The following is a 115,343-nucleotide window of genomic DNA, read 5'->3' on the forward strand; positions in this document are numbered from 1 at the left end:
TTGGGATGTGCAATATGCCGGCAACGACAGCAGGAATGAATTCTATTCCTGATCATCAGGTAGCACAGGGGTCTGCGATGAACAATGTGATCCGGCAGATTTTTTCATCGTTTGGAATTGTTTTTTTCTCAATTTATTACGAAGTCAGGCAGGCACAGCTTTTTTCGTTGGATATTGCTAAACAGCAGGCCACGCTGCAGGCATTGAACGAAGCATTTCTGATTGCAGGAACATTTATACTGGTTATGGTTCCGGTGTCATTTGTGATGAAAGGGGTAGATGAACTAAAAAAGAGCAGTCCACAATAGTAACTGCTCTTATTTGTTCTTCTTTTTTAATTTGAAATGAATAATCAGCATTCGCAGACTGACACCGAAGTTAAGGGTGGCAATTACCGCCAGGATTATAGTGGTGAAATTCCAGATGGAACCGTCAGAGCTTCGTGTCGCAACAAACATAAACAAAAGCCCCAATATAAAATAAATGAAAAACATCATTTTTGGTGTAGTCTTCATAAAAACGTCAGCCTCCAATTAAAATCATTTGCATCTGTTCAGACTGCTTGATCATACGTTCAATCTGCTCGGGATCAAGGGAGAACTGCACAATGACGGAAATGGAATTCAGCAGCATATGTACCAGAATCGGCACGATAATCCGTTTCGTTTGCACATACAGAAACGCAAACACAAATCCCATTGATGCATAAATGAGAATATGTTCCGGTTCCCCATGGATAATGCCGAAAATAAATGATGATAACAACGCTGCCAGAAAGAAGTTTGTCCGTTTATAAAGCACCCCGAAGATGATTTTACGGAAGATAATTTCCTCCATGATTGGCGCAATCAAGGCCGGAATGATCATAAATACCGGTGCTGCCCGGGCAATGCTCATAATTGCCTCCGTGTTTTGTGAACCAGGCCTGATGCCGAATACATTGGATTCAATCACTCCCGCCAGTCCCTGTGCAAGATATGCCATAATAACTCCGGTAATCACCCATACCGCCATCATACCTGCTGATGAAGCGTCCCGCGTGTAGGCTGTTTTCATGTCAGGTTTCATAAGGAACAGAATGATAACAAGTCCAACCAGGAAACTGATGATGGTCCAGGTAACCATCGATTCCTGTTTACTGAACGGTGTTATGAAATACAGAAGCGGGATAAACAAAATCCCGGAAAATTGCATTACAATATATGTTAAAATCACGTACCAGTATCGTTTCGTCAAAATTATGACTCCTTTTAATCCATTGATTGCTATAGTGTATGCAGCTCATTTATTGGATATTAGAAAACTTGGGCAGCCACCTGAAAAATTGCGGTGAAAGCCTTCGTTGCTTTATTTCCAATCTGTTAAGAAAAACCTTGATAAATATTTTATCATAATTTGCACGTGCGTTATAATAGAATGGTTCAGATGAACATACAAAAGAAAAGTTGCAAAATTTAAAAGTCAACGCTTGCATTTTGGATTGGAATTATTTATTATAATAATTGGGTTTAGCACTCAATGTATTCGAGTGCTAACAATGAAAATAAATGAGACGAATTAAGGAGGTTGTCACATGATTAAGCCACTAGGAGATCGTGTTGTCATCGAGCTTGTTGAACAAGAAGAAAAAACTGCAAGCGGTATTGTACTTCCAGACTCTGCAAAGGAAAAGCCACAGGAAGGTAAAGTGGTTGCAGCAGGTTCCGGCAAGGTTACAGACAATGGGGAAAAGGTTGCTCTTGAAGTAAAAGAGGGAGATCGCATTATATTCTCTAAATTCGCTGGAACTGAAGTGAAATATGAAGGAACAGAATACTTAATTCTTCGAGAAAATGACATTTTAGCTGTTATCGGCTAACAATGGATGTCGCATAAATAATTTAATTGATTATAAGGAGGATACTTTCATATGGCTAAAGAAATTAAATTTAGTGAAGATGGCCGCCGCGCAATGCTTCGCGGTGTAGATACTCTGGCAAACGCTGTAAAAGTAACATTGGGACCAAAAGGCCGCAATGTCGTTCTGGATAAAAAATTCGGCTCACCACTTATTACAAATGATGGTGTCACAATTGCCAAAGAAATTGAACTGGAAGACCATTTCGAAAACATGGGTGCACAGCTTGTTTCTGAAGTAGCATCCAAAACAAACGATGTTGCAGGTGACGGTACTACCACTGCAACTGTTCTGGCACAATCAATGATTACAGAAGGTTTGAAAAACGTTACATCAGGCGCTAATCCTGTTGGTATTCGCCGCGGAATTGAAAAAGCAGTTGATGCAGCTGTAAGTGACTTAAAAACTATTTCAGAGCCTATCGAAAGCAAAGAGTCTATTGCACAAGTTGCATCCGTTTCTTCCGGTGACGAAGAAGTGGGCAGCCTGATTTCAGAAGCAATGGAACGCGTAGGTAATGACGGTGTTATCACAATTGAAGAATCAAAAGGCTTCAACACGGAATTGGAAGTTGTTGAAGGTATGCAGTTTGACCGCGGATATGCTTCTCCGTACATGGTTACTGACCAGGATAAAATGGAAGCTGTTCTGGAAGATCCGTACATTCTGATTACAGATAAGAAAATCAACAACATTCAAGAAGTATTGCCTGTACTGGAACAAGTTGTTCAGCAAGGCAAACCGCTTCTGTTGATTGCAGAAGATGTGGAAGGCGAAGCACTTGCTACACTGGTACTGAACAAACTTCGCGGTACATTTAACGCTGTAACTGTTAAAGCACCAGGTTTCGGTGACCGCCGTAAAGCAATGCTTGAAGATATTGCTGTCTTGACCGGTGCAGAAGTAATCACGGAAGATCTTGGTCTAGATCTGAAGAGCGCTACAATGGAGCAGCTTGGACGTGCCAACAAAGTTGTTGTTACAAAGGATAACACAACAATTGTTGAAGGTTCAGGAAATCCTGAAGCAATTTCCCAGCGTGTAACTCAAATCCGCGCACAAGCTGAAGAAACTACTTCTGAATTTGATAAAGAAAAACTGCAGGAACGTCTTGCAAAACTTGCAGGCGGTGTAGCAGTCATCAAAGTTGGTGCTGCAACCGAAACGGAATTGAAAGAGCGCAAACTTCGCATTGAAGATGCACTGAACTCAACCCGTGCTGCAGTTGAAGAAGGTATCGTTTCCGGTGGCGGTACGGCATTTGTAAACGTACTAAGCAAAATCGGCGAATTAAAACTTACTGGCGACGAAGCAACTGGTGCAGCTATCGTGCTTCGTGCATTGGAAGAACCAGTACGTCAAATCGCACACAATGCCGGTCTTGAAGGATCCATCATTGTTGAACGTCTTAAAGGAGAAAAAGTTGGTGTTGGTTTCAACGCTGCAGAAGGCGACTTCGTAAACATGGTCGAAGCAGGAATCGTTGACCCAACAAAAGTTACCCGCTCAGCATTGCAAAACGCAGCATCTGTAGCAGCGATGTTCCTGACTACAGAAGCAGTTGTAGCTGACCTGCCTGAAGAAGATAACGCAGGCGGCGGAATGCCTGATATGGGCGGAATGGGCGGCGGAATGCCGGGAATGATGTAATAGTCGCCCCTAACAGCTTATAGAGGTTTTCTAATATATGCAACACGAAAATAACATTTGATTTTACTTTGGAAAGGGCGTTTTCGTATAAGTCACTGACTTTTGCGAAGGCGTCTCTTTTCATTTTTTCCTTATAAAGGTTGTCGTTTGTGAGTCAGTGTCTCCACCCTTTCAAGGTAATAGAGTGCTCTTTTTGGAAAAATTTCACATGAACTAATGTCTTGGTGGTGCTGTCATAAACAGATATCCATGACGCCGATATCCACGAATTCAGCCCAATTATCCATCTTCCCCCCAAAGTGTCAAAGTTCTGTCCCTTTCGATTTCTTATGTTAGAATAATGATTACATAAGCATTAAAAAATTATAGGAACTGGGGGCGTAATGTTGAAGTTAGTTGGCGTATCAGGAACATTGGCTGGAAATAAAACATCGCAGGCTGTTTATGATGTGCTTGCAGCTGCGGAGCTTATAGATCCATCATTGAAGACTGAACTAATTGATTTAAGGGATTATGATTTGTCATTTGCTGACGGATCCCCGCTTGCATACTTTAATGATGATACGTGGCCGGTGGCTGACAAAATCTTGTCTGCAGACTGTTTAGTATTTGGTACACCGATTTATCAAGCTTCCATCTCCGGAGTATTAAAAAATCTGCTGGATCACCTTCCGGAATACGCTTTTAAAAATAAAGTTACCGGGATTGTAGCAACCGGCTTATCTGAAAAACATTTTCTTGTAACCGAGTATCAGCTGAAACCTGTCCTTTCCTATTTCAAAGGGCTAATCCCAACAGGAAATGTTTTTGTTCAGAATGATTGTTTCAGTTTGGAAAGTGAAGAAATTATCGATAATCTGGTTGCCAAAAGGCTGCAAAATCTTGCTGATGAGATTTTGTTTCTGCAGCATAGTATCAATGAGCGAATGAAGCGTTGAAGCATGGAAAATGCTCAAAATATGCAAAATCGATCAAATAAAGCGCGGGGAAACGACATTTCGTTTCCCCGCGCTTTATTATTGATTTCAGTCCTGTACAACTAATGCATGGATACCCACCGTCTCCATGCAACGATGATTCAAATTACCTAAAAAAGTCCTGTTTTTTTTGTCACAAACGCACTACTTTTTATCTATTTTGTAGTATGTTGCAGGAAAATAAAGGATTTAGTAACTTAATGGCGAACAAATTTATTAATAAGAAGAATTATCAGGGAGGTAGCGATCACCATTAAAAATAAGCAAATAAGTTCTTTTATACATAAACACTGGCCCTCCATCTTTTGTCTGCAAATAGGCATCTTCCTGTTGATTACATTGATTGGGTTTATGAATGTCACTACCCCTACCAACGCATACTTCACCGATACAGAAAAGGCATCAGGTTCCATAACGGCAGCGACATGGGAAGTAGAGAAAGATATATCAGAACCGGAAAAACGAGACAAGAATGATTCCACAGATGAAAACACCAAGCAAAATTCTACAGATGAACATAACAAACAAGAAAAAATGGATAACGAAAATAACGATAAGCCGAACAACGATGAACAAAAAGAATCACCTGATACGGAAACCGGGGAAAAGCAGGACCAAACGAATGCAACAGGAAAAAAGGATGGTAAAAAAGATACCGCCAAAAAAGACAGTGATACGGAAGAAACTATTAAAAAAGAATCAGACAGTAATGGCCGGACCGAAAAGAAACATGATGACCAAGATCAGGAAAAAATAGGTAAGCATGACACTGGAACTAAAGAGAATTTGCATCAAAGGGAGGGTTAAAATGAAATTACGAACACTAAAAAAATGGATAAGCGGCACAGTGACAACAATATTATTTATCCTATTAATTTCCATGGTTTTTGTTGTTATGTCATCAAGGCTTTCCGGTGGCGAACCCAACATTTTCGGTTATCAATTTAAGACGGTTTTATCAGGGTCAATGGAGCCAACTTTTCAGACCGGATCAATCATTGCGGTTAAACCTGTTAATGAGGGATCCAAATTAAAAAAAGGTGATGTCATTACGTTTAAGAGAGATAAAAAAATGACTGTCACGCACCGCATATACGCAGTTAAGGGTACCGATAAACAGCCAAAATATATTACAAAAGGTGACAACAACGATAATCCCGATGCGAAACCAGTTCTCGCGCAAAATGTTGAAGCCGTTTATACGGGATTTACAGTTCCATTTGTTGGTTATTTTATGCACTTTGCCCAATCGAAAGAGGGAACTGCACTGTTGGTAGTCCTGCCGGGAATTTTGCTTATTATTTATTCTGTCATCACGATTTGGAGAGCTTTTAAACAAATAGATGGACGTAAGAAAAAGGAAGGAACATCATCAACTGACGCTTGAAATCCTTTTATGGGTTCAAAATAAAAAATATTACCTATTTCAATAGTAGGTAGGAAAAGGGGAATGTGAGTAATGGGCATTAAGAAACAATTAGGTTTAGGTATTGCGTCAGCGGCACTTGGACTTTCATTAGTAGGGGGTGGAACATTCGCATATTTCAGTGACCAGGAAGTGACCAATAATACATTCGCGGCCGGAACTTTAGACCTTTCCACAAGTAAAGCAACGATTATTAATTTGGATAACATGAAACCTGGTGATAAAGTTGTTCGCGAGTTTGAACTGGGCAATATTGGAAGCCTTGATATGAGCGAGATCCTCTTAAATACAGAATATAGTGTAACGGATGTAAAAGGGGATAATACAGGTGACTTCGGCGAACAAATTGAGTTGAATTTCCTTATTAACGATTCGAAAGGTTATACAGTTGTCTTTGAGACCACATTGGCAGAATTAAAAGAAAACCCGCTTAGTTTGGTCGAAGCAAATGTGATCGATCCGGAAGCTGATGGCCACGGAGCCGGGTTAAAAGCAGGCGAAGAAAATTTGTTTGCTGTTCAATTTGAATTTGTTGACAGTGGCGAGCCGCAAAATCAATACCAGGGCGATACTGTCAATCTTAAGTGGAAATTTAATGCAAAACAAGGGGAAGGAAATACAGATCTGCCTGAGGAATGATCTTTCGTATTAAGAGACAGTTCTAAGGCAAGCAGGGGATGAAAATAAATAATAAACATAAGATGGTTTGATGTCATTCATGATTATTACATACTATTGGGTACCATCAGTTAAGCAATAAAGGGCAATACTGAATGTTTTATTTCAGTATTGCCCTTTTAAAATTTTCCTCAAAATATATTCAGGATAGCACACTCTTAATAATTAGGTCCCCACCCAATCAGCACACCAATTACCAGGAATATGATGGATAAAGCATACCATGCTCCGATAAGTGGAAGCATGAATTTGACCCATTTTGTCCAAGGTACTTTACCGATAGCTAAGCAAGCCAACAATACCCCGGATGCAGGTGTAATGCTGTTCATAAAACCATCCGAAAGCTGATATGCTGTTACAGCAACCTGTCTTGGAATTTCCATTAAGTCAGACAATGGTGTTAATATTGGCATCATGACTACAGCGTTACCACTTCCGGAAGAAACAAGTAATGCAAACAGTGAGTTACCAATAAACATTGCGATTGCACCAAATACAGATGAAAATGGCTCCATTGCCACTGCCAGCCAGTGTACAATCGTATCTAAAATCTTTCCGTTCTGCATAACAATGACAATTGCGCGTGCAAGCCCAATAATTAACGCGCCATAAACCAGGTTTTTGGCACCGCCCATAAAGTGTCCGACTACATCATTTGGAGACATTTTGGCAATCAGTCCTGTACCAACTGCAATGATAATAAAAATAGCTGCCATATGGTTTAAGGACCAGCCGTATTGAAGGGCACCAACAATATAAAATATAATAGCCGCCGCAACAAACAGTAAAATTAGTTTGTGCTGACCTGTGAATTTAAGATTAACTTCATTCTTTTCAGCTTTCTCACTTACATCATCCCCTGCCGGAAAACGATTTCCAGCCATCAGACTTTTCTCAGGATCATTTTTCACCCTGTTGATATACCAGCAAATGTAACCAATCGTAACGACAAAGACAATAACGGTCATTATGCAGCGAAACACAATACCGGAATACAAAGGCAATCCCGCAATGTCTTGTGCAATAAGAACTGTGAACGGACTCATAAATGACGTATTGAATCCTACATAAGCTGATAATTTAATCATGGCCACACCGGATATGGCATCCAAGTCCAATGCTCTGGCAAGGATAATGCCGATTGGTATAAATGCAATAACTGCATTCGCAATTGCACCTGTCAGCCCTCCGATCATCAGCAAAAATCCAACGAAAATTATTAGAAGGTATTCTTTGTTTTTAGTTTTGTTGACTGCTTTCATAATAGAGGCATTAATTGCTCCTGTTGATTCAATAACAGCAAATGTACCACCTATAATTAATACGAGGAATACAATTCCTGCAGTTTCCACCAACCCATTTTGAATGGAAAGGAAAAAGTCTAAAATCCCTGTAGGACTTCCTTCTACAGAATGAAAGCTGTTTGGCACAACAACGGTTATATCCCCTTGCTTTTCACGTTCGAACTCACCTGAGGGTAGAAAGTATGTTGCCAGTGCTGCTAAAAGCATAATGAATAGCATGATAATGTATGCATCGGGCATCGCAAACTTTTTCTTTTTCCTGCCAGGTGTGTTTTCTTGATTTGCTGACATATGGATTTCCTCCTTTTTTGAATTGTTGAAAAAAATAAAACGTTGTGATAGATTATAATAAAGTATTAACTTTAAATCAAGTCATTTTTAATTATTTTCCTTTATTTTTGAGAGGGGTCTTATATGACAACATTTCAAGAAAAAATTGATAAAAACTATGCAACCCTTACCAGCGGCCTTAAAAAAGTAGCGTCCTATTTGTTGGAAGAACCTATGGCATTTGCAGCCAATCCTGCAAAAAAAGTGGGTGAATCGATTGGCGTCAGTGAAACAATGGTGGTCCGGCTTTGTATTGCATTGGGGTATCGCGGATACAGTGAGTTGCAGCAAGAGGTAAGGGAACATGTTTTTGAACAAAAACGTATTTTTAATACGTACAAAATTGATGAGCAACAGGTTGGAGAACCAATGTATCAGCAGATCATGCGTCATGATCAAATCAATATACAGAAAACATCGTCCAGTTTAAATGAACATGAGTTCAATGAAACAATACGTGCTTTAGCGTATTCAGAGCGGATTCTTGTATCCGGGCTCCGCTATACTTTTTCAATGGCACATTGGCTGACATATGCGCTATTATCTATTGGTTTAAATGCACATTTATTTCGGCCGGATTTGGATATACATATGGAAGAAGGAAGCAAGGCGAAAGTGCTGGTTGTTTTTTCATTTCACGCCTACTCTGTGGAGACACTGTTACTTGCCGAAGAAGCGAAAAAACGCGGGTGGCTGATTATTGGATTTACTGACTCCCGTATTGCTCCCATTTCGGAATATGCCGACATATTGTACACTGTCCATTTTCCGGAAAGAATGAATTCAGAAACAGCACCAGTCGTCTTCTCATTGTTAAATGCAATCGTTTCCGGCATAAGTCAACTCGAACCTGAACGTACCATGAAGGCCAAACAAAAGGTTGAAGAAAACAGAATTAAAGGTAATTTTAAATTATGAGGACAAGGAGATAAACGTCATGAAAACAGATCCAATCGATAATAAGATAATGAATATTTTTGAGCACTTGCATAATCATCCCGAAATCAGTTGGCATGAAACCGAAACGACAAACTATATTAAACAGATTTTGGAGAACCATGGATGCAAGATAACTACTTTTGATGATTGTACAGGGGTAATTGGGGAGATAGGAAATGGTGATCCTGTAGTTGCTGTCAGAGCAGATATGGATGCTCTCTGGCAGGAAGTTAACGGAAGATTTTGTGCCAATCATTCATGCGGTCACGATTCACACATGTCCATGGTACTTGGGGTTCTTTTAAAAATCAGTGAAATGGATTCACTTCCACAGGGAACGATTCGATTCATTTTTCAACCCGCTGAAGAAAAAGGAACGGGTGCGCTTAAAATGATTGAAAAGGGCGTTATTGATGATGTCAGTTATATGTATGGTGTTCATTTAAGGCCCGTCCATGAAGTGAAAGACAATATGGCAGCTCCGGCAATTTTGCATGGCGCGGGACAGCACATCAGCGGGGAAATAAAGGGGGAAGATACGCATGGAGCTCGGCCACACCTAGGCGTCAACGCAATAGAGGTCGGGGCGGAACTGTTGCAAAAACTTAACCATATTCATGCCGACCCGCAAGTTCCACACTCCATAAAGTTTACGAAGTTTCAGGCCGGCGGGGAAAGCTCGAATGTGATTCCCGGCAGTGCGGCATTCAGTATTGATATTCGGGCTCAACGTAACGATGTCATTGACGAATTGGCCAGCAAGGTTAAGCAATCAGTTCAATCGGTATCAGCGTTTTACAATGTACCTATTGAGTTGGACATTGGTTCAGCGACCGCTTCAGCCAATTCTGATAAAAATGCCCAAAAAATAATGTCCGAATCCATTGGAGAGGTTTTAGGAGAAGAAAATATTGCACCGCCTGTTGTTACCAGCGGCAGTGAGGACTTTCATTTTTATACGTTTAAGAAACCGGATTTAAAGGCAACTCTTTTGGGACTTGGGTGTGATTTAAAACCGGGTTTGCACCACCCATATATGACATTTAATCACGACATGATTGTACCTGGTTCTGAGATACTATTGAAAACAGTTTTAAAAACCTTAACTCATTTAAATAAAAAGGGGGATTAGCAGATGTCAGATGTTGAAACGCCATCTTTGAAGTTATCGGGATCTTCTTATGAAATGGGCTTTGAACATGGTTCAGGGGCGAAAGAACAGGTCCATTTCACCCTTGAAACGTATGAGGAAATGTTTTATAACCATTCGAGTATGTCTTGGAAGGAGGCATGTAATAAAGCATTACTTCATGTTGATGCGATTGAGCAATATAATGCTGATTATCTTTATGAAATGGAAGGTTTAGCAAAAGGAGCAGGTGTTACTTTTGAAGATATATTGGCAATTAATGCAAGAAGTGAAATTGTATTAACCAATGTTCCTGATGGATGTACTGCATTTTCAATATTGGACAGGTACACATCAAACATGTGGCTGGCCCAAAATTGGGATTGGACATCAACCCAATTTAAATCTTTGGTTCACTTGCATTTGGATAAGGAAAATTGTCCTTCCATAAATATGGTTTCAGAAGCAGGGATTATCGGTAAGATTGGCTGCAACAGTGAGGGGATAGGTGTCTGCCTTAATGCCTTGGTAACGAATACGTCGGCAAAGAAAGTGCCAATTCATTTGGGATTGAGGGCAGTCCTGGAATCAACTTCCATTGAAGAAGCTGTATCGCGGGTTGGTAGGAATCAAATGGCCTCTCCGGCACATTTTTTAATCGCAGCAAAAACAGGAGAAATGGCAGGACTTGAAGTATCTCCAATCCATACCGCCCGAATAGCAACTGACAAAAATTTTATTGCACATACAAATCATATTTTGTCTGAACAGCTAAAAGAAAAAGTTAAGGAGGATGCAAAATCAGATTCCTATATCCGGTACGACGTTGCAAATAAATTACTGACAGATTTTGATAAGCAACAGATTACTGACACGAATGTATTTCGGGTTTTGTCAGATCATACAAATTATCCGCATTCTATTTGCCGCCATATATCTCCCGAAGACGAGAAGAAGGGAGAACGAATAAGCGAAACTATTTTTAGTATTGTTATGAACTTAACAGAAGGCACACTGAACTGGGAAAAAGGTCACCCATGCAGGCAACTGTGACTTAAAGGGAGCAGGAGTGATTTATGATGAGCATACGCCAGGTGCAAGAATTGGTTGCAAACAAAAGAGAAGAATATCTTGATCTATTATTTTCCCTATTAAGACAAAAAAGTGTAAGCGCGGAAAATGAAGGGATAGAAGCATGCAGCGCACTGTTAAACCGAATAATGGAAGATATCGGAATCAAAACAAGGCTGATAGAAACAGATGGGCATCCGGTAGTCTATGGGGAATTAATGAATAAAACAAATAATTTCACGCTTCTGATTTACGGACATTATGACGTTCAACCTGCCGATCCGATTGATGAGTGGAATACACCTCCTTTTGAGCCGACCATCAAAAACGGGAAAATTTTTTGCCGGGGTGCTGGTGACAATAAAGGACAATTGATGGCGCAATTACTTGCTATTAAAAGTTATAAAGAAATTTTCGGGAAGCTTCCAATTAATATAAAGTTTGTTTTTGAGGGTGAAGAAGAGAGCGGAAGCCCTAATCTTGCTCAATTTGTTCAGACGAATCGTGAATTATTAAAAGCTGACCTTGTTTATACGTCCGACGGGCCAATGCATGAAAGTGGAGCACCGTTTGTTCTTTTGGGAGTACGTGGAATGCTTTATGTGGAGCTAGCGGCTAAAGGCGCGGATTGGGATAACCATTCCGGTAATAAAGGGAATATTATCCCTAATCCTGCCTGGGAATTGGTTAAACTGCTAAATACAATGCGTGACAATAAGGGAAGAATCTTAATTGAAGGGTTTTATGATGACATTCGTCAGCCAGGCAAACATGATTTAGACTTAATATCCAACTTGCCATTTGATAAGAATCGATTAGCTGAACATACCGGCTATCAAGGGTTTGATATGTCCCGTGACGAATATTACCAAAACTTAATTTTTGAGCCTACGATGAATATTGCGGGTTTTCACAGTGGTTATGGCGGAGAAGGCACAAAGACAATCATTCCTTCCAAGGCAAAGTTGAAACTGGACATGCGGTTGATAGTTGATCAAGACCCTGATGATATCCTTAGCAAGCTGGAAAAGCACGTCATGAAACATGCTCCTGATATAGAGTTGAAACGGCATGGTGCCATGAGACCATCCCGTACCCCTTATGATTCTATAGGGGTTAGTGCTATAAAACGTGCAGTTGAAAAGTCTTACAAGCAACAACCTGTTTTACAGCCAAGTTTGGGTGGAAGCCTGCCGGACTACGTGTGGACGCAAATTTTGGGAGCCCCATCAGTATTGGTGCCGTATGCTAATTATGACGAAGCAAACCATTCCCCGAATGAAAATATTACGATTGATAACTTTTTTAAGGGAATTTTGTGTACGTGTCATGTTATTCAGGAATTGGGCGATGACTGCTAGTTCCATAAACATATAAATATAAATATTATTCCTACTAAATACAGGCGTCTTTTTATCCAGTTTATTCTATCATACCAAGCGGGAACTCCTCATAAAAAGGAGGAGTGTAAAAATGAACAAAATTTTCTTCGTAATGCTCGCAACATTAGTATTGGTGACAGCAGGGTGTGGTTCAGGTGGTGAGGATCAGGCTAAAAATGAACAAAACCAAACCGGTACGGAAGAGGCAAAAGACACGGGCCAAACTGACAAAGGTGGTTCATCTGGACTTACAAGCGGTGTTACTGATGTTCAAAAGTCTTTGGATGAATTAAAAATGGTTATGCAAAATAATCCCGATAAGACGAAAAAAATACAAAAAATCGGGAAAGAAGCTGGGGAAGATTGGGATGAAATTGAAAAACAGGTAGAGGAAAAATACCCTAAAGCATATGAAAATATCGAGAAAAGTTTATACCCGCTTAAAGCTGCAACAAAAAAGGACATGCCTGATAAAGGCAAGGTAAAACAGTTGACTAGTGAAACGTTGAAAAAACTGCAGGATTTTAAGAAAGGATTGGAAAAGTAATCCCAGTCCGAATTCAAAATCAAGGAGTCCTCAAAGTTTATTTGGGGGCTTATTTAATTGGAACATGAGTGAAAGTCTTGTTTAGTTTAATTAATAAAGTGGAAGTGTAATATAGTGGATATAATAAGCATTCTTAATAAGGAGGATACACATTGGCTAATCAATTTTACGAAAAGAGTCATGCTGAACATTTAAATAAAATAGGTGAACTGGCACCGGAGCAGGCGCAGGCCTTTTCGAAGTATAATGCGGGTGTTTTTAAGGATGGGGCGCTGTCCAAAAAGGAAAAGGAAATTATTGCAGTTGCGATAGCACATGTAACGCAATGTCCTTATTGTATTGATACGCATACTAAAAATGCCAAAAAAGAAGGTGCTTCTCTCAGTGAATTGGTGGAAGCAGTCATGGTTACTTCTGCAGTTGAAGCAGGCGGGGCTGTGACACATAGTACAAATATGCATAATGCACTTTCTGAGGAAGCCGATGACACACTGTATGCACGTTCAAATTTGAAAAGTCTCAGTCAATTGGGAAAGAATGCGAAAGACGGATTCCAAGGTTATTCCGGATTTAACACAGCAGCAATGAAAGAAGGGAAATTGAGCAAGAAGTTTAAAGAAATTGTCGCGGTTGCTGTCGGACATGCCACACTTTGTCCATATTGCATTGATGTTCATACTAAAAATGCCGATAAGGAAGGTGTAACAAGAGAGGAATTATCTGAAGCGGTATTGGTTTCTTCTGCGTTGCTTGCCGGTGGATCTTATGCGCATATGGCGAATATGATTGAGAGCTTTGGCGAGGAATAAAGATATCGAAGAAAAGTTGTCATACAAGGCTGCCCTGATTCGCAGTAAATAGCGAATCAGGGCAGTTTTTTAATAAAAGCAAAACTAACTTTCAAACATGTTCACGGTCAACCGTGAACATTTAAGCGGAAAAATTCATTCGCAAATTATCGTTTAAAACTCCTCATAAACGGCCGGATCCTGGTCATTATTGCGGCCATCCGGGCGTGTCAATTGATCAAGTGCAGTCATATCATCTTCATCCAAGGAAAAATCAAAAATAGAGAGATTCTCCAGCTGCCGAACCGGTGAAGCGGACTTCGGAATTGGCACTGCATTGTGCTGGAAATGCCAGCGCAAAATAACCTGTGAAGCGGTCTTGCCGTGTTTTTCCGCAATACCCCAAATCTTATTGTTGCTTAAAACATCATTTGCGCGGGCCAAAGGACTCCAGGATTCGGTTGCTATACCATGCTCTTCATGCCACTTGCGCTGTTCTTCCTGATTGAAGAAAGGGTGCAGTTCCACTTGATTGATGCTTGGCAGTACACCGGTTTCTTTTTGCAGCCGTTCCATATGCTCCGGCAAAAAGTTGGAAACACCGATTGAGCGGATAAGCCCCCATTTTTTCGCATCAACCAATGCCTGCCATGCTTCCAGATACATATCCTGGATTGGATTTGGCCAATGAATTAAATATAGATCGAAATAGTCCAGGTTTGCGCGATAGAGTGATTCCTGAATAGCTTTCACAGCTTTTTCATACGTATGGTAGCGCCCAGGAAGCTTTGATGCAATACGCAATTCTTCCCGCGGCACGGTTGTCCGCTTTAGTGCCGTGCCTACTGTTCCTTCGTTCTCGTAATTATAAGCTGTGTCAATCAGACGGTAACCATGATCGATGGCACTAGTAATGGCCGCTGCACCTTCGTTTCCCCACAGTTTATAGGTCCCGAAGCCAATTGCCGGGATACGAGTGCCATCGTTTAACAAGATTTCTGGTATTTGGCTTGTCATTGTATGCCTCCTTGAAACGTGTATTTATTGGATATGCTATCACAATATAGCGATGGATGTTATTGTAGTGCTTATGGTTACAGATGTTTCAAGTGACAAAACCGTTTCATCTCTTCCGGAAAATCAATATATGGATTCCGGTTTCCCTGGATGTCAAAGATCGCCTGATTGCGGTGTTTTTCATATAGAGTCGGAGGGAATTTCTGATGCCAATCAAGCAGCAGATTTGTATCGATTTTTTTTCTGTGTGATTTCTCAATTTCGTCAGGGTACCGTATTAGAAAATACATCATAGCCCTGGCAACTGCACCTTTCGCATTCTCGGGCTCAAATAGCTCCTCATCCGCTTTTCCGCATGCATCTTCAATTTGTCTGGTCTCCATATTCTCCGGATTGTAATCAGGAAAATCATGGTAGGGATAATTGCTTCTGATTGAATTACAATCGGGTTCACATGTGAATAGGTGATGAATGTCGCCGCGCATCGGTTCCTCTTCATTAAACCAGGATTGCGGGACAACGTGTTCACAATTATATTTGAATGAATCCGCAATTTCCCTTAGTTTTCGCTCTTTCTGGCTTTGTTCCGATTCCTGCGCTTTTTCCATTTCTTCTTTTCGTTTTAAGGAAGTTTGATGATCTTTTTTAATCACTTCTTCCGGCTGCTGCTTTACCCCGGAATAAATACTTTCCAGATTTCCGTCCGGTCTTAAGTCAACCCATGGATAGACATATTCACTTGGATCATAACTAACTTGATTCGTGTGGGTTTCCGTAAGCAGTCTTTTCAGCGATTGCAATAATTCTGAGTCATCGGGGTTATCAAAATCAATGTTTTGATAATAATGTTCCTTCATCTGCTGGTCTTTTTCTTTGTCGTAATAGGTTTTTTCATCTTTTTCCCATTCTTCCTTTGTGTCTGTAAGCCGGGAAATAATGGAATGGAGACGTTTTTGATCGGTTGTAACCGGAAGCAGCTTATTCTTCTGTTCAGCGGTAAGGTTCATGAGTAATCCTCCTTGACAAAATTATTGGGGTATACAAAGTTGTTTTGTGTATACCCCAATCCTTTTTAAACCAATCTAGGCTTTATTAATCATTCCCGTTTGACTGGACAGCCTGTTCTGCATCTATATAACCAGCACCTTGTGCATAAGGCGGCAATCCTTGATCAACTGCACTATTTAGAAGATTTTGCTTTACCTGATCAGGGGAGAATCCGGAATTATTCTGTAACACAAGGGCAACAACACCTGCACAAATCGGAGTTGCCATTGATGTACCTGATAATGAAAAATAATTCTGGTCTACCCGACCTGATTTAGCCGTTTTGTCCAGAAAAGAACCAGGTGCCCGTAAAGAGATAATATTCACCCCGGGTGCAAGCAAATCTGGTTTTGATTCTTCCCCGCATGCAGGACCGCGACTTGAAAAAGATGCAATTTGTTCATCGGATCTGTCAACTGTATTTCGATCATCAATTGCGCCAACAGTTATCACTTGAGAACTGATTCCTGGCGTCCCGATTGTTCGTTTATCGGGGCCGGAATTCCCTGCAGCGACACATACAACTATTCCTGCAGCCCATGCCTGCTCAACAATTTGGACGAGTGGGTCATTACAATTCGATTCATCAGCTTGTGCCCCTAAAGATAGGGAGATGACATCGATTTGATGCTCATCTTTATGATCAATACACCATTGTACACCGGAAACGATTGTGGAAAGAGAGCCAGATCCCATTTGATTGAGTACCTTTACTCCAATTACACCAGCTTCCGGGGCAGGCCCGCGGTAGGTTCCGCTTGACGTATAGCCATTACCTGCAGCATCGCCGGCGCAATGTGTGCCGTGTCCATTATCGTCATAAGGTTCCGTTCGGTTGTTAACGAAATCCTTAAAGGCAACGATACGATTGGACGGCTGGGTCAGATCCTCATGCGGATAAATACCAGTATCGACTATGGCAATGTTGACATCTTTCCCGGTTAAGCCTTGTTCATTTAACTGCCTGGCATGGATGGATGGAGAAGCAACATCCAAATAAGCAGTAACTTCCCGGTCATAGTAAATCTTGCTGATGCCGCAGCCATTATCCATTAATTTTTCAATGGTGGATGCTGTTAAGATTGCGGAGCAGCTTGCTGTACTTGGAAACTGGTGCATTATCTTGGACCTGAATTCCGGATTAACCACTTCCTGTGCATCACATAGAACCGATGACAGTGGCAGTCCTTTATTTTCAAATTCGATAATTACTGGATATCGTTTAAATTTTTTCATGATATTTTCGATTGGGCGATGCAAGAAACACGGGATGTTGCGAAACGGCTGATATAGATGAAGCAGATTCTGCCGCATTTTTTTATCAAATTTCTCGCCATAATTGCGAACCAGCTGAATCATTGAAAATCCTAACATGTTATCACCTTCCTTTATCATTCATTTCGGTACATACTATGAATGAAAGGAATCGTGGACACGGTATTTGTAAGGATGTGAAACAAAAAAAGGCGCTTGTCCGTTAATTGGCTGCACCTTTTAAAACTGCTGTATAACCGTTCCATTTCAACGATGCATTAAGTGTATACATATTTTTCATGGTATTCAGGAAAAGTAAATGTATGACTGTTTCCATAAAGGGAGGTTGTGAAGTGCCGAAAAATCTGGGAAATATTTTTCAATCCGCGATCAAGGTTCTAAACGCTTTAACCGATAACAATAAGGACCCGCTGCATATGGGAGAAGTTATGGCGTGCTGGACTTACCTTGCTTTTGTGGGTAATATTATAACGTATGAAGAAGTGGGGCTAAATTCCATAACTGATCCGGAATTAAAAGAAATGGTTAAGGACGCATTAAATATTGCGAAGACACATAAGAAAGAACTTACTGAGTTTATGAAAAAAGAAGGGATTGCTTTACCTTCTTTACCTGAAACAAAGCCCAAGTCAGACCCCGGTGCCATTCCGCCGGGTGCGAAATTGACGGAAGATGAATTGATTAACACCCTGGAAATCAATTTTGTTTTTGCGGCAGATACATGTGCTGCTTCTGCAAGTCAATGTCTCCGCACCGATGTAGGACTGATGTTTTTGAAGTTTCAGACGGATAAATTTGCGCTTGGTTTTCGGGCGAAAGAACTGATGCGCAGAAAAGGCTGGCTTAAAATTCCGCCGCATTATCGGCCGCCTGGTGCACCGGGGAGTTAACCTAATAAAAAACTTGTTAAAGTCCATCTTCCGAACAGGGAGATGGATTTTTGCTGTACACAAAAATAAATAACGCTTTTTAAAAGGTTTCTTCCTTTCAAAAAGCGTTATTCGAGTCGTTTTAATAAAATCCATCTGATAATACCGCCAACTATCAGACCTACCGGTACAAACAGGATCGGCAGCCAAACTGGTCCGATCAAGTAGCCGAATAGTTTCAGGTCAGCTGAGAAAATAACCCCAACCGTTACAAAATAAGCTGAAAATACAAACGGCAGAAAGGCATATGGTCTGCTTTCACCTTTCGCGTCTTTATATGCATCCCAAATCGCGAAGAAATATAAACATGGATAGAACATAAGCCATCCGTAATTTGTCGCTTCGACTGCCTTGTGTATTTCACCGTTAAAACTAAAAATAATAATTTGATTAAAGTTGCCCATTACATTCGTAAGAAATTCCAGCCCGACCAATAATAATCCTTTAATATAAGCTCCATTCAGCAATTGCCCGAATCCTGGAAATGCAATACTCCAGAACAGCACTTCAAGTTTGTCTCTGTTTTTCCCTTTTACTTTTTCCATTCGCAGCCCTATTCCGCAAGTTCTTTTCGGTCGGCTGCCATAGGGGGCTGTTCCATCCAGCCGTGTTCAATCATAATATTCGCTCCGTCTTCTGCATAAAGTGCAATTTCACCGACAAGACGTGTATATTTAACACTCAGGTCATGCCTGGAGCTGGTCGACATGGACGTACCGTATTGAGCGATGCCGGACGCGCTGAGAAGCGTAACAAGGAACATCATTAATTTATCGGAAAATGGAGCTGTTGTTGAATCTGTTACCTCTGTCGTAAGTATCAATGATGAATTTGTAATGTATTCCTTATTTAAAATGGAGGAGAATACTTCAAACTGTTTTCCGGATATATCCCGTCCTCGTTCAAAATATTTTCTTGCTTCTTTTGCCTGCGCAACCTGGCTGAAACCGGTAATAAGGGCTTGCCCAAGTGCATTTCGTTTGGCATTGTACACAAGGTTTGAAATTTCCTGGCCAAGCAGCTGTCTTCGTTCGCCAAACCATCCCGCCATGAAGCTCTGTTTTTTGACAAAGTCAATTTGTTCAGGCTTAGGGATGGTTGGATCAGGGATGAAGATTCCTTTTTCCTTTGCCAGCTCTTTTGCCTTCAGGTGTAAATCCTGTATTTGATTAATATTCTCATTGTAAAAACGGGTGACATCGGCCATTGATGATACGACAAGTGCGAACGTATTCATTGTCATTTTAATCATGGACATATGAAGCAAGTAATAAATGAACAATTTGTCCGAAAATAGACGGGGAGCATCCATGTTAACGTCCTTTTCGGTGAATCCCTGTGGTATTGGATAGTTCTCGGCACGAAAGAACTGTTCCAGTGTTTCTTTGTTTTTAAGGGAGCGCTCTAAGGATAAATTAAGTAAGGACTCTGTTTGTTCACATTCCACATCCTTCAGAAAATAACGAAGCCCGCATATGGTCATCGTTTCACTCTGATACGAGTTCCAAAGTGAGGAAATTTCAGAAGCTGTCAGAGGTATATTCCGGGTATGATCTTCCATGTGAATATCAACTCCTTTATGTGTTTGTTTTATAGTGTGGACGCAAAGTGCATTCTTATACGGCTGTATAAAAAAAGGCTCGAATGGGAAACAGAAGGGAAACGGAACCTTGACGAGGGGGAATAAAATGGGGTTCTTTTCCAGAAAGAAAAAGAAGAATAACGAACATGAAAATTTCACGCTGGATATTTATAAAAGCCTTGATAAAAATATTTCCAATCTAAAAAATATGCTGGAGGAACCGAATGATTTGGTCATTCGGGAATTTACTGCAGGCAAAACAGATCACAAATGTGCATTAGCTTTTATTGATGGCCTAATTAACAATGATCTGGTTAATGACAACGTATTGAAAAATCTTCAGGTAATGGCGGAATGGAAAGAACTGCCTGCAACCTCTTCGGATTTGTTTCATGCCATTAAAACGGAGCTTATATCAGTCAGTGACGTAGAAATCGGGAAGAATTTAGACGATGTTTCCAATGCAATGCTCTACGGAAGTGCCATTCTTTATATTGACGGCTTCAGTAAGGTGTTAATGATGGATGTGAAAGGGTGGCAAAGCCGGTCAATTGAACAGCCCCCTTCCGAAACGATTATCCGCGGTCCGAGGGAAGGGTTTATTGAGAATTTCCGAACAAATATGGTGCTGATCCGCCGATACATACGAGATCCAAATTTACGATTTAAAACGTATCAAGTGGGTCGGCGTTCCAAGAAAAATTTGGCCGTTGTATATGTTGACGGAATTATTCATCCCGACCTGTTGAAAGAGGTGCAGCGTCGGTTGGAATCCATTGATATGGATAACGCGCCGGAGTCAAGCTATATTGAACAATGGATTGAGGACAGCTTTTTGTCCCCCTTTCCGCAAATGCTGAATACAGAACGTCCGGATGCCGTTGCAAAAGCAGTGTTGGAAGGGAAGTTTGCCATTATCCTTGATGGTACCCCATTTGTATTGATTGCCCCGGTCACTATTGGAAATACACTGCAGGCACCTGAGGATTATTATGAGCGGTGGTCACTTGGCTCAACCATCCGCATGCTGCGTTATTTGGCGGCGTTTCTTGCCATGTTTATGCCCGCTTTATATATTGCACTTGTTTCGTATCATCAGGGCATGATTCCTACCAAACTTGCCTTCTCTATCGCAGCCTCCCGTGAAGGTGTCCCATTTCCGGCCGTTGTTGAAGCATTGCTGATGGCACTAACGATGGAAATGTTACGCGAGGCAAGTGTCCGTCTGCCCAAAGCGATTGGGCAGACAATAGGCATTATCGGTGGTCTGGTAATTGGCGAGGCTGCCGTCAACGCCGGAATTGTCAGTCCGATTATGGTCATTGTTGTGGCCTTAACGGCAATTGCTTCATTTACAATTCCGGCATATAGTGTGGCGATTTCATTCCGGATGCTTCGTTTTGGTGTGATGATTGCTGCAGCGGTGTTTGGACTGTATGGTATCATACTGGCTTATATTATGATCAATATCCATATTGTCAATCTGAGAAGTATTGGAGTTCCATATTCGAGCCCGTTTGCACCGACGTTCATCCGGGATTGGAAAGACCTTGTTTTTCGGGCTCCAATTCCGTTATTGGACGAACGTCCCGATTATTTGCTTCCGGATGATAAAAAATCTGCCGATAAAAGGGGGAAACGATGAATGGATCGGTTTGAATACGGAGATGACAAGATTACTGACAAAGAGATTATGGTTGCTGTTCCATCCATCGTAATCGGTGTTGGAGTGCTTTATCTGCCAAGAGTAGTTGCAGCAGATACGATTGCTGCCGATGGCTGGCTGGCTTTATTAGTCGGCGGAATCATTATCATGTTTTTCACCTGGCTCTGCGCAAAACTTGCTGTGCAATTTCCGGGCAAGCAGTTTATTGACTATGCATCTTTGATTATTTCCAAACCTATTGCAATTTGTATGACCATCATGCTGGCAATTCAAGGGGTGCTGATAACGGCTTTTGAGGTACGGGTTATCGGGGATTTGGCGAAGCATTATTTGTTTGACCGAACCCCTCCTGAAGTGATTATGCTTGTGTTTTTACTTGTCGTTGTCTATGCAGTGTCAGGATCACGTGCAGGGGTACTCCGTCTGAATATGTTGTTCCTGCCAATTATCATTTTCATTGCAATTGTGGTGATGTTGTTCACAACCGGGTGGTTTGAGAAGGGGAATCTCATGCCGTTTTTTCAGACCAGTATCAGTGGGCATGTGAGTGCGCTCCATACAAGTGTTTTATCCTACTTAGGTTTCTTTGTTCTGCTGTTTTACATTTCCCTTGTAAAAAAACCGAAGAAGGTTCCCATAAAGGCGGCGATCGGAATGGGGGTTGCAGTGTTTATGTATATGCTGCTGTTTATCATCTGTATTGCGGTATTTGGAAATCATGCGACCGCAAATCTGCTTTATCCGACAGTGGAACTGGCAAAAGAAGTGGAAATTCCCGGCGGTTTTTTTGAACGTTTCGAATCAGTCTTTTTTGTTATTTGGATTATGGCGATTTTTAATACATCAGCGATGGCATTGGATGTATCCGTCTTTGCACTTAATTCTATATTTAAAAATAAACCGAAGCGGAAGATTGTTTTTTGGCTATCCCCATTAATTTTGTTTATTGCACAGTTTCCACAGGATTTTACGGAAGTTGGCAAACTGGGAACACTGATTAGCTATTATGGTTTGGGGATTACTTTATCCGTTACAATTTTACTGTTTATCGTAGGAAAACTCAGAGGGGTGATGGACAGTGAAAAATCATAAACGAGTCTGTCTGGTATTCAGCAGTATATTGTTTTTTTTGTTGGCGGGCTGCTGGGACAGGGTGGAGATCGAGGAGCGCGGATTTGTACTTGGGGCAGCGATTGATGTTGCGGAAGAACAGACGGGTGATGAGCTGCAATTGCGCTTAACCACCCAATTAGTTGTCCCATCCGGGATCGGCACTCCTGCAAGCGGCAGCAGCAGTAGTAAGGAACCCTATATGAATATTTCAGCCACGGGTCACAGCATGTATACGATCAATCGTAAATTGGCGGAACAGACGAGCCGCTCACCGTATTATCAGCATGTTAAATTACTTGTTGTGTCTGAAGAAGTTGCAGCAAATCCAAATTTGTTTTCCAGTTTGATGGATTTCTTTATTCGTGATCATGAAATGCGGCGGGGAATCAGAGTCCTGATTGCCCAGGATGAGGCGAAAAAAGTGTTGGAGGCAACATCGGATACTGAAGACCTTCCCACCATTTATATTGAATCCATGTTGGAAAACAGCTACAAAAATGGTGATGTCCTCCAGCCGCTCAGGTTGGGAAAAATTCATGAATACCTTGTAAGTGATCAAAGTTTTGCCATTCCTAAAATTCATATGAAGGGTGACAGAGCAGTCTACCAGAATGCAGCGGTGTTTCATGATTTCAAAAATAAGGTGATTGGTACGCTGGAATCGAAGGATATAAAAGGTTTGAATTTTATTACAGGTAAAATGGAAGGAGGTCTTATTAAAGTAGAACTGAACGAGCATTTAACAACCTTGGAAATATTGCGTATACACAGCAACATGCACATAACAGCGATTAACGAAAACAGTGTTGAGGCTAAAGTGAAAGTTAATGTCAACGCCAAGGTTGCGGAAACGTTCAGTTCAATGGATATAGCCACTGAAAAAAATTTGAATAAACTTGAAAAAGGGGCAGAAAAGAAAGTGAAAAAACTGATACTGCAGACCGCTGAAAAATCACAAAACGAATTGGACGCAGATGTACTCGGTCTTGGTCAGCTTTTGAAGCATCATTATTATGATTACTGGAAACAAGTGCGGACCAATTGGGATCAGGGCAGAAGTATTTTTGCAAACAGTGATATCACTGCCGAAGTCCATGTAGCAATTAGAGGTACAGGCGGGGCAGATCAAACGAGTATTAGAGGTGAATAAATATGTGGGATGCCTTCATGGCAAGACTTCCAGGGGCAATAGGGATTATTTGTATAATTCTTGCTTTCGTAATTCCATTTTCTTTTAATAAAATGAATCAGGCAATGCATAAATACGGGGATCCGCCGTGGAAAAAAGAGGGAAACAATTAAGCTGCCCGGAATCCGCAGCACATGATACAATTGCCGTATACTTTCATTGGAGGGGAATACAATGGATTCCAGAACATATCTTTCCATGGATGCAACACAGATGGCCGAACAGATCAGAAAAAGGCAAATAACTATGTCTGAGTTGGTCCATGCAGCGGTAAAACAATTGGAGAAAGTTAATCCGTTATTGAACGCAGTGGTACACGACAGGATAGAAAATGCTAAAAATGAGGCTGATTTTATTGATGACAGCATGGCTTTTTCAGGTGTGCCCTTCCTTCTTAAAAATATATCCCAGGCCGTTAAAGATGAGCCCCTGACATCAGGGTCAAAGTTAATGCAAAATGTTATCAGCGGCCATGATTCACATCTTGTGAAGAAGTTGCGGAATGCAGGCTTTCTTTTTTTGGGACATACCAATACACCGGAATTCGCATTGAAAAATATTACCGAGCCGGTGGTACATGGGCCAACGCGCAATCCGTGGAATGCCGCGTTTTCACCTGGAGGCTCAAGCGGCGGGGCAGCAGCGGCAGTTGCATCCGGCATTGTACCAATGGCCGGCGCAAGTGACGGCGGTGGTTCCATTCGGATCCCGGCATCTTTCTCCGGATTATTTGGGTTGAAGCCTACACGTGGAAGAACACCGGTGGGACCTGGTGCAGGACGTGCCTGGCAAGGTGCTGCGATTGATTTTGCACTGAGCAGGACAGTTCGAGACAGTGCAGCAATGCTTGATATATTGCAGGTTATCCAGCCGGCAGCGGCATTTCAGACACCGCTTTTTCCAGGGACGTATGCCGAATATATGAAACAACCATTTGACAAACCACTTCGCATTGCCTATACAACTGCATCTCCTGTATGTACACCAGTATCACAGGATGCAAAAATGGCAGTGGAGAAACTGATCAATTGGCTCGAAAGTGAAGGACATTTCGTTGAAGAACAAGAGCCAGGTGTAGATGGGACTAAGCTGATGAGTGATTATTATTTGATGAACAGTGGGGAAATGTCCAACGTAGTACAGCAGTTGGAAGGCTCACTGGGACGGAAACTTACCGAAAATGATCTGGAAATTGAATCCTGGATGCTGAATGAGGCAGGTAAAACTGTGTCTGCAGCGGAATTTTCCGCCAGTCTCGCTTCATGGGATACTGCTGCGGAAAAGATGGCTGTTTTTCACGAAACATATGATTTTTACATCACCCCTTCTACCGCGTATACAGCTCCCGAAGTGGGTGAACTAACGTACTCAATGGAAGAACAGGAACGGTTACGCGGGAAGATGCTTGAAGCCGATTCAAGTGAACAGCAGCAACTGATTTATGATATGTTTTTACCGAGCCTGACCTATACCCCATATACACAGCTTGCCAACTTGACAGGACAGCCGGCAATGTCTCTGCCAATATATGTATCTGATAAAAACATGCCGCTTGGTGTCCAGGTTATGGCATCAAAAGGGGAGGAATACAGACTATTGCAGCTTGCCTGGCAGGCGGAGCAGTCTGGCATATGGCAGGGAATGCAGGGAAATCCATATTTTGAAGTATAAAAACCTTTGAATCCTAGAATACTGGCTTAATAGCCGGAGTTCTTTTTGTACTTCATAGGTATTTTTTAGTATAGTTAAAGTAACTATATATTCATAGATTTTTAAATCTTTTGTTGTTGTGTATATCACTGTGGTGAGGAAGGGGATAAATCGGATGATGCAGGAGAAAACATTATATAATGACCGTATTGAAAAGGTTATATCGAATATAAACAAAGTGATGGTTGGCAAGGAGGAGGAAGCGGTCTTGAGCCTGGTTGCATTGCTGGCGCAGGGGCATGTGCTGCTTGAGGATGTACCGGGGGTCGGCAAGACGATGATGGTCCGTGCACTGGCAAAATCACTTGATTGTGATTTCAAACGGATTCAGTTTACACCGGATTTGCTGCCATCGGATGTTACGGGGGTTTCCATTTATAATCCGAAAGAACTTGAGTTTGAATTCCGCAGCGGGCCGATTCTCGGAAACATTGTCCTCGCAGATGAAATAAACCGGACTTCCCCGAAGACCCAATCAGCACTCCTGGAAGGAATGGAAGAAAAAAATGTCACAGTTGATGGAAATACAATACCATTAAAACGCCCTTTTTTCGTAATGGCGACACAAAACCCTATTGAATACGAGGGAACATACCCGCTCCCTGAGGCACAACTCGACCGGTTCATTTTAAAGCTGAACATGGGCTATCCTACACCGGAACAGGAACTGCTGATGCTTGATCTTACTTCAAAACAGCACCCGATTGAATCTATTTCCGCAGTCATGACCAGGGACGAATTAGTTTCCATCCAGGAAGAAGTTCAACATACCTACATTGATCAGAATGTACAACAGTATATTATAAATCTTGTACAAAAAACACGTCACAATAAATCTATTTATTTAGGGGTCAGTCCACGTGGATCCATTGCACTCATGAAAGCAGCAAAAGCTTACGCATATATGCAGGGCCGGGATTATGTTCTTCCGGATGATGTGAAATATCTGGCACCTTACGTCCTGTCGCATCGGATTATCTTGAATTCGGAGGCCAAATATAGCGGTTTGACGAGTGATCAGGTTATTCAAGCAATTATGACAGACACACATATACCGATTCGAAAGGAATTTGGCTGATGAGTGAAAGGATGAAATTTGCTGGAAAATTACTTTCCGTTGTACTTTTGATAGGATTGCTTTTTTCGTTTGCAATGTTCCAGGGGGGATTTACGAGCTGGTTTTTGTTTTTTGGTTTTTTGCCTATTTTTTTGTACCATCTTAGTCTGTTATTGTATCCGGTTCATAATTGGCAGGTCTCCCGCCGTTTTTCCCGCAACGTCATACGTACAGGTGATCATGTTGATGTTACTATCCGCGTAAAACGAAATGTGCCCTACCCACTGTATTATTGCATTTGTGAAGAAATCTTTCCGGTAACATTACAACGGACGAAAGGTAATCATGATGCATACCGTTTTTTGAATGAACCTTACCGAACCGAAGTAAATCGTACTATTAAGAAGATTGTTTTTCCAGGATTTCGCCGGGAAATTGAATTCCCTTATGTTTTGCAGCAGGTCCCCCGTGGTGAACACCAATTGCAGTTTATTCGGATTCGTGTCGGGGATGTGTTTGGATTTGTTAAAAAAGAACATATCTTCCATGTCAACGATCAGGTTGTTGCATTTCCGGATAAGCGGGAAGTGTACATGACGGATACGTTCAGCAGTTTTGAACAGGGGTCCATCTCCTCTTATGCGCTAAATCTGAAAAATACCAACGTGGCTACAGGGGTTCGTGAATATGAACCTGGGGATAAATTTTCCTGGATTGACTGGAAACAAACTGCGAAGAAAAACAATGTCATTACGAAAGAATTTGAACAGGAAAAAAGCACGGATACGGTGGTTGTTCTGGATGCGTGTGATCACCGGGGCATAAATAAACTTGCCTTTGAAGCATCAATTGAGTTGACAGTTTCACTACTGGAGTATGTCCGAAAACAGGCATCACAGGTTGGTTTTTTGTCAGTCGGAGAAGAAGCGGTTTATTTTCCCATGCATCATGACCCGGTCAAGGCAGATGCCATCCAGCGCCATCTCACGCGCATTCAGCCGGAAGGGGTATACCCTTTTTCTCTGAAACTGCAAAATGAACTGCCGAAACTGCCAAATGGCTCCAATATGATTATGGTTACAACATATCTCGATGACAAGTTTATGGAAATGATTAAGAAAACGAGACAGCAGGCGAAGCAGGTAACGGTGCTGTTTATCCAGGGATCCGCTCTAATATCGGACCGGGAGCACGCTATTATTGAGAAGCTTTATCTAGGCGGAATTGTGATAAACGTGCTCACCGAAAAGCAGCTTGTCCGCAATGACACTGAGGTGAGTGTATCATGAATACAAAAATACCAGTTTTGTATACTACAATTCTGTATATCTGTGCATTTGTACTTTTTTTGGAATGGCTGTACCCGATTAATGTTGTCGGCGATGTAAACAATTTAACTGTTTTTATCTTGTACACTATTTTTTGTTTCTTTATTTCAGTTCTCCAGTTCCACTGGCTGCTGTCAATGTCACTGAAAGGGATCGGGCTTTTCATCATTATTGACTCCCTGTTTCTGTCAGGTACTCTCTTAAGCAAACAATGGGTCAGCCAGCTCTTTACGGAAATCGGCTTCAATTTAAATGCTATGTTTGCCGGTCAATGGTATGAATTAACCCCATTGTTTCGAAGTATTTTGTTTCTTGTCTTGATTTGGCTGATGAGTTACCTGCTCCAATACTGGTTTATTGTGATGAAACGAATCTTCCTGTTTATTTTGCTTACATTTGTGTATTTGACGATTCTGGATACATTTACAATGTATGATGCGGATGCAGCGATTGTCCGAACGTTTGTCGTATCGTTTATAGCCTTGGGCATGACAAGTTTGTTCAAGGAAATTGACCAGGAGGAAATCCATTTCGCCTGGATGAAAAAACAGTCGGTATGGATTATTCCGTTGGCAGTGATGGTGATGTTCTCTACGCTTGTAGGATATGCAGCGCCGAAATTTGATCCGCAATGGCCGGACCCTGTTCCATTCCTTAAAAGCGCCGCCGAAAATGCAGGCGGCCCGGGGGATGGCCCATCTGTGATCCAAAAAGTTGGATATGGAAATGATGATTCACAACTGGGTGGATCGTTTGTTCAGGATTATACACCAATCTTCCGGGCGACCGGCACGGAAAAGCATTACTGGCGGGTAGAGACAAAAGACGTCTATACCGGAAAAGGCTGGATCAAGTCAAGGCAATCTTCTTACACAATGCAAAATCCTAATAATATGGGTCCGGAAACGTTTTGGGGCAGTGTGGAAACAGAAAGACTTCACACCAAATTGGATTTTCAGCGCAAAAGTGGTATGGAAAAACTGATTTATCCATATGGAATTAAAGAAGTATCGACGAAAAGCAATGACGTTTCATTCTTGCTGGATGAGCGTTCAGGAGAAATACTGACTGAGATTGATGATGAAGCGGCAAAACTGGAATCGTACTCAATTTTGTATGAAAAACCGACCTTTGCTATTAATAAGTTGCGTAAGGCCAGCATGGAGGATCCTGCACGTATTGACGGACGATATACCCAATTGCCGGAATCTTTGCCGGGAAGAGTTGAAAAACTCGCCCGCAACATAACATCCGAAGAGAATAACCGTTATGATAAGGCACAAGCGATTGAAACTTATTTCAACAGTAATGGCTTCGTGTATCAGACGAGTAATATTCCGGTTCCGGGTGAGGGTGAGGATTACGTTGCACAATTTTTATTTGATTCAAAAGCAGGATATTGTGACAACTTTTCCACCTCGATGGTAGTTATGCTCCGCACGCTGGACATTCCGGCACGCTGGGTAAAAGGCTTCTCCGGCGGTGAAAGGATCGGCGACAGTAAAGACGGGCGAAGCGTTTACGAGGTGACCAATGCCAATGCCCATTCATGGGTTGAAGTTTATTTTCCGGACATTGGCTGGGTCCCGTTTGAGCCAACGCAAGGATTTTCCAACATGGCTGACTTTCAACTGAACGTGGAGAATGATTCGTCCTCAACCGGGGGGATGGATCAGTCGGAAGGCAACAGCAGTATGCAACAGCAGCAAAGACAACCGGAGCCGGTTGACCCGCAGCAGCAGGCACGTATAGATGCAGGAGCGATGGATGGCAGTGAACCGGAATCGGATATAAACTGGTGGAGAATCGTGCTCATAACGGCAGGACTATTACTTGTCGCTTATATTGTTTTCAGGACCAGACTCCGTTGGCAGACGCTGTATATGAAGCTGAAGTTTAACAGTAAAAGTGATCCCAAAACATACCAGGATGCATATCATCATTTGCTGAAAGTACTTGCGCATAACGGGCTTTCCAAAAAGCCGGATCAAACACTGCGGGAGTATTCGAAACGCATTGATTCGAGATTCCAGACTGATGCCATGAACCGGTTGACCAGTTATTATGAACGTGTTTTGTATAAAAATGAGACGGACAGTCAGGAAACAGCCGAATTAAACCAATTATGGAAATATTTAATTAAGCGCGCAAAGGCTTGACCTTGCATGGCTTGGTTAGTAGAATAAAAAGATATTAAAAACGACATAAATCGCCATTCGTATATCCTCGATAATATGGATCGAAAGTTTCTACCGGCGCACCGTAAATGCGCTGACTATGAAGGCGGAATCTCTGTTGGCGATTGAACCCGGATTTTCTGCCTTTATGCTGCTTAAGTGCTGCATTTTAGGAAGTAAATCCGGGTTTTTTGTTATGAGGAAAGGCTGGAAGTTGGGGAAGATAAAATGTAACTCGGGAGAGAACTGCTCACACCCGGCTTCACAGATATGTGAAATTTTGAGCGAGGCAATGCGATTACGGATAGGAGCGTATAGAATGGATAATCAAATGATATTAGTGCTGGACTTCGGAAGCCAGTACAACCAGTTGATCACAAGACGGATTCGGGAGCATGGCGTATATAGTGAATTGCACTCACATAAACTGACTGCTGAGGAAATCCGTGAAATGAACCCAAAAGGGATTATTTTGTCAGGGGGTCCTCACAGTGTATATGATGAAAACAGTTTCCGCTGTGATGAGAAAATTTTTGATTTGGATATCCCTGTTTTGGGTATTTGTTATGGAATGCAATTAATGGCAATGCATTATGGCGGAAAGGTAGCTAAAGCTGCAAACCGGGAGTATGGCAAGGCCCTTATCGATTTGGCTGACAGCCCGGTGCTATTCCGGGATACACCGGAAAAGCAGACAGTTTGGATGAGTCATGGGGATAAAGTGATGGAGGAGCCGTCATCTTTTCAGGTGGATGCAACAAGCCCATCGACTCCAATCGCAGCTATGAGCAACCCTGATGAGAAATTGTATGGTGTTCAATTTCATCCGGAAGTCCGGCATTCCGAGTATGGCAATCATCTCTTGAAACAGTTTGTCTTTGATGTGTGCGGTTGTACCGGTTCATGGACAATTGAAAACTTTATCGATATGGAAGTGGATAAAATCCGTGAAACAGTTGGTGACCGGAATGTTCTATGCGCGCTTAGCGGCGGAGTAGATTCATCAGTTGTTGCAGCATTGATCCATAAGGCAATTGGTGATCAGCTGACATGTATTTTCGTTGATCATGGACTTTTGCGTAAAAACGAAGCAGATGATGTGATGAACGTTTTTGCAGATGATTTCCATATGAATATCATTAAAGTGGATGCATCTGAACGCTTCCTATCCAAACTGGAAAATGTGGATGATCCGGAACTCAAGCGAAAAATTATCGGCAATGAATTCATTTATGTATTTGATGACGAGGCTGCAAAACTTACAAACATTGATTTCCTTGCACAGGGAACACTATATACCGATGTAATCGAAAGCGGCACGGAAACTGCGCAAACCATTAAATCGCACCATAACGTTGGCGGTCTTCCGGAAGATATGCAGTTTGAACTGATTGAACCGCTAAATACACTGTTTAAAGATGAAGTTCGTGAACTGGGAACCCAGCTCGGACTTCCTGATCGGATTGTCTGGCGGCAGCCATTCCCTGGACCAGGGCTGGCAATTCGCGTTTTAGGAGCGGTCACCGAGGAAAAGCTGAAAATTGTTCGTGAATCAGATGCTATTTTACGTGAAGAAATTGCTAATGCCGGACTTGAACGGGATATTTGGCAATATTTCACCGTGCTGCCGGACATCAGAAGTGTTGGTGTAATGGGTGATGCACGGACGTATGATTATACAATCGGCATCAGAGCGGTGACATCGATTGACGGAATGACATCGGACTGGGCACGGATTCCGTGGGATGTACTGGAGAAAATTTCAACACGGATTGTAAATGACGTCGAACACATTAATCGTGTTGTGTACGATATTACGAGCAAGCCGCCAGCAACGATTGAGTGGGAGTAAAAAAACAACATAAAAGATTGCGTATAATTTTGGGAATGTGGCCTGAGAGTTTCTACCGGACCGCCGCGAACGATCCGACTACGCTGAATCCAATATCTTTTCCCATAAAAATTATGCAGTACTCTTTTCGCATATGAGGAGGAATTGCATTGAAAAAATATTTTCATTTTCAGGAACTTGGAACGAACTACCGTACTGAGTTCATGGCGGGGCTGACAACCTTTTTGGCTATGGCTTATATACTGTTTGTTATTCCGTCAACAATGGCATTGGAAGGGGTTGATCAACTTCCTGAAGGTGTCACAAGGATTAATAAAGAAGCAGTATTTACCGCTACTGCCATTGCCGCTGCACTTGGTTCGCTTTTCATGGGGATCATAGCAAAATATCCAATTGCACTTGGACCGGGCATGGGACTGAATGCATTCTTTGCTTACACAGTAGTGCTTGGTTACGGGATACCATGGCAAACTGCACTATCCGGTGTTTTGGCATCTGGAATTATATTTGTTCTTCTGACATTATCCGGATTCCGTGAAAAAATTATTAACGCTATCCCGGCAAATTTGAAACTCGCGGTAGGAGCGGGGATAGGCTTGTTTATTGCATTCATCGGATTTCAGAGTGCGGGGATAATTGTCGGCAGTGATGCTACACTTGTTGCCCTGGGAGATTTTACTTCACCACATGTATTATTAGCTCTTTTTGGAGTTATTGTTTCAGTAATTTTATTGACGTTGAACATACAGGGTGGAATTTTTTACGGCATGATCCTGACATCCATTGCGGGGATTTTGTTCGGACTGATTGACCCGCCATCCGGTGTTGGAGGTATCGTAGGCGAAGTTCCAAGTTTGGCGCCTACATTTGGACAGGCTTTCGCGCATTTCGGGGATATTTTTTCCATGGAAATGCTGGTCGTTATTTTAACATTCCTCTTTGTCGACTTTTTTGATACAGCAGGGACTCTTGTCGCCGTGGCAACGCAGGCGGGACTGATAAAAGATAATAAATTGCCGCGTGCGGGGAAAGCATTGTTTTCTGACTCCGGTGCAACAGTTGTGGGGGCGATTGTAGGTACATCCACGACAACATCTTATATTGAGTCAACAGCTGGTGTTGCAGCTGGCGGCCGCTCCGGATTCACACCGGTTGTTACAGCAGGTTTTTTTCTTCTGGCATTATTTTTCTCACCATTATTGAGTGTTGTGACAGCGGAAGTTACCGCACCGGCATTGATTATTGTCGGCGTGTTAATGTCATCGTCCCTGAAGGATATAGACTGGAGCGAATTCGAAATAGCGGTACCGGCGTTTTTTACAATAATTATGATGCCATTGACGTACAGCATCGCAACCGGAATTGCACTCGGATTTATTTTCTACCCGATTACGATGGCATTGAAGGGACGTATGAAAGAAATCCATCCGGTGATGTATGGGCTCTTTGTAATCTTTATTCTTTATTTTATTTTCTTAAGTTAGTATGGAAAAAAGCGGAATCGCTTCTGGGGCGGCTCCGCTTTTTAATTGGCAAAAAAAATTCATCATCCTTAACTGGCGCAACCTTCAGGGGCAAGGAATCAACCTTCAGGCATGAATATCAACCATTGGTGCAAGGAATCAACCTTCAGGCATGAATATCAACTATTGGTGCAGGGAAATCGACCTTGCCGCCATTGAAATCAACCTTCATATGCAAGGAATCAACCTTCAGGCACGAATATCAACCATTGGCGCAGGGAAATCGACCTTGCCGTCACGGAAATCAACCTTCAAAGTACCGGAATCAACCGTTGCACCAAACAGCTGGACCTCCATCATGATCCACGGGATTTTTTTCCAAAAGGCAGTACATGGTACACCACGAGGAATATCGTTCCGGTCAATGCACAGAAGCCCATTACAGCATACAAGGTGCCACCGCCGTAAGAGTCAATCAGTGCGCCGCCGGTAAGGGAGCCGATGATCCCGGATATTCCGAAAAATACTGCATAAAACATAAGGTGTCCGGTCGACTGCATCAGTCTAGGGATCAGTCGTGTTACATACTCCAGTGCCGATAAGTAAAAGATTCCGAATGTCACACCGTGCAGTACCTGAAGCGCGATAATATACATCGGATCCTCAACCGCTGCATAGACGAACCAGCGTAAACTGTAAATGGCTCCTGCGATGATAATGAAGACGAGCGTATGGAATTTCCGAAACCAGCGTCCTGCCAGAGCAAATACAAGCGCCTCACTTACCACTCCGACAAACCAGGCAAGTCCGACAAGTCCTTCACTGCCGCCAAGCTGTGTGATGTATAAGCCAATAAAACTGTCATTGGCACGATGGGAGATGGTCAGAAACATAATCATAAACAGGAAAATAAGAAAAGGTTTATTGTTTAACAGCTGTTTAATATCACTAAGTTGAATTGGATCGGATTCCACTTTGACATCCGTCAGCCGGAAAGCAACGATCAGGGCAATTGTTCCAAAAAATACATACGGCCAGATCATATACTGTACACCCACTTTGGAAAGTACTTCGCCGACAATCAGTGAAGAAGTGGCGAATCCGATTGATCCCCACGTGCGGATAGTTCCGAACGAAACTTGCAAATCATCTGCCCGCCGTTGTGCCAAACTGTCACCTAACGCCCCGATTGGCGAAGTGAAAAAGTAAAACACGGCGCCCATCAGGATAATGGCGATTAACCCGTTCATCTGAAAAAATAAAACACTGCTGATCAGAAGTCCGATGATACATAAAATCAGCATTCGTTTAACTGTCTTATATTTATCACTCATGTACCCCCAAAACGGCTGAGAGAAGATAGATGCCAACGGTCCGACAGCCAGCACCCATCCAATTTCCGTACCATTCAGCCCTTTATATTTCAGATACAGCGGCAAAAAGCTGATAATGATTGTATTAGTCGCATGAAAGCTGAACAACAGCATTTTCAGCGGTGTCAGTGAATCTTGATTTGACATAAGTTCGCTCCCCCACTTCATGAAAACCAATTATACTATACATGCAGAGGTAAAATAAGTCCGTTGATCAAATTTTTCAACCAATAATAATTGAGCAAAGCGAGCATACCGACTGAAAACGCGCATTTATGGTGGAATGTATGTCAATGCTATTCAATCGCGATAGAAATAGGAGCAGCATTACTCCTGCTGCTCCCATACTTCCGCGATATATTCATCCCGTCCTGATTTGGCCCGGTCCGCTTTATAATGGCTTTCATTTTTTTTATAGAAATCCTGATGATAGTCTTCTGCAGGATAAAATGTTGAAACAGGCGCTATATCCGTTACAATCGGCTTGGAAAACTTTCCGCTTTCGGCAAGTGCTTTCCTCGATTGGATGGCAGCCTCCTTCTGTGTATCATTATGGTAAAAGATTGCTGTCCGATATGAATCTCCGCGATCATGAAATTGTCCGCCGTCATCAGTCGGATCAATTTGCCTCCAGTAGATTTCGAGGATTTCTTCATACGCTATAACATTGGGATCATACGTTATCTCGACTGCTTCATAGTGCCCGGTCGTGCCTTTTTTCACATCTTCATACGTCGGATTTTCCACATGCCCGCCAGTATAGCCGGACACTACCCCATGTATGCCGTCCCACTGATCAAACGGTTTAACCATACACCAGAAACATCCCCCGGCAAATGTGGCTTTCTTCAACTGATCCGTCATGATTGTTTCGCCTCCAGTTGTTCCTAAATATTAATCTAATATATCATAAATCGGAAGGCACAATAAATTATTCTGTACGTGGCTTTATATGTTAAACTAAAAGAAGATTGAAATTTTTGAAAGAAGGTATTGGCAATGGGGAAAATACCAATTATTCATAGCCAGCTTAGTCCGCCGCCAATGCGGGACCGTTTTGTCCGGCGTGTTAAAGTAAATCGTAAACTTCACCATGCAGCTGAATATCCGCTGACAATCGTGCACGCAGGTGCTGGATACGGTAAAAGTACAGCTCTTGCAGCTTATGTTCGGGATGCCGATATGGACATTTGCTGGTATTCGATTTCTCGTAATGATGATGATATTCTCCCATTCATAAACAATCTTACCCACGCCGTTAAGCAAAAATATCCTGTATTCGGAAAGACCATTCTGGATGAACTGGAAGGGCTTGATAACCATATCAATACCGAGCAAATATGGTTACTGGCTTCTTCGTTCATTAATGAAATTCTTCAATTAAAAAAGCCGGTTACACTGATATTGGATGACTTTCACCATGTTAAAAATTCATATGAAATTGAACAATGGACAAAGTTGTTGTTGGAGCATGTTCCGGAAAATCTTCACATCATTTTATCCGGCCGCAATCGCCCGAAATGGGATGTTATTCCAAAACTGAAGGTGAAAGGTGATTTACTGGATATTGACCAAAATGATCTTGTCTTGTCCGCTGAAGAAATGGATCATGTACTGAAGGATATTTATGGGGTGTATTTATCACCGGAAGATTTACGGAGAATACATCAGCTGACAGAAGGATGGGCGATAGCATTCAGCATGTTTGCGCAGCACATTCAAAGCAAATCTTCCATTCATACAATTTTGGAAAATCGTCAGAAGTCATTACAGGATTTATTTGACTATTTGGCTGCCGAAGTACTGTCAAAGCAATCACTTATTATCCAACAGTTTTTACTGCAGTCAAGCATTATTGATGTACTGACAGCAGATATTTGTGATGATGTTCTGGAAATCAATGGGTCTGAAGAAATTCTTGCAGGACTGGTTGAACAGAACTTATTCATTATTGACGGTGAAGGAAATCATTTTCGATATCATGCCTTATTTAAAACCTTCCTGGAAAATCAGCTAAAGGAAAATCACCCTCACGAATTTAAAAAATTGCATACATACGCGGCACAATACTATAAAAAAATATTCCACCTGGAAACTGCTTTATTTCATTACCGTAAAATACATGAATATGGAGCTATTGCCCAAATTCTAATAGAACATGGTAAAAAAATGCTTCGTACCGGAAGATTGCAGTATCTGTATGAATTACTTGCTGAACTGCCTGAAGCGTATAAAGAAAAAAATCGCATTCTTTATTTTTATCAGGGGGAGATTGAACGTTATCATTCAGCATATGCTGATGCAGAAAAAAACTTTGACCGGATACTGAAAAGCTACCAGAAAGATTATTACCTGGCAGGATTGGCATTGGAGGGGAAAACACGAATTTATCTGGATACCATCCAGCCTGATAAAGCAGAGCGTTATGTCAGTCAGGCAATACAAATGCGTGAACAATCAGGAGCACCGGGAGAAGAAATGGCACACCTTTTTCAGCTGATGGCGGAAAATCTTATTAATTCGGGACAGGCCATGAAAGCTGAAACCTGGTTTGATCGGGAAAAGGAATTAAATCTGCCTTTGGAAGAAGGGAATCTGCAGGCGCGTATATACCTCCGCACCGGCCGGCTGCTAAAAGCAAAAGAGCTGCTTATTCGCCGTAAGCAGACGGTCCAATCGACGAAACACCTGCCACAATCGCACAGGGAGACAGATATTCTGCTCTCCATTATTGAAGCATTTATGGGTGAGGCTGAATCAAGTAAGAAGCTTGCAAGCGATGGCATTCAGCTGGGCTTGAAGATTCAATCGCCATTTGTGGAAGCGTGCGGTTGGATGCGGATGGGACATGCCGTTCAGATGTTGGATCACTATGATACAGAACTGGCGGTTGAATGCTATGAAACGGCACTGAATATCATGGAAAAAATAAATGTTTCCCGGGGGAAGGCTGAACCATACATGGGTTTGTCAGTTCTCTACGGAAAAAAACAGATGCATCAACAGGCTGTAGAAATGTCGGAAAAAGGCTTGCAGGAAACAGAAAAGGTCAATGATCGCTGGCTCAGTTCTATCATTCGACTAGGCCTTGGCATCACACAAGTATACAATAACAGTTTCATAGACGCATTAGAGACTATGGCAGAAACCCTGGAAGAATTCAAATCTTGCGGCGACAGATATGGGATGATTGTCAGCCGCTTCTGGTTCGCATATATTGCGTTTAAGCAGGGTAAGGAGAAAGTATTCATGGATGAGATGGGAATTTTTTTGCGGGAAGTCCAAATGCATGCGTATGACTTCTTTCTGAAAAAAAGAACGATGTTCGGACCTTCTGACGTGCAGAATGTGGCTCCAATGCTTCTGAAAGCAAAAGAACTGGATATTGAAGCAACGTTCGTATCACGTACATTGCATGAATTGGGGTTTAATGAAACGATTAAAAGCCATCCCGGTTACACGCTGTCGATTCAAACATTCGGTCATTTAGAGGTTTCATTGGGCGAAAAACAGCTTGAAAGCAGCGACTGGCAGCGTGGCAAGGCAAAGGAGCTTTTTGAATACTTTATAACAAACCGGAAAACGCTCATGCCGAAAGAGGAGATCTTCCACGCTTTATGGCCTGACCAGGACGAAGACAGTGCAAATAAATTGTTCAAAGTTACATTTAATGCATTATTAAAAGCGTTGGAGCCGGATCGGAAGCCGCGTCAGGAATCTTTCTTTATTCAGCGGAATGGCAGTTCCTATGGATTGAATGCTGACTCCGGGTATAAATTGGATTGTGTCATGTTTGAAAAAGGGGTATTAAGCGGAATTGAAGAAAGTGACCCGAAGCATGCAAAAGAGTTACTGGAAAGAACGCTAGCCCTGTATCAAGGGAGCTATTTGGCAGATGTACGTTATGCTGATTGGTGTATGACAGAACGTGAAAGGCTGCAATTAATCTATCTTCGCGGATGTGAAAAGATGGCCCAAGTCACCATAAGGCTTCATGAATTCAATGCATGCATCGAATGGTGTGAAAAGATTCTGAAGCTGGATCCGGCGTGGGAAGAGGCATACCGGCTGTTAATGTACAGTTATTACCAGAATAATAACCGTCCACAGGCAATAAGGTGGTATGAAAAGTGTGCCGTCATGCTGGACCGCGAGCTGGGAATTGAACCAATGGAACCGACAAAAGAATTGTATGAGATGATAATTAAATCAGAAGACTTAAACACGATTAACTGACTCCCTTGATGATACAGCATTGAGGGAGTTTTTTTCATCTTTAATCGTGTGGTGACGTCACCACACGATTAAAGTCACGCGAACTCTCACAAAGTCGCGCGAACCACCCACAAATGCCTGGTCAGCACTCCTGCTCCAAACTGTGTAACTTCCTTGTAACTGCTATTTTTTATGATTGCATCAAGTTATAAATAACAACATTAAAGGGGGAAATCAGGAATGAAAACAGGGCGGGTCATCAGTCTATTGTTCGTAATGCTATTTATTGCTGCCTTTACTGCAGCTTGCGGCGATGGTGGAGAAGCTTCAGGTGAGGGAGAAGGAAAGGAAACTATTAAAGTCGGTGTGCTTGCTTCCCTGACCGGGGCATTGGAAGCTTATGGCGAACAGACAAAACGGGGTTTTGAACTTGGGATCGAATATGCAACCGATGGAACGATGGAGGTTGCCGGTAAAAAGATTGAAGTTATATATGAGGATACAGAAACAGACCCAAAGGTTGCCCGTCAAAAAGCTTTGGGTCTATTGGAAGAGGAAAATGTGGATTTTCTCGTCGGTTCGTCAAGTTCCGGTGATACGTTGGCCGTAACACCGCTCGCTAAAGAGTATGAAACGATTATGATAGTTGAACCAGCTGTAGCGGACAGTATCACCGGGTCGGAATACAATGATTATATTTTTCGGACAGCCCGTAATTCATCACAGGATGCTGCAGCGGCAGCGGCAGCAATCGCCGATAAAGGCGTGAAAATAGCTGCGTTGGCACCTGATTCCGCATTCGGCAGGGATGGAGTTGCAGCATTTGAGAAAGCGGTAACTGACCTTAGTGCGAAAATTATTCATGAAGAATATGCGGATCCTTCAGCAACAGACTTCACTGCGAACATCCAGAAGATTATTGACGCGGATCCGGACTATTTATTTGTTGTCTGGGCCGGGGCGAATACACCGTGGAACCAGATTGCGGATATGAAACTTCAGGACCGTGGAATTGATATTACGACAGGTGCACCTGACATTGCTGCATTATCAACGATGAAACCGCTGGTAGGCATGAAAGGATTCACCGTCTACTATCACACACTGCCGGATAATAAAATTAATGATTGGCTTGTCAAAGAGCATAAAGAGCGCTATGGAGAAGTGCCGGATTTATTTACACCCGGTGGAATGAGCGCAGCTATCGCAATTGTGGAAGCGCTTAAAAAGACGGAAGGAAATGCTTCTGCTGATAAGTTGATAACAACAATGGAAGGGATGAGTTTTGATACGCCAAAAGGAGAGATGACATTTCGTCCGGAAGACCATCAGGCATTGCAGTCGCTTTATGCAATTACATTAAAAAATAAAGAAGGATATGATTACCCGGTGCCGGTGCTGGAACGTGTTCTCACACCGGAAGAAACAGCACCACCAATTAAAAATGATTAATAAAATTTCTGAATAAATGCCCTTGTCACGTACCGGCAAGGGTATATTCCAGCCATTAATCTGGGGAGGAGATATTATGACGGCGATACTGGAAACAACGGACTTGTCCATATCTTTTGGCGGTCATACTGCGGTGAATCGCATTTCGGTACAGATTCCTGAAAAGAAATTCACCTCCATTATAGGGCCGAATGGTGCGGGAAAAACAACTCTGTTCAATCTCCTGAGCGGACAGCTTACACCAACGGAAGGGAAGATTTTTTATAAAGGGCAGAATATAACCAGGCTTTCCACAACAAAACGTGCCCGAATGGGAATCGGACGATCATTTCAGATAACAAATGTTTTTCCCGATTTAACAGTTCTGGAAAATGTTCGGCTGGCAGTACAGTCAGAGGCAAAAGTACGTTACCAGATGCTTGCACACTTCAAGCATTATAAAAAATTTGCTGATAAGGCAATGTCGCTTTTGGAAAAGGTTTTTCTGGAATTAAAAGCTGAACAGCTTGCGGCAAATCTTGCACATGGGGAAAAACGAAAACTGGAATTGGCGATGCTGCTCGCTTTAAAAACAGATATTCTGTTGCTTGATGAACCGACTGCCGGCATGTCATTAGAAGAAGTCCCGGCGATTATTGACGTAATCAAAAATATTAAAGCAGAAGAGGATCGGACAATTGTACTTATCGAACACAAAATGGATATGATTATGGATCTTTCGGATGAAGTACTTGTTTTATTTCACGGGGAACTGCTGGCAAAAGGAACGCCTGAAGAGATTATTGAAAATGAAACAGTTCAGTCAGCTTATTTGGGAGGTATGTATGATGAACAGCTTGCTTGAGGTAAAACAGGTTAAAGCATACATACAGCAGTTTCATATTTTACACGATATTTCCTTTGAGGTTCCAAAAGGCGAGGTAACAGTGCTGCTCGGAAGAAATGGTGCCGGCAAGACGACAACATTACGGACGATTATGGGATTAAACAGCATGTCAAACGGCTCTATCTTATTTAAAGATCGCGAAATTGGCGGGTTAAAGACACATTCCATTGCTAAAGGCGGTGTTGGCTATGTACCGGAGGATCAGGGTATTTTTGCTGAACTGACTGTCGGCGAAAATATGAAGGTTGCCATCAAGAAGGAAGATGAGGAAACAACTCAACGGATGGAATGGATTCTTGAACTTTTTCCGGACTTAAACAAATTTTGGAAAAAACAAGGCGGTAAGCTGAGCGGGGGACAGAAGCAGATGCTTGCCATAGCACGGGCATATGTGAATGAAAATGATCTGCTGCTGATTGACGAGCCAAGTAAAGGCCTTGCCCCGATTATAGTGGAAAAGGTTATGGAATCCATCCAGGAAATGAAGGAACGAACAACTATTTTACTGGTAGAACAGAATTTCATGATGGCAAGCAAAATTGGTGACCGCTTTTATATTATTGATGATGGCCGAACCGTTCACAACGGCAGTATGGAAGATTTACGCAATGATAAAATGCTGATGCAGAAATACCTCGGTATAGCTTAAAGGGGGGAGATAGGGATGGATTTAATTTTCGGATTAACCATTAATGGCCTGGCCACCGGAATGATTATATTTTTGCTCGCAGCCGGCCTGACACTGATTTTCGGATTAATGGACGTTCTGAATTTCGCCCATGGCGGCTTGTTTGTCTGGGGCGCCTTCAGTGGGGTATGGGTGTACAACTTAACTGGCAGCTTTTTGCTTGGAATTGGCGCAGCGATTGTTACCGGCCTGATTCTCGGGGCGATAACGGAGTTTTTGATTATCAGACCGGTATACGGGAATCATATCCAGCAAATATTGATTACGCTTGGGCTTATGCTTGTACTGGCTGAATTGATTAAAGTGGTGTTCGGGCCGGAACAGCAATCCGCCCAACCGCCGGCATTTCTGGACGGGAGTTTTATGCTGTGGGATGTCATTATTATCAAATATCGGTTATTCATCATTGCAGTCGGCATTCTTGTATACGCTGCGACTTCCTTTATATTAAAACGGACACGAATTGGTTTGATAGTCCGGGCAGGTGTGATGGATAAAGAAATGGTCCAGTCGCTCGGGATAAACATACAATTTGTATTTATGGCTGTATTTATGGTCGGGGCAGCGATGGCCGCATTAAGCGGTATGCTGATGGCACCGTACTCCGGTGTGATTTATGCGGAAATGGGACTTGAATTTGCAATCCTGGCATTTATTGTCGTTGTAATTGGCGGAATGGGCAGTTTTAAAGGATCATTGTACGCAGCACTTTTGGTTGGATTAACACAGGCGTTTATGGCCTATTATGTGCCTGCCCTCAGCTTGGCGGTTAATATGCTGCTGATGGCAGCGGTGTTGATTTTCCGTCCACAGGGATTATTCAAGGTGAAGGGGTGAAAAAATGCAGTTGCGTCAAGTTGAAAAAAGCACCTGGATTTATCTAGGTATTGCACTGATTTTATTTGCGGTACCATTCATTTTCACTGAACGAAGCATTCTGTTTTTAATCATGCAGATTTTTATTTTTGGCATCTTTGCTATGAGTTATGATTTGCTTTTAGGCTATACCGGCATTATATCGTTTGGGCATGCCATGTTTTTCGGAATCGGTGCATATTCTGCGGCTTTGATGATGAATCAAAACGATGCGACGATTATTTCACTCGTTGCCGGTATTATACTGGCCGTTATCATTGCTGCACTTGTCAGCTTTATTGCCGGCATCATGACATTACGCCTGAAAAGTCATTATTATGCCATGCTGACACTGGCCCTCGCAGGTCTGTTTCTGGTAGCGGCAGAGAAGTGGACCAGTCTGACCGGAGGCGGGGAAGGGTTTACATTTTTGCTTCCTGATCTGCTTCGTGATTCTGGAACAATGTATGTGATATGTCTCGTTTCATTAATTATTTTCTTTTTTGGGCTCAGAAGATTTACTAATTCACCAATGGGCAAAGTGCTGGTGGCAATTCGGGAAAATGAAAACCGAACTGAATCACTCGGATTTCAGGTGCTTCATTATAAAGTAATCGTCAGTGTTATTTCCGGAATCATTGCAAGCCTTGCAGGTGTTTTATATGTTTTATCACTGCGCTTTATCGATACCAGCGTTTTTGCTGTGGATGTAACACTGGACGCACTTCTGATGACCATCATCGGAGGAGTCGGAACGCTGGTCGGACCGATTATCGGCGCCGGGTTAATGGAATTCGCGCACCATTGGTTGTCGGATTTGGCCGATGTACATTGGATTTTCGAACGATGGATTATTATATATGGAACCGTTTATATTCTGGCTGTAATCTTTTTTCCACAGGGTATTATTGGTACAATTCAAGGCAAATTTGTAAATCGCTTACGAAAGTGAGGTGAAATAATGGAACCAATTGGCGTGTTAAGTACAGGTGTATATATTCCGGAGAAAAAAATGACCTCAACCGATATTGCAGAACAGTCGGGGCTTCCAATTGAGGTAGTTGAACAGAAGATGGGAATAAAGGAAAAACCAATACCCGGTGAAAAAGACCATACATGTGCCATGGGTATTTTTGCTGCCGAAAAGGCAATTGCCAAAGTGAATTTAAATCCCGGGAAAATTGATCTGGTCATTTATATTGGTGAGGAACATAAAGAATATCCATTATGGACTGCCGCAATCAAGCTGCAGCAGGAAATCGGCGCAGTAAATGCCTGGGCATTTGATACAGCATTACGCTGCGGCACAACCATTATGGCATTGAAAGTTGCCAAGGACATGATGACAGCAGATAATTCAATTAAGACAGTTTTGCTTGCCGGCGGGTATCGGAATGTTGATTTTATTAATTATCAGAATGCGCGCACCCGCTTTATGTTTAACTTAGGAGCAGGCGGGGGTGCGATTATCCTGCAAAAAGGTCATACAAAAAACCAGTTGCTTGCGACCCATATGATTACAGATGGAACTTTTTCTGAAGATGTTGTTGTTCCGGCAGGCGGAACGAAATCCCCGCTCACAGGAAAAACACTTGATGCAGGTCTGTATCAGCTGGATGTGATGGACCCGTCCGGCATGAAAAGAAGGCTGGCGGATAAATCGATGGTCAATTTTATCGCTTGCATCGAAAAGGCTTTGGCTAAAAGCGAATTGGATAAAAAAGATATCGATTATGTCGCGATGCTGCATATGAAGCGTTCAGCGCATTATTATGTTTTGGACCAGCTGGGTCTTGATCATGACAAATCTATTTATCTCGAAGACTATGGACATATTGGTCAGATGGATCAGATTATTTCACTGGAGCTCGCGGAAGCTGATGGTAAACTAAAGAATGGTGATGTGGTTGTACTAGTTTCCGCGGGGATTGGTTACGCATGGGGGGCAAACGTTATTATTTGGGGTAAACAAGAGGAGGCTGGATAGATGGTAAACGTTTCGATGAAACAAGTGTCTTTGCCAAATGGGGAGGAAATAGCCTATCGTGAACGTGAGGGCGGTGATGTTAAGGTACTGCTTGTCCACGGTAACATGACTTCATGTGTACACTGGGATGTGGTGATGGAAACTATGAGTGCGAACTTTAAAGTGTTTGCAGTTGATCTGCGCGGGTTCGGTGAATCCTCCTATCATCATACGATTGAATCGATTAAAGATTTTTCAGACGATTTGAAGCTGTTTTGTGATGAAATTGGTCTGCGGGACTTTGCGCTGGCAGGCTGGTCGCTCGGCGGCGCAGTAGCACAGCAGTTTTGTGCGGATTATCCGGGCTATGCAAATCAGCTGATACTCATTGCATCAGCGTCAACACGGGGGTACGCATATTATGCGACGGGGGAGAATGGGTTGCCCGATACATTAAACCGTCTGCATTCACTGGAAGAGGTTAGAACTGACGGGAAAACGAAGCTCATCCAAGGTGCCTATGACACAAATAATTATGATTTGCTCCGACAGACATGGAATATGCTGATTTATCGTAATCGAGAGCCTGATCCGGAACGATATGATCATTATTTGGCGGATATGACAACCCAGCGTAATCTGGCTGAAACGTATCATGTTTTGAATTGGTTTAATATCAGTAATGTCCATAACGGATTGGTGGATGGGAACGGGAAAATGGAACATATAACTATTCCGGTTCTGATTGCCTGGGGTAATGAAGACCTGGTTGTTACGAAACAAATGACAGATGAACTCATTGAAGATTATGGAGAAAAAGCAATTTATAAAGAATTACCCGGATCCGGCCATTCCCCGCTGATAGACAATCTGGATCAACTGCTTCGGACAATGGAAGATTTTTTAACGGAAAGGACGTCAGTAAATGAATAGATTGCAGGATAAAGTAGCGATTATTACCGGAGCTGCAAACGGAATCGGTTTGCAGGCAGCGAAAACCTTTGCAACGGAGGGGGCGCGGGTTATCATCGCAGATTTTGATGAAGGAAAAGGGAAGGAACGCGAGAAGGAATTGCTTGCAGAGGAGTTGACGTGCACATTTGTTCAGGTGGATGTTGCCGACCGGGTAAGTGTGGATGCTATGGTTGACAGCGTGTTATCCGGTTATGGGAAGATTGATATTCTGATCAACAATGCAGGGATTACCCGGGACGGAATGCTTTCCCGACTGACCCCGAAAGATTTCCAGCAGGTAATTGATGTTAACCTGACAGGTGTATTTCATTGTACGCAGGCTGTGCTGCCTTCGATGACAGCACAAGGTATAGGCAAAATTGTTAATACGTCTTCCGTAACCGGTACATACGGCAATATTGGCCAAACGAATTATGCAGCGGCAAAGGCAGGGATTATCGGAATGACAAAAACGTGGGCAAAAGAACTTGCTCGCAAGGGAATAAACGTTAACGCGGTAGCTCCCGGTTTTACTGAAACGGGGATGGTAGCCGAGGTGCCGGATAAGGTAATTGATAAAATGAAAGCACAGGTTCCAATGGGGCGGCTCGGCAGACCTGAAGACATTGCAAATGCCTATCTGTTTCTCTCCTCCAATGAAGCTGATTATGTAAACGGACATGTCCTGCATGTAGACGGCGGTATCATGATGTAATGTGAAAGGCACTCTCGATTCGGGGTGCTTTTTTTCAATACAGGTGTAACCAGGATGTAACTTCTGTTTCCTATACTATCGGTAAAACAGATACAACGGAGGGGTTGCGATGCAAGCTGCGGTAGATTGGTTTCAGAGCAGGGTGAATTTATTCCCTGACAAAGTGGCGGTAGTGGATGCGGAAACAGATGTGGCCTGGACATATCATGAACTGAATAAACGGGCGGAATTTTTGGCACAGTATTTCGTTCAAAACGGAATCGGAAAAGGGGACCGGGTAGCACTGCTGGCACCAAATCATGTCAGTTATTTTGATTTTTTATTTGCCTGCATGAAAATCGGTTCCGTTTTTGTCCCTTTAAACTGGCGGCTTTCAATCGATGAACTTGATTATGTCCTGAAAGATTGTACACCAAAACTGATGGGGATTTCTCCGATTTTTCGGGGCAAAGTCGTGGAAAATCCAGTAACCTGTATTGACATTAACCATCATGATTATTTGGACAGATTAACGGTATCCGGTACATATTCGATTGAAAAGGTACCGGCGGAAGAAGATGCTCTCGCAATGATTTACACGGGTGGGACTACGGGAAAGCCTAAAGGAGCGGTACTGTCCCATCGTTCTATTTTATGGAATGCAATGAACACAATCATAAGCTGGAATCTGACGGCTGATGATGTAACGATGACCTGCCTCCCAATGTTTCATACGGGAGGGCTGAATGTGCTGTCATTGCCATTACTGCTTACGGGCGGTAAAGTAGTGATTTCCCCTGAGTTTGAAGCGGTTAAAGCAGTTAATGATTTGCTTAAATATCAATGTACAATTGTTTTATGTGTCCCAACCATGTATCACATGATGATCCGGACAGAGGCTTTTCAGCATGCCGCCTTTCCGCATATGAAAGTTTTTTTATCAGGTGGTGCACCTTGCCCGCATAAAATATACAGTGCATTTCGTGCCAAGGGTATTCCATTTAAAGAAGGGTATGGTTTGACAGAGGCCGGACCGAATAATTTTTACATTGATCCATCCGAAACGAAACGGAAACTTGGGTCTGTCGGGAAACCAATGCTTCTAAATGATATTAAAATTGTTGCAGCAAACGGAAATGAAGTCAGCGGCAGCGAGGTAGGTGAACTTCTGATACGCGGAAATCATTCTTTTGAATATTATTGGAATAACCCGGATCAGACAAAACAGACGCTTGTCGATGGATGGGTACATACCGGTGATTTGGCAAGACGGGATGGTGAAGGATACGTCTATATTGTCGGACGAAAAAAAGATATGATCATTACCGGCGGGGAAAATATTTACCCATTGGAAATTGAGCATTGGCTGGAATCGCATGAAAATGTGCATGAAGCAGCGGTGTTGGGATTTCCAGATGAAAAGTGGGGAGAAATAGTCGTTGCATTTATAGCAGCTGATGTTGTGATGAATGATTTGGAATGGAATGAGTACTGCGGACAAAAACTCGCCCGCTATAAAATCCCCAAAAAATTTATATTGCTTGATGAACTTCCCAAAACCCATGTCGGGAAAATTAATAAGGCAGCTTTGAAAGAAAAAATCATGTAATCGGTTTAACACGGATTTCTGAAGCAGAATTCCGTGTTATTTACTTTTCGCCGGGATTCCGTATACTATATTGTAAGAAAGAAGGTGGCAAAATGGATGCACCATACGTACATAAAATATTTACCGGGAAAGTGAAACAGATGGGTCATGAAGGTGCTGAAGACAGGATGGACAGGCCTTGGAATAGCGGCATATTCAAACAGGAGGCACAAGGTGAACGGTGGCTTGGAAAAACCGGTTTTATGGATGATGAAGTAGCTGACACGAAAAATCATGGCGGTCCGGAAAAGGCTGTCTTCGCCTATCCGAAAAAGCATTATGAGTTTTGGAGGAGTGAACTGGACCTGGATACAATCAGCGTTTCTGCGATGGGTGAAAATCTTTCCCTGGAAAATGCTGATGAATATCATATTTGTATCGGGGATACATTTCAATTCGGCGAAAGCGTGATTCAGGTATCACAGCCCCGTCAACCTTGCTGGAAGCCTGCCAGAAGATTTCGCATCATGGACTTTGCGCTGAGGATTCAGAACAGCGGGCGGACCGGGTGGTATTTTCGTGTGCTTAAGGAAGGGAAAGCAGGTGCGGGAATGCACCTTGAGCTAATCGAACGCCCATTACCACAGTGGACGATTGCTGCTTGTAATGAAGTAATGCATGTAAGGAAAGAAGATCTGCGGGCAGCTGATGATCTTGCTTCCTGCGGTTTGCTGGCGGAAAACTGGAGGCGAACCTTAACAAAAAGGCTGCGCGGTCAACAATCTTCAGTGGAAAAGCGTGTGTTTGGTCCGAACAAGTCATGATCTATGGAAATACATTGCATTGCAAAAAATGTTGTACATACACATTTAATATGGAGTATTATATTGGGTAAGAGATGCAGGAGGTATCGTTATGCTCAGTAATGCGTTTGTGATGGTTGCAATCATCCTTGTTATTAATATCGTGTATGTATCGCTGTCAACGATGCGAATGATTTTAACATTAAAAGGAAGAAGATATACAGCCGCTTTTGTAAGCATGTTTGAGATTGTCGTATATGTAGTTGGTCTTGGGCTTGTGTTGGATAACCTGAATGAAATCCAGAACCTGATTGCATATGCAATTGGTTTTGGTCTTGGTGTAATCGTCGGTACTCGAATCGAGGAGAAACTCGCCCTTGGTTATATTACAGTCAACGTTGTTTCGTCAGATCCGGATATTGAGTTCACCCGAAAATTGCGTGATCGCGGCTATGGAGTGACAAGCTGGTTTGCTTACGGGATGGATGGCGACCGTCTTGCCATGCAGATCCTTACACCAAGAAAATATGAACTGAAGCTGTACGAAACGATAAAGACCATTGACCCGAAAGCGTTTATCATTGCTTATGAGCCGAAGCAGATTCATGGCGGCTTCTGGGTGAAGCAGGTGCGGAAAGGCAGACTGTTCAATCCGCGCAGAAATAGTGTCCCAACAGCGAAGCCGGAAGCCAAACCGGAAGATACGATTGGTGAGTGAACAGATAAAAGAAAAAAGCATTAAAAACATGCAGCAGACATGTCTTTAATGCTTTTTTTATTGTAATGAAAAATGCAGGCAGTTGAAACTTTTTTTTGCTTGGGTCGTATTTTTAAAACAGAAAGGATACGATATGGTCAGGAAGGGGTTATTGCATGAAAAGGCGAAAGGTTTTAATTACTGTACTTTTAGTACTGTTGGTTTCAAGTTGCGGCAACGATGATGAAAATAGGAAAGAAGAAGAAAATACGGATGATACTTCGGTGGACACCATTAAAGGAACCTGGCAGGGCTCAATCAAAATACCAAGGCAGGATTTGCCGATTATTATTTCTTTTAAGGTTGGGAAAAATCTGGGGGGAACGATTAGTATTCCGGTTCAGGGAGTGGAAGATTTTCCACTTTCAAAGGTAACAATGAATAAGTCTAATGTTTTATTTCAGGCGAATATTCAAGGGCAGCATATTACATTTGACGGGTCAATCAAGGACGATACAATTCAAGGCACATTCACACAGAATGGTCAGTCTTTTCCGTTTGAATTGAAGAAAGGCAAGGATAAAGGGAGCCAAATGGAAGAAGATCAAGGACAGTTTTTGAGCTTGGAGACCGATCAAGGGACGTTGTATGCCGAATTGGTAACCCCAAAAGGAAATGCCCCTTATCCTGTTATGATCATTATTCCCGGTTCAGGACCCACAGATCGTAATGGAAATTCGAAGGCACTTCCCGGAAAAAACAACAGTTTGAAATTTTTGGCGCAGCAACTGGCACAACATGGCATTGCAAGTATTCGTTACGATAAACGAGGTGTAGGAAAAAATCTGCCTGCATTAATTCCGGAAGAAAAGTTGATTTTCAATCGATTTGTAAACGATGCTGTCGGATGGGCTGAAAAACTGAAACATGATCAGCGTTTTTCAAAGGTAGGCATTATCGGACACAGCCAAGGCTCACTCGTTGGTATGCTCGCTGCACAGGAAACAAATGTTGATGCTTTTATATCGTTGGAAGGAGCAGGCAAAGCCATTAATCAGGTAATGTATAACCAATTAAAAGAGCAATTGCCCGACAATCTTCTGGACGAAAGCAAGGATATTTTGGAAAAACTCCAAGCGGGCAAACGTGTTCAACATATAAACCCGAATTTGCAAAGCATCTTTCGTCCTTCAGTTCAGTCTTTCTTGTCCTCTTGGATGCAATACGATCCGGCTAAGGAAATCCAAAAACTAAACATTCCGGTGCTGATCGTTAATGGAAAACATGATATTCAAGTACCGGTAAGTGCAGCTAAAAACCTTTACAAGGAAAAGGGAAAATCGCAATTGTTATTGATTCCGAGAATGAATCATGTACTAAAAGAAGCGCCGAAAGACCGCCAGAAAAATATGCAAGCTTACAGTGACCCTGATCTCCCGTTAGCGAATGGATTAATAGAGGGTATTCTGGAATTTTTGGAAAACCATGGAATAAAATAAAACTATTTACAAAACCATTAATTTAGTAAAAACCGAACATTTATCTATCCGATAAAGGAATTGTTCGATTTTCATTGACATTTTGGAAGACGTTTTGATATTCTTAAAGAAGAAATGAATATGTACCTCATATATTTTCGGGGATACGGCCTGAAAGTTTCTACCCGGCACCATAAATGCTGGACTATGAGGGAAGGTGAGTCATTGTAATGCAATGATCCGTTATTATGTTTTGGTAAAGTCTATTCATCTTCTCTCATAATTGGGGGAGACGAATAGACTTTTTATTTTTAAATAGAGACAAACCATTTTCCAAGGAACGGGGGATTTAAATGCCACAAGTTGGTGTGATCATGGGAAGTATATCGGATTGGGAAACAATGCAGCATACGTGTGCAATGCTTGATGAATTGGGAATTTCATATGAAAAAGATGTTATTTCTGCACACCGGACACCCGATGAAATGTTCGACTATGCAAAAACAGCGCGTAATCGCGGACTGAAAGCAATAATTGCGGGGGCAGGCGGTGCCGCTCACTTGCCTGGAATGGTCGCGGCGCAAACAACGTTACCCGTTATTGGCGTGCCGGTGCAGTCAAAAGCATTGAGCGGACTTGATTCGCTGCTTTCCATCGTGCAAATGCCAGGTGGTGTGCCGACTGCAACAGTTGCGATTGGCAGATCCGGAGCGAAAAATGCCGGCATTCTTGCTGCACAGATGATTGGTGCATTCGATGAGGATGTGGCAGAACGTCTCGCTGCTTCACGCAAATCAATGAAGGAAAATGTTGAGGAAATGAGGGATAATCTTGCAGAAAAATAATGTCATTCTTCCACCAAAAACAATCGGAATTATTGGCGGCGGTCAGCTTGGACGTATGATGGCGATTGCTGCACGATATATGGGGTACAAAATTGCGGTTCTGGATCCTACTCCGGACTGTCCGACAGCACAAGTGGCCGATGAGCAAATAACAACAGCATATGACGACATGGATGGCATCAAAAAACTCGCTGAAATAAGTGATGTTATCACATATGAATTCGAAAATGTCGATCTTGATGCAGCTGCTTATATAGAAAACTTGGGCAAACTGCCACAAGGTGCATTTGCATTGGAAGTTACTCAAAACCGGGAAAAAGAAAAAACAGTGATGCAGGATGCCGGATTACCGGTTCCATATTTCAATATTGTGACTAACTCTAAGGAATGCGAACAGGCACTTGCCAACTTTACATTTCCGACCGTCATTAAAACGTGCAGCGGCGGCTATGACGGGAAAGGACAGCTGAAACTGGAAATGGATGATGATATCCCTGCTGCATGTGCTTTCGCTGAGAAAAATGGTACATGCATTATTGAACAATGGGTTCCTTTTGACCGGGAAATTTCTGTTGTCTTTACCAGGACACAATCAGGTGAAATTGAATTTTTCCCGATTGCTGAAAATGACCATAAAGATCATATTTTATATCAAACAACTGTTCCGGCTAACATTTCGGAGGCGGTTCAGGCAAAGGCGCTTGATGCAGCTAAGATTCTTGCAGAAAAAATGAATATTGTCGGCACATTTGCGATTGAAATGTTTGTGAATGGAGAAAATATTTTCTTGAATGAAATGGCACCAAGACCACACAATTCCGGACATTATACCATTGAAGCATGTAATATCTCACAGTTTGGACAGCATATACGGGCGATTAGCGGACTTGATTTGACACCGGTCAGCCTGCTGAAATCCGCGGCAATGGTCAATATTTTAGGTGAGGATGTGGAACCTACACTGACCATTATGCCGGAACTTACAAACGGCTTTGTACATTTGTACGGAAAAGATGGTGTCAAACCAAAGCGAAAAATGGGTCATGTCACGTTTATTGGCAGTACGGTAAACGAAATTTCCAAAATGGTTACAGCTTATGAGGAGGCAAAACAATGATTGACCGCTATACCCGTGAAGAAATGGGAGCAATCTGGACAGAAGAAAATAAATTTAAAGCATGGCTTGAGGTGGAAGTCCTTGCATGTGAAGCATGGAGTCAACTGGGCGTTATCCCGGCCGAAGATGTGAAGCAACTGCGTCAGAATGCCTCTTTTAATCTTGATCGTATTTCCGAAATTGAACAGGAAACGCGCCATGATGTGGTCGCCTTTACACGTGCCGTTTCCGAAACGCTCGGCGATGAGCGGAAATGGGTGCATTACGGATTGACTTCCACTGATGTTGTTGACACAGCGCTTTCATACCAGCTCAAACAGGCGAACGAAATTATCCGTAACGATTTGCAGCGTTTTATCGATATTTTGAAACACAAAGCAATCGAGCATAAACATACTGTTATGATGGGGCGGACACACGGTGTTCACGCTGAACCGACAACGTTTGGCTTGAAAATGGCGCTTTGGTATGAAGAAATGAAACGTAATTTGGAACGTTTTGAAGCAGCTGCAAAAGACATTGAATTTGGAAAACTGTCAGGGGCTGTAGGGACATACGCGAATATTGATCCATTTGTGGAACAGTATGTTTGTGAAAAACTTGGGTTATCCCCAGCACCGGTATCAACGCAAACATTGCAGCGTGACCGTCATGCGGCATATGTTTCAGCGCTTGCACTAATTGCTACATCCATTGAAAAATTCGCTACGGAAATCCGCGGTCTGCAAAAAACAGAAACCCGTGAGGCAGAAGAATTTTTCGCAAAAGGACAGAAAGGCTCCTCCGCGATGCCGCATAAACGGAACCCGATTGGATCGGAAAATATGACAGGGATGGCCAGGGTGCTTCGCGGTAACATGGTCACAGCATTTGAAAATGTCTCCTTATGGCATGAACGCGATATTTCACATTCATCGGCCGAACGAATAATTCTCCCTGATACAACAATTGGGCTGAATTACATGCTGAACCGATTTGCCGGCATTGTTCAGAAATTGACTGTATTTCCGGAAAACATGAAACGCAACATAGATAAAACCCACGGCGTTATTTTTTCACAGCGTGTACTGCTGGCACTGATCAATAAAGGTATGAGCCGGGAAAAAGCGTATGATATTGTACAGCCAAAAGCAATGCAGGCATGGGAAACGGAAACACACTTTAAAAAGCTCGTTGAGGAAGACCCGGACATCAGTACGAAACTGACACAGGCGGAAATTGACGATTGTTTTGATTATACGTATCACCTGAAAAATGTCGATGCCATATTTAATCGAATCGGACTTGAGGTGGAATAATGAAGGCCGACCTGTTATATGAGGGAAAAGCCAAGCGTGTACATGAAGCAAAGGATCAGCCGGGCAAGCTTGTATTATCATATAAAAATGATGCCACCGCTTTTAATGGCAAGAAAAAAGCAACTTTTTCCGGAAAGGGCAGGCTGAATAACGAAATTTCTTCCCGGATCTTTCGGCTGCTTCATGATTATGGAACGGAAACACATTTTATTAAACAATTGAACGAGACGGAGCAGCTTGTTCAACAAACTGAAATCATTCCGCTTGAAGTTGTTGTCCGTAACCAGGCATCAGGCAGTATTACCGGTAGACTCGGTTTGGACGAGAATACGCAGTTTAATCCGCCTATTATTGAACTTTTTTACAAAAATGATGAGTTGGGCGATCCGCTTATCAATGATGACCATGCGTTGGTGCTGAGTGATGTCACGGGAAATGAACTGAAAGAAATCAAGGAAAAGGCGCTGGAAATAAACCACCAGCTTCAAAAAGTGTTTCAGACTATTAATATTACACTGGTAGATTTCAAGATTGAGTTTGGCCGTCTTGCAAGCGGGTGTATTGTACTGGCGGATGAAATATCACCAGATACATGCAGACTTTGGGATATTACAACACAAGAAAAATTGGATAAGGATGTTTTTCGGCAGGGGACCGGCGATCTGCTGGCAGTATACCGGGAAATCCTGAAACGACTGGAGGAAATATCATGAGAAAAGTTACCGTTCATATAACACTGAAACAAGGCGTACTTGATCCACAGGGAAAAGCAATTCAGGAATCATTAAATTCATTGGGCTATGATGCTGTCGAGGAAGTTCGTGTCGGCAAATATATGGAATTGATGGTTGAAGAAACCGAGGATATGGAAAAGCGTGTAAAGGAAATGTGTGACAAACTGCTCGCAAATCCGGTAATTGAAGATTACCGATTTGACGTGGGGGAGGCTGAAAAGCTGTGAAATTTGCCGTAGTTGTTTTTCCGGGGTCGAACTGTGACCGTGATATGTACCATGCTGCCAAGGGAGTTTTGAAAGAGGAAGCGGAACTTGTCTGGTATGAAAACAGCAACCTCGAAAACTATGACGGGATTCTTCTCCCGGGTGGCTTTTCATATGGTGACTATCTCCGTTCAGGTGCTGTCGCATCAACTTCTGATGTCATGAAACAAATCAAGAATCATGCTGCTGCAGGGAAACCTGTACTTGGTGTCTGCAACGGATTCCAGATTTTGTTGGAAGCAGGTCTGCTGCCGGGAGCAATGCTCCGCAACAAACATTTGGCATTCATGTGCCACCAGGAGCCGCTCATTGTACGAAACAATGAAACTGCTTTTACAGCAAACTATGAAAAAAATGAAATCATTCATTACCCGATTGCACATGGGGAAGGCAATTATTTCTGCGATGAGGAAACACTTGCCGGCTTAAAAGAAAATAACCAGATTGTATTTTCGTATCAGAACAATCCGAACGGCTCTATCGCCGATATTGCCGGTATTATCAATAAAGAAGGAAATGTGCTTGGCATGATGCCGCATCCGGAACGGGCTGTTGAAAAATTGCTCGGAAGTGATGACGGATTAAAACTATTTCAATCCATGGTGGAAAATTGGAGGGACTCCTATGTTATCAACTCGTGATATCAGCCCGGAACAGATCGAACGTGAGAAATTATATCAGGACATGGGATTGAACGAACAGGAATATGCCATGGTCAAGGATATTTTGAAAAGGCAGCCGAATTTTACCGAGACAGGAATTTTTTCGGTGATGTGGTCGGAACACTGCAGTTACAAAACGTCAAAACCGCTTCTGAAAAAATTCCCGACAGAAGGCAAGCACGTATTGCAGGGACCTGGTGAAGGTGCCGGTGTTATCGATATTGGTGATAATCAGGCAGTCGTATTTAAAGTGGAAAGTCACAACCATCCATCTGCGGTGGAACCATACCAAGGTGCGGCAACAGGGGTTGGCGGAATTATCCGTGATGTTTTTTCCATGGGTGCCCGTCCGATTGCACTGATGAACTCACTTCGGTTCGGAAACTTTACAACCGAGCGTGTGAAATACCTGTTCCAGGAAGTGGTTCATGGTATTGCAGGGTATGGCAACTGTGTCGGAGTGCCGACAGTCGGTGGTGAAGTCCAGTTTGATGACAGTTATGAGGACAATCCGCTAGTCAATGCAATGTGTGTCGGATTAATCAATCATGATGACATCCAAAAAGGGGTAGCCAAAGGAATCGGGAATACGGTCCTGTATGCCGGTGCGCCAACAGGGCGGGATGGTATTCACGGTGCCACATTTGCTTCCGATGACCTTGCGGAGGATTCCGATAAGGATCGCCCAGCTGTTCAGGTTGGCGACCCGTTCATGGAAAAACTGCTTATCGAAGCATGTCTGGAAGTCATTCACTCGGATGCACTTGTCGGCATGCAGGATATGGGTGCTGCCGGATTGACATCATCCGCAAGTGAGATGGCCAGCAAGGCCGGAACAGGACTCGAAATGGACTTGGATCTTGTCCCGCAGCGGGAAGAGAATATGAACGCTTACGAATTAATGCTGTCAGAATCTCAAGAGCGGATGCTGCTCGTTGTCAAAAAAGGCCGCGAACAGGAAATTACATCTATTTTTGAAAAATACGGGCTGCAGGCAGTTGCAGTCGGGGAAGTCATTGAGGACAAAGCATTCCGCCTGAAACAACATGGCGAAATGGTTGCCGATATCCCTGTTGATGCACTGGCTGAGGAAGCACCTGTTTACCATTTGCCATCTAAAGAGGCAGAATATTTTAAGAAGTTCCAGCAAATGGACAATACCGTACCGGCAGTTGAAGATCATGCGGAAATGCTTAAAAAGCTGTTGCAGCAGCCGACAATTGCCAGCAAGGAATGGGTCTATGATCAATACGATTCCATGGTCCAGACGAATACGGTCGTTGCACCAGGCTCAGATGCTGCGGTTGTTCGTATTAAGGGGACAGACAAAGCGCTGGCGATAACGACGGATTGCAACTCACGCTATATCTATCTCGACCCGGAAACTGGCGGAAAAATCGCTGTAGCAGAAGCTGCCCGCAATATTGTCTGTACAGGTGCACGTCCATTAGGGCTTACGGACGGGCTGAATTTCGGAAACCCGACAAACCCTGAAGTGTTCTGGCAAATGGAAAAAAGTGTGGAAGGTATGAGTGAAGCTTCCCGTATGCTGCAGACACCAGTCATCAGTGGAAATGTTTCCTTGTATAACCAATCAAAAGGCAAGTCAATTTACCCGACACCAGTTGTGGGAATGGTTGGGCTTCTGGAATCGATGGATCATCTGACAGCGAACTATTTCCAGCAGGAAGGTAACCTCGTTTATTTGATTGGCGACACAAAGGCTGAATTTGGCGGAAGTGAACTGCAAAAAGTTGTCAGCGACAATTATGAAGGGAAAGCACCTGCCATTGATTTGAATGTGGAAGCATCGAGGCAGAATCAACTGCATCAGGCAATCCGCAGCAATTACATTCAGTCAGCTCATGATTTGGCTGAAGGCGGACTTGGGGTTGCACTTGCTGAAAGCACGTTTGATCAAAAGGGACTGGGAGCAGATGTGCATCTTACAGGAGATGCTACAGTGCAATTGTTCAGTGAATCGCAGTCACGTTTCTTAGTTACAGTAAAACCGGAAAATCAGAAAGCTTTTGAAGGAATGGTACAAGATTGTCAACAAATCGGAACAGTTACAGGATCTGGTGTGTTGACGATAGCAGTAAATAATTCGGAGTTGATTAAGGAAGAAACCAGCCAGCTCAGTAGACTTTGGAAGGGAGCAATTCCATGTTTACTGAAATCAAAGGCATAAATGAGGAATGCGGTGTGTTTGGAATCTGGGGTCACGAAAAAGCAGCGGAATTGACATATTATGGGCTCCATGCCCAGCAGCATCGCGGGCAGGAAGGTGCCGGTGTTGTTGTCAGTGACGGATCATCATTGAAACTTCATAAAGATACAGGGCTTGTTAACGATGTTTTTAAAAAGGCAAATTTTTCAGAGCTTAACGGTAAAGCAGCGATTGGACATGTCCGGTATTCCACACAGGGAGATAAAGATGGATACGGCAATGTCCAGCCGTTATTGTTTCAATCACAGCAGGGCAGCTTGGCTCTTGCGCATAACGGAAATGTAATGAATGCGTATGAACTTCGCGGTGAACTTGAAAATGAAGGAAGCATTTTGCAGACAACATCTGATACAGAAGTGCTTGCCCATTTGATAAAACGAAGCACATCAACGAAAAAGGAAGATGCTATTTCAGAAGCATTACAAAAGCTTGTCGGTGCATATTCCTACCTGATCTTAACGGAAGAGAAGATGTATGTTGCCCTTGATCCAAGAGGAATTCGTCCATTATCCATCGGGCGGCTTGGTGATGCATATGTTGTAGCTTCAGAAACATGTGCATTTGATCTGATTGGTGCCACATTTGAACGTGAAGTGTTACCGGGAGAACTGATCACCATCAGTGACGATGGACTGGACTCCACCCGTTTTGCAATGCGTGAGCAACGCAGAATGTGTGCGATGGAATATGTTTATCTGTCCAGACCTGACAGCGATTTGAACCATGTGAATGTACATGCTTCGCGAAAACGGATGGGTATGGAACTGGCGAAAGAAGCACCCGCAGATGCAGATGTCGTAACAGGTGTGCCGGATTCAAGCATTTCTGCAGCGATTGGTTATGCTGAACAAATCGGTCTTCCGTATGAAATGGGGATCATCAAAAACCGCTATATCGGCCGGACATTTATCCAACCCTCACAGGAATTACGGGAACAGGGTGTGAAAATGAAGCTTTCCCCGGTACGCAAAATTGTGGAGGGAAAACGTGTGGTCATGATTGACGATTCCATTGTGCGCGGTACGACAAGCAGACGTATTGTCCGAATGCTGAAAGAAGCCGGTGCAAAGGAAGTTCACGTTAGGATTGCATCACCGTCTATTAAAAACCCGTGCTTCTACGGGATTGATATGTCAACGAAAGAAGAGTTGATTGCTGCCAACAATTCGCTGGCGGAACTATGTGAAAAAATTGGTGCAGATAGTGTTGCCTACTTATCGGAAAGCGGACTGGAAGAAGCGATTGTAAAAGACAAGACAATCCACCAGGGAATTTGCACGGCATGTATGACCGGGAGATATCCGGTGAAAAAACAAAATGAGTCAGTCATTTCATATACAAAAAGTTAGCAAATAATGTGGAAAGGTGTGTGTGGCATGTCAAACGTATATAAGGAAGCCGGCGTTGATGTGGAAAAAGGCTATGAAGCAGTTGAACGGATGAAAAAGCATATCGCAAAAACCAATCGTCCGGAAGTTCTGGGGGGCATTGGCGCATTTGCGGGTTTGTTTGAACTAACTTCGCTTAACTATAAAGAGCCGGTTCTTGTATCCGGAACTGATGGGGTCGGCACCAAGCTGAAACTTGCCTTTCAAATGCGGAAACATCATACCGTGGGCGTTGACCTGGTTGCAATGTGTGTCAATGACATTGTCGCACAAGGTGCAAAACCGCTGTTCTTTCTTGATTACATCGCTTGCGGGAAAAATAATCCGGAAATGATCGAACAGATTGTGGCAGGTATTTCCAACGGCTGTAAAGATGCAGGTGCTGCTTTAATTGGCGGCGAAACGGCTGAAATGCCTGGCATGTATGGGGAAGAGGAATATGATCTTGCCGGGTTCACGGTTGGCATCGCAGAAAAGTCCAAATTGATTGCCGGCGACAAGATTGCAGAAGGAGATGTCATCATCGGTTTACCGTCAAGCGGCATTCATTCAAATGGCTACTCGCTTGTGCGGAAACTTGTTGCGAATCTTGATTTGACAAAAAAATATGAAGGGCTGTCGGAACCTCTTGGTGATACATTACTGACACCGACAAGAATTTATGCAAATCCGGTTGATGCGGTAATCAACACAGTGAACGTGAAGGGAATCTCCCATATTACCGGCGGCGGTTTTTATGAAAACTTCCCGCGGATGATGCCGGATGGACTTGGCGTAGAAATTGACACAACAAGCTGGGAACGTCCTGCCGTCTTTCCATTTTTACAGCAACAGGGGAACATTTCAGATGAAGAGATGTATGGTGTGTTCAACATGGGAATCGGTATGGCCATTGCAGTTTCCCCGGATGATGCCGAGCATGCACTGAACTGTTTATATGAACAAGGAGAATCAGCTTCTATTATTGGAAACGTGACAGCGAAAGAGGGAGTGCATTTTACATCATGAGTACGATAAAAGCTGCAGTGTTCGCATCCGGAACAGGCAGTAATTTTCAGGCCATCATGGAGAAAAACAATCTCCATTGTGAAGTTGTTCTGCTTGTTTGTGATAAACCGTGTGCAGGTGCAGTGGAAAAAGCAGAAAAATTTGGTGTGCCGACACTCTTGTTTGAACCGAAATCATTTGCCTCAAAGGCAGAGTATGAAGCGATGCTTGTGGAACGACTTACAGAAGCAGGTGTTACATGGATTTTCTTGGCTGGCTACATGCGGATTGCAGGGCCGACACTATTGGAAGCCTTTGAAACAAAAATTATAAATATTCATCCATCACTGCTTCCGGATTTCCCAGGCAAGGACGCGATTGGCCAGGCATTTGAAGCAGGTGTGGCTGTAACAGGTGTGACTGTTCATTATATTGATGAAGGAATTGATACAGGCCCGATAATCGCACAGGAACCCGTCGATGTATTTCCGGGTGATACGGAAGAAACGCTGAAAAAACGGATTCAAACGGTGGAGCATCACTTATATCCTGAAGTTATTAATCAGTTGATGAGGAAATAAGGCAAGTTACGTGTAGATGTCGTTCATATAAAAATCGGTAGAAAGCGGTTTGGGCTACCGTTCCGGACATACACTTCGCTTTCCGCGGGAGTCTTCGTGTATTTCCTCCACTGGTGTTATAAAACAAAAACTTATACAAATAGAGCGAGATACGAAAACGATTATTGTGAAGGTGAGGAGTTTTCCAATGAAAAAACGAGCATTGATCAGCGTGTCCAATAAGGAAAATGTTGCGGACTTTGCTAAAGGTTTGGCGGCACTGGATTATGAAATTCTCTCAACAGGAGGAACGCTCAAAGCATTGCAGAATGCCGGAGTGGAAGCGAAAGCAGTTGAAGAAATAACCAGGTTCCCGGAAATCCTGGATGGCCGTGTCAAAACACTGCATCCAATGATTCATGGCGGATTGCTGGCAAAGCGCGATAATGAAAGCCACATGGAGCAATTGAAAGAACATGGAATCCATCCAATTGATATCGTTGTTGTGAATCTTTACCCGTTTAAACAAACGCTTGAACAACCCGGCGTTACAGAATCAGATATCATTGAAAACATTGATATTGGCGGTCCGACAATGGTGCGGGCTGCTGCCAAAAGTTTTGCTGACGTATCCATTATTGTTGACCCGGAAGATTATGATTCCGTTCTGACTTGCCTGAAAACGGATAAGCTCGATTTGGCTGAGCGAAAACGGCTGGCGGCAAAAGCTTTTCGTCATACAGCACAATATGATGCATTGATTGCCAATTATTTTACGGACGAGGAATTCCCGGAAAACTACACCGTAACCTATGAGAAAAAACAAACCTTGCGTTATGGAGAAAATCCGCATCAGTCGGCAGCATTTTATAAGAACGCACAGGATACTGCCAATAGTCTTGCTTTGGCTAAGCAATTGCATGGCAAGGAACTTTCCTACAACAATATTCAGGATGCCAATGCGGCATTGGAAATCATCGCAGATTATACTGAGCCAGCTGCAGTTGCCGTGAAACATATGAATCCGTGCGGAATTGGAGTGGCAGACAATCTCAGTCAGGCATTTGCCCGGGCATACGAATCTGATTCAACGTCTATTTTTGGTGGAATCGTAGCTTGCAATCGACTGGTGGATGCTGAAACAGCTGAACAGCTTAGCGGAATCTTCCTGGAAATTGTTATTGCGCCGGAATTTTCCGAGGAAGCAATGACGATTTTAACGAAAAAGAAAAACATTCGTCTGCTCGAACTGGAAATGACCAGCAGTGAATCCGGCTACCATAAGCTTACAACTGTTAAGGGCGGAGTTCTGATTCAGAGCAATGATGTTGGTGAACTGAACGAGGATGAGCTGACAATCCCGACCGATAAAAAGCCGTCAGAAGAAGAAATGGCTGATCTCTTGTTTGCGTGGAAAGCTGTGAAACATGTTAAATCAAATGCTATTGTCCTGGCAGGAGGCAAGCAGACGATTGGAGTTGGTGCGGGTCAAATGAACCGTGTCGGCGCTGCGAAAATTGCCATTGAACAGGCTGGAGAAAAAGCAAAAGGTTCTGTACTCGCCTCTGATGCATTTTTCCCAATGCCGGATACAGTGGAAACCGCTGCAAAGGCCGGTGTAACAGCCATTATCCAGCCTGGTGGATCAAAGCGTGATCAGGATTCAATTGATATGTGCAACAAGTACGGAATTTCCATGGTATTCACCGGTATGCGGCATTTCAAACATTAATCAGGAAAGGTGTTTTCACATGAATATATTAGTTGTTGGACGAGGTGGCCGTGAACATAGCATCGTGATGAAACTGGCAGAAAGTCCCCGAACAGATAAGCTATTTGCGGCACCTGGGAACGGTGGAATTGCCAAATCAGCTATCTGTGTGGACATTGATGAGATGGACATTGATGGGTTGGTTGCATTTGCCAAAGAAAACGAGGTGGATCTTACAGTAGTCGGACCGGAAAATCCGCTGCTTGCCGGAATCGCTGATAAGTTCAATGAAGCAGGCTTGGCAGTCTATGCTCCAACAAAGGCAGCTGCACTCTTGGAAGGAAGTAAACAGTTTGCCAAGGAATTTATGCAAAAATATCAAATACCGACTGCTGCGTACGCGAGTTTTACGGATGCTGCCGAAGCAAAGGCTTATATTGAAAAACAAGGTGCACCAATTGTTGTGAAGGCGGATGGACTCGCTGCCGGAAAAGGTGTTGTCGTTGCGGAAACTGAACAGGAAGCAATTCAGGCAATCGATGATATGCTTGTTCATAAAGCTTTTTCAGAAGCTGGTGCCACCGTAGTCATGGAAGAATGTCTCGTTGGAAAAGAATTCTCACTTATGGCATTTGTTCATGAAAACCAGGTCTATCCGATGGTGACGGCCCGTGATCATAAACGGGCTTTTGATAATGACCAGGGTCCGAATACAGGCGGAATGGGCGCATTTGCACCGGCGACGGATATTTCCCGTGAAGCGCTTGACTTTTCCATCGAGCATATTTTGCAAAAAACAGCAGATGGCATGATGAAGGAAGAGCGTCCATTTACCGGAATATTATATGCGGGTCTGATGATGACGGAACAAGGACCAAAAGTCATTGAATTTAATGTGCGTTTTGGCGACCCGGAAACAGAGGTTGTCTTGCCGCTTCTTGAGAATGATCTCGTCCAGGTTTTTCAGGATGTATTGGATGGGAAGAACCCGAATCTTCAGTGGGCGGATGAAAGCTGTATCGGTGTTGTACTTGCATCCAAAGGCTATCCGGCTGCATATGAAAAAGGTGTCAAGATACCAGAATTAGAGCTTCCGGACCAGGGCTTTATGGTACATGCCGGTACAAAACTGACCGGAAATGAGCTGGTCTCCGATGGCGGCCGGGTCTTGCTGGCAGGAGCAAAGGGACCAAATTTGAAAGAAGCCGGGGAAACAACCTACCGTTGCCTCGATTCCTTCAGCACATCAGATGCTTTCTTTTATAGGAAAGATATAGGTGAAGAGTAAGAATCAAGCCCGGGTGAGCACAGCGCCCGGGCTTGATTCTTTAATCTCTATTCTCTTAAAAATTCACTGACCCAATCGACATAGGAATCTTTTTCATAGTTGAAGTAAAGCTGGCTGGACAGCCGCACAGGATTACCGAAGAAAAAGCGTTCATATTGCGTTTGACGGGTGCCGAATGGGCTCATCGTCAGGTCCCATGCCAGACGGAACAGTTTTACCCGGTCTTCCGCATTTCTGGATGCACTTTGCAAGTATTGATCAAGGTCTCCGCGTATCTCGGAACCGAAGTCTTTATTGGTTGGAATTGTAATCAGTCCGCTTGATCCAAGTAACTGCACAATCTCGGTCAGCCTTGGATAGACTTTTGGAAAAATACAGATGGCAGCTTGTAATGAATCTGCATCAGGCCGCATTAATCCAAACTCATCTGGTTGCGCATCTGTTTCCGACTTTGTCAGCAGCGCTTCCATTGTCTTCAGCGCTGCAATAATTTCCGCTCCGTTTTCCTGAACGTTCTGGTACTCGGAAATGTTAATGGTCTCAATAAGGGCCTGTGCAACACCAAGGATGAATTCCGCTTTTACCGTTTGTCTGCATACCGCCTGATGCAGTGTAAAAGGCAGGAATGCACTGGTTGCTTTAAACGAATTGGCAACTTCCAAATTTTTATAGAAAAATACGCGCTCCCACGGAACAGTCACATTATCAAAAACTACGATTGTATCCATTTCCTCAAATCGGGAACTTAATGGATAGTTGAATCGCGAATCCCCACCGGAAAAGGATTCCCGGCAGATGAATTTCATCCCTTTTGCATTACTTGGAATGGAAAATGCAAATGCATTCGCTTTGTCCAGGATACCACCTGGTGAGAAAACGAGAACCTCATCGGTAATCCCGCCTTGTGTAGCTAAAAGTCTCGCACCTTTCACCACAATTCCTTCGTCATTTTCATCAATAATCTTCGCGGCAATCGGCTCATCCGAAAGTTCAAAGTACAATTCGGATCGATTTACTTGCGGATTAATAAATGTATGGGTAAATGATAAGTCTTCTTCCTTCGCCTTTTCATAAAATGCAGTCAGATGATCAGGAAAGCAATTTTCTTTTCCTTCAAGCAATTTAGCTGAAGAGGCAAAGGCCATTAAGATCGTATTTAAGTAATCTGGACTTCTCCCAAGCATTCCCGCACTCATTCGGGCCCAACTGCGAATCATCTCCCGCCGCTTGGCAAGATCCTCTTTCGTCCATGGCTGCATATATGATGCCCCAACGATGTTGCCGGTTGTTGGTGAACGATATGTCATCATATCTTTCAAATCAGTATCATGCTGCAAATCATACATGGCTGATTGTGTTTGGATAACCCCTTTAAAAGCCGGGTGTTCGGAAACTTTCCCTTTTATTTTTTCGCCATTGCACCAGATGTTTGCCTTTTGCTGATCAATGCGACTCACATATTCGCTTCCGGTTATTGCTGGCATGTGCAACACTCCTGACTATTATTAAATGTATAAATAGCTTCTAGGCTATCTTATTGGAAAACAGCTGAAAATGTTCCTGTGAATTGGAAAAAAGAGGATTCAGAAACGATCCAAAGTTGATTTAACGGAATAAAATTGTTCAGCACAGCGGAAAATCGCTAAATTAATAGAAGAAAGCATATATAGCCAGTGAAATTAATATATCAGTGGAAGGGGCATTTACTTTAGAAGATTAAACCAAGGCTAAACTAACTGCAGACCGAATGTAGAAATGTCATAGAAATTTCACTGTAAGACAGCGGTTTTAGTGCAGTAAAGCGCGAAAATATGGTAAAATAAAGGAAATCGTTTTATTGGAGTGCTGTTTATGCTGGAAAATGGATACTACTGGAGAAATCGTGAAATAAGACAACATGTGGCTGTAATTGACGGCACAGTGGAACCAGGGCTTGTATTAGCGAATGGAACCTATTTAAATACATATACAAAACAATGGCTGAAAGCGAACATCTGGATATTAAATGACAGGATTGTGTATGTCGGGGACAAACTGCCGGAAAATGAAACTGCCAACATAATAGATTGCGAAGGTTCATACCTTGTACCCGGGTATATCGAGCCGCACGCTCACCCGTTTCAATTATACAATCCGATTTCATTGGCCAATTATGCGGGGTATTATGGAACAACCACTTTGATCAATGACAACTTAATGTGGAATTTTTTGTTGGATAAAAAGAAAGCGGTTACTTTACTGAAATCCTTCAAGCAATTGCCGATGTCAATGTACTGGTGGGCCCGCTTCGATTCCCAAACTGCGTTGCAGGATGAAGAGGAGTTTTTCAATACGGAAGATGTTTTATCATGGCTTAATCACCATTTGGTAGTGCAGGGCGGTGAATTGACCGCATGGCCGAATTTGCTGAAAGGTGATGACAGACTGCTGTATTGGATGCAGGAAGCGAAACGATTGGGTAAGCCGGTGGAAGGTCACTTGCCGGGTGCCTCTGAAAAAACGCTGACAAAAATGAAATTGCTTGGAGTTACAGCGGATCATGAGGCAATGACGGGAGAAGAAGCAATAAGACGGCTGCGGCTTGGTTATCAGGTAGGTCTTCGTCATTCTTCCATTAGACCGGACCTGCCAAAATTGCTGGATGAAATATTGGAGGCGGGAATTGAAGCGTTCGATAATCTCATGATGACAACAGATGGTGGAACGCCGGCCTTTTATAAAGAAGGCTTAATGAACATTTGTATTGAAATTGCGATTGAAAAAGGGGTGCCGCTGCCGGATGCCTACAGGATGGCTTCACACAACGTGGCACAGCACTATGGAATGGCGGAGCACCATGGAACCATTGCACCGGGACGGATTGCGAATATCAATATATTGGATGCAAAAGAAAATCCGCATCCTGTCAGTGTTTTAGCCAAAGGAACATGGATGAAACGGGATCATGAAGCAGTACAGCCAAAAACAGATTTTGATTGGGCGCGTCATGGTATTACACCGCTTGAGATAGACTGGGATTTAAGTATGGCTGATCTGCAATTTTCAGTTCCTATCGGGCTGGATCTGATGAATAACGTTATTATTGAACCGTATCCAATTGAGACGGATGTAACGCTGGATATCATACCTGATACGAACAACGATGCGTTTCTTTTGCTTGTTGACCGAAAAGGAAAATGGCGTGTGAATACTGCCATCCGGGGTTTTACCAATAAGCTTGGGGCAATGGTAAGTTCTTATTCCACGACAGGAGATTTCGTTTGTATCGGAAAAAGCAAGCCGGATATGCTCCTTGCGTGGCAGCGTGTCAAAGAACTCGGCGGTGGTATTGTCCTTGCTCATCAGGGAGAAATTATTTTTGAATTGCCGCTTCGGCTTGGCGGCAATATGTTTGACGGTGAGATGACAGCATTGATAGACAAAGAGATAGAATTAAAAGGGCTGTTGAAAGATTACGGCTATCCGTTTGCAGACCCGATTTATACGATTCTGTTTCTGTCAGCAACACATTTACCGTATATTCGTGTTACCCAACAGGGAATCCTGGATGTAAAAAAGCGTGAAGTGCTCTTTCCAGCAATCATGCGATAACGTATAATGGAACTATTATTGAATAAAGGGTGAAATGATGAAGCGGGTATGTTTGTTATTTGTCTTGTTAATTTCAGTCGTGCTTGCTGCCTGTTCGGACGAGGAACAAAGCGCGAATGAAAACCAGTCAAAGGAAAATGCAGTGGAACAAAAGAGCGGAGTGCCTGATACGGAAAATCCTAATATTTATCCACTGACAGGGTTGAAGTCCGACAAGAAGGTAAATAACCGCATTGTTGGTGTTATGGTTAATAATCATACAGATGCACGTCCGCAGACAGGATTATCAAAAGCGGATATCGTCTTTGAAATTTTGGCGGAAGGTTATATTACCCGGTTTTTGGCATTGTATCAGAGTCAGTTGCCGGAAGTGGTGGGCCCTGTTCGCAGTGCGCGGGAGTATTATTTCGAACTTGCCGATGGATATAATGCTATCTATGTCTACCATGGAGCAGCCAATTTTGTTAACGATATGATCAAAAAACGTGGAATCGAGCATCTGAACGGATCAAAGCATGACAATGACGGCTATTTATTCAAGCGGGAATCCTTCCGCAAGGCGCCCCACAATTCTTATTTGCTGTTTGACGCGGTGTACGATGCAGCAAAGAAAAAGGGTTATAACGTAAAAGCTTCCTATAAAACTTTGCCGTTTATGTCGGAAAAAGAAGCGGGATCCATTGAAGGAGACTCTGCAAAACATATTGAAATTGTGTATTCTGACAGCCCACTGGAAATCGTCGAATTTGATTATGACAAGAAGAGCAAAACATACACCCGATACAACGACCGCAAAAAAACCGTTGAACTGGAATCCGGAAAACCAATAAAGGTGGATAACATTTTTGTTGTCGAGACCCATCATGAAGTGATTGATGATGCCGGGCGGCGCGCAATTGATATTACCTCAGGCGGTGATGGGTATTTGTTTCAGCGTGGAAAAGTCCGGAAAGTAAAATGGAAGAACCAGAATGGCAGAATCATACCTGTGAAAGATGGAAAGCCGGCCGAATTTGTTCCGGGGCAAACATGGATAAATATTGTTCCGGAAAATCCGGGAATGGATCAAGCGATAACAATTACAAATTAAAGGAAAGAAGGTGGGCCCGTCATGCAAATCGATAAACTGCGCGGAAAGCAGCTGGATCAATTTTTCGATGCGATTTTATCCCTTAAGGATCGGGAAGAATGCTATAAATTTTTTGACGATATTGCAACCATGTCCGAGATCCACTCGATTGCCCAGCGGCTCCAGGTAGCAAAGATGCTGACAGAAGGCCATACGTACAATATCATCGAAAAAGAAACGAACGCATCAACGGCAACCATTTCCCGCGTGCGCCGATGCATCAACTTCGGCAGCGATGGTTATAAACTTGTCCTTGACCGGATAATGGATGACGACGAATAAATCCCTGCTTAATGCTGCTGCAACCCCCGCAGCAGCATTTATACTTCTCTATCCCTTTTTTTCTATCGATATCCCGCCGCTCTGCTGTTATAATTTTTCTGTTGATAATCCTAAATTCACAGCGCGATTTTTGGTATACTTGAAGGTAGCAATAAAGAACCGGAGTTACACGATGGAGGACTTTTAAATTGGTTAATACAGATAACAATTGGAATCATTTATTTAAACTGGATCCGGCAAAAGAAATTTCGGACGAGCATCTCGATATGATCTGTGAGTCCGGAACGGATGCGGTTATAGTTGGCGGTACAGAAGATGTGACACTTGACGGTGTACTGGATCTCCTGTCACGTATCCGGCGGCATACAGTTCCATGTGTTTTGGAAGTATCCACCATGGAAGCTATCACACCGGGCTTTGATTATTACTACATTCCGATGGTCCTGAACAGTTCAGATAAAAAATGGATGATGGATATACAGCATCAGGCGGTTAAAGAATACAGGTATTTAATGAATTGGGATGAAATTGCAGTAGAAGGCTACTGCATACTGAATCCGGATGCATCTGCATTTTCCAAAGCGAGCTGCAGTATGCCGGATGAAGACGATATTTTGGCATATGCATCGATGGCGGAAAACTTTTTTCATTTGCCTGTCTTTTATATGGAGTACAGCGGCGTATATGGTGATCCGAAACTAGTTCAAAAAGTAAAAAATGAACTGACATCTACAAAGCTTTTCTACGGAGGTGGAATTGAAAACAATTTTCAGGCCGCGGAAATGAAGCAACATGCGGACACAATCGTAGTCGGCAATATCATTTATGAAGATATTAAGAAAGCTTTAAAAACGGTTAAAGCAGCAAATGAAGCAAACGATGAATAAAGGCGGTGACATTGTGAGTCAAACAATGGATGATTTACTAAAAGGGTTAAATAACGAACAGCGGGCAGCTGTTAAACATACAGAAGGACCATTACTTATTATGGCGGGGGCAGGCAGTGGAAAGACGCGTGTTTTGACCCACCGCATTGCCTATTTGCTCGGGGAAAAAGAGGTGGCACCAAGGAATATACTTGCCATTACGTTTACAAATAAGGCGGCCCGGGAGATGAAGGGGCGTGTCAACAGACTTGTGGGGGCCGGCGGCGGTCAGATTTGGGTATCAACGTTCCACTCGATGTGTGTGCGAATTCTTCGCAGGGATATCGACCGGATTGGGTACAGCAGCAATTTTTCAATTTTGGACAGCAGTGACCAGCTTTCCGTTATCAAACAAACCTTGAAGGATCTGGACATAGACCCGAAAAAATTTGACCCGCGTGCGATGCTTGGTGCCATCAGTTCAGCTAAAAATGAACTGGTTACGGTAGAGGAATACAACAATAAAGTCGGCGATTTTTTTGAACGGCAAGTAGCCCGTGTATATGAGCGCTACCAGAATACATTGCGGAAAAACCAGTCGCTGGACTTTGATGATTTAATCATGCAGACGATTCATCTGTTCAAACGTGTGCCGGAAGTGCTGGAATACTATCAGCGCAGGTTCCAATACATTCACGTTGATGAGTATCAGGATACGAACCATGCACAATACTATTTAGTGAAGCAGCTGGCACAAAAATATGAAAACCTTTGTGTTGTCGGAGATTCTGATCAATCAATCTATCGCTGGCGCGGTGCGGATATTGCGAATATCCTGTCCTTTGAAAAAGACTATCCGTCATCACGGACGATTTTTCTTGAACAAAATTATCGCTCCACTAAAGCAATTTTGGACGCAGCGAATACGGTTATCCAAAACAATACCGGACGGAAACCGAAAAGTCTTTGGACGGAAAATGATCAAGGCAAAAATATTCACTATTTTCAAGGGGCAACAGAACAGGAAGAAGCATTGTTCATAACGGATAAAATCCAGGGGCTTACAAGTGAGGAAGGATTTTCTCCAAACGATATTGCTATTTTATATCGGACGAATGCGCAGTCCCGTGCGGTTGAGTCAACCTTGACAAAATCATTTATCCCGTATCAGATGGTAGGCGGCCAAAAGTTCTATGAGCGAAAAGAAATAAAGGATTTAACCTCATATTTGCGGCTGATTACAAATCCGGATGACGATTTGAGCTTTGAACGGGTTGTCAATGAGCCAAAACGCGGAATCGGCAAAACATCGGTTGAAAGACTGCGGGCATATGCGGAACAACAGGGGATTTCCTTCTATCAGGCTGTCAAGGAAGTGGATTTTGCCGGTGTTCCAAAAAAGGCCGCCAATGCGCTTGCCGAATTCGGAAAACTGATTCAAACATTGTCACAGCAGCAGGAATTTTTGACGGCAACTGACATGGTAGAGGCCGTTCTGCAGCGGACAGGCTATGAACAAATGCTGAAAAATGAGCGGACGATTGAGTCCCAGAGCAGATTGGAAAACCTCGAGGAATTCATGACCGTTACCCAGGATTTTGAGGAAACAAGTGAAGATAAAACACTTGTCGCATTTCTGACTGATCTGGCGTTAATTGCTGATATTGATAAGGTGGATGACGAGGAGACAGAGGAAGAGGAAAAAGTAACATTGATGACACTCCATGCAGCCAAGGGACTTGAATTTCCTGTCGTTTTCCTGATTGGCATGGAGGAGAATGTCTTTCCCCACAGCCGCTCGATGTTTGATGATGAGGAAATGGAAGAAGAGCGCCGCCTCGCATATGTCGGAATTACCCGTGCTGAACAGCAGCTGTACATGACACATGCCAAAATGCGGACACTTTTTGGAAGAACCAATATGAATCCAATCAGCCGGTTTATTAATGAAATTCCGGAAGAACTCATGGAAGGCATTGAACAGGCAAACAAAACGATGTTCGGTCCGATTGATAAGAAGCCTGTGGAAAAGCCATTGAAACGGCGTGCAGTAAGAATGAAGCAGACAACCGGTGCCGAAAATGAATCATGGGCACCCGGTGACAAAGCAAATCACAAAAAATGGGGCACCGGTACTGTTGTAAAAGTCCAGGGTGAAGGTGAAGGAATGGAACTGGATATTGCATTTCCTGCGCCAACCGGTGTCAAACGTGTTCTGGCTGAATTTGCTCCAATTACGAAAGAATAGGGAGGTCGTCTGATGGAAAAGCAACAGGCGCGGGAAAAAATTGCGGAACTGGCTGAAGTGCTGAATCAATACAATTATGAATACCATGTGCTTGACAACCCGAGTGTACCAGATGCAGAATATGATGAAAAAATGCAGGAGCTGCGCAACCTGGAAGAAGCATTTCCTGATTTGGTTACTTCGGAGTCGCCAACACAGCGGGTAGGCGGCGAACCGCTCGATGCGTTTCAAAAAATTCAGCACAAAGTACCGATGCTGAGCCTTGGCAATGCCTTCAGTGCAGACGATCTGCGCGATTTTGCACGCCGGGCGCGCCAAGGAACGGATGATGATATTACGTATGTTTGCGAACTGAAAATCGATGGACTGGCAGTTTCGTTGATGTATGAGGATGGAAAGTTTGTCCAAGGTGCCACCCGCGGGGATGGAACGACTGGTGAGGATATTACGAGCAATTTGCGGACTATCCGCAGTATTCCGTTATCAATAAAAGATAATGAAACGATTGAAGTCCGTGGTGAAGCGTTTATGCCGCATCAGTCGTTTCTGAAATTAAATGAAGAACGCGAGAAACATGAAGCTGAACCATTTGCCAACCCGAGAAATGCAGCAGCGGGTTCATTGCGGCAGCTTGACCCGAAAATAGCTGCCAGCAGGAATTTGGATATCTTTTTATATGGTGTCGGTGAGTGGGAATCCGGACAACTCACCTCACACAGTGAACGGCTGGAGTATTTGCAGGAGCTGGGTTTCAAAACCAATCCGGAATGGAGAAAATACGAAACGATTGATGAAGTCATCGAATATGTGGAGTATTGGGAGAACGAACGTCCGAATCTTTCTTATGAAATTGATGGAATAGTTATTAAGGTGGATAACCTGGAACAACAGGATGAACTTGGTTTCACCGCTAAAAGTCCGCGGTGGGCGATTGCCTATAAATTTCCTGCCGAAGAAGCCATTACAACGCTCCGGGGGATTGAACTGAGTGTTGGCCGAACTGGTGTTATTACGCCAACAGCTGTTCTGGATTCGGTTAAAGTTGCCGGAACTACCGTGAAACGTGCTTCTCTGCACAATGAAGATCTGATTCGTGAAAAAGATATTCGTCTCGGGGATACGGTTGTCATTAAAAAAGCAGGCGACATCATCCCAGAGGTCGTTCGGGCAGTAAAAGACAAGCGAACAGGTGATGAGAAAGAATTTTTTATGCCTGATGAATGTCCGGATTGCGGAAGTGAACTTGTTAGGCTGGAGGAAGAAGTTGCCCTTCGCTGTATAAATCCGAGCTGTCCGGCACAGCTGAAAGAAGGATTGATTCACTTTGTATCCAGGGATGCCATGAATATTGATGGATTAGGTGAAAAGGTAATCATTCAGCTTTTTCGGGAAAAGCTGATTCATACCATTGCCGACATATATAGGCTGCAGAGGGACGACCTTCTGAATTTGGAGCGGATGGGTGATAAATCCGTCAGTAATTTGCTGGGAGCCATCGAAAATTCAAAAGCAAATTCGCTGGAACGGTTGCTTTTTGGCTTGGGAATCCGGTTCATCGGGTCAAAGGCAGCCAGAACACTTGCAGCTAATTTTGAAACGATGAAAAATCTGCAGCAGGCAGCGTTTGATGATATTCTTGCAATTGATGAAATTGGTGAGAAAATGGCCGACTCGATTGTAAGATATTTTGAGGAAGCGGAAGTAAAGGAACTTATTGATGAATTAACTGCACTCGGTGTCAATATGGAGTATAACGGACCGAAAACAGAAGATATTGCCGTGGATTCCGTTTTTTCGGGGAAAACTGTAGTCCTGACAGGGAAAATGGAGTCTTTTACAAGGAAAGAGGCAAAGGAAGCAATTGAACAACAAGGCGGTACGGTTACAGGAAGCGTCAGCAAAAAAACCGACATTGTCATTGCCGGTGAGGATGCAGGATCTAAGCTGGAAAAGGCACAGAAGCTTGGTGTAACTGTATGGAATGAGGAACAACTTAGTGAAGTCTTAGATTGGTAAGGAGCGGGGAAGTTGAAGAAATTTATTGTGTTGCTGTTGGGTGCTCTGCTGATACTGACGAGCTGTTCACCGACACTCGATGAAGATCAGGTAGTTAAAAAGGAAGATGATAATAAGTCCGAAAAAACGTCAATTGTTCCCAGTTACCAGTTGTCGGATGACATGTACCGGACAATCCTTCCATATCGCCCAAGCGCTTCAAGAGGCGTTATTGTCAACCAAATGGGCAATCGTCTGGATATTGATGAAATGTCAGAAGGATTGCGGAGACATTCCAAAGAATATTTCGATCCAAACAAATATTTCTTTGAAGAAGGTCAATATATCGATAAAGACACCATGTATAAATGGCTGGAGCGGGAATTAACCGAAAAACAAATCAAAGAAGCTGTAGAGCAAAAACTGAAGATCTACAAAAATAGCCATCCGGGTCAAAGTTCCAACGCGTATAAGGAACAAAAGAAAAAAATCGAGGAAGAGGTCCGGCATGTGTCTTCAATGGCGTTGAATCCGCCAATAAAGGATGAAAGTTCGAAAAAGCAACAGGAAAATAATCCAAAGTATTTGTCACACATCCTTGAGCAGAACTATCTTGTTAAAAAGAAGGATAATTCTGTTGAACTGAAAGGAATGTCCATTGGCATTGCCATGAAATCTGTCTACAGGTATCAGACAGAAACCGGCGGACCGTATTATTATAAGGATATTGACGAGGATGTCATGCTTCAAAAGGGAAAACAAATTGCCCAAAAAGTACTGAAACGCATTCGGAAAATGGAAGGGCTGAATAATATTCCGGTCCTTATCGCCATCTATCGCGAAGAGCAGGAAAGTTCACCTGTTCCCGGCAATTACGTTGTCAAAACAGGCGTGAAAGGTGGGGATAATACAATTGGTAAGTGGGACAAGATTCCGGAAGATTATGTATTGTTTCCTTCCAATTCTGCTGAGGAGCATCACTTTGACGACAAACAACTAATTGATGACTTTGCTGCAGAAATCGCTGAATATTTTCCGAACTATGTAGGGGTGATTGGTAAAGGTTTTTATGTGAAGGACGAACTTCAGAAGCTGACCCTGGAAATTCCGTTAGAGTTTTACGGAAAAGGAGAAGTAATCGGATTTACGCAGTATACGTATGGTCTGGTGAAAGAAATGTTCCCGGATTATTACGATTTGGAAATTAAAATTAAATCCAATGAGCGTCTGGAAAGTTTTATTTACAGGGAAGCAGGTTCCAATAAACCGGAAGTGCATATACTTCATTGATTTCGGGATCGAGGCCGGGACAAAAGTGTATTATCCAAAGAAAAATTCGAGTAACTATTTAGGAATGGAGCGAATAGCGGTCCCGATTCTAAAAACTACACCAGAAATGTTATAAGTCAATAGGCTTACAAATTTCGATAAAGTCCTTTTTTACACAGAAACATGGTAAAAAAGGACTTTTTTTGTCCAACTTTCCTGGATTGAGGAAAGTCAGCAAGTTTTTGGACGTGTTAGAGAGACAACCCGCCCTCAACTTTCCCAATATGAATATTTTTGAAAATATGCTATTATATAAATACGGAAAACTTCTTCTCGGCATTTAAATTCAGCTAGCGAGGTGGGTATAAAGATGGAAATTGGTCCATATATCAAACTGCATCGTATTCAGCAGGAAATGACCCAGGCGGAACTGGCTGATGGAATAGTTTCATATGCCTATTTGTCAAAAATTGAAAATCAGAAAACAGAAGCAAGTCCAAATGTAATCAGTCTTCTGTGCACCCGTCTTGGCATTCAGTTTACAAATGAAACAGACGAGACGATCAAAGAGAAATGCCAGGAATGGTATGCAATGCTATTTGATACAAACGATAAGGAAAAAATCAAAAACGCGTACGAAGAATTAAATAAACTTATTTATGAAAGTCAGTCGGAAAATCTAATAATGTTTGAGATTCATAAAATTAGATATTTTCTTGTTATAGATGAGGTTGATGAGGCGCTAAAACAGATAAATAAAATAACAGAGCTGTCAGGAACATTTGATAGCCTGCATCAGTTTTACTGGTATAAGTTTAAAGGGAATTATAATTCGATAACCGGTGAATTTAATCAGGCGATGCAAATGTACAGGGCAGCGGAAGAAAAACTGAATCAACTGGATTTATCTGAGGAAAATGTTGCAGATATACAATATGTTATTGCCGTCACACACAGTAAATTACATAACACACTTGAAGCAATTGAATATGCCGAAAAGGCAATTGACACTTTTAGAAAGAGCTATAATTTTATCCGTTGTGCACAATGTCACTCGGTTCTTGGTATTTCCTATCGGAGAATCAGGATGTATGATAAGTCAATAAAAAATCATAATTTGGCAAAGCATTTAGGTGAGTTAAGCAAAAACTCTCAAATAATTCAGTCGACGAATCATAATTTAGGATATCTTCATTCCACCAAAGGCGAAAGAAAGCAAGCAATTTATTATTATAATGAAGTTTTGAATGGTAGGGAAGTTGATTTGAATACTAAACTTCTTACTGTTACATCCTTAATTAAAGAATACTATTCTATCTCCGAGCTTGATAAAACTAGTGAAATAATAGCCAAAGGATTTGAGATATTTGAAACTATTTCAGAAAAAGAAGCTTATAAAATACATTTTTTAGCTTTAAATGCATATGATTTAGTAATAAGACGAGAATATGCACAATATGAAAAGCTGGTCATTAATGAATTAATTCCATTTTTACAGAAACAGAAAGATTTTGCGAATTTAGCTGTTTATGCAAGAATGCTTGGCGAACATTTTGAGGATTTAAAAAAATACAAGGAATCCGTCAAGTATTATAAACTGGCTAACAATACTTATGATCAATTAATTAAACTATAGATATTTTTTTAAGGGGGGGATATAAATGAAAAAATTGATTGTATCATTATCATTGGGTGCTCTTTTGACTGCAGGGTTTTTATTTACTCAAGATCCCGTTGACTTGACATCAGATGATGAACCTAGCGTTCTTTCAATCACTAATTCAGTAGGTCTCTAATCTTTTGGATACCTATAATCGAAGTTTTTTACCCTATTACCTATATGAACTTGCCTGAGACGGTGTGGAAACCGTTTCAGGTATTTTTTTGTAAAATTTTTAGCAACACTTAAGTGTATGCAGTGAAATTAAAATATGTTCCTAATTTTAAACTTTTATTAAAAATTATTAAAAAATCGCAACAGTTCCCTGGGATAATCATATTTGGACCTTTTTATGTTAGCCCCAAGAAGTTCTTATTCAACTGGAAATTGCTCGAGGAAATTTACCAAAGGGCTAATGGTTTAAATCAATTGAAGGTGTAGTTTGTGTTTAGTTGCTTATGCACTGGCAATTCTGCTATTATCAATAGTGTCGAATAAAAATAATGATGTTTTCGAATTGATAAAGATAAAATATTTTTTTGTTGGAGGTGTAGACCATATGTCAGATATTTCAAAGGATCAGGTGAAACACGTCGCACATTTGGCCAGACTGGCGATTACGGAAGAAGAAGCAGATATGTTCGCTAATCAGCTGGATTCCATTATTACATATGCTGAACAGTTGAATGAACTGGATACAGAAGATGTGGAGCCAACTACGCACGTGCTGGACTTGAAAAATGTACTTCGTAAAGATGAACCGAAAGAATGGATCACACAAGAGGATGCATTACAAAATGCACCGGATAAACAGGATGGTCTGTTCCGTGTTCCATCAATATTGGAATAGGGAGGGTAGAACATGGCATTGTTTGACCATAGTATAAAACAATTGGAAAAAATGTTGAAAAATAAAGAGATTATCGCAGAAGATCTCGTTAATGCATCGTATGACCGGATTAATGAAGTCGAGGATGAAGTGCACGCGTTCCTGACGCTGGATGAGGAGAAGGCACGCATGCAGGCAAAAAAACTGGATGATGCTCCTGACACTGCATCAAGCTTGTTCGGAATCCCGGCCGGCATTAAGGATAACATCATGACAAAGGAATTGCGCACTACTTGTGGAAGTCAGTTTTTGCGTAATTTTGACCAACCTTTATACAATGCAACTGTTGTTGAAAAGTTAAATGCAGAAAAGGCAGTAACCATCGGCAAACTGAACATGGATGAATTCGCGATGGGTTCATCCAATGAAAATTCCAGTTTTGAGCCGACTCGTAACCCATGGAATACAGCTTATGTACCAGGCGGTTCAAGTGGTGGTTCGGCTGCTTCAGTTGCTGCGGGAGAGGTATTGTTCTCACTGGGATCTGACACAGGTGGTTCCATCCGGCAGCCAGCAGCATTTTGCGGTGTTGTCGGTTTGAAGCCTACATATGGACGGGTTTCCCGCTTTGGACTTGTGGCGTTTGCATCATCACTCGATCAGATTGGTCCGATAACCCGGAATGTGGAAGATAATGCACGCGTTCTTGAAATCATTTCCGGACACGACAAAATGGATTCCACCAGTGCAAATGTGGATGTTCCAGCTTATACTGAATCTTTATCCGGCGATGTAAAAGGCTTGAAAATCGCGGTTCCAAAAGAATACCTCGGTGAAGGTGTCGATCCGGAAGTAAAGGCATCCGTTGAAAAGGCATTGAAAGTATACGAGTCACTTGGTGCGGAATGGGAAGAAGTTTCGCTGCCGCATTCTAAATACGCTGTAGCAACCTATTATCTGCTTTCTTCATCTGAAGCTTCCGCTAATCTTGCCCGCTTTGACGGTGTTCGTTATGGCGTGCGTTCAGAACAAGCGGATAACATGATCGATATGTTCAAACTTTCCCGCAGTGAAGGATTCGGGGAAGAAGTGAAACGACGTATTATGCTTGGTACTTTTGCACTGAGTTCCGGCTACTATGACGCTTATTACAAAAAGGCACAAAAGGTTAGGACCCTGATTAAAAACGACTTTGATAAAATCTTTGAAAACTATGATGTAGTCATTGGACCAACAACACCGACGCCAGCATTTAAAATCGGTGAAAAAATAAAGGATCCGCTGACAATGTATGCAAACGATATTTTAACGATTCCGGTCAACCTTGCAGGCGTTCCGGGGATTTCCGTGCCATGCGGATTTTCAGAAAAAGGACTGCCAATCGGTTTGCAAGTTATTGGAAAACATTTTGATGAAAGTACTGTTTATCGTGCTGCACATGCTTATGAACAGGCTACTGATTTTCATACGAAACGACCTCAAGTGGGAGGTGCCGACAAATGAACTTTGAAACGATTATAGGACTTGAAGTGCACGTGGAATTGAAAACTGATTCGAAAATTTTCAGTCCAAGCCCGAATGCGTTCGGCGCTGAACCGAACACGAATGTTAACCCGATTGATCTGGGATATCCCGGCACGCTTCCGGTTTTAAATGAAGAGGCGGTTAACTTCGCAATGAAAGCCGCTATGGCATTAAACTGTGAAATTGCAACGGATACGAAGTTTGACCGAAAAAACTATTTCTATCCGGATAACCCGAAAGCATATCAGATTTCTCAGTTTGATAAGCCAATCGGGGAAAATGGCTGGATTGAGATTGAAGTAAATGGAGAGAAAAAACGGATTGGCATTACCCGGCTTCACCTCGAAGAAGATGCGGGAAAACTCAATCACCAGGATAACGGCTACTCACTGGTTGACTACAACCGCCAAGGCACACCGTTGATTGAGATTGTATCTGAGCCGGATATGCGCTCGCCGGAAGAGGCATACGCCTATCTGGAAAAACTGAAAAACATCATTCAGTATACAGGTGTTTCTGACTGTAAGATGGAGGAAGGTTCACTGCGTTGTGATGCCAACCTGTCCATCCGTCCAATCGGTCAGGAAGCGTTTGGTACCAAATCCGAGCTGAAAAACCTGAACTCATTTGCCTTTGTTCAAAAAGGACTGGAATTTGAAGAAAAGCGCCAGGAGCAGGTTCTGTTGTCCGGCGGCGAAATTTTACAGGAAACACGCCGGTACGATGAAAAAACAAAAGAAACGATCCTGATGCGTGTAAAAGAAGGATCAGATGATTACCGTTATTTCCCTGAACCGGATCTTGTTCCATTGTATATTGATGAAGCATGGAAAGAACGCATCCGTCAACAAATTCCGGAGCTCCCGGATGCACGTAAAGAAAGGTACATTGCCGAACTCGGATTACCGGAATATGATGCCGGTGTTTTGACCAGTTCCAAGGAGATGGCTGACTTTTTCCAGGAAACAGTTGATCACGGTGCTGAGATCAAGCAGGCTTCCAACTGGCTGATGGGTGAAGTCTCCGGCTATATGAATAAGCACCAGAAAGAATTGCATGATCTGGAGATGACACCAAAGGCCCTGTCCAAAATGATCAAACTGATTGAGGACGGCACAATTTCATCCAAGATTGCCAAGAAAGTTTTTGCGGAATTGGTTGATAAGGGCGGCGACCCGGAAAAAATTGTGAAAGAAAAAGGTCTTGTGCAAATTTCCGATGAAAGTCAGCTGCTGCCGATTATCACGAAGGTATTGGATGAAAATGAACAATCGGTAACCGACTATAAAAATGGGAAAGACCGGGCATTAGGATTTCTTGTCGGACAGGTAATGAAAGCAACCAAAGGACAGGCAAACCCGCCGATGGTGAATAAAATCCTGATGTCTGAAATGGAGAAGAGATAAAATAAGCAAAGGCAGTGGACTTCGTTATGGAGTTCACTGCTTATTAGTTTTCTCAAAAAAAAAGAATTTTCACACATAGTATGTTATAATGAACACACTCCCTGTACGAAAGGGGGTGCTAAGATATGGAAATGTGGTTAATTCTTTTGGCTTCAGTGTTAAATTTGGCAGTTGCTGTTATCAATTTAACAGTTGCTATTTTGCATATAAGACAAAAGAAAAAGAGCCGTTCCTTCTTGCAAAAGGAGCGACCCTAACAAACCATGAGAGAGGATTTAATTCCTCTCCTAACCATATCTTATTCATAGCATAATTTATTTATACAATAATTGCAAGGTATTCAAATTCCGCGACGAGAGAAAGGGGTGTGTTTCATGTTTTGGACCGCGATTGTTATTTCATTAGTAGCTCTTGTTATATCACTGTACACACTTTCAATTGTCAAAAAGGATTAGATGCAGGCTCACCAGTATTATCACGGTGCTGCTGTCGCGAATAAATGTGTGCTGTGCACATGCAGCCTTGCTTTTGGATCAATCATTGCCTTGGCATGATTGACGGCGATGGTTGCTTCACCAAATCCTGTGGCAATCAGCCTCGGCTTGCCATCATATGCACAAACGTCACCAGCTGCAAAAATGCCTGGTATCGATGTTTCCATCTGTTGGTTGACGTAAATCGCATTTTTGGATGTTTCCATTCCCCAGTCTTTCAAAGGACCAAGAGAAGTCACAAAGCCAAAGTTGACAATGACGTCATCCACGTCTAATACATGTACGTTCTCCCCCTTAATTTCCTGAAGCATTACTTGTTCAATTTTGTCATTTCCAACTAATTTACCCACTTCATACGGTGTTTTTATATGAACATTGGATTCCTGCAGTAAGGACAAACTGTGCTCATGGGCACGAAATTTATCACGTCGATGGATAAGGATAACCTCTTTGGCAACCGGTTCAAGTGCGAGCGACCAGTCGACAGCTGAATCCCCACCACCGCAAATTAATACGCGGCGATTCTTAAATTGTTCCAGTTTTTTAACAAAGTAATGCAAGTTTCTGTCTTCAAATTGATCTGCCCTGTCGACTTTCAGTTTGCGCGGCTGGAATGCCCCGGCACCCGCAGTAATAATGACGCTTCGGGCAAAATAGCTCGATCCGGAAGTATCTATTTGAAACGTTCCATCTTCCAGTTGGATCACGTTTTTAACCGACTCATTCAGACTCAATTTCGGGGAGAATGTTTTGGATTGCTCATACAACTGCTCGACCAAATCCTTCGCTTTTATGTTTGGAAAACCTGCCACATCATAAATATATTTATCAGGATAAAGTGCTGCCAGCTGACCGCCAACCTCAGGCATACTGTCAATCATGTGGACTGATGCATTTCGCATTCCCGCGTAAAAAGCAGTAAATAAACCAATCGGTCCGGCACCAATAATGGTTAGATCATAAATCTTTTCTTCTGACATACTATGCAACTCCTTATTACTCAAATTTATTTGGGTCTCCGTCAAACGGAGTATCAGCCATCTTAATGGAATTTGTCGGACATCCTTCATAGGCATCTTCCAGGTCTTCAGTGAATCCAGCGTCAATTGGTCTACAGCCGTGATTATCATCTCCAATATAGTAGGACAATCCTTCTTCTTCATCATAGTCAAACAAATCCGGAGCAGCTGTACCACAGGCACCGCATGAAATACAGGTTTCCCTGTCAACGATTGTATAAAGCGTCATTGAAATCCTCCCTTAACTATATAACGGTATTAAAACGTACCTATTAATTTTATTATATGAATCGTATAAAAGTCTTTTCATCTTGTCAACAGGAATTTCTTCCTGACTAAAAGTTTTTCCCAAAATTGCAGTAGTGATAAAGGTTGCTAAGCTTAAAAACATTGGGTTTTAAAAATTCAAAATACGGTTGACATCCTTTTAACGTCCCGATATCATTATAGATGACGAAATTATTACGCTGGTTTAATTATATGTTATACACCAGAGGGGTTGGCTTGCCGCATATATTTTAAAGGGGGATATTTCATGATTTTCAATGAGGAAATGGAAACGATGGATCGGGAAGAACTGGAAAAACTGCAGTTGTGTTACCTTCAGAAAACGGTAAAACGCGTTTATGACAGTGTTCCGTTTTATAAGGGAAAGTTTTCGAAAACAGGTCTGAAACCTGCTGATATTCAATCCCTGGATGATTTGCAAAAACTGCCTTTTACCGTGAAACAAGATCTTCGCGACCATTATCCATACGGTCTCTTTGCTTCGCCAATGAAGGATGTTGTTCGTTTGCATGCCTCATCCGGGACAAGCGGAAAACCGACTGTCGTTGGGTATACTAAAAATGATATCGACAATTGGGCAGAGATTGTGGCAAGGTCAATTGCGGCTTCGGGCGGCAGTAGGGATGATGTTATGCATAATGCATATGGCTATGGACTATTTACCGGTGGATTGGGACTTCATCATGGCGGAGAAAAACTGGGAATTACGACAGTACCGGTATCCGGCGGTAATACTAAACGACAAATACTGCTCATTCTGGATTTTAAACCGATAGTTATCTGTTCCACCCCATCGTATGCGCTGCATATTGCGGAAAAAATGAAAGAGCAAGGAATTAACCCGAAAAAAACCAGTCTCGAATATGGAATTTTCGGTGCAGAGCCATGGTCGGAGGAAATGCGGGATACGCTTGAGGAGGAACTGGGAATCAAAGCTATGGACATTTACGGCTTAAGCGAGATTGTCGGTCCTGGCGTTTCCATTGAATGTGTCGACGAACAAAATGGGCTTCACATACAGGAAGATCATTTTATACCGGAAATTATTGACCCTGACACAAAAGAGCGTGTGCCGGATGGTGAATACGGTGAATTAGTTATTACCAGCTTAAAAAAGGAAGCGCTGCCAATTATCCGCTATCGCACCGGGGACATTGCGGCAATTAATCGCAAAACATGCAGCTGCGGTCGTACTACAGCAAGAATGACTCGTGTGAAAGGCCGAATTGATGACATGCTTGTTATTCGCGGTGTCAATGTGTTTCCGTTTGAAATGGAACGCTCCCTGCTGAAGGTGGAAGAATTAACACCACATTATCAATTATTTCTAAGTAAGGATGGACATCTGGATGCTGTGAAGTTGCAGGTAGAGCTATCTGAAGAATCGTATGTGCAATGCCAGCAGAATTTGGAACACTCGGTTATATCCAGGCTTAAGCGGGAATTGCAAACATCCATTAAACAGGAATGTCTTGTCTCGGTTGATGTGGATGTGCAGCCTCCAAAATCCATACCTCGCTCAGAAGGAAAAGCAGTCAGAATCGTGGATGAGCGCATGAAACAAACGGTCAATTAAACACACTCCAAGGACCGTTGCAGTGACAAAAGAAAAATATGATTTGATGGAAGAAGGGATTTACGGAGATGACGTTTAAAATGAGTGACCTGCAAAAGGTTGCCAATGAACAGAAGAAACCACCTCCATGTGATACTACAATGCAAGTGGTTGTGCATGATGCAATGGAGGGCATTGCATATGGAACATGGACGGTTGATCGCAAGTATATAAATGGAATCGGCGTAGCAATGGGAGGTTTTCTTGCAGCAGCAGCGGATATTATGATGGCCTATGCGATTTCATCCAAATTGACGGATCAGCAAGGTTTTGCATCGATTGACCTTGATACTACCTTTCACCGACCGGTTGTTGAAGGGAAAGTGGAAATGACATCAAGAGTGGAACGCCTTGGCAGGACCTTGGCATATGTGGTGACGGAATTGGAACAGAACGGGAAAAAATCCGCCACCTGTGTGTCTTCCATTTTAATCAAAGATGTGGAGGAATGACGATGATTTATCGATATAATGCACATCAGCCGGACATCCACGAATCGGTTTTTATTGCTGATGGAGCGAAAATAATAGGGAATGTAACAATTGGGGCGGAGTCCAGTATCTGGTTTAACACTGTTATTCGGGGTGATGAAGGTCCAATCAAGATTGGCAGACGCTGCAATATTCAGGAAAATAGCATGTGCCACCTGTATGAACAGTTCCCATTAACATTGGACGATGATGTATCCATTGGCCATAATGCAATTGTTCATGGTTGTACATTGCATAAAGGTGTACTGGTTGGTATGGGTGCCACTGTCCTCGATGGAGCGGAAATCGGTGATTATTCCATTATCGGTGCCAATAGTCTGATACCATCAGGGAAAAAGATACCTCCAAGATCACTTGTGGTCGGTTCACCCGGAAAAGTGATTCGAACCCTGACAGATAAGGACATGGAAATGATTGAGGAAACTATATCCACCTATATGGTGAAGGGGCAGGCATTTCAGAAGAAGGAAGTATTTGAAAAAATAGTAGCAAAATAAATAAGCCTGTTCATGTGTAACAACTACCCCTTAGATAGAGGACAGTACTTTCCGGCAGGGCCGGAAAGACTGACCTTATTTGGTAACCTTGCTTATCTTACCAAGCTCAAAAACGGATTCAAAAAAGCGGTTGGCCGGACTCTGCAGCAGTTGATAATAGTCGGTAAACAGCGATGCAGCTGAATCACCAAGCCATTTTTCCGGCAGCAGTTCACCGGGCAAGTTTGGGTCAATAAACAAAAACTTTCTATATTGATGAACCAGCATCGCAGCCTTTACAAAACAGCTTCCATCACTGATTTCACCTTTTTCAATTTTCGGCTTATCAATGACATATCGCTGGCTATAGTCCCGAATGAACTCCGAATAACGGTCGTTCACATCATCGATATCCCAGCACTTTGTGACAAGTTCCTGATTAGTACTCATCCCCTCATATGTCGAGCGGAAGAAAGATACATAATCAGCAATTTCATATTTTTCAACGAGTCGGTTTATTTGATCTTCCAGTGGATTCGGGGTAATCCAGCAGCTGTTGGATAATAAGCCGAAGCCGCTCCAAACGAGTTCTTTACGTAATTCATCACGAAGATGCCTTTTGTTTTCCGGGATGGTGTACACAAGCATACGCCACATCCCATCCCAGGAAGGCGACTTGGACTTGTAAATCCGTTTGGACGCTTCCTCCATCCGCGCTTTTCCCCGTTCCGTCAGCGAGTAGTAACTTTTATTTCCAATTTTTTCAGATTGGATCCAGCCCTGTTTATTCATCCGGGAAATTGCTGCCCGTACACTCATTTCATTGTGGCCGAATTCTTTCAGCAATCGAATAAGACTGCCGATCCAGATGACATTTCCATGATGTCTGATGTAATCACCGTAAAGCGTGAATATCATGGAACGTGTATTAAATTGTTTTTCCATGCTATGTTCCTTTCTATATGAATTGAATTGCAACGTTTATCTTCAAATTAGACAGTACTTTTATAAATGTGATTAAAACTTAACGGTAAATAGAAATTCGTAATATTAATCGTAAAGTTTTTCAGTATATCTGTCAAACAAATAACCGCCGTAACCAGCTTCTTCCATTAAAATAATGGACACTATTCAAACATTTACAAAATTGATATTGAATAACATATAACGTTTTGATACAATAACGTTAATAAAGCGTAATAAGGGGGATGGAATGATGTACAATTACATTCCGGATGGGGACTTTGTATCGGATGACTATTCTGAAGCGGATCAGCAGAAATATGAAGCGTTTATGAAAAGAATTGAAGCAGGCGAAAAAATTGAAGCCGATGACTGGATGCCTGATGACTACCGGCAGGCACTTATCAAACTTATTTCCATGCATGGAATTAGTGAGATTATGGGCGCGCTGCCTGAAAAAGAATGGGTTCCGAAAGCGCCGACATTGAAGCGGAAACTCGGCATCATGGCAAAGGTGCAGGATGAGATGGGTCATGGTCAGCTGCTGCTTCGGGTGGCGGAAGATTTGATGAAGCCATATGGCAAAACGAGAGAAAATCTGATGGAGGATCTGCTGAGTGGTGATTTGAAGTTCCATAACGTCTTTCACATGCCGACAAAAACATGGGCAGATGCAGGCATGGTAGGCTGGATGGTTGATGGAGCAGCAATCATTTCCCAGACAAATATGCTGGACGCATCATATGGACCGTATCAGCGTGCACTCCAACGCATTTGTGCGGAAGAGGTTTTTCACGCACAGCATGGTGAAGCAATCATCATGGCACTTGCAGAAGGGAATGAATATCAGCGGGGAATTCTGCAGGAGTCCCTCAACCGCTGGTGGCCGGCACTTTTAATGTTCTTTGGTCCGCCGTCAGCAGACACAACCGGATCATCCAAACAGGATATTATGATTAAATACCGGATCCGGAAAAGCAATAACGAAGAATTGCGTCAGGCATTTTTGGATAAATACTTACCGCGCGCCTTTTCATTGGGATTAACGGTTCCCGATGACACGATTCATTACGACGACGAAAAGGAACAATGGATTTATCAGCAGCCGGATTGGGCGGAATTTAAGAAAATTATAAAGAATAACGGACCAAGGTCGAAAGAACGGCTCCGTTTACGGGAAATTGCCTATGAAAAAAATCGCTGGGTGCGACAGGCGCTGATCCCGCAGGAAATGCCTTCATAGGTTGAAATATCAAGGATTGAAAGGGGAGTTACGATGGGAAAACAGGATGAATCGAAATTTTATAAGGAATATGAAGTGTTCAGCAAGAAAAGTGTAAAAGCACCGGTCCAGCACCAATTCAGCCTGCTTGCACCAAATGATGAGATGGCAATGATGATGGCGCAGGAAAACTTTATGCGCCGGGAAGATGTGCTGGATGTTTGGGTTGTGCAGCGGAAACATATACGTTCGATGACAAGTGAGGAACGTACAACCTGGACGAAACGGCTGGATAATAAACAATACCGGACAACAAAAGGATACGGCTATTTGCGTAAGAAATGGCGTGAAAAAGAGCAGGGAATGCTTGACGAAAAAGAGATCATGTCGTGGAAAGAGGTGAAGAAATCGTGACGGATAAAGTGGAATCTGCCGAGCAGGCAAAACAGAATAAGGATTATTTGAATGCAATAACAGAATTGCTTTACCAGCTTGCGGATGATGAGTTTATTGTGGCATTCCGGGGATCTGAATGGCTCGGTCTTGCACCGCATATTGAGGAAGATGTTGCTTTTTCATCCATTACTCAAAATACGATGGGGCATGCGAATATGTACTTCGCGCTTTTGGAGGAGTTGGGGGAAGGTGAAATTGACTTCCTTGCCCATGAGCGGCCGGCGGAAGAACGGAGAAATGCCGTTTTTCTTGAGAAAAGAAACGGGGATGGAAACTATTTGGAGGAGCCGTATTTTGATTGGGCATTAGCTGTTGTGCGGCAGTATTTCTATGAGACTCTAAAAAAGATTAAATTGGAGGCACTTACAGAAAGTTCCTATGTTCCACTGGCAAATGTCGCCCGGAAAGTGTTGATGGAGCAGATCTATCATCTGGCACATTGGAAGCTATGGATGCAACAGCTGCAGCATTCAAGTGAAGAGGCGCATTCCAGAATTCAGACAAGAGTGGAAGAGGCATGGGGAGTCTTTGGTGATGCGTTTAAATTGGGGCCAAAGGGGCCTGAGATTGTGAACAATCAGTTGATTGCCAGTGAGGAGTTTATAAAAAAGCAATGGAAGAAGGAAGTGGAATCTGTACTTGTATCCCCGCCCGCCGGAATGCCCGAATGCGGACTCGGCAATGGGCGGAATCAGGAACATACAGCAGACATCCATCAGGCAATCGCGACTTTTTCAGAAGTTTATGCCAGTGATAAAAAAGCGGTTTGGTAGATTTCAGGGGGTACTTTTGACAAGAAGGGGGATGTGATGCATGTGAAACAGCAGCGAAATGAAGTTTATGCCGTATTAAGGACGGTTGATGACCCGGAACTTCCCACGGTAAGTGTCTATGATTTGGGGATGGTTCATGATCTTTCAATTGACGGTGCGGATGTATCTATTTCAATGGTACCGACTTTTGCAGGGTGTCCCGCCCTTGATATTATCGAAAAAGATGTCAAAAAGGCGGTCGAACAAATCGGGTGGGTCAATACATGCGATGTGGCATTTTCATTTCAGTATGAGTGGACGACTGATGCCATTACAGTTACGGGGAAAGAGAATCTGAAAAAACATGGAATTGCCCCGCCTCCCGAAGATTATATTCCGGGCGAGCAATGGACAGTCAATTGTCCTTATTGTAATTCGGAGTATACGTCGATAGAAAATGTTTTCGGACCGACTGCATGCAGAAGTATTTTGTATTGTATGGGATGCAGAAATCCATTTGAGGCAATGAAGCCGGTTATCAAAACAACAGCCGGAGAAAAAAGCGGCTGAAATAAATAAGGAGGAACTAAAATGACAAAATTGATTGCGCTGTACAAACAACCGGAGAACAAGGAAAAATTTGATGAACATTACTTTAATGTGCATACACCGATTACGAAGGAAATCCCGGGTCTCCGGGAGATGAAAGTAACCAAAATTGTTGGCTCGCCAATGGGAAAGAGTGATTATTATTTACTCTGTGAAATGTTTTACGATGACCAGGATTCATTACAAAAAGCAATGAAAACAGATGAAGGAAAAGCTTCCGGAAAAGATGTGATGCAATTTGCGGGTGATCTTGTAACGTTAATGATTGGTGAGGAACTCGATGGGTAGTTACGAACATATCAACGTTACCAGGGAGGATGGCATTGGCGTAATACAGCTTGACAGACCAAACGTTTCCAATGCATTGAATCGGCAGATGGTCGATGAAATCGTCGGGGAAATGGAAATGCTTGACCGTGACGAAACAATCCGCGTCATTGTCGTGAAGGGGCACGACAAATTTTTTGCAGCAGGTGCGGATATTGGAGAAATGGCAGCGGAGCGGCCGATGTCGCTTGAACTTCTGGACCCATTTGCTGTATGGGACAGGATGACGCTGATAAAGAAACCGTTAATTGCCTCTGTCAATGGCTTTGCGCTTGGCGGCGGGTTTGAACTTGCCTTGCATTGTGATTTGATCATTTCCGGTGAAAAAGCAAAATTCGGTTTTCCGGAAGTAAAGCTCGGCGTTATGCCTGGAGCAGGGGGAACACAGTTTTTAACAAAGGCAATGGGGCGCAGGAAAGCACTCGAATGGATCTGGCTTGGAGAATTTATGAGCGCGGCAGAGGCAGAGAAATTTGGTGTGATTAACCGGGTAGTTGCTCCGGAAATGTTGGATGAAGAAACTATAAGATTGGCAAAGCAATTGACGAAACAGGCGCCAATTTCATTAAGACTCATCAAAGAAGCAGTACATAAAGCGGAAGAACTTTCCTTAATGGATGGGATGAAACTGGAGCGAAAGAATTTTTACCTGGCATTCGACTCGGAAGATCAGAAAGAGGGCATGCAGGCATTTATGGATAAACGCCCGCCTTCGTTCAAAGGGGAGTAAACAATGGAGCGTGAAGGCTATCAAACGATAACGTATTTTCCGGAGAACAGTATTGCAATGATTACGCTGAACCGGCCAAAAGCGTATAACGCATTTACGGCTGACATGAATAAGGAAATCACACATGCATTAAAGGCTGCAGCTAAAAATGATGCCATTCGGTGTGTTGTGATTACCGGCAGTGGTAAGGCTTTCTGTGCCGGTGAGGATTTGGGCGGGGTGGATGAGAATACCAACCATGCTGAATTTCTTAGAAGACGCTATCATCCTATGATGAAGGCCATCAATGATTTTCCCAAACCGATTATTGCAGCGGTAAACGGTACAGCGGCAGGGGCGGGAATGAGTCTGGCGCTTGCAGCGGATTTCAGACTGGTACAGCCCGGGACAAAGTTTGTCAGTGCATTTATGAATATCGGACTTGTTCCGGATTCAGGCTTTATGTATATGCTTCCGCGCTTAATTGGTTACGCAAAGGCGCTTGAAATAGCGGTGCTGGGAAAACCGATTACCGGTGATGAAGCATTAGCGCTCGGGTTGGCAACAAAAGTGATTGAACCGGAAGACTGGGACGAACAGGTGCAGCAATTTTCCGGAAAAATTGCCGCAATGCCTACCAAAGCATTTTCACTGATTAAACGTTACATGCTGGATGGAATGGAGCAATCATATGAAGCGTTTTTGGATAAGGAAGCACAGGCACAGCGGATTGCCGGTATGTCCGGTGATCATCAGGAGGGGTTAAAGGCGTTTCAGGAAAAACGAAAACCGGAATTCAGCGGCAACTAAACGATCATAAACAGGGGAGGAATTTTTGTGACACAAACAGCAAATAAAGAACTGATAACTGAAGTCGGAGATATGAAACGGGATCATTATGCAATGGTTATTAACGGAGAACGCGTGGAAGGCGGTGCCGGTGAAACATTTGAAACATACGACCCGGCAAAAGGTGAGATGCTGGCTACTGTTGCAAAGGCACATGAGGAAGACGCAGAAAAAGCAGTTCAGGCTGCCCGGAATGCATTTGACCATGGAAAATGGCGCAAGTATCCCGTTGGCAAACGTTCGCGAGTGCTGAATAATATTGCCGGGATTATGCGGAAACGGTTCAAAGAGCTGATTGAAATGGAAGTTTTGAACAGCGGTAAGTCGATTGGAGCAGCCCAGGTTCAGGTTAATCAGGCTATTGAGGATTTTGAATTTTATGCAGGGGCCATTGTCGGCCATCGCGGTAATGTGAATAATATGCCATATGGATTTTTCAACTATACACATAAAGAACCTGTCGGCGTGTGTGCGCAGATTATCCCGTGGAATTATCCGATGATGATGGCAGCATGGAAGATTGCACCGGCACTTGCAGCGGGATGTTCTGTTGTTGTAAAGCCAGCGAGTCTTACGCCGGTAACTGCAATCCTTCTGAATGAAATTTGCCATGAAGCAGGCGTTCCAGAGGGAGTTGTTAATACAGTTCCGGGTTCCGGCCAGGTTGTAGGGGATTATCTTGTGCAGCATGAGGATGTTAACAAGGTGGCATTTACAGGTTCGACGCCAACCGGAAAAGATATTATGGGCAAAGCATCAGATACATTAAAACGTATTACGCTTGAACTTGGCGGAAAATCGCCAAACATCGTATTCGAAGATGCAGACATGGAAGCGGCCGTTGCAGGATCTCTGTTTGGTATATTTTTCAATACCGGACAATCGTGTGAAGCACGGTCACGCATGTTCGTGCACGAATCTATTTATGATGAATTTATGGAACGGTTTATTGAAAAAACGAAAAAACTGAAGTCCGGCGACCCATTTGATAAAGGGACCCATTTAGGTTCTATCATCAGCAGGGATCAGGTTGATGTGATCGATGGTTATGTTCAGTCTGCCAGGGATGAAGGTGCAACCATTGTAACAGGCGGAAAAGTTATGCATGTGGAAGGGTTTGAAAATGGTCACTGGTATGAGCCGACTGTCATTACTGATGTAACACCGGATATGAAAGCTGTCCAAGAAGAAATTTTTGGACCGGTTGTTGTCGTTGAGAAATTCACTGATGAAAAGGAAGTTGTCAAACGGGCGAACGACACAAAATATGGACTTGGATCAGCGATTTGGACGACGAATCAGGCACGGGCAACCCGTGTTGCACATCAGATTCAGGCCGGAATTGTTATGGTAAACAGTCCATTTTCCGCATTTCCGGGAACCCCGTTCGGAGGGTATAAGGAATCCGGATTCGGCAGGGAATTGGCGGTTGAATCGCTTGATCTGTATATGGAGGATAAAAGTGTTCTTTCATACTATGGTTCCAAGCCATTGAATCCATTCGGCATTTAATTACCAGAAAAAAATAGAAAGGAAGTTTTGCCATGACCATTGAAAATATTACGGTTGTGGGGGCTGGTGTAATGGGGCGCGGGATAGCTTATGTCTCCGCCCTTGCCGGTTTTTCCACGACATTGGTGGATATTTCCGGTGAAAAACTGGAGGAAGCGGTTGTCTATGCAGAACGGACAGCTGAAAAAGGGATGAAACTAGGAAAAGTAACTCAGGAACAGGCGGAGGCAATGACATCCAAGCTTCAGACATCGCTTGAACTGGAACGTGCAGCCGCAAGCACGGACCTTGTCATTGAAGCTGTACCGGAAAATCGCAAACTGAAAAAAAGTGTGATGGAAACCGCTTCGCAATATGCGCCGGACCATGCCATTATTGCTTCCAACACATCTACTATCAGCCCAACGGAACTCGCATCATTTACGAACCGGCCGGAACAGTTTACGGTCATGCATTTTTTTAACCCGGTTCACCGGATGAAACTTGTGGAAATCGTTAAGGGACTGGATACAAAAGATGAGACATTTGCTGCCATTCGAATGGTTGCCGAACAGATGGGCAAGGAGACAGTTGAAGTGAATGAGTTTCCGGGTTTTGTGACAAGCCGGATCAGTGCGATGGTCGGAAATGAGGCTTTTCATATGCTGCAGGAGGGAGTGGCATCTGCAGAAGATATCGATAAAGCGATTAAGCTTGGCCTGAACTATCCAATGGGACCACTGGAGCTCGGGGACCTTGTCGGACTCGATACACGGCTCAACAATTTAAAGTATTTGCACGAAACACTTGGTGAGAAGTATCGTCCGGCACCGCTATTGGAGCAATACGTAAAGGCAGGCAGACTCGGACGAAAAACCGGTAAGGGTGTATATGATTATACCGATAAAAGTGAGTTGATTAGGAAATGAAAGAAGTCGTCATTGTCGATGCAGTCCGAACACCGATTGGCCGGTATCGGGGGGCATTAAAACAGGTTCGGCCGGATGATCTTGGTGCGGTAGTAATCAAAGCATTGCTGGACCGGAATCCGGAACTTCCGGCAGCGGAAATTGAAGATGTTGTCCTCGGCAATGCCAATCAGGCGGGCGAAGATAATCGGAACGTCGCCCGTATGGCCGGGCTGCTTGCCGGACTGCCTGTTCAGGTTGGGGGAACAACGATTAATCGTCTGTGCGGATCAAGCCTTGATGCGGTTATGTATGCGGCAAGGGCTGTTGCTGTTGGTGACGGGGATATTTATATTGCCGGCGGGACAGAAAGCATGACACGGGCACCAATGGTCATGGCTAAGCCAGACAAAGCGTTTCCCCGGGGGAATCAGGAATTGTTTGATACAACAATTGGCTGGCGGTTTATTAACCCTGTCCTTGAGAAAATGTACGGGACAGATTCCATGCCGCAAACCGCGGAAAATGTCGCTGAACAATTTGAGATAAGCAGAGAAGAGCAGGACGAATTTGCGTTCAAAAGCCAGATGCGGGCGAAAAAGGCAATGGATACGAACCGGTTCGCTGATGAAATCGTCCCTGTTACATATACAGACCGGAAAACCGGCACGATTACCGTGGATACAGATGAGCATCCACGCCCGGAAACATCTTCGGAAAAGCTGGCGAAACTAAAACCGTTGTTTGAAGACGGTACAATTACGGCCGGCAATGCCTCAGGGATCAACGACGGTGCCGCTGCACTGCTTATTATGAGTGCCGATCGGGCAAAAAAACTGGGGCTGAAGCCGTTAGTCAAATATGTTGCCGGTGCCGCTGCAGGCCTTGAGCCGCGAATCATGGGACTGGGTCCGATTTACGCCAGCCGGAAAGCGATGAAACGATCCGGTTTGGCAATGGAAGATATTGATTTGGTCGAATTAAATGAAGCCTTTGCTTCCCAGTCAATTGAATGCATGCGCCAGCTGGAACTTGATCAGGGAAAGGTGAATGTCAATGGCGGCGCAATCGCATTCGGCCATCCACTTGGTGCAAGCGGTGCACGGATTTTGACAACGCTCATTCATCAAATGAAAAAGGAAGAGGCGGGATATGGTTTAGCTACGATGTGTGTTGGCGTCGGTCAGGGTATTGCAACAATTGTGGAAAATGTGCAGGAATAGCTGTGTAAAGGGGCGGAACATATGTCAACGGTTCTTTTGGAGAAAAAAGACGCTATTGCATGGGTTACCATAAACAGGGAAGAAGTACTTAATTGCCTGGATTATATAACACTTTCAAGACTGCGGGATGTTGTCGAAGAGATTCATCTTGATCCGGATGTTAGGGTTGTTGTTTTTACGGGGGCTGGAAATAAAGCATTTAGTGCCGGCGCTGATTTGAAAGAACGCAAAAATCTGAACGAAACGGATACCCGAAGGAATGTTAATGCCATTCGGGATGTATTCAACCGTATCGCATCACTAACACAGCCGACAATAGCTGCTGTTAATGGGTATGCTTTCGGCGGGGGCTTTGAACTGATGCTCGCCTGTGATTTTTCCATTGCGGCAGAGGACGTAATGATGGGATTGACAGAAACGAACTGGGCAATCATTCCAGGGGCGGGTGGTACACAGCGTCTTCCACGAGTAATCGGGGAGATGAAAGCTAAGGAATTGATTTTTACGTCGAAGAAATTCTCTGCTGCTGAGGCACTGGAGATGGGGCTGATATTAAAGGTAGTGAAACATGAAAAATTGTATGATGCATGTATCCAGCTGGCATCTGACATGATGAAGAATGGTCCGGTCGCCATCAAACAGGCAAAATTCGCAATCTCAAACGGAATGAAAACGGATTTGCAAACCGGACTAGAAATTGAATCGAAGGCTTATGAGTTAACGATACCGACCGAAGACCGGCTTGAGGCACTTACAGCGTTTCATGAAAAACGGAAACCGGAATTTAAAGGAAAGTGAAGAAGGCTAACCGGCGTATCTGTTGCGCCGGTCAATCGGTTGATATTTCGAAATAAAGGCGATATGTTGCGTTGAAGGTTCATAAACTGGTGGTAATGGTTGATAAAGTGTTCATGAAGGTCGATATATGGATAATGAAGGCTGATAAAGTGTTCATGAAGGTCGATATATGGATAATGAAGGTTGATAAACTACAATAAAGATCGATAATTCTTGCCATAGGTTGATAATCCACGAATGTAGATTGATAGAGAGCTAAAATCTAGATTCAATCCAGGCAATGGTTAAACCATAATAACAGACGTGAGGTGGCAAAATGAATCCGATTTGCAAGACACTTGAAATAGCCCACCCGATTATTCAAGGGGGAATGGGAAACATCAGCAATGCAAAACTGGCTGCAGCTGTATCAGAGGCAGGGGGACTTGGTACCATCGGCTGCGGAACAATGAATCCTGAAACAGTCGGAAAAATTATTGAAGAAACAAAAAAACTTACGGACAAACCGTTTGCCGTTAATATTGCGATAAATGTTTCGGATTATACAAATCAGTTAATCCAAATGGTGATTGACCATGATGTACCGATTGTTTCTTTGTCAGCCGGGAATCCAGCCGGCTACATTTCCATTCTTCAGGAAAAAAATATTAAAGTTCTGACGGTTGTTGCTTCCGTGAAGCATGCTAAAAAAGCAGAAGCAGCAGGCGCCGACATCATAGTTGTTGAAGGATTTGAAGCTGCGGGGATTAATTCCAGCCTTGAACTGACAACGTTCACACTGATTCCGCAGGTTAGCAGCAATGTGAATATACCGGTCATTGCAGCCGGGGGTATTGGTGATGGAAGAGGACTGGCTGCGGCATTAACGCTTGGGGCAAGCGGTGTGCAGCTTGGTACATCCCTTATTACGACTAAAGAAGCACCATTTCACGAAAATTATAAGAAGCAGCTTGTTGCATCGGAAGGGACTGGAACGGTATTAATTGGCAGGTCTTATGGCAGGATGCGCCGGATTTTGAATACCTCTTATGCCAAAAGGCTTCAGGAACTTGAGAAAAATGGAATGACCTCGGACGAATATATGCACCTGACATCAGAGGTACAGCATTTGCAAGGGGCATTGGATGGAGATTTGGAAAATGGATTTATGAACGCCGGACAGGTAACCGGACTAATTGAACGTGTGCTGACCGTCAGGGAACTAATCGACGGAATGGTGAGCGGGGCAAAGGAACAATTAAATATTACTTCAGATTTACTGAATTAAGCCGTGCGGTAACTGATTTTCTTAAAATATGGAAATATTTGAAAAAATATTGACGATATTATCACACAATGATAAAATGACGTAGGAATAACGTCATATAAAAATATATTTTGTAAGCGCTTTATTTGGGAGGCAGAAAAGTAATATCGGCACGGAAATACTACTGTAGGAGGATTATGATGGGGATAGTAAAGGATTCATCCATCACGGAAGATTTTGTACTGCTTGACAAAATGTCCGGACATGAACAGGTTGTTTTCTGTAATGATCCCGCAACCGGATTACAGGCAATTATTGCGATACATAATACAACACTTGGTCCAGCATTGGGCGGTTGCCGGATGCGTCCATATAACTCTTTGGAGGAAGCACTTGACGATGTGCTTCGTCTGGCAGAAGGGATGACTTATAAATGTGCGGCTGCAGATGTTGACTTTGGCGGAGGAAAAGCAGTCATTATCGGTGACCCGAAAACAGATAAAACACCGGAACTGTTTCGCAGTTTTGGTCAGTATGTGGAGTCGCTTGGGGGGCGTTTTTATACCGGAACAGACATGGGGACAAATATGGAAGACTTTGTATATGCCCTTAAAGAAACCAACAATATTGTCGGTGTTCCGGAAGTATATGGCGGCGGAGGTGATTCATCCGTTCCGACTGCCAAAGGGGTATTATATGGACTGCAGGCAACAAATCAGGTGCTGTTTGGAAATAACTCCCTTTCCGGTGCAGTCTATGCTATACAAGGTCTTGGGAAAGTCGGATTTAAGGTAGCGGAAGGGCTGCTGGAAGAAGGGGCGGAAATTTATGTGACTGACATCAGTGATGATCATGTTCGCGCCATTATGAAAAAGGCTGAATCTGCCCCCGGTATAGCCAGATATGTTCCAAGTGATGAAATTTATTCCCGGGAGGCTGATATTTTTGTTCCATGCGCATTCGGCGGCGTTATTAATGATCAGACAATAAACGAATTGAAAGTAAAGGCTATTGCCGGATCTGCAAATAATCAGCTGCAGACCGAACAGCACGGGGTGGAACTGGCCAAAAGAGGGATTTTATACGCGCCCGATTACATTATCAACTCAGGCGGGCTGATACAGGTTGCCGATGAATTGTATGGTGCGAATAAGGAACGGGTGCTGATAAAAACGAAAGAGATATACAATACCCTTCTTAACGTATACCATCAGGCAAAAATAGGCGGTCAGTCAACCATCGAAGCAGCAAATCATATTTGCGAAAAAGTTTTGGAAACAAGGGGGAGACGAAATAACTTTTACACCCGGGCAGTTAAACCTAAATGGGATATCCGGAATTAAAAGGGGGCAATACGAATGGTGTCAGATTATCCGATCAAGCGAATCATGGATGATGAAGGAAAACTTGTCGATGAAGCTTACGGGTCCAAGCTGGATTCCGCACTTGTTGAAAAACTGTTTTATCATATGTCCCGGATACGAACGTTCGATCAGAAAGCAATCAGCTTGCAGCGTCAGGGCAGAATTGGAACGTATCCGCCATTTGGCGGGCAGGAAGCAGCACAAGTGGGAAGTGCATTGGCGATGGGGGATGGTGACTGGATTTTTCCGACATACCGTGACCATGGTGCAACACTGACATATGGTGTGGATATGACACGAATGTTTTTATATTGGAATGGCCGCACGGAAGGATGTGTCCCCCCTGCCGGAAAGAATATTTTCCCGCCTGCTGTTCCAATTGCCAGTCAGATTCCACATGCAGTCGGGGCTTCGTGGGCTGAAAAAAGAAAAAAAACGGACCGCGTGGCAATTGCTTATTTTGGGGACGGTGCAACATCGCAAGGTGATTTCCATGAAGGCTTAAATTTTGCAAGTGTATTCCAAACTCCGACGGTATTTTTTAACCAGAATAACGGGTATGCAATTTCAGTCCCATTTGAAAAACAGACAAACTCCAAAACAGTGGCACAAAAGGCCGCCGGATTTGATATGCGAAGTGTTCGGATTGATGGTAATGATTGCTTTGCTGTTTACTTGGAAACAAAAAAAGCAGTCGAGCTTGCCCGCTCCGGAAAGGGCCCAACACTAATCGAAGCTGTCACATGGCGAGTCGGTGCACATACAACCGCAGACGACCCCAGTAAATACAGACCAGCAGATAAAGGTTCGGATATTGCTGATCCACTCTCACGTATTGAACAATATATGAAAACATATGGTATATGGGATGAGAAGAAAGTTTCTGAATTGAAAGCATCACTTAAAAATGAAGTAGATCAGGCAATTGAAGCAATGGAAGCATATCCCCAAGCGAAAGCGGAAGATATGTTTGACCATATATTTGCGGAGCTTCCGAAACAGCTTTTGGAGCAGAAGGAAACTTGTCTTTCATTGGCGGTTAAGAATGATTAATAAGCGTAATTATATAGAATTCCGGCGGCAGATAAAACATAAAGGCTGCTTTAAAACTCGAAAGGAGGAGTAACTGTGGCCATAGACTGGAAACGTGAAATGCAACAACCTGGAGCAGTTAAACCGATGACAATGATTCAGGCAATCAATGACGGGATGAAAACAATGCTGGACCTGGATGAAACTACATTGGTTCTTGGGGAGGACGTAGGTAAAAACGGCGGTGTTTTCCGTGCAACTGATGGGCTTCAGGAACAGTTCGGGGAGGATCGGGTTGTCGACACCCCTCTTGCTGAATCGGGGATTATTGGCACTTCTGTCGGGCTTGCAGTAAATGGATTTAAGCCAATTGCAGAGATTCAGTTTATGGGATTTATTTATCCGGCATATAACCAGATTATGACACATGTCTCCCGAATCCGTATGAAAACGATGGGCCATTATAGTGTTCCAATGGTAATCAGGGCTCCGTATGGTGCGGGTATTCGCGCGCCTGAAGTACATTCCGACAGTATGGAGACGATTTTCACTCATATGCCGGGCCTCAAAGTGGTCTGCCCATCATCACCTGTGCAGGCAAAAGGGCTGCTGATCGCAGCAATAGAAGATCCCGATCCGGTTCTGTTTCTTGAACCGATGCACAATTATCGTGCTTCAAGGGAAGATGTGCCGTCTCGTAAATATAAAACGGAGATTGGAAAAGGACGGAGAGTCAAGGAAGGAAACGATGTCAGTGTTATTGCCTGGGGGGCAATGATACCTGTTGTGGAAAAGGCAGTAAAAAAAGCCGAACAAATAGGGATTACCTGTGATATAATCGATTTACAAACTTTATACCCGCTTGACCGGGATATCATTGCCGAATCCGTTCAAAAAACGGGCAGAGCAGTGATTGTCCATGAAGCACATGCAACAGGAGGATTCGGAGAACATATTATGTCGACCATAAACGATACCTCCTTTTTATATTTGCGTGCACCTATTGAACGGGTTGCAGGTTATGATGTGCCGGTTCCATTCTTTGCACTGGAGGATTATTATCTGCCGAGTGCGGAACGAGTGCTGCAACAGATTGAAAAAGCGTTTCGTTTCTAGGGGGGTGACTATAAATATACGGTTCGCTTTGTTAGCGAATCGATTACTTTTTTTGCACCACGAAGCATTTCCATTCTGGCAGGAAACCTGTCCGATAAAAAATTTGAATTTTTTGAACCTAACATGGAATGGAGGAGTATGTTCATGAAGAAAGTCTTATTTATGGCAGTAATGTTCGTTGGGATCATGATGCTGGCTGCATGTGGCTCCAATGAATCATCAGGTGCAGAAAACGCTGGCGGCAGCAGTGACAATTCCGGTGAAAAAACCTATACAATCGGAGCGACTCAAATCCTTGAGCATCCTTCGCTTGATGCAGCATATAAAGGTTTTAAAAAAGCAATTGATGATGCCGGATTGAACGTGGAATATGATTATCAAAGTGCGCAAAACGATATGAACAATGTAAATACTATCAGCAGTAAATTTGTTGCTGATGGTGTTGATCTTATTTTTGCCAACTCCACCCCAAGTGCACTTGGCGCTCTGCAGGCAACAAAAGATATACCTATTCTTTTCACATCTGTCACAGACCCGGTTGGTGCAGGGTTGGTGGATGCGATGGACAAACCCGGAAAAAATATAACCGGAGTTACGGATTTGCATCCGGATGCAATCAAGAAAACAGTGGAATTTATTGATAAATACTTTGAAGGTGCCTCCGTCGGTTTAATATACAATTCCGGGGAACAAAATTCCGTTTCGCAGATTGAAGCTGTAAAGAAAGCTGCTGAGGGTACAAGTCTCAGTTTTGAGGAGCGTACAGTTGCCAACTCTTCTGAAGTCCAGCAGGCAGCATCAACTGTTGTGAGTGAAGTAGATGTCATCTACATTGTAACGGATAATACGGTTGTTTCCGCCCTTGAAACTGTTGTCGGTGTTGCCAACGAACAGGATATTCCATTAATTGTCGGGGAACCGAATTCCCTTGAAAAAGGCGGGTTTGCAACATATGGGATAGACTATTATGACATCGGATATCGTACCGGTGAAATGGCTGTTCAGATTCTGACAGGTAAAAAGAAACCTTCAGACATTCCGGTTGAATATCCTCCTAAGATCGAATTGTACGTTAATAAGAAAGCTGCAGAGAAGCAAGGTATTGAGTGGAACAGCGATTGGGATGACGCTAAGTTTGTAGAAGAAAAATAGATATTTATCCAGGTTAATGAGGCAGTGCATCAACTGCCTTTTTAATCCAATATTTTTCTATACCACTGATTGCGAGAAGGGGGAAAATATGTTTCTATCATTATTTAACGCGGTCGAATTAGGGGTTATTTATGCAATTATGGCTTTAGGCGTCTACTTGTCCTTCCGCATTCTGGATTTCCCCGATTTGACGGTTGACGGAAGTTTTGTTACAGGGGCAGCAGTCGCTGCCATTTCCATTATGAATGGGGTCAATCCAATCGTCGCAAGTTGTTTAGCTGCATTTGCCGGGTTTCTGGCAGGATGTATTACGGGGTTTCTGCATGCAAAGGGAAATATCAATGCATTGCTTTCAGGTATTTTGATGATGATTGCACTTTACTCTATTAATTTGCGAATCATGGGGCAGCCAACTTTATCCCTCTTAAGTGAAACAACCGTATTTAAGCAGCTTGAGTCTTTTTGGGAATCAACAGGTCTTGATCCGATATTGAACGGTTTGTTTACGTTTTTCGGGGCGAATAATGTTCCGCCGACATGGAGCATTGTTCTTGTCATGATTGTTGTAACAATGGCGATTAAATTTCTGACGGATTATTATTTAAAGACGGAAGTAGGGCTTGCGCTTCGTGCGACAGGGGACAACCAGATTATGATCAGGAGTTTATCGGCGAATACAGATACCCTGATTATTGTCGGCATTGGAATTTCCAATGGACTCGTTGCATTTTCAGGCGGATTGATTGCTCAGCATGGCGGGTTTGCTGATGTTAATATGGGAATTGGAATGATTATAATTGGGCTTGCCTCCGTAATAATCGGGGAAGCGCTGTTTGGCACCAAAACAATAGCACGGGCAACGTTGGCCGTAATTGGCGGGGCCATCATCTACCGAATTGTAGTAGCAATGGCACTGCGGGTTGGATTTTTGGAAACAGGTGATATGAAAATGATTACGGCCCTGCTCGTTATTGTGGCTCTTGTTGCACCAAAATTTATTCAGGCGCGAAAAGAGAAGAAACGCCGCATAGCAAAGCGAGTTAAGCTACGTCAGAACGAAGCAGAGGAGGTGCATAAGGGTGCTTAAAATGAAGGATATTTCCATCACATTCAATGAAGGTACACCAGATGAAAAAAAGGCACTGAAAACTGTAGAACTGGAGATGAAGAAAGGTGAGTTTGTCACAGTAATCGGCAGCAATGGCGCAGGGAAATCGACCTTAATGAATGTAGTGAGCGGCAATTTGATCCCGGATATTGGCGAAGTGAGTATTAACGGCAAGAACGTTGTCCATCTGCCGGAATATAAACGGTCCAGGTATATCGGGCGTGTGTTTCAAGATCCAATGGCCGGCACAGCACCCTCAATGACCATCGAGGAAAATCTAGCAATGGCATATGCACGGAACAAAAAGCGAAAATTAGTGCCCGGAGTTACGAAAAAACGGAAGGAAATGTTCAAAGAAACCCTTTTCAGTCTCAATCTGGGTCTGGAGGATCGCCTAAATGCCCGGGTCGGCTTTTTGTCCGGAGGGGAGAGGCAGGCTCTATCCCTGTTAATGGCGACGTTTACCGAGCCGAATATTTTATTGCTTGATGAGCATACAGCGGCACTCGATCCCTCACGTGCAGAACTGATTACAAATCTGACTGATAATGTAATTAAAAAATTTGATTTGACGACGTTAATGGTAACGCACAATATGCAGCAGGCACTCGATTTGGGCGACCGGCTGATCATGATGGATAAAGGACAGATCATTCTTGATATAGCGGGAGCGGAAAAACAAAAGCTGGTCATCGAGGATCTGTTAAAAGAGTTTCAGCGTATACGCGGAGAACAATTTGAAAGTGACCGTGCTGTCCTTGGTTAGGTCAAGCGCGTATGGATGTTGTTTCAATTGAAACAGCATCCATATTTTTTTGCGGAGAAGCTTCCCTCCAATGCCAATTTAATCCACAAATTTGTTGAATCCATAGACGACCGGATACCTTCCACCGCCATCACATCATGTTCTTCTAAGAATCGTATTAGCGTTCACACGTTCTTTCCCCTTTTCAAATCGGAAAAAAAGGGCTATGATAAACGGTGGATATAAAAATTAACCTTTTTAATCGTATAAGAACAATTCTTGTTGTATAAGCGTAACCAAGGCTTGATGATAAGCCAAGTTTTCTAAAATTTGTTTTTGGAAAAATTGGGGGGAACATGATGAAGAATGCACGTATTATATATAATCCAACATCCGGCCGGGAAGTATTTAAACGAGAACTGGCAACCGTTCTGGAGCGTTTTGAAGTTGCCGGATATGAAACATCTGCACACGCAACGACAAGTGAAGGTGATGCCATTAAAGCTGCGAAAATTGCTGTAGAGCGGCAGTTTGATCTGGTTGTTGCTGTCGGCGGTGATGGTACAATAAATGAAGTCATTAACGGACTTGCGGAGCAGGAATACCGTCCAAAACTCGGGATTATTCCCACAGGTACCACGAATGACTTTGCCAGGGCGTTATCCATTCCCCGCGATATTAAAAAAGCGATTGATATTATATTGGATGGGCAGTCAATGTTTCTTGACATCGGGCGGGTCAATGACCAATATTTCATGAACATAGCTGGCGGCGGAAAGCTGACAGAATTGACATATGAGGTGCCAAGCAAATTAAAGACGATGCTTGGACAGTTGGCATATTATATGAAGGGCATTGAAATGCTTCCTTCTTTGAAACCAACCAGGGCAAAAATTGAATATGATGGTAATGTGATTGATGAGGATATTATGCTTTTTCTTGTTTCCAACACCAATTCTGTTGGGGGATTTGAAAAGCTGGCACCAGATGCCAAAGCAAACGACGGCTACTTTGATCTGATCATAATTAAGAACGCCAATTTGGCTGAATTCGTGCGCATTGCCAGCCTGGCATTACGGGGAGCCCACCTTGAGGATAAACATATTATTTATGCCAAGGCAAAGGAAGTAAATGTGACAACCGATGAAAAAATGCAGTTGAATATAGACGGTGAATTTGGTGGCTTGCTTCCGGGAAAATTCATGAATCTGCAGCAGCATATCGAATTCTTTGTTCCGGACAAATTTGTAGAGAAAGAAAGAGCTGCCGCTGAAATGGAAGAAGGTCCGTTATCCCAATGATGTTCGGGATACGGGCCTTCTTTTTATGTCAAAAACTGGTATCCTTTTTATCCAGATGATCAAGTTTGCTGGAGATTGATTGGAGTATCGTATCCCGCTCTTTTTGTGTCTTGATGAATGTAACAGCAAACCAAATAACGAGTGCAATTATAATTGGAATATGCGAAAGGGACGACGCTTTTGCTCAAATTCAAGCTGTAATTATGATAAGATGTAAATCAAACGTTTGAACGAAAAGGAAGGTACCCATGCCAAAACATACAGCTCCTGTTAAAAAAAATGAAATAATCTCACTCCATTTCGAGGATCTCACCCATGAAGGAAGCGGTGTCGGAAAAATAGACGGTTATCCGTTATTTGTACCGCAGGCATTACCCGGTGAGGAAGGCAGGGTGAAGGTTGTTAAAGCAAATAAAAACTTTGGATTCGGAAAACTTTTGGAACTGACAAAAGAGAGCCCGGAACGTATTGAGCCGGTTTGTGATGACAAGTGCAACGGCTGCGGGCTTCAGCATATGAGTTACAATCTTCAGCTGGAGATGAAACAGAATCAGGTAAAAAATGCGATGAAAAAGATTGCACATCTGGACCATGTCCCGGTTCATCCGATTATTGGCATGGACAAGCCAATGCATTACCGCAACAAAGTGCAAATTCCAGTCGGTGAGAAAAACGGAAAACTTATTACCGGCTTTTATCAGAAACGCAGCCATCATATCATCGAGAACACGGAAACCTGTGTCACCCATAATGAAGTGATCAATGAAGTTGTAAAAGCGGTACGGGATATTTCTAATAGGTACGGGATTAAGCCGTATAACGAAAAAGATCATCGCGGAGTCCTGAGACATATAATGGTCCGCACCGGTGGGAAAACAAAGGATGTCATGGTTGTACTTGTGACACGCACGAATAAGCTGCCGCACAAGGAAGAACTCATCAATGAACTGACTGCCCAATTTCCTCACTTGAAATCGATTGTCCATAATGTGAACAGCAAGCAAACGAACGTTATTTTGGGTGATAAAACAGAGGTAGTATGGGGTGACGCATACATTCACGACAAAATAGGAGATATTACGTTTGCTATTTCTGCAAAATCTTTTTATCAGGTCAACCCATCCCAGACGAAGAAACTGTATAACAAAGCACTGGAATATGCGGCCATCGATCATAACGATCTTGTAATTGATGCCTATTGCGGGATTGGAACGATTTCCTTATTTTTAGCACAAAAAGCGAAGAAAGTATATGGGGTGGAAGTTGTTCCGGAAGCAATCAGCGACGCCAAAAAGAATGCAAAAATGAATGGAATTACGAATGCGGAGTTTTTTGTTGGGGAAGCAGAAAAGGTCATGCCATGGTGGAAGGCACAAGGCTTGAATCCTGATGTTATCGTTGTCGATCCACCGCGTAAAGGCTGTGATGAGGAACTGCTTCAGGCTATGATTGAGATGCAGCCGAAGCGGATCGTTTATGTTTCCTGCAATCCTTCCACATTGGCACGGGACCTGCGTATTCTGGAGGATGGCGGTTTTCAGACACAGGAAGTGCAGCCCGTTGATATGTTCCCGCTGACACCACACATTGAAAGTGTCTGCTGGTTGGAGAGATGACTATATTTCCAAAACAAACTTCTCCAATCAATTTGATAAAACGTGCTAAAACATGATATAAGTGTAAAGGAAACAAGACAACATTGGATTTTTTGTCCCAGATGAGAGGAATTGAATTTGAAATGATAGATAATTTTTGGCGTGATTTACCTCGCCCGTTTTTTGTACTTGCACCAATGGAAGATGTGACACATGTTGTTTTTCGCCATGTGGTGAGTGAAGCAGCCAGACCTGATGTGTTTTTTACAGAGTTTACAAACACAGAAAGTTATTGTCATCCAGAGGGGATTTATAGTGTGCGCGGGCGTTTAACTTTTACAGAAGATGAACAGCCAATGGTGGCCCATATATGGGGGGACAAGCCTGATTACTTTCGGGAAATGAGTATTGGAATGGCGAAACAAGGCTTTCAGGGTGTGGATATCAATATGGGATGCCCTGCCCCCAATGTGGCACCTAAGGGGAAGGGGTGCGGGCTTATCCGCCGACCGGAAGTTGCAGCAGATATTATACAAGCAGCAAAAGCCGGTGGATTGCCTGTGAGTGTGAAGACAAGGCTAGGTTACACGGATGTCGATGAATGGCGCGACTGGCTGACACATTTATTGGAACAAGACATCGTTAATCTTTCAATTCATCTGCGTACGAAAAAGGAAATGAGTAAAGTAGATGCCCATTGGGAATTGATTCCAGAGATTAAGAAACTTCGTGATCATGTGGCCCCGGATACCCTTTTAACAATCAATGGGGATATTCCCGACCGTCAAACCGGATTGGAACTTGCCGACAAATACGGTATTGATGGGGTTATGATTGGACGCGGAGTTTTTAAGAACCCATTTGCCTTTGAAAAGGAGCCGAAAGAACATACCAGTAAGGAATTGCTTGATCTTTTAAGGTTGCAGCTTGAACTCCACGATAAATATTCAAAGGAATTTGAGCCGCGACCATTCAAACCGCTTCGCCGCTTTTTTAAGATATATGTCCGCGGGTTCCGAGGGGCGAGTGAATTAAGAAATCAATTGATGGATGCAGAATCAACAGATGAAGTGCGTGCATTGCTCGATAATTTTGACAGTATAAATGAAAGCAGCTGATATCCAAAAATCAGCTGCTTTTTAATATATATTTATTTATACAAACCATACGTTTCATTTATATCCTGGACAAAAATAATTCCATTTCCCGGCTCATCAATCTCGAGTTTCTGACGGATGGAAGAAACGATTGCATCTGTGCTGTCTCTCTCCGAAATAATCAGCACAATCTCTTTTTCCGGTTCTATTTCCATTGAAAACACTTTGCTTGTTTCATGGATTCCTGATCCGCGGGCATTTATGATTGTACCGCCCTTTGAACCAGCATCAGCAGCTGCATCAATTGCATCTTCCGCATTTCCCTTTTCAACAATCACTGTAATGGCATGATACATCTTGTCATCCGCACCTCCGTTTTCAACCATACGGTCATTTTTAAAACTTCTTGCGCCAAAAATTTGATTTATTGAGGTAGTAAAGGCAATGCCGTGATTTGGCTTGGTGAATTTAAATTTTTCATTCAGTTTTTCAAGCGCCTGGCTGGCTGTTCCTTTACTGGAACCCATTAAGATAACTTCTTTCTTAACATTGGTTAAAGCCAGCATTTCAAGGATCTTATTTTTGACAGTTCCTTTGCCGACAAGCACGGTGCCTCCTGAGATGCCGTGTTTCTTGGCAGTTTGCATAATTTTGCTTCCCAATCCCGTGTTTACGATAATACAAACTAATTCAAGATCCGTCATTTCAGTTTTATTCGACACTTCGCTTCACTCCTCCTTTTTTGGTTTTCATTTTAAAAACAAGTCCTAACAGCTGTAACGCAATTAATGGCGTCATTGCGACCAGTGCAATCATGCCAAAACCATCAACAAGTACATTTGCTCCTTCCGTTGCCTCAGCTGCCCCTTGGACAAATGCCAGAATAAAGGTAGCTGTCATCGGGCCGGATGCAACGCCACCCGAATCAAAAGCAATCCCGACAAACAGTTTTGGAGCAACATAGGATAATGCAATCGCAATCAGATAACCGGGCAGCAGGTAATGCCATAGTTGAAGATCTGGTATCAATACTCTCAGTATCGATAAAAGAACTGCCAGACCAACGCCGATTGACAAGGTACCCAATACAACAGAACGTTTTACATAGCCGCTTGTGACATCTTCAATCTGACTGGTCAGGACATGCACAGCCGGTTCAGCAAGGATGGTAACGACTCCTAAAGCAAAGGCTATAACAATGATATATGCTTTATTGTCCATTGATGCAATATTGTATCCTACCATACTTCCAACGTCCATAAATCCGGCATTTACGCCAACCAGAAAAAGAACGAGGCCGATAAATGTAAACAGCATTCCCATTAAAATTTTTCGTATCGCCTTCTTAGACATTTTAAAGGAAAATTTCTGAAATACAAGGAAAATAATTAAAATCGGCAGCAAAGCAACAATGATTTCAAAAGTGATGACCGGAAACTCATGCAGGAATGGACCGATAATAGAATTGGAGTCCGCAGCCGCCTTTTCCAAACTGCCGGACATTTTATCCGTTTGCATGATGATATTCATAATCATGACAGTTATGATGGCTCCGGTTGAAGCAATGGCAACCAACCCGAAACTGTCTTTTTCAGAAGCTTTGCTGTCCTTTTTCAGAGAGGAAATACCTAAAGCAAGCGCCAGAATGAACGGTACGGTTAAGGCACCAGTGGTAGCCCCCGATGCATCAAAGGAGATTGCCAAAAACTCGGGAGATGTAAATATCGCAAGTACAAAAATAATAAGATATAGAAAGGTTAACAACTTATATAATGGAATGTTATAAACAATCCGGACCAGACCAGTCGCAATCAGTAAGCCAATTCCAACGGATACGACAACGACAAGGCTTATTTTGCTGATGAGTCCTGAAGTTACCATCTCAACTTGTCCGGCAAGAATATGCAGGTCAGGTTCCGCAATCGAGATGAAGAATCCGAGCAGTATTCCCGCTATTATAACAATCCAGATTTTATTGGATTTCGCGATGGCCGAACCAATTGTCTGACCAATAGGCGTAACCCCGATATCGACACCAAATAAAAAGATGGATAGGCCGATAATGATTAAAACTGCGCCGATAATAAAACGAATAAGCAATGTGGGTTCAAGAGGGGCTAACGTGAAACTTAAGATTAGAACCATAATGGTGATTGGAAGAACTGCATATAATACTTCTTTTAACTTGGAAACCAATACATTCACAATGAATTTCATCCTTTCTTGTACTTGTTAATGAAGGGCGGAATAAGGATGTTTGTCCGGTCACAAATTAACATCCACCTTTACGATGTTTTTTTCATGTTTATCGATTCCGATATAATGTAACGTTTCAGAGGACGAATGGTGATTTAAAATTCTGGCGATAATCGATATCGCGATTCCTTTCCGGTATGCGTGATACGCGAATGTTTTTCGCAATGTATGTGTTCCGATTTTGCCTGTCATACCTGCGTCCTTTGCCGCTTGATTTACAATCCGATATGCCTGCTGCCGGGTAATGGGGTTGTTGTTTTTCTTTGATTTAAACAGGTAATCATTTTGATCGGCATTGTTTTTGGAAAGATAGGTTGTTAGTTCCCTGGATACACTGCGGTTGAGATAGAATGCTTTTTCCTGACAGGTATGGAAATCCGGGATAGTTAAAAACTGTTTTGGTTCACCATGAACCCATACATCTTTTACTTTTAAGGAAAGCAAATCACGTATGGTTATTCCAGTGTTGATTCCAAGAACAAAAAACAGTACGTCACGCTGTGAATGCTGCCGCAATAATTCCTTGATTGCTTTAATATCTTCAGGTTTTTTAATCGGTTCGACAAACTCCATTGGCTTTCCTCCAGCATATAATGTTACTTAATTATATTTTAATGTAATTTAAGTAACATTAAAAATGATTTGCTTGTATTTTGAAAAAATTGTTCGCGAGATGTGATTGTTTTGGGGTTAAGTGGACTCGGGTTTTCCGGTATTAAAAAAGACAGGCATTGGAACCTGTCTCTTTACATTAATCAATTTGAAACGTGAATGTATTTTCCCGTTTGAATTTTCCTTTATCATATGTTCGCTCTGTAAAAAATACGTTTTTATCACGGTCGATCAGCAGTAGCACTGAGGAGCGGGTCCCGTATTCAGGCGTCTTAATAAACGGGGGAGATAGTTTGCGTTCCAGTTCGAGACTGGCACCTGTTCCCGGAAGTTGTTCATCTGCTGCCTCGGTCGTATCGGAAATAATATCAAACAATTTATTAGGCTCTGGTGTATCAGTGGTTTGGACATATTCATTCAGTTTTGTCTTCGTTCGGGTTACTTTTGGCCATGGAGTATCCAGGAAATCATTGCTGAGTCCGTGGATGCCTGCCGGGATTTTCCTGATTTCGTTTTGGATATTGCTGTAGTAATACAATTCATCCGGTGTACCGGCTATTACATTATATCCGACAAAATTATGCTGCTCGTTTTGCAGTTCTTTCAGGTACTCTGTTGTTTTGGCTTGGTTGGACAGATAGTTTCTGATAATATTCCCGCGTGATTTTTTGCCGGCAGTCGTCTGCTCAGGGTCACGGTAATTGGTCAGTGCGGCAAACCGGCCTTGTTTGGTGATGCCAAGCCATGTACCCATTGCAGTTAAATCACGCCCCGCTAAAATTTCAGGATCATCTTCCCAAAAGTGCGCATCCATTGTCGGCCGCTGATAAAACTCATCACGGTTGGCTGCAACGATTAATTTGTATTTGGAATGGTTTTGGAATTGAAACGTTATTAAACACATCAGCAACAGTCCCTTCGCGTTCATTATACAATGGTGGACGGACCAAAGAAAATTCCCGGTTTGCTTTTAAACAGGGACAGCTTTTTGTACTATGAAATGGAAGGAGGGATAGGTAATGGAGACATCGGCGAATGAAAAGGCGCTGCGTTTGAAATCCCAGTTGGAGGAGGCGTTAAAGCCGCTTCATGATAAAATAAATTCGCTAGAACAGGAAGTGAAGGAACTGCGGAAAGAGCAAAGTGAATTAAAACAATTGCTGGAGAAAAAATAAAGCTTGTATGGAAAAGAGTCGATTATGCAGAAAATCCGGCTCTTTTTTCAATGCAGTCCGGTCAACGGCTTTAAACTGAAATAATCCAAAGCCTGATTCACATAATGGATATTATACAGCTTTTTTTCGATACAAAATTGAATAATCAGGTCATGTGTATCACTTTCGGACAGAGAAAATCCGGCGGAACGCAGCAATTTGTCTGTTTCTTTTTTTGTCAGCTCAAGTGCCAATGCCAGCGCGATTGCAGTATTCTTACTAATTCGATAATCATGGTATGATCGGATTTTGGAAAAATGTCTTCGGTCAATGCCTGCTTTTTTATAAACCTCTGAATCTGTAAAACCTTTCCGATTGATGAAATCAAATAGGACCTCATGGAGTGTCGGTTTCCGCTTATCCTTTATGAAGCCTTCCAGTTCAACCCCATCTATAGATTGCTCCAGATCGATGGTTTCTTTTATTTCATAGGGAGCGGAAACAGCAGTGATGGCATGATTCCTTATATACATCTCAAGTTCCTGTAAAAGCTTTTTGTCCAGAATTCCAATCACCCCCAAATTTGTCGCTTATCAGGCGACCAAACGATTTATCTTGTCGGCTATTATTATAGCAGAATAAGAAGGGGAGGATGATGGATATGAAAAAGATATCACGGAGATTATTTTTCTGCTGGACAGGAGCGGATCAATGGCAGGGCTGGAGAGGGATACAATTGGCGGATTTAATGCATTTCTGGATATGCAGAACCGGATGGAAGGCGAAACATATCTCACTACAGTATTGTTTGATGATATGTATGAAATGCTGTGGAACGGGGTGGATGCAAAGCAAGTAAAGTTAACCGAAAACGAGTATTATGTTCGCGGTTGTACAGCATTGCTTGATGCAATGGGAAAAACAATTCTGGCAGTTGGACGGCGGATTTCAGATGCTGCAGCGGAAAAAAAGCCGGATCATGTTATTTTTGTGATTACAACTGACGGCATGGAAAATGCCAGTAAAGAGTTTACACATGCTAAGGTTAAAGAATTAATTCGTTATCAGCAGGAAAAGTATGGCTGGGACTTTATTTTTATGGGTGCCAATATGGATTCCGTTAAGGAGGCAGACAGTATTGGCATTCAAACGGACCATGCTTTTAACTATGATACAACGAAAGAGGGAGTTGGTGTAATGTATGAAACGGTTTCCGGTTTGGTTTCAGCTAGCAGGATGAAATAGGGAAATCGTTTTATCAGTTCATGGGCAGCGGGGATATATTTATCGCCGCTGATCACTTTTTGACAGATTTTCAACGATAAGCGCTGTCGCGTGTTAAGGATTTCAAATACTGTTATAATAAAGACGAACTTATGCGATGGAAAGAACTATTTTTTATCATGGCGTTAATTGCTTTACATGAAAGATGCTTCTTGCCCGTCAAAGGGAGGATTATTATGCGTAAAGAGGATTCACTCTCTTCCGTAAATATAAAAGGATATAGTACAAGTGCGGCATCAGAGGGCGGCACCATTATGGCGGATTTAAAAGAGCTTTTTAAAGCTGTTGTTCTGATTTCAAATGTTGTACCGGTTTTTGCAGGTTTTTGGCTTGCCATTTATTTCACCGGTTCCACATTGGGAAGCCATATTGACAGCCTCGTTCTGACGGTTATTGGAAGTACGCTTGTGATGGCCGGTGCACTCATATTGAATAACTGGTATGATGTGGATATTGACAAGGTTATGGCGAGAACACAAAATCGGCCGACCGTAACGGGTAATTTTTCATTGAAGACCGTTCTGTGGACGGGGATAACTTTATCAGCTGCCGGTATGATTTTATTGTTGTTTACAACACTTGAAGCTGCGTTATACGCGTTTATCGGATGGTTTGTCTATGTGTTTTTGTATACGATGTGGTCCAAACGGAGATATACATTGAACACGGTTATTGGCAGTGTATCCGGTGCAGTGACACCATTAATCGGCTGGGCGGCAATTGAGCCTGCTAACCATATTGTTCCGATTATGCTTGCATTGGTATTGTTTATATGGCAAATCCCGCATACATTTGTCATCGCTATCCGGAAATATGATGAGTATAAGGATGCAGGTGTTCCAATGCTTCCGGTTGTACATGGATTTGAAATGACAAAACGTCAAATCGTGGTTTATATTGCATGCCTTCTCCCAATACCACTTTATTTGGCATCACTTGGAACTGTTTTTATTGTACTCGTTTCTGCATTGAATCTCGGCTGGCTTATTTTTGCAATCAGCGGACTCTTTGGAAAAGACGATTTAAAATGGGCCAACAAGATGTTTTTATTCTCCGTCAATTATTTAATGTTTGTTTTTCTGCTTTCAATTGTTGTCACAATCGTTTAGCTGCCAATACAAACGGAAATAAATGAAAGAAAAGGAGGAATGAAAAATGGGCGACATTAAAAAAGGTGATCATAAATTTTATATCGGTGATGATGAACAGAACCCTGTTGCTGAAATTACCTATAAGGAAAAAGGGAATGATGTTCTGGAAGTGGATCATACCTATACTGCCGATGAACTGCGTGGACAAGGCATTGCTGGTAAATTGGTCGGCAAAATGGTGGAATTTGCCAAAGAACAGGACAAGAAGATCGAAGCAACCTGTCCTTATGCTAAAGAGAAAATCGAAAAGACCCCTGAATACCGTGATGTACTAGCTGAAAATTAAATCAGAATAACCATTATAACTAGACTAAGTCCTATAACACCAGTGAATAAAAGGGCATTAAGCCGCGATGTGTTTGCGCTTTTAATGTCCTTCCAGTTAACGGGCTTTATGCCGCTTATCCAAAGGACAATAATAGCCGATATTAAGATGGAATTTACGTTGATTAAAAGAAGCAGCAGAGGGGTAAGGGCAGATTCCCATCTTGCTGCACCAACCATCATACCGAATACTACCGCTGTAGGCAAAACGGCAAGAGAAATCATTACTCCGACTAATTGCCCCTGTGACCTTTTGACAAATGATAATGCACCTGCACCACCAGCAGAAATGGCAACAAGTAAATCTAATATATGGACATTTGTCTGTGTAATAAATTCTCCACTGTCAGTCGGAAGTTGAAAAAGATATCCGAACAACCCGGCTATACCAATAGGAATGAAAATTGCATAGAGAGCGGTAATCACGGTTTTTTTAGCTAATTTTCCCTCACCTAACACAGAGGAAAAGGCTATTCCAATGATGGGCCTGAAGGATGGATCAATTACGTTTGCACCGAGAACAAGAGTAGGACTGTTTTGAATAACACCAACTCCGGCAACAAGTGCCGCAAAAACAGTAAACCAGGAAAAACTTGTATTAATTTCACTTGATGTTTCAACGACGGAATATAACTCATGTTTGCTTGCACGCTCAAATTCTTCCTTATTGTCTTCAGGGGTGTTTTTTTCGTGTAGCCTGCTCGGGATATGTGCTTTAACGGTATAAAGCATTGCATCAAATTCTTGCGTTTTTTGCTGCGCAAGTTTTTCAAGATAGTTCAGAATGCTTTCGGAATCTTCTTTTTTAACAAGAATTCGTATCAATATTTGTTTGTTTTTTGCAGGATAGGTCCAATGGGATACAGAATTGAATTTTGTAAGCAACTCCTTTTTATAGTCAAAGCTGTTTGGGGCATACACTTCAATCATTTGGAAATCCATTGTTATCCCTCTTCGTTTCTTTTAAGATACTCCTCATTCTTGCCGAAGTAATACATAATCATTCCTAACAGAAGGGGACATCCGTATGTATTTGACAATTAAGGAAACAGCTGAATA

Annotated in this window: 110 protein-coding genes and 3 riboswitches (2 of these 113 only partly in view); of the genes, 90 read left to right on the plus strand and 20 right to left on the minus strand. The window is 42.9% G+C overall.

Features of this window, described 5'->3' with window-relative positions:
- On the plus strand, positions 1-308 hold the end of the coding sequence (locus B1K71_RS02430; protein WP_077324409.1) for an MDR family MFS transporter. It extends 1,102 nt beyond the left edge of the window; 308 of the gene's 1,410 nt are visible here — the last part of the coding sequence; its start codon lies beyond the left edge, outside the window; its stop codon occupies positions 306-308.
- Between the two features lie 9 nt (positions 309-317).
- Here B1K71_RS02430 and B1K71_RS02435 read toward each other — a convergent pair whose 3' ends face one another.
- Positions 318-515 carry a YdiK family protein gene (locus B1K71_RS02435; RefSeq protein ID WP_077324410.1) on the minus strand — a complete coding sequence of 66 codons (198 nt, stop codon included), beginning with the start codon at positions 513-515 and terminating at the stop codon, positions 318-320.
- Positions 516-522: 7 nt separating this feature from the next.
- Complete coding sequence (locus tag B1K71_RS02440; protein ID WP_077324411.1) at positions 523-1,236, minus strand: CPBP family intramembrane glutamic endopeptidase; 714 nt, start codon at positions 1,234-1,236, stop codon at positions 523-525.
- Positions 1,237-1,573: 337 nt separating this feature from the next.
- Here B1K71_RS02440 and groES point away from each other — a divergent pair, with 337 nt between their 5' ends.
- From groES to B1K71_RS02470, 6 genes are all read left to right on the plus strand, one after another.
- Positions 1,574-1,858, plus strand: coding sequence for a co-chaperone GroES (groES, locus tag B1K71_RS02445; RefSeq protein WP_077324412.1), 285 nt, complete (start codon positions 1,574-1,576; stop codon positions 1,856-1,858).
- Between the two features lie 51 nt (positions 1,859-1,909).
- Positions 1,910-3,547, plus strand: a complete 1,638-nt coding sequence (gene groL / locus B1K71_RS02450) for a chaperonin GroEL (RefSeq protein ID WP_077324413.1) — start codon at positions 1,910-1,912, stop codon at positions 3,545-3,547.
- 386 nt (positions 3,548-3,933) lie between these two features.
- Positions 3,934-4,485 (plus strand): NADPH-dependent FMN reductase, encoded by a 552-nt coding sequence (locus B1K71_RS02455; RefSeq protein WP_077324414.1) that lies wholly within the window; start codon positions 3,934-3,936, stop codon positions 4,483-4,485.
- Between the two features lie 369 nt (positions 4,486-4,854).
- A complete protein-coding gene (locus B1K71_RS02460; protein ID WP_077324415.1) occupies positions 4,855-5,331 on the plus strand; it encodes a SipW-dependent-type signal peptide-containing protein in 477 nt (158 codons plus the stop codon).
- Position 5,332: 1 nt separating this feature from the next.
- Positions 5,333-5,911 (plus strand): signal peptidase I SipW, encoded by a 579-nt coding sequence (sipW, locus tag B1K71_RS02465; protein ID WP_077324416.1) that lies wholly within the window; start codon positions 5,333-5,335, stop codon positions 5,909-5,911.
- 72 nt (positions 5,912-5,983) lie between these two features.
- A complete protein-coding gene (locus B1K71_RS02470; protein ID WP_077324417.1) occupies positions 5,984-6,589 on the plus strand; it encodes a TasA family protein in 606 nt (201 codons plus the stop codon).
- 197 nt (positions 6,590-6,786) lie between these two features.
- Here the strand turns inward: B1K71_RS02470 and B1K71_RS02475 are convergent, their stop codons facing one another.
- Complete coding sequence (locus tag B1K71_RS02475; RefSeq protein ID WP_175631804.1) at positions 6,787-8,223, minus strand: YfcC family protein; 1,437 nt, start codon at positions 8,221-8,223, stop codon at positions 6,787-6,789.
- A gap of 123 nt (positions 8,224-8,346) precedes the next feature.
- Here B1K71_RS02475 and B1K71_RS02480 point away from each other — a divergent pair, with 123 nt between their 5' ends.
- From B1K71_RS02480 to B1K71_RS02505, 6 genes are all read left to right on the plus strand, one after another.
- Positions 8,347-9,180, plus strand: coding sequence for a MurR/RpiR family transcriptional regulator (locus B1K71_RS02480; RefSeq protein WP_077324418.1), 834 nt, complete (start codon positions 8,347-8,349; stop codon positions 9,178-9,180).
- Between the two features lie 19 nt (positions 9,181-9,199).
- Positions 9,200-10,333: a M20 peptidase aminoacylase family protein gene (locus B1K71_RS02485; protein ID WP_077324608.1), complete on the plus strand. Its 1,134-nt coding sequence runs from the start codon at positions 9,200-9,202 to the stop codon at positions 10,331-10,333.
- Between the two features lie 3 nt (positions 10,334-10,336).
- Positions 10,337-11,383: a C45 family autoproteolytic acyltransferase/hydolase gene (locus B1K71_RS02490; protein WP_077324419.1), complete on the plus strand. Its 1,047-nt coding sequence runs from the start codon at positions 10,337-10,339 to the stop codon at positions 11,381-11,383.
- A gap of 26 nt (positions 11,384-11,409) precedes the next feature.
- Positions 11,410-12,762 carry a M20/M25/M40 family metallo-hydrolase gene (locus B1K71_RS02495; RefSeq protein WP_077324420.1) on the plus strand — a complete coding sequence of 451 codons (1,353 nt, stop codon included), beginning with the start codon at positions 11,410-11,412 and terminating at the stop codon, positions 12,760-12,762.
- A 112-nt stretch (positions 12,763-12,874) separates the two neighbouring features.
- Positions 12,875-13,330 (plus strand): hypothetical protein, encoded by a 456-nt coding sequence (locus B1K71_RS02500; protein ID WP_077324421.1) that lies wholly within the window; start codon positions 12,875-12,877, stop codon positions 13,328-13,330.
- Between the two features lie 152 nt (positions 13,331-13,482).
- A complete protein-coding gene (locus B1K71_RS02505; RefSeq protein WP_077324422.1) occupies positions 13,483-14,139 on the plus strand; it encodes a carboxymuconolactone decarboxylase family protein in 657 nt (218 codons plus the stop codon).
- A gap of 153 nt (positions 14,140-14,292) precedes the next feature.
- On the opposite strand, the gene B1K71_RS02510 is transcribed toward B1K71_RS02505, so the two are convergent.
- The 3 genes from B1K71_RS02510 to B1K71_RS02520 form a co-directional block, all read right to left on the minus strand.
- Entirely contained in the window at positions 14,293-15,135 is an 843-nt protein-coding gene (locus tag B1K71_RS02510; RefSeq protein WP_077324423.1) for an aldo/keto reductase, read from the minus strand.
- A 77-nt stretch (positions 15,136-15,212) separates the two neighbouring features.
- Positions 15,213-16,142 (minus strand): endonuclease I family protein, encoded by a 930-nt coding sequence (locus B1K71_RS02515; protein ID WP_077324424.1) that lies wholly within the window; start codon positions 16,140-16,142, stop codon positions 15,213-15,215.
- A gap of 85 nt (positions 16,143-16,227) precedes the next feature.
- A complete protein-coding gene (locus B1K71_RS02520) occupies positions 16,228-17,556 on the minus strand; it encodes a S8 family peptidase (RefSeq protein ID WP_077324425.1) in 1,329 nt (442 codons plus the stop codon).
- Positions 17,557-17,789: 233 nt separating this feature from the next.
- On the opposite strand from B1K71_RS02520, the gene B1K71_RS02525 reads away from it, so the two are divergent.
- Positions 17,790-18,347 carry a DUF3231 family protein gene (locus B1K71_RS02525; RefSeq protein ID WP_175631805.1) on the plus strand — a complete coding sequence of 186 codons (558 nt, stop codon included), beginning with the start codon at positions 17,790-17,792 and terminating at the stop codon, positions 18,345-18,347.
- Between the two features lie 107 nt (positions 18,348-18,454).
- On the opposite strand, the gene B1K71_RS02530 is transcribed toward B1K71_RS02525, so the two are convergent.
- The gene (locus B1K71_RS02530; RefSeq protein ID WP_077324427.1) at positions 18,455-18,931 is read right to left on the minus strand and encodes a hypothetical protein; all 477 of its coding nucleotides are present in this window, start codon (positions 18,929-18,931) and stop codon (positions 18,455-18,457) included.
- Positions 18,932-18,939: 8 nt separating this feature from the next.
- On the minus strand, positions 18,940-19,947 hold the full coding sequence (locus B1K71_RS02535) for a DUF3231 family protein (protein ID WP_077324428.1): 1,008 nt from the start codon (positions 19,945-19,947) through the stop codon (positions 18,940-18,942).
- A 127-nt stretch (positions 19,948-20,074) separates the two neighbouring features.
- On the opposite strand from B1K71_RS02535, the gene B1K71_RS02540 reads away from it, so the two are divergent.
- The 9 genes from B1K71_RS02540 to B1K71_RS02580 all read left to right on the plus strand — a co-directional run bounded on the left by B1K71_RS02540 (position 20,075) and on the right by B1K71_RS02580 (position 33,544).
- Positions 20,075-21,613, plus strand: a complete 1,539-nt coding sequence (locus tag B1K71_RS02540) for a spore germination protein (protein WP_077324429.1) — start codon at positions 20,075-20,077, stop codon at positions 21,611-21,613.
- Positions 21,614-22,726, plus strand: a complete 1,113-nt coding sequence (locus tag B1K71_RS02545) for a GerAB/ArcD/ProY family transporter (RefSeq protein WP_077324430.1) — start codon at positions 21,614-21,616, stop codon at positions 22,724-22,726.
- Positions 22,713-23,897, plus strand: a complete 1,185-nt coding sequence (locus B1K71_RS02550; protein WP_077324431.1) for a Ger(x)C family spore germination protein — start codon at positions 22,713-22,715, stop codon at positions 23,895-23,897. Before B1K71_RS02545 ends, B1K71_RS02550 begins: the two co-directional genes overlap by 14 nt.
- A gap of 213 nt (positions 23,898-24,110) precedes the next feature.
- Positions 24,111-25,607: an amidase gene (locus B1K71_RS02555; protein ID WP_077324432.1), complete on the plus strand. Its 1,497-nt coding sequence runs from the start codon at positions 24,111-24,113 to the stop codon at positions 25,605-25,607.
- A gap of 154 nt (positions 25,608-25,761) precedes the next feature.
- The gene (locus B1K71_RS02560) at positions 25,762-26,724 is read left to right on the plus strand and encodes an AAA family ATPase (protein ID WP_077324433.1); all 963 of its coding nucleotides are present in this window, start codon (positions 25,762-25,764) and stop codon (positions 26,722-26,724) included.
- Entirely contained in the window at positions 26,724-27,992 is a 1,269-nt protein-coding gene (locus B1K71_RS02565; protein ID WP_077324434.1) for a DUF58 domain-containing protein, read from the plus strand. Before B1K71_RS02560 ends, B1K71_RS02565 begins: the two co-directional genes overlap by 1 nt.
- On the plus strand, positions 27,989-30,190 hold the full coding sequence (locus tag B1K71_RS02570; protein WP_077324435.1) for a DUF4129 domain-containing transglutaminase family protein: 2,202 nt from the start codon (positions 27,989-27,991) through the stop codon (positions 30,188-30,190). The genes B1K71_RS02565 and B1K71_RS02570 overlap by 4 nt, the downstream gene beginning before the upstream one ends.
- A gap of 37 nt (positions 30,191-30,227) precedes the next feature.
- A riboswitch (purine riboswitch) is annotated at positions 30,228-30,329 on the plus strand.
- 171 nt (positions 30,330-30,500) lie between these two features.
- Entirely contained in the window at positions 30,501-32,060 is a 1,560-nt protein-coding gene (guaA, locus tag B1K71_RS02575) for a glutamine-hydrolyzing GMP synthase (RefSeq protein ID WP_139343279.1), read from the plus strand.
- Positions 32,060-32,161, plus strand: a riboswitch (purine riboswitch). Its footprint overlaps the gene before it by 1 nt.
- 48 nt (positions 32,162-32,209) lie before the next feature.
- Positions 32,210-33,544, plus strand: coding sequence for an NCS2 family permease (locus B1K71_RS02580; RefSeq protein WP_077324437.1), 1,335 nt, complete (start codon positions 32,210-32,212; stop codon positions 33,542-33,544).
- 335 nt (positions 33,545-33,879) lie between these two features.
- Here B1K71_RS02580 and B1K71_RS02585 read toward each other — a convergent pair whose 3' ends face one another.
- Positions 33,880-35,043, minus strand: a complete 1,164-nt coding sequence (locus tag B1K71_RS02585) for an MFS transporter (RefSeq protein WP_077324438.1) — start codon at positions 35,041-35,043, stop codon at positions 33,880-33,882.
- A gap of 180 nt (positions 35,044-35,223) precedes the next feature.
- The gene (msrA, locus tag B1K71_RS02590; protein ID WP_077324609.1) at positions 35,224-35,748 is read right to left on the minus strand and encodes a peptide-methionine (S)-S-oxide reductase MsrA; all 525 of its coding nucleotides are present in this window, start codon (positions 35,746-35,748) and stop codon (positions 35,224-35,226) included.
- A 147-nt stretch (positions 35,749-35,895) separates the two neighbouring features.
- On the opposite strand from msrA, the gene B1K71_RS02595 reads away from it, so the two are divergent.
- The 25 genes from B1K71_RS02595 to purD all read left to right on the plus strand — a co-directional run bounded on the left by B1K71_RS02595 (position 35,896) and on the right by purD (position 64,258).
- Positions 35,896-39,132 (plus strand): BTAD domain-containing putative transcriptional regulator, encoded by a 3,237-nt coding sequence (locus B1K71_RS02595; protein WP_077324439.1) that lies wholly within the window; start codon positions 35,896-35,898, stop codon positions 39,130-39,132.
- A gap of 219 nt (positions 39,133-39,351) precedes the next feature.
- On the plus strand, positions 39,352-40,563 hold the full coding sequence (locus B1K71_RS02600) for a substrate-binding domain-containing protein (RefSeq protein WP_077324440.1): 1,212 nt from the start codon (positions 39,352-39,354) through the stop codon (positions 40,561-40,563).
- Between the two features lie 76 nt (positions 40,564-40,639).
- Complete coding sequence (locus B1K71_RS02605; protein WP_077324441.1) at positions 40,640-41,407, plus strand: ABC transporter ATP-binding protein; 768 nt, start codon at positions 40,640-40,642, stop codon at positions 41,405-41,407.
- Positions 41,391-42,098, plus strand: coding sequence for an ABC transporter ATP-binding protein (locus B1K71_RS02610; protein ID WP_077324442.1), 708 nt, complete (start codon positions 41,391-41,393; stop codon positions 42,096-42,098). The genes B1K71_RS02605 and B1K71_RS02610 overlap by 17 nt, the downstream gene beginning before the upstream one ends.
- Before the next feature lie 15 nt (positions 42,099-42,113).
- On the plus strand, positions 42,114-42,974 hold the full coding sequence (locus B1K71_RS02615; protein WP_077324443.1) for a branched-chain amino acid ABC transporter permease: 861 nt from the start codon (positions 42,114-42,116) through the stop codon (positions 42,972-42,974).
- Between the two features lie 4 nt (positions 42,975-42,978).
- Positions 42,979-43,944, plus strand: coding sequence for a branched-chain amino acid ABC transporter permease (locus tag B1K71_RS02620; RefSeq protein ID WP_077324444.1), 966 nt, complete (start codon positions 42,979-42,981; stop codon positions 43,942-43,944).
- A 9-nt stretch (positions 43,945-43,953) separates the two neighbouring features.
- The gene (locus B1K71_RS02625) at positions 43,954-44,979 is read left to right on the plus strand and encodes a 3-oxoacyl-ACP synthase (protein WP_077324445.1); all 1,026 of its coding nucleotides are present in this window, start codon (positions 43,954-43,956) and stop codon (positions 44,977-44,979) included.
- Positions 44,980-45,891, plus strand: coding sequence for an intracellular short-chain-length polyhydroxyalkanoate depolymerase (gene phaZ / locus B1K71_RS02630; RefSeq protein WP_077324446.1), 912 nt, complete (start codon positions 44,980-44,982; stop codon positions 45,889-45,891).
- Positions 45,884-46,627 carry a 3-oxoacyl-ACP reductase FabG gene (gene fabG, locus B1K71_RS02635; RefSeq protein WP_077324447.1) on the plus strand — a complete coding sequence of 248 codons (744 nt, stop codon included), beginning with the start codon at positions 45,884-45,886 and terminating at the stop codon, positions 46,625-46,627. The genes phaZ and fabG overlap by 8 nt, the downstream gene beginning before the upstream one ends.
- Positions 46,628-46,736: 109 nt before the next feature.
- Positions 46,737-48,215, plus strand: a complete 1,479-nt coding sequence (locus tag B1K71_RS02640) for a class I adenylate-forming enzyme family protein (RefSeq protein ID WP_077324448.1) — start codon at positions 46,737-46,739, stop codon at positions 48,213-48,215.
- Positions 48,216-48,307: 92 nt separating this feature from the next.
- On the plus strand, positions 48,308-49,018 hold the full coding sequence (locus tag B1K71_RS02645; RefSeq protein ID WP_077324449.1) for an MOSC domain-containing protein: 711 nt from the start codon (positions 48,308-48,310) through the stop codon (positions 49,016-49,018).
- A 91-nt stretch (positions 49,019-49,109) separates the two neighbouring features.
- On the plus strand, positions 49,110-49,715 hold the full coding sequence (locus B1K71_RS02650; RefSeq protein ID WP_077324450.1) for a DUF2179 domain-containing protein: 606 nt from the start codon (positions 49,110-49,112) through the stop codon (positions 49,713-49,715).
- Between the two features lie 155 nt (positions 49,716-49,870).
- Positions 49,871-51,193, plus strand: a complete 1,323-nt coding sequence (locus B1K71_RS02655) for an alpha/beta hydrolase family protein (RefSeq protein WP_077324451.1) — start codon at positions 49,871-49,873, stop codon at positions 51,191-51,193.
- A 107-nt stretch (positions 51,194-51,300) separates the two neighbouring features.
- Positions 51,301-51,400, plus strand: a riboswitch (purine riboswitch).
- A 125-nt stretch (positions 51,401-51,525) separates the two neighbouring features.
- A complete protein-coding gene (gene purE / locus B1K71_RS02660; RefSeq protein WP_077324452.1) occupies positions 51,526-52,017 on the plus strand; it encodes a 5-(carboxyamino)imidazole ribonucleotide mutase in 492 nt (163 codons plus the stop codon).
- Positions 52,004-53,134 carry a 5-(carboxyamino)imidazole ribonucleotide synthase gene (gene purK / locus B1K71_RS02665; RefSeq protein WP_077324453.1) on the plus strand — a complete coding sequence of 377 codons (1,131 nt, stop codon included), beginning with the start codon at positions 52,004-52,006 and terminating at the stop codon, positions 53,132-53,134. The genes purE and purK overlap by 14 nt, the downstream gene beginning before the upstream one ends.
- Positions 53,131-54,432, plus strand: a complete 1,302-nt coding sequence (purB, locus tag B1K71_RS02670; protein WP_077324454.1) for an adenylosuccinate lyase — start codon at positions 53,131-53,133, stop codon at positions 54,430-54,432. Before purK ends, purB begins: the two co-directional genes overlap by 4 nt.
- Entirely contained in the window at positions 54,432-55,145 is a 714-nt protein-coding gene (purC, locus tag B1K71_RS02675; protein WP_077324455.1) for a phosphoribosylaminoimidazolesuccinocarboxamide synthase, read from the plus strand. The genes purB and purC overlap by 1 nt, the downstream gene beginning before the upstream one ends.
- On the plus strand, positions 55,142-55,393 hold the full coding sequence (purS, locus tag B1K71_RS02680) for a phosphoribosylformylglycinamidine synthase subunit PurS (protein WP_077324456.1): 252 nt from the start codon (positions 55,142-55,144) through the stop codon (positions 55,391-55,393). Before purC ends, purS begins: the two co-directional genes overlap by 4 nt.
- Positions 55,390-56,073, plus strand: coding sequence for a phosphoribosylformylglycinamidine synthase subunit PurQ (purQ, locus tag B1K71_RS02685; protein WP_077324457.1), 684 nt, complete (start codon positions 55,390-55,392; stop codon positions 56,071-56,073). The genes purS and purQ overlap by 4 nt, the downstream gene beginning before the upstream one ends.
- Entirely contained in the window at positions 56,057-58,285 is a 2,229-nt protein-coding gene (purL, locus tag B1K71_RS02690) for a phosphoribosylformylglycinamidine synthase subunit PurL (RefSeq protein WP_077324458.1), read from the plus strand. Before purQ ends, purL begins: the two co-directional genes overlap by 17 nt.
- Positions 58,261-59,673, plus strand: coding sequence for an amidophosphoribosyltransferase (gene purF, locus B1K71_RS02695; protein ID WP_077324459.1), 1,413 nt, complete (start codon positions 58,261-58,263; stop codon positions 59,671-59,673). The genes purL and purF overlap by 25 nt, the downstream gene beginning before the upstream one ends.
- Positions 59,674-59,700: 27 nt before the next feature.
- Positions 59,701-60,720, plus strand: a complete 1,020-nt coding sequence (purM, locus tag B1K71_RS02700; protein WP_077324460.1) for a phosphoribosylformylglycinamidine cyclo-ligase — start codon at positions 59,701-59,703, stop codon at positions 60,718-60,720.
- Complete coding sequence (gene purN, locus B1K71_RS02705; protein WP_077324461.1) at positions 60,717-61,280, plus strand: phosphoribosylglycinamide formyltransferase; 564 nt, start codon at positions 60,717-60,719, stop codon at positions 61,278-61,280. Before purM ends, purN begins: the two co-directional genes overlap by 4 nt.
- Positions 61,281-61,467: 187 nt before the next feature.
- On the plus strand, positions 61,468-62,991 hold the full coding sequence (gene purH / locus B1K71_RS02710; RefSeq protein ID WP_077324462.1) for a bifunctional phosphoribosylaminoimidazolecarboxamide formyltransferase/IMP cyclohydrolase: 1,524 nt from the start codon (positions 61,468-61,470) through the stop codon (positions 62,989-62,991).
- Positions 62,992-63,010: 19 nt separating this feature from the next.
- Positions 63,011-64,258: a phosphoribosylamine--glycine ligase gene (gene purD / locus B1K71_RS02715; RefSeq protein ID WP_077324463.1), complete on the plus strand. Its 1,248-nt coding sequence runs from the start codon at positions 63,011-63,013 to the stop codon at positions 64,256-64,258.
- A gap of 47 nt (positions 64,259-64,305) precedes the next feature.
- On the opposite strand, the gene hpaB is transcribed toward purD, so the two are convergent.
- The gene (hpaB, locus tag B1K71_RS02720; RefSeq protein ID WP_077324464.1) at positions 64,306-65,742 is read right to left on the minus strand and encodes a 4-hydroxyphenylacetate 3-monooxygenase, oxygenase component; all 1,437 of its coding nucleotides are present in this window, start codon (positions 65,740-65,742) and stop codon (positions 64,306-64,308) included.
- 367 nt (positions 65,743-66,109) lie between these two features.
- Here hpaB and B1K71_RS02725 point away from each other — a divergent pair, with 367 nt between their 5' ends.
- From B1K71_RS02725 to B1K71_RS20230, 13 genes are all read left to right on the plus strand, one after another.
- On the plus strand, positions 66,110-67,849 hold the full coding sequence (locus tag B1K71_RS02725; protein ID WP_077324465.1) for an adenine deaminase C-terminal domain-containing protein: 1,740 nt from the start codon (positions 66,110-66,112) through the stop codon (positions 67,847-67,849).
- 37 nt (positions 67,850-67,886) lie between these two features.
- Complete coding sequence (locus tag B1K71_RS02730) at positions 67,887-68,939, plus strand: DUF3048 domain-containing protein (protein WP_077324466.1); 1,053 nt, start codon at positions 67,887-67,889, stop codon at positions 68,937-68,939.
- Between the two features lie 21 nt (positions 68,940-68,960).
- Complete coding sequence (locus B1K71_RS02735) at positions 68,961-69,260, plus strand: YerC/YecD family TrpR-related protein (protein ID WP_077324467.1); 300 nt, start codon at positions 68,961-68,963, stop codon at positions 69,258-69,260.
- A 188-nt stretch (positions 69,261-69,448) separates the two neighbouring features.
- Positions 69,449-70,147, plus strand: coding sequence for a heptaprenylglyceryl phosphate synthase (locus tag B1K71_RS02740; RefSeq protein WP_077324468.1), 699 nt, complete (start codon positions 69,449-69,451; stop codon positions 70,145-70,147).
- A 25-nt stretch (positions 70,148-70,172) separates the two neighbouring features.
- Positions 70,173-72,374, plus strand: coding sequence for a DNA helicase PcrA (gene pcrA / locus B1K71_RS02745; RefSeq protein WP_428848851.1), 2,202 nt, complete (start codon positions 70,173-70,175; stop codon positions 72,372-72,374).
- Positions 72,375-72,386: 12 nt separating this feature from the next.
- Positions 72,387-74,390, plus strand: a complete 2,004-nt coding sequence (ligA, locus tag B1K71_RS02750; RefSeq protein WP_077324469.1) for an NAD-dependent DNA ligase LigA — start codon at positions 72,387-72,389, stop codon at positions 74,388-74,390.
- Positions 74,391-74,402: 12 nt separating this feature from the next.
- The gene (locus B1K71_RS02755; RefSeq protein WP_077324470.1) at positions 74,403-75,659 is read left to right on the plus strand and encodes a CamS family sex pheromone protein; all 1,257 of its coding nucleotides are present in this window, start codon (positions 74,403-74,405) and stop codon (positions 75,657-75,659) included.
- A gap of 349 nt (positions 75,660-76,008) precedes the next feature.
- Positions 76,009-77,274 carry a helix-turn-helix domain-containing protein gene (locus B1K71_RS02760; protein WP_077324471.1) on the plus strand — a complete coding sequence of 422 codons (1,266 nt, stop codon included), beginning with the start codon at positions 76,009-76,011 and terminating at the stop codon, positions 77,272-77,274.
- Between the two features lie 25 nt (positions 77,275-77,299).
- Positions 77,300-77,434 (plus strand): hypothetical protein, encoded by a 135-nt coding sequence (locus B1K71_RS20225; RefSeq protein ID WP_281250307.1) that lies wholly within the window; start codon positions 77,300-77,302, stop codon positions 77,432-77,434.
- 423 nt (positions 77,435-77,857) lie between these two features.
- Positions 77,858-78,148, plus strand: coding sequence for an Asp-tRNA(Asn)/Glu-tRNA(Gln) amidotransferase subunit GatC (gatC, locus tag B1K71_RS02770; protein WP_077324611.1), 291 nt, complete (start codon positions 77,858-77,860; stop codon positions 78,146-78,148).
- A 12-nt stretch (positions 78,149-78,160) separates the two neighbouring features.
- Positions 78,161-79,630, plus strand: a complete 1,470-nt coding sequence (gatA, locus tag B1K71_RS02775; protein WP_077324473.1) for an Asp-tRNA(Asn)/Glu-tRNA(Gln) amidotransferase subunit GatA — start codon at positions 78,161-78,163, stop codon at positions 79,628-79,630.
- Positions 79,627-81,057 carry an Asp-tRNA(Asn)/Glu-tRNA(Gln) amidotransferase subunit GatB gene (gatB, locus tag B1K71_RS02780; RefSeq protein ID WP_077324474.1) on the plus strand — a complete coding sequence of 477 codons (1,431 nt, stop codon included), beginning with the start codon at positions 79,627-79,629 and terminating at the stop codon, positions 81,055-81,057. Before gatA ends, gatB begins: the two co-directional genes overlap by 4 nt.
- A 125-nt stretch (positions 81,058-81,182) precedes the next feature.
- Positions 81,183-81,314 (plus strand): hypothetical protein, encoded by a 132-nt coding sequence (locus B1K71_RS20230; RefSeq protein WP_281250308.1) that lies wholly within the window; start codon positions 81,183-81,185, stop codon positions 81,312-81,314.
- Positions 81,315-81,532: 218 nt separating this feature from the next.
- Here B1K71_RS20230 and B1K71_RS02785 read toward each other — a convergent pair whose 3' ends face one another.
- Together B1K71_RS02785 and B1K71_RS02790 are read right to left on the minus strand one after the other, a co-directional pair.
- On the minus strand, positions 81,533-82,531 hold the full coding sequence (locus tag B1K71_RS02785; protein ID WP_077324475.1) for an NAD(P)/FAD-dependent oxidoreductase: 999 nt from the start codon (positions 82,529-82,531) through the stop codon (positions 81,533-81,535).
- 16 nt (positions 82,532-82,547) lie between these two features.
- Positions 82,548-82,799: a ferredoxin gene (locus B1K71_RS02790; protein ID WP_077324476.1), complete on the minus strand. Its 252-nt coding sequence runs from the start codon at positions 82,797-82,799 to the stop codon at positions 82,548-82,550.
- Between the two features lie 306 nt (positions 82,800-83,105).
- On the opposite strand from B1K71_RS02790, the gene B1K71_RS02795 reads away from it, so the two are divergent.
- The 3 genes from B1K71_RS02795 (at position 83,106) to B1K71_RS02805 (ending at position 85,461) form a co-directional block, all read left to right on the plus strand.
- Entirely contained in the window at positions 83,106-84,434 is a 1,329-nt protein-coding gene (locus B1K71_RS02795; protein ID WP_077324477.1) for a phenylacetate--CoA ligase family protein, read from the plus strand.
- Positions 84,435-84,502: 68 nt separating this feature from the next.
- On the plus strand, positions 84,503-84,925 hold the full coding sequence (locus tag B1K71_RS02800) for a PaaI family thioesterase (RefSeq protein WP_077324478.1): 423 nt from the start codon (positions 84,503-84,505) through the stop codon (positions 84,923-84,925).
- Between the two features lie 2 nt (positions 84,926-84,927).
- A complete protein-coding gene (locus B1K71_RS02805; protein ID WP_077324479.1) occupies positions 84,928-85,461 on the plus strand; it encodes a gamma carbonic anhydrase family protein in 534 nt (177 codons plus the stop codon).
- 75 nt (positions 85,462-85,536) lie between these two features.
- Here the strand turns inward: B1K71_RS02805 and paaX are convergent, their stop codons facing one another.
- A complete protein-coding gene (paaX, locus tag B1K71_RS02810; protein ID WP_077324480.1) occupies positions 85,537-86,385 on the minus strand; it encodes a phenylacetic acid degradation operon negative regulatory protein PaaX in 849 nt (282 codons plus the stop codon).
- Between the two features lie 271 nt (positions 86,386-86,656).
- Here paaX and paaA point away from each other — a divergent pair, with 271 nt between their 5' ends.
- From paaA to B1K71_RS02915, 21 genes are all read left to right on the plus strand, one after another.
- Positions 86,657-87,646 carry a 1,2-phenylacetyl-CoA epoxidase subunit PaaA gene (gene paaA / locus B1K71_RS02815; protein WP_077324481.1) on the plus strand — a complete coding sequence of 330 codons (990 nt, stop codon included), beginning with the start codon at positions 86,657-86,659 and terminating at the stop codon, positions 87,644-87,646.
- A gap of 33 nt (positions 87,647-87,679) precedes the next feature.
- Complete coding sequence (gene paaB / locus B1K71_RS02820) at positions 87,680-88,039, plus strand: 1,2-phenylacetyl-CoA epoxidase subunit PaaB (protein WP_077324612.1); 360 nt, start codon at positions 87,680-87,682, stop codon at positions 88,037-88,039.
- Positions 88,015-88,854 (plus strand): 1,2-phenylacetyl-CoA epoxidase subunit PaaC, encoded by an 840-nt coding sequence (paaC, locus tag B1K71_RS02825; protein WP_077324482.1) that lies wholly within the window; start codon positions 88,015-88,017, stop codon positions 88,852-88,854. The genes paaB and paaC overlap by 25 nt, the downstream gene beginning before the upstream one ends.
- Before the next feature lie 36 nt (positions 88,855-88,890).
- Entirely contained in the window at positions 88,891-89,403 is a 513-nt protein-coding gene (paaD, locus tag B1K71_RS02830) for a 1,2-phenylacetyl-CoA epoxidase subunit PaaD (protein ID WP_077324483.1), read from the plus strand.
- Positions 89,404-89,424: 21 nt separating this feature from the next.
- On the plus strand, positions 89,425-89,730 hold the full coding sequence (locus B1K71_RS02835) for an EthD family reductase (protein ID WP_077324484.1): 306 nt from the start codon (positions 89,425-89,427) through the stop codon (positions 89,728-89,730).
- Positions 89,723-90,499, plus strand: coding sequence for an enoyl-CoA hydratase/isomerase family protein (locus B1K71_RS02840; protein WP_077324485.1), 777 nt, complete (start codon positions 89,723-89,725; stop codon positions 90,497-90,499). The genes B1K71_RS02835 and B1K71_RS02840 overlap by 8 nt, the downstream gene beginning before the upstream one ends.
- Positions 90,500-90,502: 3 nt before the next feature.
- Positions 90,503-91,288, plus strand: a complete 786-nt coding sequence (locus B1K71_RS02845; protein ID WP_077324486.1) for an enoyl-CoA hydratase/isomerase family protein — start codon at positions 90,503-90,505, stop codon at positions 91,286-91,288.
- A 72-nt stretch (positions 91,289-91,360) separates the two neighbouring features.
- Positions 91,361-92,839 (plus strand): aldehyde dehydrogenase family protein, encoded by a 1,479-nt coding sequence (locus B1K71_RS02850; protein WP_077324613.1) that lies wholly within the window; start codon positions 91,361-91,363, stop codon positions 92,837-92,839.
- 32 nt (positions 92,840-92,871) lie between these two features.
- Complete coding sequence (locus tag B1K71_RS02855; RefSeq protein ID WP_077324487.1) at positions 92,872-93,747, plus strand: 3-hydroxyacyl-CoA dehydrogenase; 876 nt, start codon at positions 92,872-92,874, stop codon at positions 93,745-93,747.
- Complete coding sequence (locus tag B1K71_RS02860; RefSeq protein WP_077324488.1) at positions 93,744-94,949, plus strand: acetyl-CoA C-acyltransferase; 1,206 nt, start codon at positions 93,744-93,746, stop codon at positions 94,947-94,949. The genes B1K71_RS02855 and B1K71_RS02860 overlap by 4 nt, the downstream gene beginning before the upstream one ends.
- 21 nt (positions 94,950-94,970) lie before the next feature.
- A complete protein-coding gene (locus B1K71_RS02865; RefSeq protein WP_077324489.1) occupies positions 94,971-95,747 on the plus strand; it encodes an enoyl-CoA hydratase-related protein in 777 nt (258 codons plus the stop codon).
- A 316-nt stretch (positions 95,748-96,063) separates the two neighbouring features.
- Positions 96,064-97,014, plus strand: coding sequence for an NAD(P)H-dependent flavin oxidoreductase (locus B1K71_RS02870; protein WP_077324490.1), 951 nt, complete (start codon positions 96,064-96,066; stop codon positions 97,012-97,014).
- Between the two features lie 179 nt (positions 97,015-97,193).
- Positions 97,194-98,336 carry a Leu/Phe/Val dehydrogenase gene (locus B1K71_RS02875; protein WP_077324491.1) on the plus strand — a complete coding sequence of 381 codons (1,143 nt, stop codon included), beginning with the start codon at positions 97,194-97,196 and terminating at the stop codon, positions 98,334-98,336.
- A gap of 15 nt (positions 98,337-98,351) precedes the next feature.
- Positions 98,352-99,410 carry a pyruvate dehydrogenase (acetyl-transferring) E1 component subunit alpha gene (gene pdhA, locus B1K71_RS02880; protein ID WP_077324492.1) on the plus strand — a complete coding sequence of 353 codons (1,059 nt, stop codon included), beginning with the start codon at positions 98,352-98,354 and terminating at the stop codon, positions 99,408-99,410.
- A 99-nt stretch (positions 99,411-99,509) separates the two neighbouring features.
- Positions 99,510-100,505, plus strand: a complete 996-nt coding sequence (locus B1K71_RS02885; protein ID WP_077324614.1) for an alpha-ketoacid dehydrogenase subunit beta — start codon at positions 99,510-99,512, stop codon at positions 100,503-100,505.
- A gap of 144 nt (positions 100,506-100,649) precedes the next feature.
- Positions 100,650-101,657: an ABC transporter substrate-binding protein gene (locus tag B1K71_RS02890; RefSeq protein WP_077324493.1), complete on the plus strand. Its 1,008-nt coding sequence runs from the start codon at positions 100,650-100,652 to the stop codon at positions 101,655-101,657.
- Between the two features lie 88 nt (positions 101,658-101,745).
- Positions 101,746-102,744, plus strand: a complete 999-nt coding sequence (locus B1K71_RS02895; RefSeq protein WP_077324494.1) for an ABC transporter permease — start codon at positions 101,746-101,748, stop codon at positions 102,742-102,744.
- Complete coding sequence (locus B1K71_RS02900) at positions 102,737-103,531, plus strand: ABC transporter ATP-binding protein (protein ID WP_077324495.1); 795 nt, start codon at positions 102,737-102,739, stop codon at positions 103,529-103,531. The genes B1K71_RS02895 and B1K71_RS02900 overlap by 8 nt, the downstream gene beginning before the upstream one ends.
- A gap of 338 nt (positions 103,532-103,869) precedes the next feature.
- Entirely contained in the window at positions 103,870-104,811 is a 942-nt protein-coding gene (locus B1K71_RS02905; RefSeq protein WP_077324496.1) for a diacylglycerol kinase, read from the plus strand.
- Between the two features lie 248 nt (positions 104,812-105,059).
- Positions 105,060-106,427, plus strand: a complete 1,368-nt coding sequence (gene rlmD, locus B1K71_RS02910; protein ID WP_077324497.1) for a 23S rRNA (uracil(1939)-C(5))-methyltransferase RlmD — start codon at positions 105,060-105,062, stop codon at positions 106,425-106,427.
- Positions 106,428-106,549: 122 nt separating this feature from the next.
- Positions 106,550-107,524 carry a tRNA dihydrouridine synthase gene (locus B1K71_RS02915; RefSeq protein ID WP_077324615.1) on the plus strand — a complete coding sequence of 325 codons (975 nt, stop codon included), beginning with the start codon at positions 106,550-106,552 and terminating at the stop codon, positions 107,522-107,524.
- Between the two features lie 32 nt (positions 107,525-107,556).
- On the opposite strand, the gene B1K71_RS02920 is transcribed toward B1K71_RS02915, so the two are convergent.
- From B1K71_RS02920 to B1K71_RS02935, 4 genes are all read right to left on the minus strand, one after another.
- The gene (locus B1K71_RS02920; RefSeq protein WP_139343280.1) at positions 107,557-108,225 is read right to left on the minus strand and encodes a P-II family nitrogen regulator; all 669 of its coding nucleotides are present in this window, start codon (positions 108,223-108,225) and stop codon (positions 107,557-107,559) included.
- Entirely contained in the window at positions 108,215-109,708 is a 1,494-nt protein-coding gene (locus B1K71_RS02925; protein WP_077324498.1) for a DUF1538 domain-containing protein, read from the minus strand. The genes B1K71_RS02920 and B1K71_RS02925 overlap by 11 nt, the downstream gene beginning before the upstream one ends.
- Positions 109,709-109,768: 60 nt before the next feature.
- Positions 109,769-110,332: a tyrosine-type recombinase/integrase gene (locus B1K71_RS02930; protein ID WP_077324499.1), complete on the minus strand. Its 564-nt coding sequence runs from the start codon at positions 110,330-110,332 to the stop codon at positions 109,769-109,771.
- A 178-nt stretch (positions 110,333-110,510) separates the two neighbouring features.
- Positions 110,511-111,275, minus strand: a complete 765-nt coding sequence (locus B1K71_RS02935; RefSeq protein ID WP_077324500.1) for an NRDE family protein — start codon at positions 111,273-111,275, stop codon at positions 110,511-110,513.
- 115 nt (positions 111,276-111,390) lie between these two features.
- On the opposite strand from B1K71_RS02935, the gene B1K71_RS19775 reads away from it, so the two are divergent.
- The gene (locus B1K71_RS19775; protein WP_175631806.1) at positions 111,391-111,546 is read left to right on the plus strand and encodes a hypothetical protein; all 156 of its coding nucleotides are present in this window, start codon (positions 111,391-111,393) and stop codon (positions 111,544-111,546) included.
- A gap of 47 nt (positions 111,547-111,593) precedes the next feature.
- On the opposite strand, the gene B1K71_RS02940 is transcribed toward B1K71_RS19775, so the two are convergent.
- The gene (locus B1K71_RS02940) at positions 111,594-112,100 is read right to left on the minus strand and encodes a hypothetical protein (protein ID WP_245799128.1); all 507 of its coding nucleotides are present in this window, start codon (positions 112,098-112,100) and stop codon (positions 111,594-111,596) included.
- Between the two features lie 136 nt (positions 112,101-112,236).
- On the opposite strand from B1K71_RS02940, the gene B1K71_RS02945 reads away from it, so the two are divergent.
- From B1K71_RS02945 to B1K71_RS02955, 3 genes are all read left to right on the plus strand, one after another.
- The gene (locus tag B1K71_RS02945; RefSeq protein ID WP_077324501.1) at positions 112,237-112,770 is read left to right on the plus strand and encodes a hypothetical protein; all 534 of its coding nucleotides are present in this window, start codon (positions 112,237-112,239) and stop codon (positions 112,768-112,770) included.
- 215 nt (positions 112,771-112,985) lie between these two features.
- Entirely contained in the window at positions 112,986-113,918 is a 933-nt protein-coding gene (gene cyoE, locus B1K71_RS02950) for a heme o synthase (protein WP_077324502.1), read from the plus strand.
- A 46-nt stretch (positions 113,919-113,964) separates the two neighbouring features.
- A complete protein-coding gene (locus tag B1K71_RS02955) occupies positions 113,965-114,246 on the plus strand; it encodes a GNAT family N-acetyltransferase (protein ID WP_077324503.1) in 282 nt (93 codons plus the stop codon).
- Here the strand turns inward: B1K71_RS02955 and B1K71_RS02960 are convergent.
- Positions 114,243-115,226 (minus strand): TIGR00341 family protein, encoded by a 984-nt coding sequence (locus tag B1K71_RS02960; RefSeq protein WP_077324504.1) that lies wholly within the window; start codon positions 115,224-115,226, stop codon positions 114,243-114,245. The genes B1K71_RS02955 and B1K71_RS02960 overlap by 4 nt on opposite strands.
- An 85-nt stretch (positions 115,227-115,311) precedes the next feature.
- Here B1K71_RS02960 and B1K71_RS02965 point away from each other — a divergent pair, with 85 nt between their 5' ends.
- A protein-coding gene (locus tag B1K71_RS02965) for an excisionase family DNA-binding protein (RefSeq protein ID WP_077324505.1) crosses the window boundary here: on the plus strand, positions 115,312-115,343 show its beginning. The gene runs 199 nt beyond the window's last position; the window shows 32 of its 231 coding nt (coding positions 1-32); its start codon is at positions 115,312-115,314; its stop codon lies beyond the right edge, outside the window.

Origin of the sequence: Virgibacillus siamensis, from assembly GCF_900162695.1 — a bacterium.
GTDB classification, from domain to species: Bacteria; Bacillota; Bacilli; order Bacillales; family Amphibacillaceae; genus Lentibacillus; species Lentibacillus siamensis_A.

Coding starts and splice junctions, on each gene's coding strand:
- B1K71_RS02885 (WP_077324614.1), top strand. CDS start 99,510: ATGCAACAACCTGGAGCAGTTAAACCGATGACAATGATTCAGGCAATC.
- purS (WP_077324456.1), top strand. CDS start 55,142: ATGAGAAAAGTTACCGTTCATATAACACTGAAACAAGGCGTACTTGAT.
- B1K71_RS02565 (WP_077324434.1), top strand. CDS start 26,724: ATGAGTGAAAGGATGAAATTTGCTGGAAAATTACTTTCCGTTGTACTT.
- B1K71_RS02610 (WP_077324442.1), top strand. CDS start 41,391: ATGAACAGCTTGCTTGAGGTAAAACAGGTTAAAGCATACATACAGCAG.
- B1K71_RS02735 (WP_077324467.1), top strand. CDS start 68,961: ATGCAAATCGATAAACTGCGCGGAAAGCAGCTGGATCAATTTTTCGAT.
- B1K71_RS02945 (WP_077324501.1), top strand. CDS start 112,237: ATGGCAGGGCTGGAGAGGGATACAATTGGCGGATTTAATGCATTTCTG.
- ligA (WP_077324469.1), top strand. CDS start 72,387: ATGGAAAAGCAACAGGCGCGGGAAAAAATTGCGGAACTGGCTGAAGTG.
- B1K71_RS02615 (WP_077324443.1), top strand. CDS start 42,114: ATGGATTTAATTTTCGGATTAACCATTAATGGCCTGGCCACCGGAATG.
- B1K71_RS02520 (WP_077324425.1), bottom strand. CDS start 17,556: ATGTTAGGATTTTCAATGATTCAGCTGGTTCGCAATTATGGCGAGAAA.
- purL (WP_077324458.1), top strand. CDS start 56,057: ATGTTATCAACTCGTGATATCAGCCCGGAACAGATCGAACGTGAGAAA.
- B1K71_RS02795 (WP_077324477.1), top strand. CDS start 83,106: ATGATTTTCAATGAGGAAATGGAAACGATGGATCGGGAAGAACTGGAA.
- B1K71_RS02915 (WP_077324615.1), top strand. CDS start 106,550: ATGATAGATAATTTTTGGCGTGATTTACCTCGCCCGTTTTTTGTACTT.
- guaA (WP_139343279.1), top strand. CDS start 30,501: ATGCGATTACGGATAGGAGCGTATAGAATGGATAATCAAATGATATTA.
- B1K71_RS02640 (WP_077324448.1), top strand. CDS start 46,737: ATGCAAGCTGCGGTAGATTGGTTTCAGAGCAGGGTGAATTTATTCCCT.
- paaD (WP_077324483.1), top strand. CDS start 88,891: ATGCATGTGAAACAGCAGCGAAATGAAGTTTATGCCGTATTAAGGACG.
- B1K71_RS02625 (WP_077324445.1), top strand. CDS start 43,954: ATGGAACCAATTGGCGTGTTAAGTACAGGTGTATATATTCCGGAGAAA.
- B1K71_RS02725 (WP_077324465.1), top strand. CDS start 66,110: ATGCTGGAAAATGGATACTACTGGAGAAATCGTGAAATAAGACAACAT.
- purF (WP_077324459.1), top strand. CDS start 58,261: ATGTTTACTGAAATCAAAGGCATAAATGAGGAATGCGGTGTGTTTGGA.
- B1K71_RS02475 (WP_175631804.1), bottom strand. CDS start 8,223: ATGTCAGCAAATCAAGAAAACACACCTGGCAGGAAAAAGAAAAAGTTT.
- B1K71_RS02650 (WP_077324450.1), top strand. CDS start 49,110: ATGCTCAGTAATGCGTTTGTGATGGTTGCAATCATCCTTGTTATTAAT.
- B1K71_RS02895 (WP_077324494.1), top strand. CDS start 101,746: ATGTTTCTATCATTATTTAACGCGGTCGAATTAGGGGTTATTTATGCA.
- B1K71_RS02570 (WP_077324435.1), top strand. CDS start 27,989: ATGAATACAAAAATACCAGTTTTGTATACTACAATTCTGTATATCTGT.
- B1K71_RS02835 (WP_077324484.1), top strand. CDS start 89,425: ATGACAAAATTGATTGCGCTGTACAAACAACCGGAGAACAAGGAAAAA.
- B1K71_RS02620 (WP_077324444.1), top strand. CDS start 42,979: ATGCAGTTGCGTCAAGTTGAAAAAAGCACCTGGATTTATCTAGGTATT.
- paaB (WP_077324612.1), top strand. CDS start 87,680: ATGGGAAAACAGGATGAATCGAAATTTTATAAGGAATATGAAGTGTTC.
- B1K71_RS02535 (WP_077324428.1), bottom strand. CDS start 19,947: ATGGAAGATCATACCCGGAATATACCTCTGACAGCTTCTGAAATTTCC.
- gatC (WP_077324611.1), top strand. CDS start 77,858: ATGTCAGATATTTCAAAGGATCAGGTGAAACACGTCGCACATTTGGCC.
- groL (WP_077324413.1), top strand. CDS start 1,910: ATGGCTAAAGAAATTAAATTTAGTGAAGATGGCCGCCGCGCAATGCTT.
- B1K71_RS20225 (WP_281250307.1), top strand. CDS start 77,300: ATGAAAAAATTGATTGTATCATTATCATTGGGTGCTCTTTTGACTGCA.
- purD (WP_077324463.1), top strand. CDS start 63,011: ATGAATATATTAGTTGTTGGACGAGGTGGCCGTGAACATAGCATCGTG.
- B1K71_RS02555 (WP_077324432.1), top strand. CDS start 24,111: ATGGATTCCAGAACATATCTTTCCATGGATGCAACACAGATGGCCGAA.
- B1K71_RS02530 (WP_077324427.1), bottom strand. CDS start 18,931: ATGGAAAAAGTAAAAGGGAAAAACAGAGACAAACTTGAAGTGCTGTTC.
- gatB (WP_077324474.1), top strand. CDS start 79,627: ATGAACTTTGAAACGATTATAGGACTTGAAGTGCACGTGGAATTGAAA.
- B1K71_RS02955 (WP_077324503.1), top strand. CDS start 113,965: ATGGGCGACATTAAAAAAGGTGATCATAAATTTTATATCGGTGATGAT.
- B1K71_RS02540 (WP_077324429.1), top strand. CDS start 20,075: ATGGGGTTCTTTTCCAGAAAGAAAAAGAAGAATAACGAACATGAAAAT.
- B1K71_RS02480 (WP_077324418.1), top strand. CDS start 8,347: ATGACAACATTTCAAGAAAAAATTGATAAAAACTATGCAACCCTTACC.
- B1K71_RS02800 (WP_077324478.1), top strand. CDS start 84,503: ATGACGTTTAAAATGAGTGACCTGCAAAAGGTTGCCAATGAACAGAAG.
- sipW (WP_077324416.1), top strand. CDS start 5,333: ATGAAATTACGAACACTAAAAAAATGGATAAGCGGCACAGTGACAACA.
- pcrA (WP_428848851.1), top strand. CDS start 70,173: ATGGATGATTTACTAAAAGGGTTAAATAACGAACAGCGGGCAGCTGTT.
- paaA (WP_077324481.1), top strand. CDS start 86,657: ATGTACAATTACATTCCGGATGGGGACTTTGTATCGGATGACTATTCT.
- B1K71_RS02485 (WP_077324608.1), top strand. CDS start 9,200: ATGAAAACAGATCCAATCGATAATAAGATAATGAATATTTTTGAGCAC.
- hpaB (WP_077324464.1), bottom strand. CDS start 65,742: ATGCCAGCAATAACCGGAAGCGAATATGTGAGTCGCATTGATCAGCAA.
- B1K71_RS02470 (WP_077324417.1), top strand. CDS start 5,984: ATGGGCATTAAGAAACAATTAGGTTTAGGTATTGCGTCAGCGGCACTT.
- B1K71_RS02760 (WP_077324471.1), top strand. CDS start 76,009: ATGGAAATTGGTCCATATATCAAACTGCATCGTATTCAGCAGGAAATG.
- B1K71_RS02600 (WP_077324440.1), top strand. CDS start 39,352: ATGAAAACAGGGCGGGTCATCAGTCTATTGTTCGTAATGCTATTTATT.
- B1K71_RS02510 (WP_077324423.1), bottom strand. CDS start 15,135: ATGACAAGCCAAATACCAGAAATCTTGTTAAACGATGGCACTCGTATC.
- B1K71_RS02645 (WP_077324449.1), top strand. CDS start 48,308: ATGGATGCACCATACGTACATAAAATATTTACCGGGAAAGTGAAACAG.
- B1K71_RS02500 (WP_077324421.1), top strand. CDS start 12,875: ATGAACAAAATTTTCTTCGTAATGCTCGCAACATTAGTATTGGTGACA.
- B1K71_RS02935 (WP_077324500.1), bottom strand. CDS start 111,275: ATGTGTTTAATAACGTTTCAATTCCAAAACCATTCCAAATACAAATTA.
- B1K71_RS02585 (WP_077324438.1), bottom strand. CDS start 35,043: ATGTCAAATCAAGATTCACTGACACCGCTGAAAATGCTGTTGTTCAGC.
- B1K71_RS02865 (WP_077324489.1), top strand. CDS start 94,971: ATGTCAACGGTTCTTTTGGAGAAAAAAGACGCTATTGCATGGGTTACC.
- paaX (WP_077324480.1), bottom strand. CDS start 86,385: ATGGAAAAACAATTTAATACACGTTCCATGATATTCACGCTTTACGGT.
- B1K71_RS02605 (WP_077324441.1), top strand. CDS start 40,640: ATGACGGCGATACTGGAAACAACGGACTTGTCCATATCTTTTGGCGGT.
- B1K71_RS02495 (WP_077324420.1), top strand. CDS start 11,410: ATGAGCATACGCCAGGTGCAAGAATTGGTTGCAAACAAAAGAGAAGAA.
- B1K71_RS02870 (WP_077324490.1), top strand. CDS start 96,064: ATGAATCCGATTTGCAAGACACTTGAAATAGCCCACCCGATTATTCAA.
- B1K71_RS02890 (WP_077324493.1), top strand. CDS start 100,650: ATGAAGAAAGTCTTATTTATGGCAGTAATGTTCGTTGGGATCATGATG.
- B1K71_RS20230 (WP_281250308.1), top strand. CDS start 81,183: ATGGAAATGTGGTTAATTCTTTTGGCTTCAGTGTTAAATTTGGCAGTT.
- cyoE (WP_077324502.1), top strand. CDS start 112,986: ATGCGTAAAGAGGATTCACTCTCTTCCGTAAATATAAAAGGATATAGT.
- B1K71_RS02960 (WP_077324504.1), bottom strand. CDS start 115,226: ATGGATTTCCAAATGATTGAAGTGTATGCCCCAAACAGCTTTGACTAT.
- B1K71_RS02855 (WP_077324487.1), top strand. CDS start 92,872: ATGACCATTGAAAATATTACGGTTGTGGGGGCTGGTGTAATGGGGCGC.
- purM (WP_077324460.1), top strand. CDS start 59,701: ATGTCAAACGTATATAAGGAAGCCGGCGTTGATGTGGAAAAAGGCTAT.
- B1K71_RS02655 (WP_077324451.1), top strand. CDS start 49,871: ATGAAAAGGCGAAAGGTTTTAATTACTGTACTTTTAGTACTGTTGGTT.
- B1K71_RS02595 (WP_077324439.1), top strand. CDS start 35,896: ATGGGGAAAATACCAATTATTCATAGCCAGCTTAGTCCGCCGCCAATG.
- purE (WP_077324452.1), top strand. CDS start 51,526: ATGCCACAAGTTGGTGTGATCATGGGAAGTATATCGGATTGGGAAACA.
- B1K71_RS02560 (WP_077324433.1), top strand. CDS start 25,762: ATGATGCAGGAGAAAACATTATATAATGACCGTATTGAAAAGGTTATA.
- B1K71_RS02930 (WP_077324499.1), bottom strand. CDS start 110,332: ATGGAGTTTGTCGAACCGATTAAAAAACCTGAAGATATTAAAGCAATC.
- B1K71_RS02840 (WP_077324485.1), top strand. CDS start 89,723: ATGGGTAGTTACGAACATATCAACGTTACCAGGGAGGATGGCATTGGC.
- B1K71_RS02435 (WP_077324410.1), bottom strand. CDS start 515: ATGAAGACTACACCAAAAATGATGTTTTTCATTTATTTTATATTGGGG.
- phaZ (WP_077324446.1), top strand. CDS start 44,980: ATGGTAAACGTTTCGATGAAACAAGTGTCTTTGCCAAATGGGGAGGAA.
- B1K71_RS02490 (WP_077324419.1), top strand. CDS start 10,337: ATGTCAGATGTTGAAACGCCATCTTTGAAGTTATCGGGATCTTCTTAT.
- fabG (WP_077324447.1), top strand. CDS start 45,884: ATGAATAGATTGCAGGATAAAGTAGCGATTATTACCGGAGCTGCAAAC.
- B1K71_RS02730 (WP_077324466.1), top strand. CDS start 67,887: ATGAAGCGGGTATGTTTGTTATTTGTCTTGTTAATTTCAGTCGTGCTT.
- B1K71_RS02545 (WP_077324430.1), top strand. CDS start 21,614: ATGGATCGGTTTGAATACGGAGATGACAAGATTACTGACAAAGAGATT.
- groES (WP_077324412.1), top strand. CDS start 1,574: ATGATTAAGCCACTAGGAGATCGTGTTGTCATCGAGCTTGTTGAACAA.
- B1K71_RS02905 (WP_077324496.1), top strand. CDS start 103,870: ATGAAGAATGCACGTATTATATATAATCCAACATCCGGCCGGGAAGTA.
- purN (WP_077324461.1), top strand. CDS start 60,717: ATGAGTACGATAAAAGCTGCAGTGTTCGCATCCGGAACAGGCAGTAAT.
- gatA (WP_077324473.1), top strand. CDS start 78,161: ATGGCATTGTTTGACCATAGTATAAAACAATTGGAAAAAATGTTGAAA.
- B1K71_RS02850 (WP_077324613.1), top strand. CDS start 91,361: ATGAAACGGGATCATTATGCAATGGTTATTAACGGAGAACGCGTGGAA.
- B1K71_RS02845 (WP_077324486.1), top strand. CDS start 90,503: ATGGAGCGTGAAGGCTATCAAACGATAACGTATTTTCCGGAGAACAGT.
- B1K71_RS02785 (WP_077324475.1), bottom strand. CDS start 82,531: ATGTCAGAAGAAAAGATTTATGATCTAACCATTATTGGTGCCGGACCG.
- B1K71_RS02875 (WP_077324491.1), top strand. CDS start 97,194: ATGGGGATAGTAAAGGATTCATCCATCACGGAAGATTTTGTACTGCTT.
- B1K71_RS19775 (WP_175631806.1), top strand. CDS start 111,391: ATGGAGACATCGGCGAATGAAAAGGCGCTGCGTTTGAAATCCCAGTTG.
- purH (WP_077324462.1), top strand. CDS start 61,468: ATGAAAAAACGAGCATTGATCAGCGTGTCCAATAAGGAAAATGTTGCG.
- B1K71_RS02860 (WP_077324488.1), top strand. CDS start 93,744: ATGAAAGAAGTCGTCATTGTCGATGCAGTCCGAACACCGATTGGCCGG.
- purB (WP_077324454.1), top strand. CDS start 53,131: ATGATTGACCGCTATACCCGTGAAGAAATGGGAGCAATCTGGACAGAA.
- B1K71_RS02515 (WP_077324424.1), bottom strand. CDS start 16,142: ATGAACCTTACCGCTGAACAGAAGAATAAGCTGCTTCCGGTTACAACC.
- rlmD (WP_077324497.1), top strand. CDS start 105,060: ATGCCAAAACATACAGCTCCTGTTAAAAAAAATGAAATAATCTCACTC.
- purC (WP_077324455.1), top strand. CDS start 54,432: ATGAAGGCCGACCTGTTATATGAGGGAAAAGCCAAGCGTGTACATGAA.
- B1K71_RS02790 (WP_077324476.1), bottom strand. CDS start 82,799: ATGACGCTTTATACAATCGTTGACAGGGAAACCTGTATTTCATGCGGT.
- B1K71_RS02805 (WP_077324479.1), top strand. CDS start 84,928: ATGATTTATCGATATAATGCACATCAGCCGGACATCCACGAATCGGTT.
- pdhA (WP_077324492.1), top strand. CDS start 98,352: ATGGTGTCAGATTATCCGATCAAGCGAATCATGGATGATGAAGGAAAA.